Source organism: Rhodococcus sp. LMD (assembly GCF_056108245.1).
Genome location: NZ_CM148557.1, coordinates 1,877,950 through 1,993,292, shown reverse-complemented (window position 1 = coordinate 1,993,292; position 115,343 = coordinate 1,877,950). Strand labels below are relative to the sequence as shown.

Sequence of the window (115,343 nt, the reverse complement as noted above, 5' to 3'; positions counted from 1 at the left end):
CACCCGGTGGAGATGCCGCCGGGCACGGTGATCCTGTCCAGCGCTCCGCTCGTGGACGGACAGCTGCGCGGCAACTGCGCGGCGTGGCTGATCTGACGGCACACTGCACGCCGACCGGGCCACTCACCCTGGTGCCGGCGGCGTCAGCGCACGCTGAGGCCGAGACCGCCCCCGCGACGGAGGTAGACCGATCCGTAGCGGGCGTCGAGCCGCAGCCACGTCGCCGTCGCCCGCACGCGCACCACCTCGGCCGGATCGATCCGGTCCAGGTCGATCTCCGCCGTCGCGCGGGCGCCGCCGGTGGGCACGAACCCCATCGCGTTGAGCGCGAACACCAGCCGCATCGGCACCCCGGCCCGCTCTCCCCCGCCGGCGACCTCGAGCACCTCCTGCGCGAGCAGCGACGACGGCGGTCCCTGTCCCTGCTCGCGGCTGAGCGCGACGCCGCGCTGCGCGAGGTCGACGAGAATGCGGGCGGGAACGTCGTCGAGGTGGACGTACCCGGTTTCCGGGGGCAGCGCGCCGCGCCACACCGAGTCCATCGCCCACCCGGGATCCACCCCGTCGTCGCCGGCGGCGACGAGGATCGCGCGCAGCCCGTCCGCGGCGACGGTCGTGTCCGGCGGGGCGACCGTGCCGCGCAGCACCCGGACGGCGAGGGCATCGAATCCGGTGTTCACCCAGGCCGAGAGGAGGCCGTCGCGCCGTTGCCGCAGCCGCACCACGGCGGCCTCGTCGAGACGGACCGCACGGGTGAGGAACGCGACGAGGTCGGCGCGGTCGACGGGGTCCGGGATCTGCAACCACCGTTCGGGTGCCGTCCCGGCCGCTCCGACGGCGTCAGTCACGACGCCACCGTTGCAGGTACTCGCGTTCGGGATCGGTGAGCCGGCGCAGCCGCTGGGTTCCGATGTCGAACGCCGCGATCTGGGTCGAGGCGACGACGGAGGCCGTGGCGTCGGCCGGCGCACCACCGGGCCGGACCTCGTAGCCGATGGTGAAGTCGACCGCCCGCACCCGCTCGATCCACATCAGCACGTCCAGGGGGCTGTCCTCGTGCCGCAACTGGCCGCGGTACCGCACGTGCAGGTCGGCGATCACGGCGCCTTCCCGCAGGTTCACGGTGGGCCGGCCGTCGGCGAACAACCACGGGATGCGGGCCTCCTCGAGGAGGGTGACCATGCGCGCGTGGTTGATGTGCTGGAACGCGTCCATGTCGGACCAGCGGACCTCCACCGCGGTGTGGAAGCCGAACTGTTCGGTCGCGTCGCTCACTGCGCGGTCCCCACGGCTCCACGGTGGTCGGCCCCGGCGTGCTTCAACTGTCTACCTCCTGTCGGGTGCGCCGGCGCGCACCATGCTCCTGACCTGACGCGCCGCCACGGACAGCGTCGCGAGGTCCAGGTTTCCAGACAGGAAGATCTCCTCGAGCGCCGACCTCGCGCGGCCGAGCCGCGAGCCGTTGGTCAGCTCCCAGTCCTCGATCATCTCGCGGGTGCTCTCGCCGGGTTCGGCCGTGGCGAGCACGTCGAGGGTGAGCGTGCGCAGCGACCCGTACAGCTCGTCGCGCAGGGCGAGCCGCGCCAGCGAGTGCCAGCGGTCGCCGCGTTCGAGGGACGTCACCGCCGAGAGCAGCCAGTCGATCCCCATGTGCGCGTCCATCGCGTAGTACAGCTCGGCGACCTCGGCCTCGTCCCGTTCGGCGATGTCGGCGATGTCGATCACGTCCAGCAGCGGGAACTGGTCGAGGAGGCGGAACACGTCCCACGTCAACTCCTCGGGGGCGCCGCGCGCGAGCAGCGGCTCGGCGCGCTCCTTCAGGTCCTGCACGTGGTGACCCTGCATCCACTCCCCCACGCGGGGGGCGAGCCGCGCGAACATCGCCCGGTACCGGCTGATCTCGGCGCCGACGGCCAGAGGTTGCGGCCGGTTCGACAGCAGCCACCGCGACGCCCGGTCGAGGACGCGGTGCGATTCGAGCAGCAGGTCGTCGGCGACGGCCGTGGTCGTGTCGGCGGAGCGGATGCGGGCCCACACGCCGGGCAGGTCGAAGATCTCGGTGACGGCGGCGTAGGCGCGGATGGCGTCGGTGCTCGATGCGCCGGCCTCCTCGGAGAGCCGGTAGACGTAGCTGATCCCGCCGTTGTCGACGGTCTCGTTGGCGAGGATGGTCGCGACGATCTGCCGGCGCAGGGGGTGGGACCGGATGCCGGCGCGGAAGGGTTCGCGCAGTTGCCTCGGGAAATAGCCGGGTAGCCGTCCGGCGAAGGTCTCGCTGTCGGGCAGGTCGGTGTCGAGCAGGTCGTCGGCGAGGGCGAGTTTGACGTGGGCGAGCAGGGTGGACAGCTCCGGCGAGGTGAGTCCCTCACCTTCGAGGCGGCGCCGCTCGATCTCGGCGTCGCCGGGCAGCGCCTCGAGGGACCGGTCGATCCCGCGCTCGGCGACGAGATCGGCGATCAGCCGCTGGTGCACCGCGAGCATCGTGGGGGCGCCGGTGCGGGAGTAGCCGAGCAGGTTGTTCTGGGAAATGTTGTCCTCGAGGACGATTCGCCCGACCTCGTCGGTCATGGATTCGAGCAGCGGATTGCGGTCGGCGGCGGCGAGCGCGCCGGCGGTGACCATCGAGTCGAGCAGGATCTTGATGTTGACCTCGTGGTCGGAGCAGTCGACCCCGGCGGAGTTGTCGATCGCGTCGGTGTTGATCTTGCCGCCGGCCCGGGCGTACTCGATGCGGCCGCGCTGGGTGACGCCGAGGTTGCCGCCCTCCCCCACCACCCGGGCGCGGAGGGTGCCGCCGTTGACGCGGACCGCGTCGTTGCTCTTGTCGCCCACGTCGGCGTCGGTTTCGGGAGCGGCCTTGACGTACGTGCCGATGCCACCGTTCCACAGCAGGTCCACCGGGGCGCGCAGGATCGCGCGGATCAGTTCGGGGGGCGAGAGCTCGGTGACGTCGTTGTCGAGTCCGAGCACGCTCCGCACCTCGGCGCTGAGGGGGACGGACTTGAGGGAGCGCTCCCATACCCCGCCGCCGGTGCTTATCAGGTCCGTGTCGTAGTCGGCCCACGACGAACGGGGCAGCTCGTACAGGCGGCGCCGCTCGGCGTACGAAGCGGCGGGCTCCGGATCGGGATCGAGGAAGATGTGCCGATGGTCGAACGCGGCCACCAACCGGATGTGCGTGCTCAGGAGCATTCCGTTGCCGAACACGTCGCCGCTCATGTCGCCGATGCCGGCGACGGTGAAGTCCTCGCTCTGGGTGTCGACGCCCAGTTCACGGAAGTGCCGCTTGACGCTCTCCCAGGCTCCGCGGGCGGTGATGCCCATCGCCTTGTGGTCGTAGCCGGCGGAGCCGCCGGAGGCGAAGGCGTCGCCGAGCCAGAACCCGTACTCGCGGGCGACCTCGTTGGCGAGGTCGGAGAAGGTGGCGGTGCCCTTGTCGGCGGCGACCACGAGGTAGGTGTCGTCGCCGTCGCGGCGGACGACCCGCGGCGGCGGCACGGCCACGCCCCGGGCGCGGTCGAGGTTGTCGGTGACGTCGAGCAGACCGGCGATGAACCGCCGGTAGCAGGCCTCGCCCTGCGCGCGCACGGCCTGCCGGTCGGCGGCCGCATCGCCGGTCGGCGAGACCGGACGCTTGACCACGAAGCCTCCCTTGGCGCCGACGGGGACGATGACGGCGTTCTTCACGGCCTGCGCTTTCGCGAGACCGAGGATCTCGGTGCGGAAGTCCTCCCGCCGGTCCGACCAGCGCAGGCCACCGCGGGCGACCGCCCCGAAACGCATGTGCACACCCTCGACGTCGGGGGCGTAGACGAACACCTCGAACTTCGGTCGCGGCTGGGGCAACTCGTCGATGCGGGTCGGGTCGAGTTTGAACGACAGGGCCCGGGCGGGTGCGGCGTCGGCGCGTGCGGGCGGGACGGCCCCGTCGTCGCCCGACACGAAGTAGTTGGTACGCAACGTCGCCCGGATCAGGCCGAAGAGGCCGCGCAGGATCCGGTCGGCGTCGAGACCGACGACGGCGTCGATCCGGCCGGCCAGTTCGGCGGTGGTGTCCTGCTCGCGGTCGGCGGACGCCTCGGCCGGGTCGAACATCGCCTCGAACAGCTCCGCGAGCAGCGCGGTGGTGGCCGGGTCGGCGAGCAGGACTCCTTCGATGTGGTACTGGCTGTAGGGGAAGCCGGCCTGCCGCAGGTACTTGGCGTAGGCGCGCAGCATCATGGCCTGCCGCCAGCCCATTCCGGCCCGCAGGACCAGTTCGTTGAACCGGTCCGGTTCCGACAGTCCGTGCCACACGGCGGCGAACGCCGCGGTGAAGCGGGTGGTCACCTTCGGGTCGGGTTCGAGGTCGACGGGCAGGACCAGTCCGAAATCGTAGATCCAGCAGCTCATCCGGTCGGCGCGGATGATCTGGTACGGCCGCTCGTCGAGTACCTCGACGCCGAGGCTCTGCAGCACCGGCAGCACCTGGCTGAGGGTGATGCCCTCACTGCCGATGTAGAGCGTGAAACGCCAACGCCGTGGGTCGGCGCCGGGCCGCCGGTACAGCAGCAGGTCGATGCTGCCGTCCCGCAGCGCCTCGAGACGGGCGATGTCGGCCAGCGCCCGGTCTGCGTCGAAGTCCTCCTTGTAGCCGTCGGGCAGCACCTCCGCGTACCGCTGCACGAGCACGGGATCGACGGTGTGGTCGGTGGCGGCCAGGTCGGCGAGGTGATCGTCCCAGCTGCGGCTGGCCTCGGCGAGCAGGGCCTGGATGCGCAGCCGATTGTCCTCGGAGGTGTCGATCCGCGGCAGGGCCTGGCCCGGCGGCGTCCGGATGGTCACGTGCAGCAACGCCAGATCGCCCTCGGTGACCCGGGCGGTGTAGTGGATGGCACCTCCGCCGTACTCGCGCAGCAGGATCTGCTGCATCGCGACCCGCACGCGGGTGTTGTAGCGGTCACGGGGCAGGTAGATCAGGCACGAGACGAAGCGGCCGTAGGGATCGACCCGCACGAACAGCCGCAGTTGCCGGCGCATCGCGACGACCGCGGTGACGGTCTCGTGGAGGGTCTCGGTGTCGGCGGAGAACAGTTCCACCCGGGGCAGCGCCTGCAGCACCTCGAGCATGGCCTGTCCGGTGAACGACGACAGTTCCACGCCGGCGCGGGCCACCACCTCTCGTACCCGCCGGGCCAGCACCGGAATGTCGAGCACGTTCTCGTGCAGCGCGGTCACGGCGAGCACACCGAGGAACCGGTGCTCGCCGACGACCCGGCCGTCGGAGTCGAGAACGGCGACTCCCACGAAGTACGGGTACACCGAGCGGTGCACCGTGGCAGGCAGGGACGCCTGGGTGAGCACCAGCAGCGGGCGGTCGGCGGCCTCGACCGTTGCCGACATGTCGATCACGTCGTCGGCGGCCAGGTCGGAGCGCAGCACCCCGAGTCCGCTGCCCGGCACGGCGCGGGCATGGCGCGTTCCCGAGGCGTCGGCGACGACGTCGTAGCGCCGATAGCCGAGGACGGTGTAGTTGCCCCGCGCGAACCAGCGCAGCAGCGCCGCCGTCTCCCGCAGATCCTCCGCGGCGCGCCGCGGCGGCGGGTTCTCGGCGAGCGCGTCGAGTTCGGTGGCGAGATCGCGTTCCCGGACGAGCATTTCGGCGGTGTCCGCGCCGACCTGCCGGACGTCGGCGAGCACGCCCCCGATCTCGGTGCCGACCGCGTCGAGGGCGGCCTCGGCGGTGGCCGGATGCAACTGGACGTGTATCCACGACTCGGTGACGAAGCCGGACGGGGGCGTCGTGTCGGCCACCATCTCGCGCAGGCCGCCGTCCTCGTCGCGCCGGACGGACACGACGGGATGGACAAGTTCGCGGATGGCGACGCCGAGCCGGGTCAGCAGCGCGATGACGGATTCGACGAGCAGGGGCATGTCGTCGGTGACGATCTGCAGGGCGGCACCGATGTCCCATCGGTCGCCGGGCCGGTAGACGCGGGTCAGGACCTCGGCCTCGTGCCGCTGCCGGCCGAGGTCCAGGTGAGCGGCCAGGGCGCGCTCGGGGGCGTCGACGGTGTCCGCGTAGCGCCGGTAGCTGTCCTCGAGAGCGGATGCCGCGAGCTGCCGGTTCGGCGAAACCCCGTGGGGTGGGGCGGACTCGGCCATGGTGCTCACTCCCTCATTCGCGGCCGGAAACCGGCAGCGCCGCGGACAGGCTCTGGTGCGAGCCTATCCGCGGCGCCGGGTGTGAGGGGGGAATCCCGCGCCGGGCGGTCAGGCGACCGGGGCGGCGACGTACTCCTCGAGAACCGCCCGCTCCTCGGCGGACAGCGGCCGGGCGGTCTCCGTGCGCGGGTCGAACCCGACGAGCACCGCGTCCCCGGAGCCGCACGGGTGGCCCTGCACATCGGTGATCACGTGCCGCAGGGTGTACGAGCTGTTGCCCACATGCAGTACCGAGATGGCGACGGTGATCGGACCGGAGTCGTCCTTGAGCGGACGCAGGAACTCCACGTCCATCTTCCGCACCACCACGGCGCCGCGCGCGAACGGGCCGCTCTGCAGGAACTTGATCCGGGCTTCCTGCATGTACTCCACGAACTTCGTGTTGTTGACGTGCCCGAGGCGGTCGGAGTCGGCCCAGCGCACCTCCAGCGTGCAGGTGAAGGTCTTCCGCTCAGTCACGGGTGAGCTTCCGGTGGGTGACGCGGTGCGGACGCGCCGCCTCCGCTCCGAGCCGCTCGACCTTGTTGGCCTCGTACGACTCGAAGTTGCCCTCGAACCAGAACCACTTGCCCTCCTCGACGTTGCCCTCCCACGCGAGGATGTGGGTGCAGGTGCGGTCGAGGAACCAGCGGTCGTGGGAGATCACGACGGCACAGCCGGGGAACTTCTGCAGCGCGTTCTCGAGCGAGCTGAGGGTTTCGACGTCGAGGTCGTTGGTCGGCTCGTCGAGCAGGATCAGATTGCCGCCCTCCTTGAGGGTCAGCGCCAGGTTGAGGCGGTTGCGCTCGCCACCGGAGAGCACCTCGGCCTTCTTCTGCTGATCCGGTCCCTTGAAGCCGAAGGCGCTGACGTACGCCCGTGAGGGCATCTCGTTCTGGCCGACCTCGATGTAGTCGAGCCCGTCGGACACGACCTCCCAGACCGTCTTGTTCGGGTCGATGTTCGCGCGGGACTGGTCGACGTAGCTCAGCTTGACGGTGTCGCCGACCCTCACGGTGCCGGAGTCCGGCTTCTCGAGGCCGACGATGGTCTTGAACAGGGTGGTCTTGCCGACGCCGTTGGGGCCGATCACGCCGACGATGCCGTTGCGCGGCAGCGTGAAGGACAGGTCCTTGATCAGCACGCGGCCTTCGAACCCCTTGTCGAGGTGGTCGACCTCGACCACGACGTCGCCCAGGCGCGGCGGCGTCGGGATCTGGATCTCCTCGAAGTCCAGCTTGCGGAACTTCTCGGCCTCGGCGGCCATCTCCTCGTAGCGGGCGAGACGGGCCTTGTTCTTGGTCTGGCGGGCCTTGGCCCCGGACCGGACCCACTCGAGCTCCTCGCGCAGGCGCTTCTGCAGCTTCTGGTCCTTCTTGCCCTGCACCTCGAGGCGCTCGGCCTTCTTCTCCAGGTAGGTGGAGTAGTTGCCCTCGTACGGGTGCAGCTTGCCGCGGTCGACCTCACAGATCCACTGCGCGACGTGGTCGAGGAAGTACCGGTCGTGGGTGACGGCGAGGACGGCACCGGGGTAGCTCGCGAGGAACTGCTCGAGCCACAGCACCGACTCGGCGTCGAGGTGGTTGGTGGGCTCGTCGAGCAGCAGCAGGTCGGGCTTGCTCAGCAGCAGCTTGCACAGGGCGACGCGGCGGCGCTCACCGCCCGACAGGTGGGTGACCGGCTCGTCCGGCGGCGGGCAGCGCAGGGCGTCCATCGCCTGCTCGAGCTGCGAGTCGATGTCCCAGGCGTTGGCGTGGTCGAGTTCCTCCTGGAGCTTGCCCATCTCCTCCATGAGCTCGTCGGAGTAGTCGGTCGCCATCAGCTCGGCGATCTCGTTGAACCGGTCGAGCTTGACCTTGATCTCGCCGAGACCCTCCTCCACGTTGCCGCGGACGGTCTTGTCCTCGTTGAGCGGCGGTTCCTGCAGGAGGATGCCGACGGAGGCTTCGGGATCGAGGAAGGCCTCCCCGTTGCTGGGCTGGTCCAGCCCGGCCATGATCTTGAGGATGGACGACTTGCCCGCGCCGTTCGGTCCGACCACACCGATCTTGGCACCCGGGTAGAAGCTCATGGTGACGTCGTCGAGAATGACCTTGTCACCGTGCGCCTTGCGCACCTTCTTCATCGTGTAAATGAACTCCGCCATAGGTCCAGCGTATCGGGCCGACCCGCGGACACCACATCCCGGACGACCGGCCCGGTCGGTAAGACCCGGAAGCGGCCCGGCTACGAGGCGAACAGCCGCGCCACGAACGGGGTGGTGTCGGGCAGGGAACGGGTCATGGTCGTGTTGTGGCCGGCGACGTACACCCGATAGTCGATGTCGGCACCCGCCGCCAGCAGGTCGGCTGCGAGCCCGGCCGACAACGGCGCGGGGACCATCGTGTCGTGGATGCCCTGGGCGAGGAACATGGGGCGGTCGTACCCGCTGGTCGGGACGCCGAGGTAGTCGGTGAACACGGCGGGAAAGGGGCCTTCGGACAGGGGCCGCGCCGCGAGGTCGCCGACCCGGACGTCGCCGGCGAGCGCGTCGAGCTCGTTGTAGCAGAGTCGTTCGGCCGCATCGACGAACTCCCGCCCGGTGGGGGTCAGGTAGCTGTTCACGTCCAGGTCGGGATGGGCGGCGCGGAGTCCGGCGAAGATGTAGGAGCTGAACGCGACCAGACCTTCGAAACCCGGATCGGGGAATCCGGGCCCGCCGAAGGGGAACAGCCGCTCGAGGTTGGACGGCGCCCCGGTGGTGACCGTGCCGCGGAAGTCGAGTTCCGGCGCCCGCAACGAGGCCCGGTGTGCGGTGTGCAGCGCGGCGTGCCCGCCCTGCGACTGGCCGACGACGACCCACCGCGGCGACAGCGACGGCTCGGCGGCACGGCCCGCGCGCACGATGTCGACGACGCTGTTGGCGGCGCTCTGGCCGTCGAGGTAGGTGTGGACGCCGTCGGTGCCCAGTCCCGGGTAGTCGGCCGCCACGACGGCGTACCCCTGGGCTAGCCAGTGTTCGAGGTACGCGCGCTCGACGTCGGCGCGCGGATTCCGCGACGGTGCGCAGTCGTCGCCGATGCCGACGGTGCCGTGGGCGTAGGAGATCACCGGCCGGCCGCCCTCCGGGGCCGGGCCCGGAGGCACGAACAGCACTCCGGTGCCGACGGCCGGCGCACCGGAGCGCCACTCGGTGCGGTACGTGAGCCGCTGGGCGACCGCGGCGCCGGACACCGACAGTTCGGGTGGCAACGGTTCGACCGAGACGATCGCGCCGGGGTCGGCGGCTGCGGGTTCGGCCCCGGCGACGGGCGGAGTGAGCCCGCCCGCCAGCACCGCACCGACCGCACACAGCGCCCATCGCCACCGCCTGGTCCGGCCCATGAAAGTCCTCCGCTCGTCCGACGCGCGTGCCGGTCGTCGGCAGGCACCACCTCGCACGTCGGTCCCCGACCGTCCGGCGTTACCGGACGAATCGGGCGGTGACGAACCTCGTGGTGTCGGGGAGGGCCTCGAAGAGGGTGGCGAAGTGGTCGGCCGGATAGGTGCGGTAGTCGACGTCGGCGCCGCCGGCCCACAGGTCGGCGACGAGCTTGAACGACAACGGGGCCGGCACCATCCGGTCCTCCAGGCCCTGGCCCAGGAACAGGGGCCGGTCGTAACCGCGGGCCGGGACGCCGAGGTAGTCCGCGAGCGTGGCGCGCATCCGGTCGTCACCGAGCGGCCGGGACAACAGCTGCCCGACGGCCACACCGGCGGCGCGGTCCTCGAGCTCGCTGTAGCAGAGGCGCTCGGCGGCATCGACGAGTTCGCGTCCGACGGGCGTGAGGTAGCTGTTCACATCGACGTCGGGACGGGCCGTCCGCAGACCGGCCATGATGTACGCGCTGAACGAGACGAGCCCGTCGAGGTCGAGGTCGGGGAAGCCGGGCACACCGAACGGGAACAGCAGCTCGAGGTTGGACGGCGCACCGGTGGCGACCGCGCCGCGGAAGTCGAGCTCCGGCGCGCGCGCCGTGGCCCGGTGCGCGGTGTGCAGCGCCGCGTGCCCGCCCTGCGACTGACCGACGACGACCCAGCGGGGCGACAGGGACGGCTCCACTGCGCGCGCCGCCCGCACGATGTCGATCACGCTGTTCGCGGCCGTGGGCCCGTCGAGATATGTGTGCAGGCCGTCGGTGCCGAGTCCGGGGTAGTCGGCGGCCACCACGGCGTAGCCCTGCGACAGCCAGTGCGCGAGATACCGCTGTTCCCGGTCGACGCGTGGGTTGCGCGACGGGGCACAGTCGTCGCCGAGACCGACGGTGCCGTGGGCCCACGACACCACCGGACGGCCACCCTCGGGTGTCGGGCCCGGCGGCAGGAACAGCACCCCGGTGTCGACGGCGGCGGCACCGGAGCGCCACTGGGTGCGGTAGGTGAGCCGCTCCGCGACCGCAGCGCCCGGCACGGACAGCTCGGGTGGCAGCGGCTCCACGGACATCACCGCCCCGGGCACCGGTTCGGCGACCGCGACGGGCGGGCACAGTCCGGCCGGGAACAACACGGCCGACGACGCGCAGACCGTCCACACCGCCCGGCGTACCCCCGTCTCACGACGGACTCGGCTCGTCCACGGATCCCCTCGGGTCTCCCCGCGACGACGACGCGCGGTCGGGGACGGCGTGCCGGCCGCTGCGACGGTGCGATCCGGCACCCGGCGCGACCGGCTCGGGTCAGCCCACACGCTCGATCCGGGTCTTCAGGTGGGCCGGCATCTGCTGCATGCTGCTCTCGGTCCATTTCGGGAGATGATCGCCGAGGGGGACGTCGGCGACGAGGACGGCGACATGCGAGGTTCCTGCCAGCGTCACCTCGGTGCCGCCGTCCGCGGGCGCGAACGTGAGCGTCCACAGGAACTCGATGCCCGCCCGGGGCGTCGACCGGACGACGATGCGTTCGTCGGGGACGACCTCGACGAACTCGACGTGATCCTCGAAATGCAGGCCGAGGAGTCCTCCGAACCACTGGGCGCTCGACCCGACACCGTCCGGGGTCGACCGGACCTCCCGGACCGCCGTGTTCGGATGAGCGGACCGCAACTTCCCGATGTCACGCGCGAACGCGAACACCTTCTCGACGGGGGTGTCGATCGTGATGCCCTGCGCTGCACGCGAACTGGGCGGCACCACCTGCGCCCGGGCACCCTCCACCCGTGCCTTCACGGTGGCGAGCATCCGCTCGATGTCACCCCCGCTCAGCTTGAACATCAACTCCTCGACGGGCACCCCGACGACCGGAACGTCGAGTGTCCATTCGCAGTCCAAGGTCAGGCGCGTCGCGCCGTCCTGCGGCGCGAACGTGAAGGTCCAGACCGGTCCCATGCCGGATCGGGCCACGATGCGCTCGCCGGGGACGACCTCGGTGTACTCCACGCGTCCTTTCAGGTGCAGGCCCAGCAGCTTCTCGAACCACTCGGCACTCGTCCCGACCCCGTCCGGGGTGAGGTCGACGTCCCTCACTGCGCAGTCGGGAAAGCAGACCCACAACTTCCCGACGTCCTTCGCGAACTCGAACACCTCCGCCACGGGCGCCTCGATCGTGGTGGTGCGGCTCATCTTCGCCATCGGTCCGATCCCTTCCGTCCTGACTGTCCCCGAATTACGGCCGCCGGATCACACGTTTCGCACGCTACGCTCCGCCGGCCACCCGGAGCTCGGGATCGGCCGGTTGTGGTCGCGATGTCACCGCTCCGTGGGCCCAGGCTGCTGTGCTGTTCGACGATCTTCGAACAGCACTCCGTACGTTGGTTTCCCGACCTTCCAGCGGAAGGGCCGTATCGTCCGAGCGCATGGCATGGTTGGTGTTCGGAGTTCTGGCGCTGATGGGGCTGGTGGCGGGCGTGGTGGTGCGACAGCGAGACCGGGTGGAACGCGCTTCCGGGTTTCCGTGGTTCTGGGTGGCATTCCCGGCGACCTGCATCGTCATCGCGGCTGCGGTGAGTGTCTTCGCATGGCCTCAGGTGCTGACCGGCTCGGGCAGTTACTGGTGGGATCCGCCCACCGTGAATCAGCCGGGTTTGCAGTTCCTGTCGAACGAGCAGTACCAGCGGTTCATGACATTGCGTCGGTGGAGATGGGTACTACCTGCGATATCACTCGTGGGAATTGCCTTGTGCGTGTGGACCTGGCGGCGACGCCACGTGTGACCCCGCCCTTGTGATGGTCCCGCACAGCAACAGAGGTATCGCTGTGGGCGCGGCGGTACCGGTTACGAGGAGACGCGCCATGATGAGACACACACTCGACTTCGGTAGCCCGTTGCCCCCGGGCTGGACCACACTCGACGACCAGAACCGGTACTGGGATCAGTTCACCGACCGGTTCAGGTTCCGGCCTGGTCTTACCGAGTCGGATTGGCCGGCGATGGCAGAACCGACACCGTCGATCACGTTCGATCTCACCGCGCCTGCCGACATCGCAGGCGCGTGGCAGAGCCGCTTCGATGCGATCAACGCCGAAGCGTTACGTTGTTTCGTCTCCGATTTCCCCGAGGACCCGATGTTCGTGGTGCTGGACTGGCAGCACACCTGCTATCGGCTCGATACGGCCGTGCATGCCGCCACCCCGGACACCGAGTGGCGGGTTCCGGTCTACCCCAACGGCGACTACCACCTCTTTCTGCGCGACGACCTCAGCGAGGGCACGTTCGGACACCCGTGGGAGCAGACCCTGTGCGTGTTCGGCGAACGTCCTGTCGGTTCATTGGGCCGGACCCTCGCGACGTGGCTGCCTGTCATACGGATCGACGGCCGTCGACCCGACGCCCTGTAACACAACAGCACACCACTCGCGCACCGCGGGACGGGGCCACGACATCGGCCCGGACTGTGCGAAGCCCTCGCCACCTGTCGAGAAGGCGACACCCTCATCGTCGCCGGATTCGGCTGACTGGGCCGATCCGCCGGCGACCACAGTCTTCGCGCCGGCCTCGTGCAGGTCGAACATCTTGCGGCCCTGCGCCCGCGTCAGCTGACGCGTCGACCCGCAGCAGCCTCGACAATCACCGGGCCCCGCACGAATAGCGGCTCTACCCGCCGAACAGGGTCGCCGCGAACGGCGTGGTGGCCGGCAGTGCGTCGAACATGGTCTCGGAATGCCCGTTGGGGTAGGTGCGGTAGTCGACGTTCGTGCCTCCGGACCACAGGTCGGCGACGAGCTTGAACGACAGCGGCGCCGGCACGACCTGATCACGCAAGCCCTGGCCGAGGAACAGCGGCCGGTCGTAGCCACGGGTGGGCACTCCCATGTAGTCGGCGAGGGCCGCGCGCATGCGGTCGTCGCCGAGCGGGCGCGCCAGGATCTCCCCCACTCCGATGCCGACGACGCGGTCGCTGAGTTCGGCGTAGCAGAGCCGCTCCGCGTCGTCGACGACGTCCCGCCCGACCGGGGTGAGGTAGCTGTTCACGTCCACGTCGGGCCGCGTGACTCGCAGACCGGCCAGGACGTAGGACAGGAACACGGTGGTGCCGTCGAGGCCCAGATCCGGGAATCCGGGACCGCCGAACGGGAACAGCGTCTCGAGGTTCGACGGCGCGCCGGTGGCGATCATGCCGCGGAAGTCGAGTTCGGGGGCCCGCGACGTCGCCAGGAGCGCGGTGTGCAGGGCCGCGTGGCCGCCCTGCGACTGGCCGATCACGATCCACCGGTTCGACAGCGACGGCTCGGCGGCGCGGGCGGCCCGGACGACGTCGACGACGCTGTTCGCGGCACTCGGCCCGTCGAGGTAGGTGTGGAGCCCGTCGCTGCCCAGGCCGGGATAGTCGGAGGCGACCACGGCGTAGCCCCGGGACAGCCAGTGTCCGAGATATGCCCGGTCGCGGTCGGTGCGCGGGTTGCGCGACGGGGCGCAGTCGTCGCCGACGCCGACGGTGCCGTGGGCCCACGACACGACCGGCCAGCCACCCTCGGGCGCCTGACCCGGAGGCAGGTACAGGACACCCGAGGCGGTCGTCGACGCACCCGATCGCCACTGGGTGCGGAAGGCCAGTCGCTCGGCCGTGGCCGCTCCCGGCACCGACAGCTCACCGGGCAGTGACTCGACCGCGACCACCGTGCCGGGCCCGGGTTGCGCGCCGGCCGTCGCGGGCACGACCAGCCCGGCCGCCACGGCCCCGATGCACGCGAGCGCCCGCAGCCGCCACCCGATTCCCCTCATCGTGTCCTCCCGTCGTCGGTGCAGGCGCTCGAACCTACAGGCGCTCAAACCTAGCAGCGGCGCCCAGCCGGACAGGACGTTTCGGGCACGGTGACGCCGGGCATCTTCCGAGGCATGACGACTTTCCCGGCGAGCTCGACGACCCCACAGGCCACCGCCGCCGATCGGCTCCGCGTCGCAGGCGTCGCCGTGTCGGCGATCGCCGCGGTCGCTCTGTCCTTCCTCGGTTCCGGGGCCGTGGTGGGCACACCGATCTCCGAGGTGGCCGACGGGGCGCTCTCCGCCGATGCGACGGCGGTGGCGCCGGGCGGTCCGGCATTCGCGATCTGGTCGGTGATCTACGCGGGTCTGCTGGCGCTCGCGGTGTGGCAGGCGCTGCCCGCGCACCACGCCGACCCCCGCCAGCGGGCGCTCGGCTGGTGGATCGCCGCGTCGATGCTGCTCAACGCCGCGTGGATCCTCGTCGTGCAGCTCGAACTGCTCGCGCTCAGCGTCGCGGTCATCGTCGCGCTGCTGGCCGTGCTGGTCCGGATCTTCCTCGGCCTGACCCGCACCGCGCCGTCGTCCCGCGTGGAAGCGGTCGTCGTGGACGGCACGATGTTCCTGTACCTGGGCTGGGTCGCGGTGGCCACCGTCGCGAACACGGCGGCGGCGCTGCGCGCCGCGGACGTCGACCCGTTCTCGCTGGGCGCCGACGCCTGGGCGGTGATCGTCCTGGTCGCGGTCGCCGCGGTGTCGGTGCTCCTGGCCATCGCCGGGCACGGGCGGCTCGCCGTCGCCGCGGCCATGGCGTGGGGCCTGGTGTGGATCGCGGTGGCCCGCAGCGGCGACACCGGATTCACCTCAGTCCCGGCCGCCGTCGCGGCGGGCGGCGCGGCGGCCGTGGCGGTGCTGTCCGCGGTGATCGTGCGGCTGCGCACCGAGGCCGCGCGGCGGCGGCGCACCGACACCGCGCGGCGCCGGCGCACCTAGTGGCCCTCGTGGTCCCGCCGCGCCAGCTCGGCGAACATCGCGTTGTGGGCGGCGAGATCGGCGTCGTCGTCGCGCTCGGCGGCGCGGTCCACCCGTCGCGCGGTGCGCTCGTCGCTGCGCGACCACTGCACCAGCAGCGCCAGCATGACCAGCACCAGCGGGATCTCCCCCGCCGACCAGGCGATACTGCCCCCCACCTTCTGATCGGCGAACAGGTCGCTGTTCCAGGCCAGGCCGAGCCCGCGATAGTAGGACTCCGCCATCACCGAGCCCATGCTCATCAACGTCACGCCGAAGAACGCGTGGAACGGCAGGGAGCCGAACACCATCGCCAGCTTCGTCACCGGCGTCACGTCCCGCGGCGACGGGTCCACGCCGATCACGACCCAGTAGAACAGGTAGCCGCTGATCAGGAAGTGCAGGTTCATCAGCACGTGCGCGGCATGGCTGTCGGCGTTGGCCTCGAAGATCCCACCCAGGTACAACGCGTAGAAGCCGCCGACGAACATCACCGACGCGACGACCGGATGGGTGAAGAACCGCGACGGCGGGCTGTGCAGGAACGCGAGGAGCCATTCCCGCGGGCCGGGGTAGCCGTCGCGGCCCGCCGGTTTGAAGGCCCGCAGCGCCAGGGTCATCGCCCCGCCGAGGGCGAGCAGCACGGGCGCCAGCATCGACATCGCCATGTGGGCGCCCATGTGGACGCTGAACATCGCCGGCGAGTACATGCCCACGCCCGACGACGTGGCGACCAGCAGCACGAAGCAGCCGGAGAACCAGGCGATCGACCGGCCGACGGGCCAGCTGTCGCCGCGCCGGCGCAGCGTCCACAGCCCGATCGCGTAGGCGACCGCGAGGACGAGGGCGATCGTGCCGAAGATCAGGTCGAAGCGCCACGCCCCGAAGAAGAGGGTGCCGAGTGTCGGGGGGCCGTCCAGGTTGTAGCCCAGCTCCACCTCGAGCAGCGACGGCACCGTCGCCGGCGGGGGCGGCGGGGTGCGGCCCAGCCCGACGGCCAGGCCGACCGTGGCGGCCAGGATGACGGCCTCGACGGCCGCGAACCGGACGAGCGCGCCCCGATCGTCGGGGTTCGCCTCGAGCGCGGGCAGCGCACGGCGCCGCTGCATCCACCCGAGGACGCCCAGGGCGATCAGTGCCAGCGCCTTGGCCACGATCAGCCGGCCGTAGGTGCTGGTGAGCAGCTCGTCCGCGGGCAGCCGGACCGCGGCGTTGACGACCCCGCTCAGGGCCATCACCGCGAACGCCAGCCCGGCGACGAACGAGAACCGGCGGGCCGCGAGGTCGGTGTGCGCGCCGCGGCGCCACCCGTGGGCGAGCAGGGCGAACAACCCGCCCGCCCACACCGACGCCGCGACCAGGTGCAGCACGAGACTGTTGGTGGCCATATCGTGCGACCCGCCCGACGACGAGTGCCCGGTCAGGGCCAGCGGCATCAGGGTCACCAGGGACAGCAGCAGCAGGTACGGCACCCACGACCAGCGCACCGCGGCGCGGATCAGCACCGCCAGGATCAGGGCGAGCGCAGCCGTCCACGCCCACGCGAGCGCCGTGTCGATCTGCCCGATCGCGCCCCACAGGTTCTCCGGCTTCAGGGCCTCGGTCAGCGGCTGCCCGGAGGTGTCGGACAGGGTCAGCGGCACCAGCACCGCCGAGCACAAAGCCCAGATCAGGGCGGCGGCGCCCGCGGTCCGCACGGCCCGGTAGCCGCCCACGTCCAGCACCCCGCTGCGCTGCGGCGGCACCAGGAACGCGGCGAAGAACAGCGAACCGACCGCGGCGACGGCCGCGACCTCCGCGATCGCGCGCACCGCGGGCAGTCCGTAGGTGGTGAGCGGTCCCGGGTCCGGGATGCCCAGCAGCACCAGCGCCTGCGCGGCGGACAGACCGACCACGATCGGCGCGACGACCGCGGCGACGAGCCCGAGGAGGACGTACAGTGCCGACGTGTTGCGCCGCCCGGCCGGCGGCGAGGAGGTCGGCGCGGCCGACGCGAGCTCGGGTGATGCCATAGCTACCAGGGTAGGACCTCGGCGCGCGCCGCTACGACGCACCGTCGGAGACGTGCGCCACCCACCCGGCGACCGGGTCGAGATCGAACACCACGCGCAGGGCGTCGAGGGTGTCAGCCGCGTGCAGAGCGTCGCAGTGCGGCAGCGCTGCCGCCATGGGCCCCGTCTCGGGACGGTAGCCGGGCCGGCCGGCCCGAGGGTTCAGCCACACCAGCCGGTGGGCGCGGCGACGGATCCGCGCGACGGCCCGGCCGAGCGCCTGCGGATCGTCGCTGTCCCACCCGTCGGAGGCGACGAACACGACGGCGCCGCGCAGCAGGTTGCCGTGGTGGGAGGCGAGCAACGCCTCGAGGCTCCCGGCGATGTGGGTGCCGCCGTAGCGGTCGACGACCGTGTCGTTGGCGCGGGCGACGGCGTGCTCGGCGGAGCGGTGCGCCAGGGTCGCGGTGAGCCGGGTCAGGCTCGTGGAGAACGCGAACACCTCGGCGTCGCCGGCGCGCACCGCGGCCCGCATCAGGTGCAGGTAGGTGTCGGCGTAGCCGTGCATGGACCGGCTCACGTCGCACAGCACCACGATCCGGCGCGGCCGGCGGATCGGCCGCGCCCGGCACAGACGGATCAGCTCGAACCCGGTGTGCCGGGAGGCGGCGAGGGTGGCCCGCACGTCGAGGCGGCCGTGGTGGTGCGGCGTGCGGCGGCGGCCGAGGCGCCGCGGCCAGCGCACCCGGGCCTGCTCGAGCCACTGCCCCAGCAGGCGCAGGTCCTCGGGCCGGAGGTCGCCGAACGGTTGGTCGGCGACGATCTCGACGGGGCTCGGCGCCCATGGCCCGGGCCGGCCCGTCTCGCCGGGTCCGCCGGATCGACGCGGGGCGCCGGTGTGCCACGGCACACCGGACTGCGGCGCCCCCGGCGGCGCGTGCGGCGCCGGCACGGTGGTCTCCCCCGCGCCCGTCGCCCCGTCGGGTCCGGTGCGCCGGGCGTGCGGGTCGACGGCGAGCGCCTGCTGGTCGAAGACCTCGGCGAAGACGGCGTCGAATGCCTCGAGCGCGTCCTGCCGGTCGACGAGGGCGATCCGCGCCGTCCAGTACAGGCGACTGCGGGTGCGCGGCGGGTGCAGGCGCAGTGCCCGCACCAGGGTCGCGGTGGCGGTCGCGGCGACGGGCACGCCGGCGCGGCGCAACCGGTCGGTGAGCGCCACGGTGAACGCGGCGAGGTCGACGCCGCGCAGCAGCAGCGCGCTGCTCACGCGCGGAACTCCTCGTATTCGGCGCGGATGGTGGTCCGGTCGTCGGGGGTCTTGGCGAGCGCGGTCAGTGTCGCCACCGCGCCCGGGTGGACCAGATCCGCCACTCCGAGCGCCACGAGTGCGGACACCCAGTCGATGGTCTCGGCGATGCCCGGCGCCTTGTCCAGGTCCAGCCGGCGCACGGAGGCGACGAAGTCGGCGGCCGATTCGACCAGCGCGAGGTTCGCGGCGGGGACGGTGCGGCGCAGGATCGCCACGGCGCGGTGCCGGTCCGGATAGTCGATCCAGTGGTACAGGCAGCGCCGGCGCAGCGCGTCGTGCAGGTCGCGGCTGCGGTTGGAGGTGAGCACGACGATCGGGGGCCGAGCGGCGGCGAGGGTGCCGAGTTCGGGGATCGTGACCGAGTACTCGCCGAGGAACTCGAGCAGCAGCGCCTCGAATTCGTCGTCGGCCCGGTCGATCTCGTCGATGAGCAGCACCGGGACGGTGGGCCCGCGGTGGCGCACGCAGCGCAGCACCGGCCGTTCGAGCAGGAACTCCTCGGTGTAGAGGTCGGCCTCGCGCAGCGTCTCGCCGCGGGTTTCCGCGAGCCGGATCGCGAGCAGCTGCCGCTGGTAGTTCCAGTCGTAGAGGGCCTCGCTCGCGGCGAGACCCTCGTAGCACTGCAACCGGATCAGCTCGGTGCCCACGGCGGCGGCGAGGGCCTTGGCGGCGGTGGTCTTGCCGACGCCGGGTTCGCCCTCGAGCAGCAGCGGCCGGCCGAGTTCCACCGCGAGATACAGGGCGGTGGCGGTGCCCTCGTCGAGCAGGTAGTCCCGGTCGTCGAACCGGCGGACGACGTCGTCGACGTCGGCGAACACGCTCATCGGCCGGCTCCCGGAGCCGGTCCCGTCACGAACACGTGGCGTGTTCCTTCTGGTAGGCGCGGCGGCATCCCGGGCAGCAGAACCACACATCGGTGCCGGCGTCGGACAGATGCGGCGTGTCGGCGGTGACGGTGACGGTCATCCCGCACACGGGGTCCACCGCGGTGTGCGGGGCCGCGATCGGCGCGGTGGGCGACCCGAGATTCTCGCGGCGGACCGCCTGCACCAGTTCGGCGACGATCGACAGCCCGATCTCCGCGGCGGTGCGCGCCCCGATGTCGAGACCCGCGGGGGTGTGCACGCGCGCTCGTTCGTCGGGGCGCACCTCGGCCTGCGCGAGCACGTCGGCGCCGCGCCGCCGGCTGGCGACGAGCCCGACGTAGCCGATCCCGGCGTCGAGGGCGGCCCGGATGACGCCCGGCTCCTCGCCACCGAGGCTCGCGACGACGACGGCCGCGGCGTCGGCGGCGGGCGTGGCGCCCGGCTCGAGGCGGTCGACCACGAAGTCGAGCCGCGCGGCGAAGTCCGCGACGGCCTCGGCCACCGGCGTCGACCCCGACACGACGAGCATCGGGGCGGGTAGCTGCGGCTCGAGGAAGATCTCCGTCGCACCGCCCGACAGGCACGGATTGACCGCGACGGTGGCCCCCGGGGTGTCGGGGAAGGTCTGCGCGGTGCCGGGCAGGACCCGCAGCAGGGTGCTCTCCCCCGTGGTCAGGGCCTGTCGCGCGGCGTCCCGCACCGAGGTCTCGGTGCACTGGCCACCGACGAAGCCTTCGATCGTGCCGTCGTCGAGTACCAGCGCGCAGTCGCCGGGCCGCGCGGACGTCGGCCGCTGGGCGCGCACCACGGTGGCACGGACGAACGCCCGGCGCCGGCGGGTCAGTTCCGCGGCACGCATCGTCAGGTCCATACGGCTCTCCCTGGTTCGGGCCGGTGGGTCAGATCGGCGGGGTGGTCCGGCCCTGCATCGCCTCCCACACCCGGGACGGGGTCAGCGGCATGTCGGCGTGCCGCACCCCGAAGGGGCGCAGGGCATCGACGACGGCGTTGACCACGGCGGGCGGCGAGCCGACGGTCGCGGACTCGCCGATGCCCTTGGCGCCGATCGGGTGGTGCGGCGACGGGGTGACGGTGAACCCGGTCTCGAAGTGCGGCACCTCCATGGCCGTGGGGATGAGGTAGTCCATGAGCGAGCCGCCGAGGCAGTTGCCGTCCTCGTCGAACTCGATCATCTCCATCAGCGCCATCCCGATGCCGTCGACGAGTCCGCCGTGGACCTGGCCCTCGATGATCATCGGGTTGATGCGGGTGCCGCAGTCGTCGACGGCGAGGAATCGGCGGACCGTCACCTCACCCGTGCCGGGGTCGACGTCGACGACGCAGAAGTACGCCCCGTACGGGTAGGTGAGGTTCTCGGGGTTGTAGCAGATCTGGGCCTCGAGTCCGCCCTCGACACCCTCGGGCAGATCGCCCGCGCCGTGCGCCCGCATCGCGATGTCCTGGATGGTCACCGACGCGGTCGGATCGCCCTTGACGTGGAAGGAGCCCTTGGTCCAGTCGAGGTCGGCGACGGACACCTCGAGCATGCCGGAGGCGATGATCCGGGCCTTGTCGCGGACCTTGCGCGCGACGAGGGCGGCGGCCGCGCCGGAGACCGGGGTGGACCGGCTGCCGTAGGTGCCGAGACCGAACGGGGTGTTGTCGGTGTCGCCGTGCACGACGTCGATGTCCTCGGGTGGGATGCCGAGTTCCTCGGCGACGATCTGCGCGAACGTCGTCTCGTGCCCCTGGCCCTGGGTCTGCACGGACAGCCGCACCACCGCCTTGCCGGTGGGGTGCACGCGCAGCTCGCAGCCGTCGGCCATGCCGAGACCGAGGATGTCCATGTCCTTGCGGGGGCCGGCACCGACGGCCTCGGTGAAGAACGCCACGCCGATGCCCATCAGTTCGCCCCGCGCGCGGCGCTCGGCCTGCTCGCGGCGCAACTCCTCGTACCCGACCATCTCCGCCGCCTTGCGCAGGGTGGTCGCGTAGTCGCCGGAGTCGTACTTCCATCCGGTCTTGCTGGTGTACGGAAACTGTTCGGGCCGCAGCAGGTTCTGCAGCCGCAGCTGCACCGGATCGAGCTCGAGATCGTAGGCCAGGCAGTCCACGAGCCGCTCGACGAGGTAGACGGCCTCGGTGATGCGGAACGAGCACGCGTAGGCCACGCCGCCGGGCGCCTTGTTGGTGTAGACGGCGGTCATGTGGCAGTAGGCGGCCTCGATGTCGTAGCTGCCGGTGAACACCCCGAAGAAGCCGGCCGGGTACTTCACCGGGGCGGCGGTGCCGTTGAACGCGCCGTGGTCCGCGAGGACCTGGGTGCGGATCGCGAGGATCTTCCCCTCGCGGGTCGCTGCGATCTCACCGACCATCACGTAGTCGCGGGCGAAGCCGGTGCTCACCAGGTTCTCGCTGCGGTCCTCCATCCACTTGACCGGCTTGCCCGTGACGAGGGACGCGACGATCGCGCAGACGTACCCGGGATAGATGGGCACCTTGTTGCCGAACCCGCCGCCGATGTCCGGGGCGATCACCCGGATCTTGTGTTCGGGCAGACCCGCGACGAGGGCGTAGAGGGTGCGGTGGGCGTGCGGCGCCTGGCTCGTCGACCACAGCGTGAGCTTGCCGGTGATCCGGTCGTAGTCGGCCACGGCACCGCAGGTTTCCATCGGCGCCGGGTGCACCCGGGGATAGACCATCTCCTGCCGGGTGATCACGTCGGCCTTCGCGAACGCGGCTTCGGTGGCGGCGGCGTCCCCGGTCTCCCAGTCGAAGCAGTGGTTGTCGGTCTTGCCCTCGAGGTCGGTGCGGATCACCGGGGCCTCAGGTGCGAGGGCACGACGGACGTCGACGACCGGATCGAGGATGTCGTACTCGACGTCGATGAGTTCGAGGGCGTCGCGGGCGGAGTACCGGTCCTCGGCGACGACGAAGGCGACCTCCTGGCCCTGGAAGCGGACCTTGTCGGTGGCGAGGACGGCCTGGACGTCGTTGGACAGGGTCGGCATCCAGGCCAGGCCCTTGTCCGCGAGGTCGGCGCCGGTGACGACGGCCCGCACCTTCGGGTGGGCCTGCGCGGCGCTGGTGTCGATGCCGAGGATCTTCGCGTGCGCGACCGGGGAGCGCAGGATCGCCAGGTGCAGCATGCCGGGTAGTTGCACGTCGTCGACGAAGCGGCCGTGGCCGCGGATGAATCGCGGGTCCTCCTTGCGCAGCATGCGGCCGTGGCCGCACGGCTTCTCGTCGTTGTCGACGGTGTCGAGCAGCTCGGGGGTCGGGTCGACGGCGGTCATGACGGCGCCTTCTCGGTGGCGGGGTGTTCGGCGGCCCAGCGGACGGACCGCACGATGGTGGTGTAGCCGGTACAGCGGCAGATCTGCCCGGAGATCGCCTCGCGGATGGTCTGCTCGTCGGGGTCCGGGTTGCGGTCGAGCAGGGCGCGGGCGGTGATCATCATGCCGGGGGTGCAGAAGCCGCACTGCAGCCCGTGGCAGCGCATGAAGCCCTCCTGGACGGGGTCGAGCACGCCGTCGCGCTCGAGTCCCTCGACGGTGCGCACGTCGTGGCCGCTCGCCATGGCAGCGAGCATGGTGCACGACTTGACGGGCTCGCCGTCGACCGCGACGACGCAGGTGCCGCAGTTGCTGGTGTCGCAGCCCCAGTGCGTGCCGGTCAGGCCGAGGTGATCGCGCAGGAAGTGGACGAGCAGCAGCCGCGGTTCCACCTCGGCACTGACCTCGTCTCCGTTGACGGTCATCGAAACACGCATCGGGTCAACCCCTTTCGGAGGTGGTGAGCCGCTCGACGGCGCGGCGCAGGGTCCGCACCGTGAGCTCCGCGGCGAGGTGGCGTTTGTAGTCGACGGTGCCGCGCTGATCCGCGACCGGGTCGCTCGCGGCGGCGGCGAGTTCGCCGGCCTCGCGGTAGAGGTCCTCGGACGGCGTCGCGCCGCGCAGCCGGTCGGAGATGCCGGCCAGGGCCTGCGCGTCCGCCCGGACCGCGGTGAGGCCGACGCGCGCGTCGTCGATGGCGCCGTCGCTCATCCACACCGCCGCGCCGGCGGCGGCGATCGCCCAGTCCCCCGTTCGTCGCTCGACCTTGGCGTAGGCGCTCGACCCGCGGCCCCGTCGCGGCAGCCGGACCTCGACGAGCAGTTCGTTGGCGGCGGCGGTCGTCTCGTAGGGGCCCAGGTGGAACTCCTCCATCGTCAGCGTCCGGCTGCCGCGCGGACCGCGCAGCACGACCGATGCGTCGAGGACCTGGCACACGGTGGACAGGTCCTCGGCGGGGTCGGCCTGGCACAGCGACCCGCCGATCGTGCCGCGGTTGCGCACCACGGGGTCGGCGATGACGCGTTCGGCGTCGCGGAAGATCGGGAAGATCTCGGCGAGCGCCTCGTTTTCGAGGAGTTCGCGGTGCCGCGCCAGCGCGCCGATCCGCACGACGTCGGGCTCGACGGCGATGTAGCCGAGCTCGCCGGCCAGGTCGTTGATGTCGATCAGACACTCGGGGCCGGCGAGCCGCAGTTTCATCATCGGCAGGAGACTGTGCCCACCAGCGACGACTCGGGCTTCCTCGCCGCGTTCGTCCAGTAGAGCGATGGCGTGTTCGATGCCGGTGGCGCGCTCGTATTCGAAAGCCGAAGGTACTTGCATGTGGCATACCTCACATTTCAGCTACCTACGGAGTGTATGCCCGCGCTCGCGGCGCGACGGGCGGATTCGCCGCCCGATCGGGACGCACGCGCCCACCGCGCCGGCAGCGGCGGGGCCTCGGTCGGGCACGCACCGGCAAACAGTTAAGATTCTGGCCGCGCCTCCGTAGCTCAGCTGGATAGAGCAAGAGCCTTCTAATCTCTAGGTCGCAGGTTCGAGTCCTGCCGGGGGCACCGTGACACTGCCGGCTTCCGGCCGCGGTGACACTGCCGGCCTCCGGCCGCGGTGACACTGCCGGCCTCCGGCCGGGGTCCAGTATCCGCGGCGTTCCCAGTCAGCCGCGGCCCCGATAGTCGCCGCGGTTGACTGGCGCCCGCGCGTCTGTGCCGGTCGCGGGCTGTGCGGTCACGCCGCGCGGGTGAGGCGTTCGGCGAGTTCCCAGAACCGCCGGGCCTGAGCGACGTCGTGGGACTGCGGGCTGGAGTCGATCTCGTGGCACTCGCCGAAGAACCGGCCGCCGATTCCGTCGAGCGACGGGTCGACGGCCATGAACACCAGCGAGTCGGTGGCCGCGTCGACGGACGTGGCGAACGGCATGTGCGGCAACACGTGCGCCATGAACAGCCGCATGAGACCGCGGGTGCTCGCCGCAGCGGTGGTGGGCACGAAACCGGGGCACACGGCGTTCGCGGTGATCGGACGCCCCTCGAGGCGGCGCTGGAGCTCGTAGGTGAACCACAGCACCGCCAGCTTCGAATTCTTGTACGCCCGATCGGGGTGGTACCCGTGCTCGAGCTGGACGTCGGCGAAGTCGAAGTCGACCGGCGCACCGCGGGATCCGGGCAGATGCAGCCGCGAGCCGACGGTGACGACGCGCGCGGCCTCGCTGCGTTCGAGTGCCGGTAGGAGCAGGCGGGTGAGCAGAAACGGGGCCAGGACGTTGACGGCCACCGTCTCCTCGTACCCGTCGACGGTGAGCCGGCGCTGCTTGCTCGTCTGCAGAATTCCGGCGATGTGGAACAGCACGTCGATCGGTGCGCCCCGCGCGGCTTCCGCGACGGCGAAGGAGCGGACCTGTTCGAGGGAGGACAGGTCCACCCAGCGGGGCTCGGCTCGCGCACCGGGATGCTCCCGCCGTATCGCCGCGACGGCGTCCTCCGCGGCAGCCCGGGTACGCGCGGTGAGCAGGACGTTGTGCCCTCGGGCGGCGAGCTTCCCGGCCGTGACCCGGCCGAGTCCCCGCCCTCCCCCGGTGATCAGCACGGTCTTGCTCACGTACCCGCGTCCTCCGTTCCGCTGCTGGACGTCCCCGCGGACGCCCGGCCGGCCGCGTGCACCCGCTCGCCGAGCCGGGCGAGGATCGGGCGCTGCCCCTTCACGAGCTTGACGTCCGCGACGGCGAGCGGGAACCAGCGGGCGTCGTCCACCTCGGGAAAGCTCTGCACCTTTTCGGACCGCGGCGGCCACTCCAGATCGAAGGTGTTGCTGCCCAGGAAGGCCAGCTCCGCGGCGGTCTCGGCGGCGTAGACGGTGACGATCTTCCCGGAGGGCTGCTTGAACCGCCCGAGCATCTCGTAGTCCACCGAGGGCGCGGGCATTCCGCATTCCTCCTCGAATTCCCGTAGCGCCACGGCGAACGGATCCTCGTCCTCGCCGTACACACCCTTGGGAATCGACCAGGCCGCCTCGTCCTTGCCGGTCCAGTACGGGCCGCCCGGATGCACGATCCACACCTCGAGCACACCGGCATCGTCGATCCGGTACAGCAGAATCCCGGCGCTCGTGACAGCCATCGATCCACCTTTCCGGCACCGGCCTGTGCGCCCGCACCCACACGGTAGTTCTTCCGGGCAGACTGAGACCCGGCAACCGTGCCCCCGAACCGGAAGGACCCAGCCGTGACCGATACGACCGGCGATCATCCCGTCACCGCCCGCGCGAACGGACCCGGCGTCGTGCTCGACCTGCCGGAAGGCCTCGGTGTCGCTCTCGACATCGCGCAGGCCCGAGCGCTACTGGACCAGCTGCAGGCGGCAATCGAGGAGGCCGAGCAGCTGGAGGTCTGATTCCGGACAGCGGTGCCGGTTCGGGCGAACGCCTGCGCGGCGGGTGTCCGCCGGTGATCATCGAGGGGCGGGTTCCGGCGGAGGACGCGACAGGCTGCCGGGACCGTTCCCGAACCGAAGGAGTCCTCGTGTCGAAGAAGGTCGCCCGCCGGGCCGCCGCCCTCGCCGGTCTGGTCGCCGCCCCGGTCGTCCTCGGTGCCACCGTGGGACCCGGGACCGCCGCTGCGGCGCCGTGGCGCATCGGTCCGCTCTACCGCGCCGAATTCGCGGGGCCGGAAGGCAGCGCCGTCTGCTCCAAGGCCGAGGCGTTCGATCGGTCCATCGGTGCTGTCGTCCTCGTGTCGTGTTCGTGGGATCCCGCGGCGAATGCCTGGTTCTACGTCGCCTTCAACCCGAGGACCTGGTCGTAGCCGACCCGACCGGCGGCGGGCCGCATCGAAACGGGCCTGCCCACCGGCGAGCACATCGTAGAATCGGGAAAACTCCTGTGGGCCTGTTCCGCAACGGCGCCGAGGGACAGACTGCCATGTACTCACCATCCGAGCCGGGCCGATGACGCGGCCCCCGGTCGAATCGCGCCCCCACGACCGCCGGCTGTCGGAGATCCCGGATGCGTTGGCATCCCGGCACCAGGCGACCGCCATGCTGCGCACCCGTCGCTACGCCGTGTTCCTGGACTTCGACGGCACCCTCGCCCACCTCGTGGACGATCCCGGTGCGGCCACCCTCGTCGACGGCGCGGCGGACGAACTCGCCCGGCTCGCCCGATACTGCCCGGTCGGCGTGATCAGCGGCCGCGATGTGGCCGACCTGCAGGCACGGGTCGGCGTGCCCGGCCTCTGGTACGCGGGTAACCACGGCTTCGAGCTCGTGGGTCCGGACGGCACGTACCACCGGCACGAGGCCGCCGATCGCGCGGTGCCCGACCTCGGGCAGCTCGCCGTCGCCCTCCGGGACCGCCTGGCCGCCGTGCCCGGCGTTCTGGTCGAGCCCAAGCGTTTCACCGTCGCCGTTCATCACCGCCACGTCGCCGCGGACCGGATGGGCGAGGTCCTCGCGGCGGTGCGCGATGCGGCCGGCCGGGACGGCCCGCTCCGCGTCACGCACGGACGCGACGTCACCGAACTGCGCCCCGACGTCGAGTGGGACAAGGGACGGGCGGTGGCCTGGGTACTCGAGCACGTCCGCGGCGCAGGCGACCCCATGCCGGTCTACATCGGCGACGACCTCACCGGCGACGAGGCGTTCGGGGCCCTGACGTCGACCGGGATCGGCGTCGTCGTGCGCCACCCCGGGGAGGGTGACCGGCGGTCGACGGCCCAGTTCGCGGTCGACGGCCCGGACCGGGTTCGCGAGATCCTGCAGCGGCTGGCGGATCTGCTCGGCAGCGACCCGGGGATCGCGCCGCCCCCGGACGACGCCTGGACGATGTTCTTCGACGGTTACGACCCGTCCACCGAGAAGCTGCGCGAGGCCCTCTGCACCGTCGGCAACGGCTACTTCGCCACCCGCGGCTGCGCTCCCGAATCCCGGGCCGACGGCGTGCACTACCCCGGCACCTACGTGGCCGGCATCTTCAACCGGCTCGACGACGAGGTCTCGGGGAGCATCGTCGACCACGAGAGTCTGGTGAACCTGCCGAACTGGCTGCCGGTGACCTTCCGCGTCGACGGCGGGCAGTGGTTCGACCTCGACTCGGCCGAACTGCTCGACTACCACCAGTACCTCGATCTGCGCCGCGCCGTCCTCACCCGGCGGCTGCGTTTCCGCGACGCCGCGGGCCGCACCACCTCGGTGCGGCAGCGGCGGTTCGTCGCCATGAACGTCCCGCACGCCTGCGCCCTCGAGACGACGATCGCGGCCGAGGACTGGTCGGGCCGGCTCGAGATCCGTTCCCTGCTGGACGGCACAGTCCGGAACTCCCTCGTCGAGCGCTACCGCGCCCTCGCCGACGAGCACCTCGAACCGCTGCAGACCACCTCTCTGTCGGCCGACTCGGTGCTGCTGGCGGTGCAGACCAACCAGTCGCGGATCCCGGTGGCGATGGCGGCCCGGCACACGGTGTGGTGCGGCGGGGAACCGGTTGCGGCCGAGTGCCGGTTGGTCGACGGCGGCGACCGGATCGGACACGAGATCGTCGTCGACGTCGACCCCGACCGGGCCGTGACGCTCGAGAAGATCGTGACGGTGTTCACCGGACGTGACCCGGCGGTGTCCGAACCGGCCGACGAAGCCGCGCGGTGGCTCCCCCGGCTGGGCCGGTTCGACGAACTGCTCGACGGCCACGTGCTCGCCTGGGGATACCTGTGGGATCACCTGGGCATCGACTACGAGGGTCCGGGTCACGGCCACGCCCTGCGCGTCGTCCGGTTCCATCTTCTGCATCTGCTGCAGACCGTCTCCGCGAACACCACCGACCTCGACGTGGGCGTGCCGGCCCGTGGGCTGCACGGTGAGGCGTACCGCGGGCACGTCTTCTGGGACGAGCTGTTCGTGTTCCCGGTGCTCAACCTGCGGCTGCCCGCGCTGACCCGGTCGCTGCTGCGCTACCGCTACCGTCGCCTGCGGGAGGCGCGCCGGATGGCACGCGAAGCCGGGCACCGGGGCGCGATGTTCCCGTGGCAGTCGGGCAGCGACGGCCGCGAGGAGAGCCCGCAGCTCCACCTCAACCCCAGATCCGGGCGGTGGAACCCGGATCCGAGCCGGCGCCAGCACCACATCGGCATCGCGATCGCCTACAACGTGTGGCAGTACTACCAGGTCACCGGCGACCTGGAGTTCCTGATCGAGTACGGCGCCGAGATGCTCGTCGAGATCGCCCGCTTCTACGCCGACCTCGCGTCCTACGACGAGACTCGCGACCGGTACAGCATCCGGGGAGTCATCGGCCCCGACGAGTTCCACTCCGGCTACCCCGGCGCCCCGTACGACGGGATCGACAACAACGCGTACACCAACGTCATGTCGGTCTGGGTGATCCTGCGGGCGCTGGAGACACTCGACCTGCTCCCGCTGCAGATCCGCTCGTATCTGACCCAGGCGCTGGGGCTGCACGCGCAGGAGACGACACGCTGGGAGGACATCACACGCAAGATGTTCGTCCCGTTCCACGACCGTGTCCTCAGCCAGTTCGAGGGGTACGACGAGCTCGCCGAGCTGGACTGGGACGGCTACCGGCGCCGCTACGGCGACATCCAGCGACTCGACCGGATCCTCGAGGCCGAAGGCGACGACGTCAACTGTTACCGGGCGTCGAAGCAGGCCGACGTGCTGATGCTGTTCTATCTGCTGTCCGCCGACGAACTGCAGGAACTGCTCGAACGGCTCGGCTACCGGTTCCCGACCGAGGAGATCCCGCGGACCATCGACTACTACATGGCGCGAACCTCGCACGGCTCCACCCTGAGCGGGGTGGTCCATTCCTGGGTGCTGGCCCGAGCCCACCGGGACGAGGCCGTGGACTACTTCTACCAGGCGCTGAAGGCCGACATCGCCGACATCCAGGGCGGCACCACCATGGAGGGCATTCATCTCGCGGCCATGGCCGGCAGCGTCGACTTCTTGCAGCGGTGCGTCCCCGGCCTCGAAACCCGCGGCGGCCGGCTCGTGTTCTCCCCGCAGTGGCCCGAGCCGCTGGGCGCCCTGGAGTTCCCCATCTTCTACCGGGGTTACCGTCTTCGCCTGCGCATCAAAGGCAGAGAGGTCCAGGTGAGCGCGGGCCCCGGGAACCAGGCGCCGATCGAGATCGAATGCCGCGGCCGCGTCGCGCATCTGCAGCCGGGAGGCACGGTTCGCCTGAGCTAGTGCGACGACGGACCGCCCTGCGGCGCGCGACCGCGAACGTCGATCGCCACGGTTCCCGCGTGCAGGTCGAGGATCATCCGTTCGGTTTCCCCCGCGGCCGTGTCCGACCGCGACATCTGCCTGGAGCGGCCCTCGTCGATCACGTGCCGGTGCGAGGGCGAGAACAGCGCCTGCATCTCACCGAAAAGACCCGCGGCACCGGCTCCGTTCGCCGGTGGCCGATTCTTGCGCCAGTAGACCCAGCCTCGACGCTCCGCCCACAGCCCGAGCCGATCGAGCAGCAGCACGGCGACGACGAGCGCGACGGCACCTGCCAGCAGATACATGACTCTCCTCGGGGCGGCGGCCGACATGTCCGAGGATAGAGCGCCGAGTCCCGTCCACGCCCCGTCGGCGCCGCCCTCTCGGGACCAACGGCCCTGGAACGAGCACGGTTCCGCGGTTCACGATGAGAACGAGCCCGCTCCCGCGGGCCGGGATCGGGAGGATGGGCCGTGGATTCTGCTGCCTCGTATGTCCGGAAGCAGGCCGTCGTCACCGGCCTGGTGAACGTCGTCGTCAATCCACTGCTGGCGTGGGCGGGCAAGCGCGGCACGTCCTTCGTGCCGCTGTGGTCCGCGGACGGGATCGTCGTCGACATCGCGCTGACCGCGATCATCCTCTCCGTGCTCGTCGCCGGGTTCTCCGCCGCCGGGGTGCGTCGGGCGCTGCGCGGAGGGCTCGACGCAACCACCGCAGACGCCCCGCAGGCCGGTCGGTGGCTGTCGCGGTTGCCGTCCGGGACCTGGTCTCTGGGTCTGTCGCTCGGGGCGGCCGCCGCGGCCGTCTCCGTGCTCGCGATCTGGGTGCTGCACCTGCTCGGTGTGTCCGGGCTGTCGACGGGATGGTTCCTGGTGCTGAAGGCCGTCTACGGCGGTGTCCTCGGCTACCTCGTCGCGCGCTGGGTGATGGTCCGGCAGCTGTCGGCGAATCGGACGGCGCAGCTCCCGAGGAGCAACAATGCCGGACGGTGACTCCACTGCGACCGACCGGCAGCTGCCGGTTTTCGAGCAACGGGTCGTACGCGCGCGGGTGGTCGACGCCCCCGCCGGGGACACGTTCGCCGCGATCCGCCGCATCGACTTCATGCGGTCCCCGGTGATCGCCGCCCCCAATCTGGCCCGGATGGCCTTCGACGCCGTGCGCGCGCCGCGGCACCGGACGGTGCGGGCGCGCCGCGCGGTCCGTCTCGGGGACCTGATCGGTCCGCAGGGCGGCTTCGAGGTGGTCGCCGAGGAACCGGGGCGCGAACTCGTGCTCGGCTTCGTCGGCCGGTGGTGGGAGCCGGGGTACGGCCGTGTCGACTGGGATCCCGGCACGCCCCTGTCGAGCATCTCGGTTCCCGAATGCGGGGTCGGCACATGGAGTTTCACCGTTCTGCCGTACGGCGCGCAGACCTGCGTCCTGCTCACCGAGATCCGGGTGCACGGCACCGACGAAAAGGCCCGCAGACTCTTCCGCCGCTACTGGACGGCGGCCGGGCCGTTCGTGCGGGCCATGGCACGGCCGACTCTGTCGATGATCGCGGCCGAGGCCCGACGCTGACCGACGGCTCCACCGCGAACGTCGCGTCGGCAGAACCGGATACGAGCGTCCGCCGCCGTCCGCCCGCGCCGCTCAGGCCGAGCCGTCCGTCCGTTCGGCCTCGGGCGCGAGGGCGAAGTAGTTCTCCTCCTCCTGCACGAAGTGCAACCGCAGCAGCGCGTACAGCCCGTACAGGCAGGCGAGCAGGTCGTCGCACTGGTCCGGTCTCAGGCCGCCGCCGGCGTCGGCCTGCGCCAGGTGAGTGCGCAGGCGGCGGCTGAGGCGGTCGATCTCGGCGTGCATCCGGCTCATCGTCGCGGTCGCCTCTCCGCTGCCGAGCGGGACCGCGAGCGCCGGGTACAACTCGGCGTCCTCGGCCCGTTCGTGCGGAAGCAGCGTGTCGAACAGGAACGCATCGGTGCGGCGCAGCGCGGCGTGAGCAGCCGGCAGATCACCGGAGGCGAGCAGCTGGGCGGTGTCGCGCAGGATCGCGAGGTCGTCCCGCAGCACATCGTGTTCGGCCGAGAACCGGTGCAGCATCGCCTCGGTGTCGTCGGGCAGGGCCAGCTCCCGGTCCCGGTCACCGCGCAGGGCACGCAGGGCGTTGAGGATGACCGCGACGTCGATGCCCTCCTGCAGCAACGCGCCCACCGCGGGCGGCAGGTATCCGAACGCGGCGAATCCCATGGCGACCAGCGACAGGCCCATGCCGACGACGGCGCTCTGCACGGCGATGCGCCGGGAGCGGCGGGCGATCTCCATCGCATCGGCGAGCCGGTCGAGCCGGTCGGTGGTGAGCACGATGTCCGCCGCCTCCGAGCTCGCCGTGGATCCGCGGGCACCCATCGCGACTCCGACGGTCGCCGCGGCGAGGGCCGGGGCGTCGTTGACACCGTCGCCGACCATCACCGTGACCGCCGCCTCCCGCTCGGCGCGGACGCCGTTGACCTTGTCCGCCGGGGTCTGCTCGGCGTATACGCCGTCGAGGCCGAGGACGGAGCCGATCTCCTCGGCCGGTTCGCGACGGTCGCCGGTGAGCATGACCAGCCGGTCCAGGCCGGCCGCGCGCAGCCGCCGCAGGGTGCGCGCGGCGTCGCGGCGCAGCGGGTCCACGAGCAGCAGGGCGCCGGCCAGAGCGTCGTCGACGGTGATCCAGGCGACGACGGCGCCGTCGAGGGCGGCACGGCTGAGCACCGCCCGCGCCCACCCCGGCGCGTCGTCGGGCAGGACCAGGCTGCCGACGGTGACGCGGCGGCCGTCGACGGTCGCGGCCACGCCGGTGCCGGCCTGCTCGGCGACGTCGGTGGGCAGCGACAGGACGAGCCCTCGCATCTTCGCCTCCTGCACGATGGCCTCGGCGAGCACGTGCGGGGAGAGCTGGTCGGCGGACGCCGCCAGGCGCAGCACCTCGGTGCCGTCGCCGCCGGGCGCGGTGACGATGTCGGTTCCGGCGGGCCGGCCGCTGGTGAGCGTGCCCGTCTTGTCCATCACGAGGGTGGTCGCGTGCCCGAGGTTCTCGAGTGCGCCGCCACTGCGGATCACCACCCCCAGTCGCGAGGCGCGGGAGAGGCCGGAGACGATCGCGACGGGCGCGGCGAGCAGCAGTGGGCACGGGGTGGCCACCACCAGCACGGCGACGGCGCGGGTGGCCGAGCCGCTGATCAGCCACGCGAGTCCCGCCGCCGTCAGCGACAGCGGCAGGAACCACGCGGCGACCCGGTCGGCGATCCGCACCACCGGCGCGCTCTCGGCGGCGGCCTCGCGGGCCAGACGCACGATCCCGGCGTAGGTACTGTCCTCGGCGGTGGCGCGGGCGTGGAGTTCGAAGGCGCCGCCGGCGGCGACGACGCCGCTGCGCACGGCCTCCCCGGTGCGACGCTGCACGTGCATCGGCTCGCCGGTGAGGACCGACTCGTCGAGCACCGCCAGCTCGGAGGTGACCCAGCCGTCGACCGGCACCACCTCGCCCGGTCCGACGACCAGGGTGTCTCCGGGCACCACGTCGCCGAGCGGCACGACCTCTACCTCGTCGCCGACGCGGCGACGGGCGGTGTGCGGCGCGTGCTCGAGCAGGGCGCGCAAGTCCTTGGTGGCGCGACGTTCCGCGGCAGCGTCGAGGGCCTGCCCGGACGCGAGCATCACGCCGATGAGCGCCCCGGCGACGTATTCGCCGACGAGCAGGGTGCCGACCAGGGACAGCACCGCGATCAGGTCCACCCCGACGCGCCCGCGCCGCAGCGCGTCGATCACCCACCAGACGGCGGGCAGGATCGCGACGACGGTGCCGGCGATCCAGCACGCGTCGGCGACGTCGTCCGCATCGAACAGCGTGGCGACGATGCCGGCCACCAGCGCGGTGAGGGTCACGGCGAGGAAGATCGGCTCGACCCACGTGCGCACCCGCTCCCGCCACGGAGCCTCGAGGGCCGGCGTGACAGTCATGACGCCCCCCTACCTCGTCTCGGTTCGGGTCGGACTGCTCCGCATCGACGTTACCGGCACGGTCCAGCCGAGGCGGTCGGGCATTGGACACTCGTCCTGGTGGCACACGGAAACCTGTTCGACTACAACGGATTCATACCTCGAGGCGTGAGGTGAAATCACCGAAGTACCGAAAGGTTACATAGTGGACACCGACGATTCGATTCGCGAGCCGGCCACCTCCGATTCGCTCCGATTGCCCACCGTCGGCCCCGACGCTGTCCCACTGGGAATATCGTCCGCGGAGGTCGCCCTCGCGACGTCCCGATGGCGCTCGAATCTGGGGGGCGCGCTCGGCGCCGTGGTCTCGACGGGTGCCGCTGCGGTGATGGTGACTGCGGTCGCTCTGACCGGTACCGCGACGACCGTGTCCCGAGTGATGAACTTCGTCGGTATCTGACCCCCAGGCTTCGCCGGCAGGAAACGGGGTCGTCAGATCCCGCGTCCCGGGTTGAGAATCCCGGTCGGGTCGAACGCCGCCTTGATGCGGTGCATGAGGGCACGTTCGACGGTGCCGACCTGCGTTTCCAGATACGGCTGCTTGAGCACCCCGATGCCGTGCTCTCCGCTGATCGACCCGCCGAGCGCCAGGCATTCGGCGACCATCTCGTCGAACGCCTGCCGGGCGCGTCGCGCGACGGACTCGTCGGCGGCGTCGAACACGATGGTGGGGTGCAGGTTCCCGTCCGCCGCGTGCCCGAACGTGCCGATGAGCAGGTCGTGCCGCGCGGCGATCGTCTCGACGGCCGCGAGCATCTCGGGCAGCCGGGGCACGGGGACGGCCAGGTCGTCGAGGAGGGTGCTGCCGCACCGCTCGAGCGCGGTGAGCGCCACCCGCCGAGCAGCCATGAACTCCTCCCCCTCGACCGGGTCGGCGGTGTCGTACACCTCCGTCGCGCCCGCCGCGGTGCAGGCCAGTGCGCACACCTCGGCTTCGGCGGCGGCGTCGCGCCCGTCGCACTGGACGAGCAACAGCGCGCCGGCCGTCTGGTCGAGCCCCATGTGCGTCATGTCCTCGACGGCGGCGATGGTGGTCCGGTCCATCAGCTCGACGAGGCACGGTTCGGCCTGCTCGCGGATCGCCAGGACCGCGGCGACGGCCTGCGCGGTGTCCGGGAAGCTCGCGACCACCGTGGCCGCCGCGGTTGCGGCGGCGCGCAGCCGCACCGTGGCCTCGACGATGACGGCGAGGGTGCCCTCGGAGCCGACGAGCAGTTGCGTGAGGTTCAGTCCCGCCACGTTCTTCCGGGTAGTGGCACCGGTGTGGATGATCTGCCCGTCGGCGAGCACCGCCTTGATGCGGGCGACATGGTCGGCCGTGACGCCGTACTTCGCGCAGCAGGTGCCGCCGGCGTTGGTGGCGAGGTTGCCGCCGATGGTGGAGACGGCGCGGCTGCCGGGGTCCGGCACGTACCACAGCCCCTGCTCCGCCGCCGCCGCGGCGAGATCACCGTTGATCACCCCGGGTTGCACTGTGGCCGTGCGTGATTCAGGGTCGATCTCGAGGATGGCGTTCATCTTCTCGACGCTGAGCACGATGCCGCCGTCGAGGGCGTTGGCCGCGCCCGCGAGACCGGTGCCCGCACCGCGGGTGACGACGGGAATGCCGTGCCGGTGCGCGACGGTCAGGGTGGCGACGACGTCGTCGGTGTCCCGCGCCCGCACCAGGGCGAGCGGCATTCCGGCGGGCGTGAGCAGCGACTGGTCGCGCCGGTAGGCAAGCATCCGGTCCGGGTCGGTGACGACGGCGTCGCCGAGAATGTCGACGAGTGCGGCAACGGCCGGCTCGGTGTCGGGGACAGAAGTTACGGCGCCGGGGTTCACGGAACCATCCAATCGAGAACGGGGGTGGACTGCAGATAGATGACGACGGTGAGGAACACGAGCAACCCGAGGCTCCAGCCGATCAGGCGGCGCAGGACGACGCCCTCCGCCCCGGCCAGGCCGACTGCGGCGACCGCGACCGAGAGGTTCTGCGGCGAGAGCATCTTGCCGAGCACCCCCGCGGACGAGTTGGCCGACGCCATGAGCACCGGGTCGAGACCGGCCTGCTGCGCCGCAGTCGCCTGCATGACACCGAACAGCGAGTTCGACGACGTGTCGGAGCCGGTGACGGCCACGCCGATCCAGCCGATCAACGGCGAGACCAGGGCGAACACACCGCCCGCGGACGCGAGTGCCATGCCGAGGCCGGCGGTCTGACCGGACAGGTTCATCACGAAGGCCAGCGCGAGCACCGAGGTGACGGTGACGACGGTCCAGCGCAGCTGCACGAGCGTGTCGACGTAGGCGCGGACGGCGCGGCGCACCCCGATCCCGTACATCGCGGCCGTGAGGGCTCCGGCGAGCAGCAGCAGGGTGCCGGTGGCCTTCAGGTGGTCGAGCTTGAACGTCTGCGCGGCCAGCGGTGTGCCGTCGACATCGACGATGTCGAGGCCGGGCCAGCGGAACGACACGGTACCGATCTCGCCGAGCCACGCCTTGACGACCGGGATCTGAGCCGCGGTGAAGATCGCGATGATCGTCAGGTACGGGGCGAGGGCCAGCAGGGTGCGCCGGGTCCGGCTGTATCCGTCGAAACGCGACGGCGGGGCGGCGATGCCGACACCCGTTCCGGCGCCGACCGGTGCGGCGACGGCGGAGTCGGGCGTGGCGACCAGGCGCTCGCCCGGCTGCCATACCTTCAGCATGCCCAGTACCGCGCCGACCGTGACGATCGCGGCGACGACGTCGGTGAGTTCGACGGTGAGGTAGTTGGCGGTAACGAACTGGGCGAGGCCGAAGGTCAGTCCCGCGACGACCGCGACGGGCCAGGTCTGCCGAACTCCGCGGCGTCCGTCGACGAGGAACACCATGACCATCGGCACGACGGCCGCGACGAAGGGTGTCTGCCGGCCGGCCATCGCGGACAGGTCGTCGAGCGGCAGGCCGGTGACCCCGGCGAGCGCGAGGATGGGGGCGCCCATCGCGCCGAAGGCCACCGGAGCAGTGTTCGCCAGCAGGGACGTGCACGCGGCCTTCAGCGGTGCCATGCCCGCAGCCAGGAGCATCGCCGCGGAGATCGCGACGGGTGCGCCGAATCCGGCGAGCGACTCGAGCAGCGCCCCGAAGCAGAAGGCGATGAGGATGGCCAGGATGCGCTGGTCGTCGGAGACGGACCGGACGACCCGGCCGAGCTCCTCGAACCAGCCGGTGACCACCGTGAGCCGGTAGACGAAGAGGGCGTTGATCAAGATCCACAGGATGGGAAACAGACCGTAGAAGGCGCCCTCGGCGGTGGCGGCAGCCGCCTGGCCGAGCGGCATCCCCCACCCGGCGACGGCGACGAGCACGGCGAGCGCCAGGCCGACGAGAGCCGCACGATGCGCTTTCCACCGGAAGACGCCGAGCATGACGAACATCGCGGCCAGCGGAATCGCCGCGACCACAGCCGACCAGGCGAGGGAACCGCCGATCGGGTCGAGTGTCTGTTGGTACATGGACGCCCTCTCGTTGTGATGCCTGTCACCGATTGGGAGAAATTGTCAGACAAGTACACATACCTGTCAAGGGTGCATGTGCGGCGTCGTGCGAGAATGCAGGTGTTCGTGCAGGTCCGTGCGGGTGCGCGGAGAGCCGGAAGGAGCGGAGCGTTGGCCGGACGCGTCGAAGCCCTGTCGATCGTCGACGCCCTCGCCCTCGAGCTCCGCCGGCGGGTCTTCGCCGGTGAGCTGACACACGAGGATGCACTCACCGAGGCCGAGGTGTCCCGCGCCTACGAAGTCGCCAGGCCGACCGCCAAGGCGGCCATCGAGAAGCTCGTGGGCGAGGGCCTGCTGCAGCGCAGTGCCCACAAGACCGCCCGCGTGCCCCACCTGGGTCCCGAGGACGTACGCGACATCTACCGCACCCGCGCCCACCTGGAATCCGTGGTGCTGCGGACGCTGGCCGAGACCCGCACGGCGCCGCCGGCGGCGGCTGCTGCCAATGCCGAGATCGCCGCCATGACCGAGGCGGACCCACTCACCGTCGTCGAACCCGACATGCGCTTCCACACCGCCCTGGTGGACGCACTGGGCAGCCCGCGCACCAGCCGCATGTTCGGCTCACTCGTCTCCGAGGTCCGGCTGTGCATGGTGCAGGTCCAGGGCAAGCAGCTGCTCACCACCGCGAGCATCGCCGCCGAACACCAGCAGATCCTCGACGCCGTCCTGGCCGGCGACGGCGAGGCGGCCGTCGAGGCGATCACCCGCCACCTCGGGCGCGCCCGGGAACGCCTCGTCGCCGCGCTCGGCGGCAACCCGGGTCCGGAAGCCACCCTCCCGGAACCGGCGTAGCCGCCTCCCCCGCCGCACCGGACAGACGCCGCGTGCAGGTGGGTGGTCGCCACCCCTCGACGGGACGTCTCATGCCTGCGCCTAGAATCAACGTGTTAACGCCATGTAACAGTCTCCTCACAGTCAGGTAGGTGAGCGTGTCGACCGCGGACCGCATTGCAGAGATCTACGAACAGGTGAAGGCGCGTAACGCCGGTGAACCCGAGTTCCATCAGGCAGCCGCCGAGGTGTTCGAGTCCCTGCACGTCGTTCTCGAGCGCCACCCCCGGTACTTCGAGTCCGGACTCATCGAGCGACTGACCGAACCCGAGCGGCAGATCATCTTCCGGGTGCCGTGGACCGACGACCAGGGCAACGTGCACGTCAACCGCGGCTTCCGGGTGCAGTACAACAGCGTGCTCGGCCCGTACAAGGGCGGCCTGCGCTTCCACCCGAGCGTCAACCTCGGCATCGTGAAGTTCCTCGGGTTCGAGCAGATCTTCAAGAACGCCCTCACCGGCCTGCCCATCGGCGGCGGCAAGGGCGGCTCGGACTTCGACCCCAAGGGACGGTCGGAGCAGGAGATCATGCGCTTCTGCCAGTCCTTCATGACCGAGCTGCACCGCCACGTCGGCGAGTACACCGACGTCCCGGCCGGCGACATCGGTGTCGGTGGACGCGAGATCGGCTACCTGTTCGGCCAGTACAAGCGCCTGACCAACTCCTACGAGTCGGGCGTGCTCACCGGCAAGGGCCTGACCTGGGGCGGTTCGCAGGTGCGCAAGGAGGCGACCGGCTACGGCGTCGCCTACTTCGTGGCGGAGATGGCCAAGTCCGTGAACTCCTCGCTCGAGGGCCGCAAGGTCGTCGTGTCCGGGTCGGGCAACGTGGCGATCTACGCGATCCAGAAGGTGCACCAGCTCGGCGGCATCGCCATTGCCTGCTCCGACTCCTCCGGCTACATCGTCGACCAGAACGGCATCGACCTCGAGCTGCTCAAGGACATCAAGGAAGTCCGTCGCGCCCGCATCAGCGAGTACGTCGACGAGCGTCCCGACGCGCAGTACTTCCCCGGTGGTTTGATCTGGGACGTGCCCTGCGACGTCGCGATCCCCTGCGCCACCCAGAACGAGCTGGACGAGACCGCCGCGAAGACCCTGGTGAACAACGGCGTGCGCGTCGTCGCCGAGGGCGCGAACATGCCCACCACCCCCGGTGGCATCGCGGTGTTCCGCGAGGCGGGCGTCGCCTTCGCCCCGGGCAAGGCCGCCAACGCCGGTGGCGTGGCGACCTCCGCCCTCGAGATGCAGCAGAACGCCTCCCGCGACTCGTGGCACTTCGACTACACCGACGAGCGCCTCGCCGGCATCATGCGCGACATCCACCAGAACTGCGTGGACACCGCCGCCGAGTACGGCAAGCCCGGCGACTACGTCCACGGCGCCAACATCGCCGGCTTCGTGAAGGTGGCCGACGCGATGTTCGCACTCGGCGTCATCTGATCCGAACCCACGCCGACGGCGAGGGGCGGGCACCCGGATTCCGGTGCCCGCCCCTCGCCGTGTCTGCGTTCTCGGATCGGCCCGAGATACTTACACCTGCCCGCCGGACGGCTCGGACGACGACGGACCCGCGCTGCGCTCGTCGTCGGCTCCGGCCTTGCGGGCGGCTTCGCGCATCTCGATGCCGTCGCTGATCCAGTCCCCGATCTCCCGGGTGACCTCGCGGACCGCACCGGTGATGATGCCCGCGATGTTGCCGACGTGCGTCGCCGCGGACTCGGTCAGTTCCTGAAGCGTGTCCTTGTTGCGTTCGAACCTACCCACCATGGCGGTACCCCCTTCAGGCGCTGTCGTGGGCGAGGGTACCCGCGACCGGAACGCTGCGCTCGATGAGCACCGACGTCGTGGGTTCCTCCGTGACCCAGCTCGGCGGCAGGGCCAGCTTCACGATCTTGCGCCACACCGAGCCGACCTGGGCGAGCAGACCGCCGGTGTTGTAGGGCAGGCCGTGCCGCTCGCACAGCTCCCGCACCTGGGGTGCCAGCTCCGGGTACCGGTGCGCCGGCAGGTCCGGGAAAAGGTGGTGCTCGATCTGGTGCGAGAGGTTGCCGGACATGATGTGGAACAGCGGGGTGCCGGTGATGTTCGCGCTGCCGAGCAACTGGCGCACATACCACTCGCCGCGCGTCTCGTGCGCGGTCTCCTCCTCGGTGAAGGACTGCACTCCCGACGGGAAGTGCCCGCAGAAGATGATGGAGAAGGCCCACACGTTGCGGACGAGGTTGGCGGCAGCGTTGCCGAGCAGCGTCGGCACGAACATCGGCCCGGACAGCAGCGGGAAGGCGACATAGTCCTTGATCACCTGGCCCCGCGCCTTGCGCCACCAGCCCCGGGCGAGCGGGATCACGTCGCGCCAGCTGCGTTTACCGGCGACCACGTTCTCGACCTCGACGTCGTGCAGCATCACGCCCCACTCGAACAACAGCATCAGCGCCGTCGCGTAGACGGGATTGCCGAGGTAGTACGGGTGCCAGCGCTGCGCCGGGTCCATCCGCAGGATGCCGTAGCCGACGTCGCGGTCCATGCCGAGGATGTTGGTATAGGTGTGGTGCAGGAAGTTGTGCGAGTGCCGCCACTGGTCGGCGGGACATACGGTGTCCCACTCGAAGTTGCGGGAGTTCAGTTCCGGTTCCCGCATCCAGTCGTACTGGCCGTGCATCACATTGTGGCCGATCTCCATGTTGTCGAGGATCTTCGACACGCTCAGGGCGGCCACGCCCGCCACCCAGGCCGGCGGCAGGAAGCCCACGAACAACAGTGCGCGACCGGCGATCTCGAAGCGTCGCTGCGTCCCGACGATGCGATAGATGTACTCACGGTCGGCCGCGCCGAGCGAGGCGACGGTGCGTTCGCGCAGCGCGTCGAGTTCGCGGCCGATCTCCTCGACCTGCTCGCGGCGCAGCACGACCGGTGCCGGGTCGGGTTCGCGACGGCCGGCCAGGAATGCGGGAAGGGGAAGGGACAAACCGAACATGCTGTCCTCCAGGTGTTTCGATGGGGTCAGAGGTCGAAGGCCGCGTCGCCGAGGGGGACGTTGACGCAGATCTGCACCTCGGCGCCGGGCTCGTCGTCCGTCTCGCCGGTGCGCACGTCGCGGGTGCAGCCGGACAGCCGGGTCACCGTACAGGAGTGGCAGATTCCCATGCGGCAGCCGTGCTCCGGGGTGAGTCCGGCCGCCTCGGCCTGCTCGAGGGCGGTGACGCCGCTGTTGTCGGCGCGGATCCCGGAGGCAGCGAAGGTCACGGTGCCGCTCGCGTCGTCGTCGCGGACCACCGCGGGCGGCGTGAACTGCTCGGTGTGCAGCAGATGAGTGGCGTCGGCGTCACCGTAGACCGCCCGCACGCCGTCGACGAGGGCTGCCGGGCCGCAGACGTAGGCGGGCGCGCCGGCGAACCAGGGTGCGACCTGCTCGAGATGGTCCCGCTCGAAGTGGCCTCGCACTGCACCGTCCGCCGCCCGGGTGTAGCCGAAGGTCACGTCGATACCGGGGTGGGCGTCGGCCAGGGATTCGATGGCCTCCCGGTGCGGCACGTGCGCGGCGGTCGGCGCGTAGTGCAGGAAGGCGACGGTCCCGGAATGGCCCTCGTCGGCGAGGGTGCGCAGCATCGACAGCACCGGAGTGATGCCGCTGCCGCCGCTGACGAGCACGAGCCGGTCCGGCCGCTGCGCGGGCAGGCAGAACTCGCCGGCGACGGCCGCGAGGTCGACGACGTCGCCCGCGGCGGCGTGCTCGTGCAGGTGCCGTGAGACGACACCGTCCGGCCGCACCCTGACGGTGAGCTGAATGCGTCCGTCGGGGCGATGCTGGGAACCGACCGGCGAGTAGGTGCGGCTGTGCCGCACGCCGTCCACCACCACGCCGAGTTGCACGTGCTGGCCGGCCCGGAACCCGAGGGGCCGGGCCGGATGCAGCTCGAGCGTCACCGACCCGGGGACGGTTCGGTCAACATGCGTGATTCGGGCCCGGGTGCGCTGCAGGGCCAGGAGAGGATCGGCCAGTTCGAGGTACCGGTCCGGGTGATGCGGGGCGGAGAGCACGTTCAGCGCCTTGATCAGGGCTTTTCGTCCGATATCCGGCCCCGCGGCGCGTCGGGCGCGATGAAGCAGTGTCATGGCGTCGCTCCTCTCGAGCGAGTCTCCAATTTCAGTGTACAAACGTGCACTGAACTCAGTGTGCCAGGCCCGCCCGGCCCGCTGTCAACGTCGATGTGGCCGCCGTCACCCCCGTCCCCGGCCGCCGGTTCACCGCACTGCCTAGACTCGAACCCGTGTCCGCAGCCCCCGTTCCCGAACCCGCGACGCGGGCTGCGCGCAAGGAGCGCACCCGCCAGGCCCTGCTCGACGCCGCGCTCGAGCTCTCGGCCGATCGCAGCTTCGCCACGGTGAGCCTGCGCGAGGTGGCCCGTCGGGCCGGAATCGTGCCCACGGCGTTCTACCGCCACTTCGACTCGATGGAAGAACTCGGCGTCGCGCTCGCCGCCGACACCATGCGCATGCTCCGCCGGCTGCTGCGCGAGGCCCGGCGTGCGCGCGGCCCGTCCTCGGCGCGAGCATCGCTCGAGACCCTGGTGCGGCAGGTCCGCGCCCACGAACAGGCGTTCCGGTTCCTCGCCCGCGAGCGCCACGGCGGGCAACCGGCCGTCGCGCGCACCGTCACCGTCGAATTGCGGCTGATCACCAGCGAACTCTCCGTCGACCTCTCCCGCATGCCCGGCATGGCGGACTGGGAGGTCGACGACCTGGAGATGGCGGCCGACCTGCTGGTGACCGCCATGCTCGAGGTGGTGCTCGAACTGCTCGACGTGGACCGGCCCGGCGGACCGGCGGAAGCCGAGGTCCTGGCGCGCGCCGAGAAACAGATGCGTCTCATCGTTCTCGGCATGGGGGCCTGGAGACCTACCCACCGCTGACGGCAACCCGTACGGTGGGCGCCATGTTCGAGACCACGCGCGTCACCCTCGGAGACCTCACCTTCGACGTCCACACCGCCGGGCCCGTCGACGGCACGCCGGTCGTGCTGCTGCACGGCTTCCCGGAGACCGCCCGCAGCTGGGAGTCCGTCGCCCCGCAGCTCGCGGAGGCGGGACTCCGGGTACTCGCGCCCGACCAGCGGGGCTACTCCCCCGGTGCCCGCCCGGACGGCGTGGCGGCCTACACCGTCGACCTGCTCGTCGGCGACGTCGTCGGGCTGCTCGACGCGACCGGGCTCGACCGGGCCCACCTGGTGGGGCACGACTGGGGGGCGGCCGTGGCCTGGCAGGTCGCGGCACACCACCCCGACCGCATCACGACCCTGACCGCGGTGTCGGTGCCGCACCCCGCGGCCTACGGTTGGGCCCTGCGCGAGGACGCCGATCAGCAGGCCCGCGCGGCCTACATCAAGCTGCTCCGGCAGGAGGGAAAGGCCGAGCACGTCCTGCTCGAGGACGATGCTCGTCGGCTGCGCGCGATGTACGGCGACCGGGTGAGCTCCGAGTCGATCGACGAGTACGTGCGCGTGCTGTCCGAGCCCGGCGCCCTGACCGCCACGCTCAACTGGTACCGCGCCATGACACGCGAGTTCGCCGAACTCGCGCCGGTGCGGGTGCCCACCACCTACGTGTGGAGCACAGCGGATTCGGCCCTCGGCCGGGCGGGCGCCGAGCGCTGCGGCGAGTTCGTCGACGCGCCATACGAATTCGTCGTCCTCGACGACGTCAGCCACTGGGTTCCCGAGGAGGCGCCGGACGCGCTGGCGAAGGCGATCCTCGCCCGGATCGACGACCGGCCGTGAGCGGATGTCCGCACGAGACGCCGTGACCACGGCACGGCACCGCCGGCTCGGCGCGGTCGCGGCCGCCGCCTTCTCCGTGCTGGCCGCGGCCTGCACCGATCCCGGGCCGTCGACCGGGTCCGGGGCGTCGACCGGGTCCGATCCGGGTCCGGCCTACAGTTCCTATGTGGCCCTGGGGGACTCGTTCACGGCAGGCCCGATGATCCCGCCCCGGGTCGACCCGGCATGCGCCCGCTCGGGCAGCAACTATCCCCATGCCGTGGCCCGGACACTCGGCATCGACGACTTCCGCGACGTGTCGTGCAGTTCCGCGACGACAGCGAACCTGTCAGGGCCCCAAGTAGTCTCGTCGGGCTCCACCGTGGCCGCCCAGTACGAGGCGCTCACCCCCGACACCGAGCTGGTCACCGTCGGGATCGGTGGCAACGACATCGGCCTGGTCGCGCTGGCCGGGTCGTGTCTCGCGCTCGATCGCTCGTCCGGAAGGGCCTCGGCACCGGCCGGACCCCTGTGCGCGACCGCGAACGTCCGCGACGGCGTCGATCTCGTGGATCGCGCGATCGACGACTTCGCGCCGACCTACGGCGCGATCGCGCAGGAGATCCGCGACCGCGCCCCGCAGGCGCGCATCCTGCTGGTCGGCTACCCGACCGGGATCCGGGACGGCGGCTGCTATCCCGATCAGCCGATCCTGCCGGACGACGCGACGTACCTGCAGGCCAAGATCGACCGACTCAACGCCGCGATGCGGCAGCAGGCCGACGCGGCGGGTGTCGACTACGTCGACCTGCGCGAGTCCACAGTGGGGCACGATGCGTGCCAGCCGGCCGCGCAACGCTGGACCGAGGGCCTGTTCCCGTCCCAGCCGGCGGCCCCGCTGCACCCCAACGCGGACGGCCATCGCAACGCCGCGGAACAGGTGCTGGTCACCATCGCGGACTAGATCGGACCGGATCGCGATCGTCGCTTCGGTCCATCCGAGGAGTGGCGGGCCTCGACAGACCATGACTTTAGAAGCAATTCTAAAGTATGCGCATGGATGAGGTGTCGTTCTCGGACCTGCAGTTGCGGGGCAAGGCCACGGTCGAGCGGCTCCGGCGCTCACCGGCGCGGTCGCTGCGGGTGCGCCGGCGCGACGCGGAGGACCTGGTGCTCACCACCGCGGCGCGGGCGGAGCTCGAGCACGCGGCGGCGTCGGTGACGACGCGGATGTTCGTGGCGGTGATGCGACGTGACACCCGCGCGCGGGAGCTGGTGACCGAGGTGCTGCCCGAGGTGTTCCCGTGGGTGACGTTCCTCTCCCGCGAGGAGGTCCAGGAGTTGGTGCTCGAGCTGGTCTCGACGCTGCGCGCTGCAGAATCGCTCGACAACCCGGCCCCGGCGGTACAGGTGATCGATGCCTGGCGGCACACCGCCGAAGCGCTGGCCGATCCGGACCTTGCGGCCCTGCTCGCCGCCGACACCGACGAAGACCACGGTGTGGTTTCCCCGCCGGGCGCTGCGTGAGCCCCAAACGCGGTGACCGGGTCGCCCCGCCCGCCGACCCCACCGGCGGGTGGGAGTTACGGTTCGCCACCACCGACGCCGTCAAGGGTGGGAAGCGCTGTGTCAGCAGGCGCCGTCGAACACCCTCACCGCGTGGAACGAGCTGCGCGCCCGCCCCGAGACACCGGCACCGACCTCGCGACACCATCAACTCAAAGGCTCTGGCCACCGCCGCGCACGGCGGGACGGTGACGGAGCAGTGGCAGTACGAGGTCACCGCCGGCGGACGGCTGTGGTATCTCGTCGACACCGCTCGCCGCACCCTGTGGATCAAGGCCGCCGGCACTGCGCACCCCAAGTCCACCGAATAGTCGACGGTGCTGACACTCGAAGCACTCAGCCGATGTGCTGCAACAGAAGGCATTCGATCCCCGTCGCAGCGGTGCCGGGCCCTCCCTCGATGAACCCTCTCCGGAATCTCCGCTCATTCAGCGCTCGCGACACGCCTCACCGCCCGAACGGCCTGGTGATTCCACACTTCCGAAACACGGCCCGACAGCAGGGTCGATCGCCGATCGGCACAGGACCGTAAGCTCGTCGACCACCGCGTCGAGCGGCGCCGAGCTGCGTTGTGCCTGGGCGAGCACCAGCGCGCCCTCGAGCGCGCCGACGACGAGCACCGCCAGCGACCGTGCGCGTTCCGGACCGACCCCGTCCGCGACGAGAGCGTCGGCGAGCAGGTCGCACCAGGTCTCGAACGCGACGCCTGCGACGTCGCGGGCGCCGCGTTCGGTGCCGAGGGCGGCCGCGACGATCGGGCAGCCGACCGCGTAGTCACCGTCCTCGAGCCCGCGGCGCCACAGGTCGGCGAGCGCCCGCAGCGCACCGGGGGTGTCCGAGGCTTCCAGCACCCGCGTCACGCCGTCGCCCAGGTGATCGGCGGCGCTGCGCGTGGCCTCCTCGACGAGCTGCGCCTTTCCGCCCGGGAAATGGTGGTACACCGACCCGCGGGGCGCTCCGCTGTGGGCGAGCACGTCGGCGAACGAGGTCGCGGCGACGCCCCGCTCCCGGATGAGCCGGATCGCGCTGCGGATCATCGCGGCACGGGGGCCGGTGGTCGGGTCGCTGCGCCTCGCCATGTTCCTGCTCCGCTCTTGCCGCCGATTTCTATGTATGTTGTCATACTTAAGTCCGGTTCGCGCCGGAACGGACCCGTTCTTCCCGAGGAGTCGTCGTGACCGAGATCGCCGCCCCGCCCCACCCCTTCGACGCCGCCGTGGCGCTCGAGCCCACGGAGGACGGTCACACGCGGGGGCGGACCAGCCCCGAGTACACGAACATGGTCGGCCCGTTCGGCGGCGTCACCGCCGCCGCCCTGCTGCGGGCCGTCCAGCAGCACCCGGACCGGCTCGGCGATCCCATCTCCCTGACCGTCAACTACGCCGGCCCGGTCGCCGACGGCGAGTTCGACATCACCGTGCGGGCGGTCCGCACCAACCGCACCAACCAGCACTGGCTGCTCGAGCTGACGCAGGACGGCATGGTCACCACCACCGCCACCGCGGTGTTCGGCACCCGCCGCGACACCTGGTCGGACACCGAACTCGACGTTCCGGAGGTGCCGCCCGCGGAGACGGTTCCCGCCCGGACCTTTCCGGACTTCATCGCCTGGGCCCGCAACTACGAGATGCGGTTCGTCGAGGGCGCGGTGCCCGAGCAGGACGCCGGCGAGCACCCCGACTCCACCACGACACTGTGGGTGCGCGACGCACCGGTCCGCCCACTCGACTTCCCGGCGCTGACGGCGCTGTGCGACGTCTTCTACCCGAGGGTGTTCCTGCGGCGCGGCCGGTACATGCCGGCCGGGACCGTGTCCCTGACCGTGTACTTCCACGCCGACGCCGCACAGCTCGACGCCCAGGGCGACGACTTCGTGCTGGGCACCGCGCGCACGCACCGCTTCTCGCAGGGCTACTTCGACCAGGCCGCCCAGCTGTGGGGCCGCGACGGCACGCTGCTCGCCACGAGCCACCAGCTCGTCTACTTCAAGGACTGACCCTCCGGGGCCCGCACCGCGAGCAGCGCCACCAGCCCGGCGCCGAGCACGACGAGCAGACCGGCGATGCCGGCCCGGTCCGCGCCGAAGGTCCAGGCGAAGAGCCCGAACAGGGTCGGGGCCAGGAACGACACGGCGCGGCCGGTCGTCGCGTAGAGCCCGAACATCTGGCCCTCCCGTCCGGCGGGGGTGATGCGTGCGAGGAAGGTGCGGGCCGACGACTGCGCGGGCCCGACGAACAGGCACAGCAGCAGACCGAAAATCCAGAACATCACCGGCCCCGACACCACGAGCAGCACGATGCCGACGGCCATCATGGCGGTGAGTGAGGCGACGATCACCGCCTTGGGGCCGACCCGGTCGTCGAAGCGCCCCGCCGCGAGGGCACCGAGCGCCGACACCACGTTCGCGGCCACACCGAACAGCAGTACGTCGGCGGCGTCGATGCCGTACACGTTCACCGCGAGCACCGCGCCGAACGTGAACACCCCGGCCAGACCGTCGCGGAACAGTGCCGACGCGCCGAGATAGCCGACGGTGCGCCGGTCCATCGCCCACAGCTCGCGGAGGTCGCGCAGCAGCACCCGGTAGGAGTGCACGATCCCGGTCCGTTCCGCGCCGGGATCGGCGCCGGTGGGCCGAACCTCGGGCACCGCGAGCAGCACCGGGACGGCGAAGATCGCGAACCACACCGCCGCGGCCAGCACCACCAGGCGGATGTTGAGACCTGCCTCGGTGCTCACCCCGAGGAAGCCGCGGGTGTCGCCGTCGCCGGCGATGAAACCGAAGTACCCGAGCAGCAACAGCAGCAGCCCGCCGACGTAGCCCATGGCCCAGCCCAGACCGGAGACCCGGCCCATGTTCTCCTCGGTGGAGACCTGCCGGAGCATGGCGTTGTAGGGCACCTGCGCGAGTTCGACGACGACCGACGACACCCCCAGCAGCACGAGGCCCAGCCACAGGTAACGGTGGTCGTCGCGCACGAACACCATCGCCGCCATGAGCGCGACGCCGGTGTAGGACAGCACCGCGAGGGACCGCTTGCGCCGGCCGGCCGCGTCGTAGCGCTGCCCCGAGACGGGGGCGGTGATCGCGATGACGAACCCCGAGATGCCCAGCGCCCACCCGAGCCACGTGCTCGCCGACATCGACCCCGGCAGGTCGTCGCCCACGGCGTCGGTGAGATACACGGAGAAGACGAAGGTCAGCACCACCGCGTGGTAGGCCGACGACCCGAAGTCCCACATGCCCCAGGCGAAGACCTGGCGCCGCGAGGTGGCCTCCCCGATCCCGGCGACGGCGTCCGTGTGCGCACTCATGCCCGCAGCCTAGGAGATCGTCGCGCCGAGAACCGGCCTCTGACGATCCGCGCGATCCCCCGTCAGCCGCGAACACAATCGCGTTCGCGGCTGACCGGGTGGTTCGCGGACGTCCTCTCCAATGTGCACTTGATTGCATATGCACCTCGGTGCATACTCGCGGCATGGCACTGGAACACGCGCTGCTCGCCGCACTCGTCGAGCGGTCCGGCTCCGGCTACGAGCTCGCCCGCCGGTTCGACAAGTCGATCGGCTTCTTCCACAGCGCAACTCACCAGCAGATCTACCGCGTGCTGCGGCGGATGGAGGAGAGCGGCTGGATCACCGGCCGCACCGTGCCCCAGGACGGGCGACCCGACAAGAAGGTCTACCGCGTCAGCGCCGCTGGACGCACCGAACTGGACCGCTGGATCTCCCAGCCCTCCGACCCCGAGCAACTACGCAGCGACCTCGCCGTGAAGATCCGCGCCGCCGGGCCCGACACCCTCCCCGCCCTCCTCGCGGAGCTCACCCGCCACCGCGACGCCCACGCCGCACGCCTCGAGGTGTACCGCACCATCGAGAAACGCGACTTCCCCGCACCTCACCGGCTCACCGGGCCCTCACTCCACCAGTACTTGGTCCTGCGCGGCGGCATCCGCGTCGAGCAGGGTTTCGCGGACTGGTGCCAGGAAGTGCTCGACGCCCTCACCATCGAGGACAACACGTGACGAATCCGTATCCCCACCTGCTCTCCCCCCTCGATCTCGGGCCGTTCACCGTGCCCAACCGGGTCGTGATGGGCTCGATGCACACCGGTCTCGAGGACCGGGCCAGGAACACCGGTCGCCTCGCCGCGTATTTCGCCGAGCGCGCCCGCGGCGGCGTCGGCCTCATCGTCACCGGCGGCTACGCCCCCAACCGGACCGGCTGGCTGCTGCCGTTCGGCGCCAAACTCACCAACCGGCTCGAGGCCCGCCGGCACCGGACGATCACCGATGCGGTCCACGCGGAAGGCGGCCGCATCCTGCTGCAGATCCTGCACGCCGGGCGCTACAGCTATTGGCCGCTGAGTGTGTCCGCGTCGTCGATCAAGGCACCGATCAACCCGTTCCGCCCGCGCAGGCTCACCTCGTGGGGGGTGCGGCGGCAGATCCGCGCCTACGTCCGCTGCGCCCGCCTCGCCCAGCAGGCCGGCTACGACGGCGTCGAGATCATGGGCGGGGAAGGGTACTTCATCAACCAGTTCCTCGCCGAGCGCACCAACCGCCGGACCGACGCGTGGGGCGGCAGCGCCGAGAACCGTCGCCGGCTGCCCGTCGAGATCGTCCGCCGCACCCGCGAGGCCGTCGGGCCGAACTTCGCGATCTGCTTCCGGCTGTCCATGGCCGACCTCGTCGACGGCGGCCAGCGCTGGGACGAGATCGTCGCCCTCGCCCAGGAGATCGAACGCGCGGGCGCCACGCTGATCAACACCGACATCGGCTGGCACGAGTCGCGGGTGCCCACCATCGTCACCTCCGTCCCGCGCGCCGCGTTCGCGGACGTCACCGCTGAGCTGGCGAAGCACGTCGGGATCCCGGTCGCAGCCTCCAACCGGATCAACATGCCCGAGACGGCCGAGGAGATCCTCGCTCGCGGCGACGCACAGCTGATCTCGATGGCGCGGCCGATGCTGGCCGACCCGGAATGGGTCCGCAAGGCCGCCGCCGGCGTACCCGACGAGATCAACACCTGCATCGCCTGCAATCAGGCCTGCCTCGACCACGCCTTCGTCAACAAGCACGTCTCGTGCCTGCTCAACCCCCGCGCCGGCCGGGAGACCGAACTGCTGCTCGCCCCCACCCGCCGCCGCAAGACCGTCGCGGTCGTCGGCGCCGGACCTGCCGGACTCGCGGCGGCCGTGAACCTGGCCCGTCGCGGCCACTCCGTCACCCTGTTCGAAGCCGACGACGAGATCGGCGGCCAGTTCGGCATCGCCCGCCGCATCCCCGGCAAGGAGGAGTTCGCCGAGACCGTGCGGTACTTCCGCCGCCAGCTGGAGCTGACGAAGGTGCAGGTCCGCCTCGGTACCCGCGCGGGCGCCGACGACCTGATCGGCGCGTACGACGAGGTGGTCGTCGCGACCGGCGTCACCCCCCGCGTGCCCGCAATCCCCGGCATCGATCATCCCAGCGTGCTGTCCTACCCGCAGGTCGTCCGGGACGGTGCGCCCGTCGGCGCCCGTGTCGCCGTGATCGGGGCGGGCGGGATCGGCGTCGACGTCTCCGAGTTCCTCACCCACGACCGTTCCCCCACCCTCGACCTGGCCGAATGGAAGCGCGAGTGGGGCGTCACCGACCCGAAGGCCGCCCCGGGGGCACTCACCGCGCCCCGCCCGTCGCCGTCGCCGCGGGAGGTGTTCCTGCTGCAGCGCAAGCCCGGCCCGATCGGGAAGGGCCTCGGCAAGACCAGCGGATGGGTGCACCGGGCGTCCCTGAAGCACAAGAAGGTGCACGAGATCTGCGGTGTCAACTACGAGCGGATCGACGACGCCGGCCTGCACATCAGCTTCGGTGCGGAGCGCCGTGACCCGAAGGTGCTCGACGTCGACAACGTGGTGATCTGCGCGGGGCAGGAACCGGTCCGTGACCTCGTCGATCGGCTCACCGCCGCGGGCGTGACCACCCACGTCATCGGCGGGGCCGACGTCGCCGCGGAGCTCGACGCCAAGCGCGCGATCGAGCAGGGCACCCGCCTGGCGGATCGCATCTGAGCCGGCCGCCGCTACGCTGAGCGACCATGACTCTGCCGACTCCCACCCCCGACGCCCGAGCCGTCGTGACCGGCGCCTCCTCCGGCATCGGCGAGGCTCTCGCCGCCGAACTCGCCGCGCGCGGGCACTCGCTGATCCTGGTCGCCCGCCGCGGCGACGTGATGGAGGAGCTCGCGGCGGCGCTGCGGGCGAAGCACGGCGTCACCGTCGAGGTCCGCGCGTGCGACCTGTCCGACCGCGACGCACGAACCGCGCTCGTCGAGGAACTCGGCAAGCGCCCGATCAGCATCCTGTGCAACAACGCGGGCATCGCGACGTTCGGCCCGGTGGCCCAGCTCGATCCGGCCTACGAACGGGCTCAGGTCGAACTGAACGCCGTCGCCGTGCACGATCTGACCCTCGCGGTGCTGCCGCAGATGGTCGAGCGCCGATCCGGGGCGATCCTGATGGTCGGTTCCGCGGCGGGCAACATGCCGATACCCAACAACGCGACCTATGCGGCGACGAAGGCGTTCGTCAACACCTTCTCCGAGTCGCTGCGCGGGGAACTGAAGGACAGCGGCGTGCACGTGACGCTGCTGGCGCCGGGCCCGGTGCGCACGGAGACCCCGGACCCGGCCGAGGCGTCGATCGTCGACAGGCTCGTGCCGGATTTCCTGTGGATCTCGAGCGAGCACACCGCGAAGGTGTCGCTCGACGCGCTCGCGGAGAACAAGATGCGCATCGTGCCGGGCCTGATCAGCAAGGCGATGTCCGTCGCCGGCAACTACACCCCGCGCGGTGTCGTCGCGCCGATCGTCGGCGCCTTCTACAAGAAGCTGGGCGCGTAGCGCCCGGTGTGCCGTTTGGGCTGCGGGAGCAGCCCAAACGGCACACCGGGCCCGGCGTCGGATCGACCGTCATCCGGTGTCCTCCTCGTCCACGTGCGGCCGTGGAATGGTCACCGTGACCGTATCGCCACGACCGGGCTGACTACGCTGTGTTTCGTGCAGGACAAACTTGTGTGGATCGATTGCGAAATGACCGGCTTGCGGATCGACAGCGACCAGCTGATCGAGATCGCCGCCCTCGTCACCGACAGTGATCTCAACGTGCTGGGAGACGGGGTGGACATCGTCATCCACGCCGACGACGAGGCACTCGCCGCGATGCCCGACGTCGTCACCGAGATGCACGAGCGCTCGGGGCTCACCGAGGAGGTGCGCAGGTCCACGGTGAGCGTCGCCGAGGCGGAGAAGATGGTGCTCGACTACATCCGGGCACACGTCCCGGAGGCCGGCACCGCGCCCCTGGCGGGCAACTCGATCGCGACGGACCGCGGGTTCATCGCTCGCGACATGCCCGAGCTCGACGCCTACCTCCACTACCGGATGGTGGACGTCAGCTCCGTCAAGGAGCTGTGCCGCCGCTGGTACCCGCGGATCTACTTCGGCCAACCGGCCAAGGGCCTGTCACACCGGGCGCTCGCCGACATCAAGGAGTCGATTCGCGAGTTGCGGTATTACCGGCGTACCGCGTTCGTCGCACCTCCGGGCCCCCCGTCCGCCGAGATCGCCGCCGTCACGAAGGAGTTGGGCCCGGCCTGACCTGCGGATTCGCCGTTTCCGGCAAACTCAGGCTAGTATCTGTACCGCAGGCGCAACCGGCCCAGGCCGATCGCGAATGCGATGGTGAGTGTAGTTCAGTTGGTAGAGCACCAGGTTGTGATCCTGGCTGTCGCGGGTTCGAGTCCCGTCACTCACCCCCACAGGGCGAGTCCCTGATCGGCGGAAGCCGGTCAGGGACTCGCCTGTTTTCGGCGCCGTGTGTCGAACTCCGCACCAGTGCCCCCGTCCGAACACGGTCCGGGCAGCCATCGGGTGTACCCAGACGATGGGGCGGAAGGCGCCGTGCGACGACGCTCACCCGGTGAAGCAGTACGAGTCGCTGGACGCATCCCCGCCCTGCAGGCGCGTCTGGTGCACCCGAAGTCCGCGGAAGTCGTCGCCGTGCGGGAAGAACCCGCCGTCGACGACCAGGCCGCCGGCAGAGACATCGGCGTCGAACTTCGCCATCCACGCCCCCACACCGTCCGGGTAGAAGACCTCGTCCCAGGCCGCATAGAGCGAGTTGGTGGCGTAGACCCGGCGCCCGTCGCGACTGATCTCCACCATCTGCGGGCCTCCCGCGATCGGGAGGTCCGGAACCGCCGGGTGCGGCGCGCGGCCCACGATCCCACCGAGGCGCACCGATGCCGTCTCCCGTGGGTGGAACGGGTCGCCGACGTCGTACTGCTTGAGTTCTCCGGTGCCCCAGCACGAGACGTACAGCCAACGGTCGTCGACCGACAGGTCGATGTCGGAGACGAGCGGCGGTACCGCGCCGAAGGGTTTCAGCGCCGGCGGCAGATCGTCGGGGTCGGCCGGCTCCGCCGGAATGGTGATCACCTTCTCCACCGCCCACCGGTCGTCGCTCTTGTGCCACATCCACACCGACGCCGACAGATCCTCCACGCTGATGACGACGCCCACGAACCCGAACGCCGCGGAAGGATTGTGCGCCGGGCGGAGTTCGAGAACCATCTGATGCTCGTCACCGAGATCGATGCGCTGCGTCGGCTTGCGCTCGGACATGCTCCAGAAGTTCAGATGGTGTCCGAACCTGCGGCCGAGGAGGTCCTCGGCGTTCAGTCCGTTCTCGATCATCGACGGCGTGGCCCACTCGGAGGTGATCACCGTGTCGTGCTTCAGGTGCCACCACACGTCGTACGCCAGGGACTGCTCGCCGTGCTCGGCCTCCCAGGCTCCGATGACGTCGAACGTGTCGTGGTCGAGCAGCGCGACACCACCCGGACCCTCGGCGCCGTCGGCGCCTCCCAGGGCGGACATGAAGATGCCACCCGGTCCACAATGCACCGTGTGCGGCCGCGAGTATCCCGCCTTCGTGGCGAGCTCGGCGGCCTCGATCGTGCGTGTCACCACCGGGTGCCGCGCATCGGGTTTGGTGTCGAGGACATACGTTCTCGACGAGCGGATGCCCGGCACCACCAGGTACCGCCGCTCGAGCGGCTGGCCGTGGTGATCGCCGTGCCCCTCGTGACCGTGCCCCTCGTGACCGTGCCCCTCGTGACACAGCGCGCTCGAGCAGGCGTTCCATCCGAAGTGGTGCAACTCGTTGCCCGCCGTCGGCAGCTCGGTCCAGCCGATCACACCACCGTATGTCGGCGAACCCGGCTCGCAATCGACCACTGCGATCGCGTCCTTCGCCCGGCCGGCCGGATCGAAGGCAGCCACATAGGCAAGCCGCTCGGGCGCGGCTGCCACGGCGTCACTCGGGCTGCGGTAGAACGTGGGATCTGTCGTCGCAGACATGAATCCTCCTCGACTCGGACCTGTCCGCCGGGCCACGCTCGGTGGTCCACGGTCGGTCGACGTCACAGGTAGGCATGCCTTCTCCCTGATTCTCCGCCGCGCAGGACCGCATGTCGACCCTCCACGGTCGGGCTGCCCGGCGGTCGGCACCCGACACGGGAAGACCCCCGGGATCGTCGATCCCGGGGGTCTCGTGCCAACCGCTACCGCAGGAGGCGGACCCGGCCTGCCTCACGCCGGGGCGCCGGATCAGGCGCGCGCGTTTCCGGCCTTCCACGTCGACCACGGAATGTTCCAGTCCCCGAGTCCCTCGGTGCCCGAGAGGATGCCGCCGACGGTGTTCTGCACGACGACGATGTCACCGCGCTTGGTGTTGTCGAAGATCCACTTGGCGTTGGCCGGGCTCAGGTTGAGGCAGCCGTGGCTGACGTTGCGCACGCCCTGGTCGCCGAGGGACCACGGCGCCGAATGGAAGAAGATCCCGCTGTAGGACATCCGCGTCGCCCAGTCCACCGGGGTCCGGTACCCCTCCGCGGAGTCGACGGCGACGCCGTAGGTCGACGAGTCCATCACCAGATGCTCGAACCGGTCGCCGATCGTGTACACGCCGTTGGGGGTGGGCGTGCCGTCCTTGCCCATGGACGTGGGCATCGTCATCACGTCGACCCCGTTGCGGTTGACGGTGACCTGCTTGGTGTTGTCGTCGGCGGTGATGACCACCGCATCGCCGATCGTGAAGCTCGAGTGCACGTCCGACTGGCCGAACAGACCGTCGCCCAGATCGCGACCGTAGACCTTCACGTCCACCGTCACCCTCGTGCCCGGCGCCCAGTAGTTCTCGGGCCGCCACCGCACCTCACGGTTGCTCAGCCAGTAGAACGCGCCGTCGACCGGCGGCTCGGTGACGACGGTGATGGCCTGCTCGGCAGCGAGACGATCGGGGATGTTCTCGTCGAACTGGATCGCGACGGGCTGGCCGATGCCGACGACCGCGCCCTCACCCGGCATCACGTACGGCTGGGTGAGATTTCCCGGGGCGCTGGTGGTGAACGAGACGACGGTCGTCGTCGCTCCACCGAGCCCGTACGCGACGGCCTCGAGCCGGTACTGCCGGCTGTAGCCGAGCGGCTCGGTGTTGGCCCACGTGGCTCCGTCCGGACCGAGTGCCCCGGCTACGGGTTCCCCGTCCGGGTTGAGCAGCGTGACGGACTCGAGCTTGCCGTTGACCACCGAGACGGTCACCGGCTCGATGGGCGAGAAGCCGACTCCCCCGTCGACCACGCTCGCCGAGACCGTGGGCTTGATGAGCGCGGCGAGGGGATTCGAATCGATCGGCACCTCCTCGGCCCCGCCGGCGCCGGACGCGCCGGAGCAGGCCGTGACGAAGGTCATGACGCCGACCAACACCGCCCCGAGCACCGCCGCGACGGCATGCCGATTCCGCCGGCGGCGCGGCGCCGCACTGTTCCCAACCACTCTCACCCTCCGATTCCGGGCCTCCCCCGGGCCGCAAAACTGCACGTCGATGCGCGTGCGTTCGATGATGCCAGCCCCGCTCGAGGCACAGCCGCCGCGACGTCGACGACGCGAATAACGTTCGAATACCAATCGCCGCCGGCCCCCTCGGCGTTACGTCCCGCTTCCACCGAAATGCGGCATGACCAGCCGATTTGGTGCGCTCCTGGAAGGTGTGTAGTCTTTCCTTCGTCGCCGGGACAACGCCCGGAGACGCACCGCCAAGCGCCATTAGCTCAATTGGCAGAGCAGCTGACTCTTAATCAGCGGGTTCGGGGTTCGAGTCCCTGATGGCGCACAGCACGAAGGAAGGCCGGCGATCTGCGAGATCGCCAGCCTTCCTTCTTCTTTCCGTCGTGTCCGCTGTCATCCCCGTCCAGCCCGACACGAACTCGTGCATCCCGCGAAGCAGGTCCCGCCGATCCGGCACTTCGCCGGCGGTGTCGTACACAGATTTCCCCTGTGCGGGATGACGGACTGCACAATTCGCCCGATGCGAGCGCTCGGCCGTCGCGAACAAACTGGGGCCATGTTCACGAAGAGCATTGTGCGAGACGCTGGGACGTCGGCGGACGACGGCCACGCGGGCCTGCGAGCATGGTACGAACGAGTGCTTCCGGAGGGCTCGGGATACAGCCGCAGGGTGGAATCGGACTTGCCCACCCGAGTGCACGTCCTGGAGAAGGGCGCCGGACCGCCGATGATCCTGCTCCACGGCACCGGGGTCGCTGCCGGATTCTTTCTGCCGCTACTCGCCGAACTCGACGGCGTCCGCGCGATTGCCCCGGACCTGCCCGGCCGGGGCCTCAGCGACCCGATCGACCACCCCCGACGGCACTTCCGCACAGCGGCGGTCGGGTGGCTGGATCGCCTGCTCGACGTCCTCGGCCTCGAAGAGACCGTGCTGCTCGGGCACTCCGCGGGCGGTGTGTGGGCCACCTGGTACGCACTCGCGCACCCGGAGCGGGTCGGCCGGCTCGTACTAGTCGGGCCGCCCGCCTTTCCGGGGACGCGGTGCCCGCTGCCGCACCGGGTACTCGCCACTCCGGGGCTCGGCAGGCTGGCGGCCGGTCTCGTTCCGCCCGGCCGGGAGTCCGTGCTCCGGTTTGCCGCCGTCATGGGGGAACGCGCGACGCTGGTCCGGCATCCCGACCTGATCGATCTGCTCGTTGCCATGCGCAGAGACCCCGTCGCCGAGTCGGCCGCGCGCGACGAGATACACGCACTCGTGTCTCCCCTGGCATTGCTGACGCCGTCCGGGTTCCGCCGGCGGACGCGCGTACGTCCCGATGAACTCGGCCGCCTGACCATGCCCACGCTTCTCGTCTGGGGCCGCGACGAGCCGCTCGGCGGCGTCGCCGTGGCCCGTGGGGTGACCGACCTGATCCCCTCGGCGAAGCTGGCAGTCCTCCCGGGCGGACACGCGCCCTGGCTGGGGCAGCCCGCGCAGACAGCTGTCGTGATCCTCGATTTCCTCCGTTAACGCCTCTCCTTCCAGAAGGAGATTCCCGACTCAGACCGCAACCGCACCACCACCGGGAGGGAGGTGATCCGCTTGACTCACGTCGTCGACACCGGTGTGGCCACGCTCCGCCACAGCCAGAATCACTCTGGCAGCGTTCCGGTCCCGGCACGCGGTATGCCCGCACGCCCAGCACCGGAAGATACGTTCCCCGAGTCCGAGGGGTTGCTTGGCTCTCGCGAAACACCTCGAACACGTCATGGTCGTGTACGCGGGCCGCACCAGCACCACCTTCCGGCCGGCCCGCCTGCCCCGCTCGAGCAACTCCCGTTTCACCGTCGCGACCGCGGCATCGGCGGCCGTGCGCGCCATCGTCGACCTCGACAGGAATTTGGGTCGGAAATCCTCCACCGCGACCAGATGATGCGCCTCGACCACGGCCCGGGCCCAGATCCGGCCGTCGTGCCGGCTGCGCCGGGCCGCTTTCTTCTGCACCTTCGCGGCCCGGGTGCGGGCCCGCCGATAGCCCCTCGAGGGCGGGTGCCCCGTGCCTCGGCGGCGCCGCGCCATCGTCCGCTGCGCTCTCGCCACCTGCGCCGCACACCGTTTCCGGTGCCCGTGCTGCGGCAGATCGAACCGCTCCTCGGTGGCCGTCGCGGTGCGGGCCACGCCCCAGTCGATCCCGACCGCGCTGTTCGGGTCGGCGACCGGGATCGGCTCGGCCTCGCGGGTCACCACGAACGAGGCGTACCAGTGCCCCAGGCAATCGCGGGTGATGCGCACACTCGACGGCTCCGACGGCAGTGCCCGCGACCACACCACCGGCACACTCACGCCTTTGGGCAGCACCAACCGGCCGTCGCGGATCCGGAACCCGCGGCGGGTGTACTCGAGCGAGGGCCGGGTCTTCCTCCGCGCCTTGAACCGCGGCCGGCCCCGGCCCTCGACCGTGCACGACGCGTCCAACGCCTGCGCGTAGGTACGCAGCATCTGCTGCTGGGCGACCTGGGAGCCGTCCCGCAACCACGACGAGCGGGCCCGCGCCTCGGTCAACTGTTTGCCGAGTGTCCCGAAACTCGGTGGGCGGCCCGTGGCGAACTGGTGGACGGCTTCGTTCCACAGGAACCGGCAGCGATGCCACTCGGCGATCAGGGCAGCCGCGGCGGTGGTGCCCGGCCGCAACCGGTAGTTGTAGCGCACCACCTCGACCCCCATGCCGGCACGCTAACCGACCCCACCGACAGGTTCGCCCGACACCACCACTCCCCCGAAAGGAGGACGGCGCTTCCTCTCCCTCGTGAACGAGGCAGTATCCGCGCCGCACATCAGATGACGACGAGGCGTGCGTGTCCGGCTCGCACCGGCATGCCGCGACGACTGAGTGTGCCGAGCCGCCTTGCGATTTCGGTCCGATGCCCGTCGAACCCACCTACTGTGGGACGAACATCACACCGAATGCCGGAGGAGTACCACCATGGGTCAGCTCGAGGGCAAGGTCGCATTCATCACCGGTGCTGCACGCGGGCAGGGCCGCAGTCACGCGGTCCGGCTGGCCGAGGAGGGCGCCGACATCATCGCGGTCGACCTCTGTGCGCAGGTCGACTCCGTGGGCTATCCCCTCGCCACGCCGGACGACCTGGCCGAGACGGTTCGGCAGGTCGAGGCGCTGGACCGGCGGATCGTCGCCACCCAGGCCGACGTCCGCGACAGTGCCGCCCTGAAGTCGGCGGTCGACGAGGGCGTCGCCCAGCTCGGCCGGCTCGACATCGTCCTCGCGAACGCCGGCATCGCCACCTTCGCGCCCGTCGAGGACCTGACGGACGAGATGTGGGACGACATGATCGACATCAATCTCACGGGGGTGTTCAAGACGGTGCGGGCAGCCGTGCCGCACCTGAAGGCCAACGACGGCGGCGGCGCGATCGTGCTCACCAGTTCCACCGCCGGCATCAAGGGACTGGCGAACCTGGCGCACTACGTCGCGGCCAAGCACGGCGTGGTGGGATTGACGAAGACCCTCGCCAACGAGCTCGCCCCGCACATGATCCGGGTCAACTCGGTGCATCCCACGTCGGTGGACACCGACATGATCCACAACGAGCAGACCTACGCGGTCTTCAACCCGGACAAGAAGCCGTCGGAGATCACCCGGGAGGAAGCGGGCGAGTCGTTCAAGACCATGAACGCCCTGCCGATCGAATGGGTCGAACCGGTCGACATCAGCAACGCGATCCTGTTCCTGGTCAGCGACGCGGGCCGCTACGTCACCGGGGTGCAGCTGCCGATCGACGCGGGCGCAGTGATCAAGTAGCCGTCCCGGGTCCGGTGCGCCGGCGGGCGAAGCCCGCCGGTCAGCCCTCCACGATCACGGGATCGCCGATCTTCACCCGGTCGAAGTACCACTGCGCGTTCTCGGTGCTCAGGTTGATGCACCCGTGGCTGACGTTCGCATACCCCTGCGAGTCCACCGACCACGGCGCGGCATGCACGAAGATGCCGCCCCACGTGAGCCGCACGGCGTACTCGGTGTCGATGCGGTAGCCCTCCGGGGAGTCGATCGGGACGCCGTAGGTGGACGAGTCCATGACGAGGTCGCGGAACTTCTCGAGCACCGAGAACGTGCCGACCGGGGTCTCGTAGCCGGGCTTGCCCATCGACGCCGGCATCGTCCGTACCACCTCGCCGTTGAGGAGGACCGTGAACTGGTGCGTCGAGCGGTTCGCGACGGCGACGAACTCGTCGCCCACCTGGAACTGGGTGCGCGCTCCGGCGACGGCGACGGTCACGGTGGTGTGCCCCGGCCAGAGGTCGTCGGGAACCCACTGCACCCGGCGGTCGTCGAGCCACGCGAAGTGGCCGCTCACCGGCTTCGACGTGGTGACCTCGACGGCACGCTCGGCGACGGCGCGGTCGGCGACGGGGGCGCCGAACCGGATGGTCACCGGGTGCCCCACCCCCACCACCGCGCCGTTCGCCGGCTCGAGCGCCGACGTGGGCAGCCGTGTCGGCGAAGCACCGCCGAGCGTCCCAGCAGTGGCCGCAGCCCCGGAGCCGAGCAGGGCCACGGCGGTCAGGATCGAGACGAGAAGAAGTCGTGCAATCCGCTGTGCGTTCGGCATGGCCGTCAGCCCCCTCCGAGATGGCGCGGTGTGGCTCACTCTCAGTCAATCACGCCATGATCGAACTCGGAACGGTCCAAGGTCACCGATCGGCCCGCGCGCCGACGCCGCCCGGAGACGACGAAGGGCACCGCGGTCCGGTACGCCGGACGACGGTGCCCTTCGGGGCCGGAACTCGGCGCGACAGAACTCGGCGCGACAGAACTCGGCGCGACAGAACTCGGCGCGACAGAACTCGGCGCGACAGAATTCAGCGCAACAGCTTGCGCAGCACCAGCGCACCGACGACGGCGCCCACCGCGACGAGCGCGTACTTGACGTTGGGCTGGTTCACCTTCTCCATCACGGTCTGCTTGGTGTGCGCCATCACGTTCTTCGGGCTGGCGCGCACACTCAATTCGTCGAGGGTGCTCGCAAGCTGGTTGCGGGCGTTCTCGATGTCCCGTTCGATGGCCTCGGTGTCCCTACCCACGTGATCCTCCAGTTGGTCGCTGCACTGTGCTGCGACCACGGTAGTGGACGCACAGGTCCGTTACCCTCTCGGAGGTGACGGAAAACAGCAGCAGGCTCGCTCCCGGCGACACGGCTCCCGAATTCACCCTCCCCGACGCGGACGGCAACGAGGTATCCCTGTCGGACTACCGCGGACGCAAGGTGATCGTGTACTTCTACCCCGCGGCAAGCACTCCCGGGTGCACCAAGCAAGCCTGCGATTTCCGCGACAGCCTCGCCGACCTGAACGGCGCCGGGCTCGCCGTCGTGGGCATCTCCCCCGACAAGCCGGCCAAGCTCGCGAAGTTCCGGGACGCCGAGCAGCTGACGTTCCCGCTGCTGTCGGATCCGGACAGGACCACGCTGACGGCATGGGGTGCGTTCGGTGAGAAGAAGATGTACGGCAAGACCGTCACGGGCGTGATCCGTTCGACGTTCGTCGTCGACGAGGACGGCCGGATCGAGGTCGCGCAGTACAACGTCCGCGCCACGGGGCACGTCGCGAAACTGCGCCGCGACCTGTCGGTCTGACCTCCGGTTCACCGGCCGAGTGAGGCGAGGACCAGCGCCTCCGCGACGGCCATGTGCTCGAGTTCGGACGGGTCGACGCTCTCGTCGGGCGCGTGGATGCGGGCGCCGGGCTCCTCCACGCCGAGCAGCGCGATCTCCGCGTCCGGCAGCACCTGCTGCAGCACGGTGCACAGCGGGATCGAGCCGCCCTGCCCGACCGTGCCGACCTCGCGTCCGTAGACGGCGCCGAGCGCCCGTTGCAGCGCGGCGTATCCCGGCCCGCCGGTCGCCGCCCGGAACGGTTCGCTCACACCCTCCCGGTCGACCCGCACCCGCACGTTCCAGGGCGCGTGCGCATGCAGGTGCGCGACGAGGGCATCCTGCGCGGCGAGCGGGTCCGTCCCCGGTGGGACCCGCAGGTTCAGCCGCGCGGACGCGCGCGGCACGACCGCGGCCGCCGAGCCGACGACGGGTGGCGCGTCGATCCCGAGGATCGTCACCGCGGGCCGCGCCCACACGGCGTCGGCGACCGTCCCGGACGACAGCAACGAGACTCCCTCGAGCACACCGGCATCCGCGCGGAACGTGGTGTCCGGATAGGGTTCGCCCTCCCACGTGCCGTGGCTGTCGAGGCCGTCGATCACGGTGTCGCCGGCCTCGTCGCGCAGGCTCGACAGCAGGCGCACCAGCGCAGCGAGAGCATCGGGGGCCGCGCCGCCGAACTGCCCCGAGTGGATCTCCCCGGCCAGGGCGTCGACGTGCACGACGACGTTCGCCAGGCCGCGCAGCGACGTCGTGAGGGTCGGCCGTCCCGCCTCCGCGTTGCCGCAGTCCGCGACGAGCACCAGGTCGGCGGCGAACAGCTCGGGACGCGCCCGGGCGAGGTCCTCGAGACCACCGCCGCCGGTCTCCTCCGAGCCGTCGCCGACGATCCGGACCCCGACCGGCAGCGGCCCGAGTTCACGCAGCGCCCGCAGCGCGAGCAGATGCATCACCAGGTTGCCCTTGCAGTCCGCGGCACCGCGGCCGTACCACCGGCCGTCGCGTTCGGTGAGCTCGAACGGCGGGCTGTGCCACAGCGACTCGTCGCCCGGGGGCTGCACGTCGTAGTGGCTGTAGAGCAGCACGGTCGGCGCCCCCGGCGGTGCGGGGGTGTGCCCGAACACCGCGAGGGAGCCGTCGGAGGTCTCGATCAGCCCCGTGCCCTCGATGCCCACGGCGGTGAACGCGTCGCGCACCCATTCCGCGGCCGCGACACACTGTTCGGGCGGGAACAGACGCGGATCCGCCACCGACCGGAAGGCCACGAGTTCCGCGAGGTCCGCGCGCGCTGCCGGCAGGAGCCGGCGCACCCGCTCGCACATCTCCGCGATGTCCACGGCACCTCCCGATCGTTGTGTCTCGTTTTCGGTACGGGTACAGCCCGTCCCGATCGAAGCATGCCCGGCGCGCCGATATCCGGCGTACATTTCGCGATGTCGGGGTCGCCAACGGGCGGAACGGTCCACGGGAGGCGGGGGGCCGGCCGACCCTCGAACGGAAGGCACTGCGATGCCACCCAGTCCGCAGACCGCACTCACGCCCTTCTACCGGCAGGTCCAGTCCCACTACGACCTCTCGGACGAGTTCTTCACCCTGTTCCTCGACCCGTCCATGACCTACAGCTGCGCGTACTTCGAGCGGGACGACATGACGCTCGAGCAGGCCCAGGCCGCCAAGGTCGACCTGTCGCTCGGCAAGTGCGACCTGCACCCGGGCATGACACTGCTCGACGTCGGATGCGGCTGGGGCTCGACGATGCTGCGTGCGGCCACGCACTACGACGTGGACACCATCGGGCTCACCCTCAGCCGAAACCAGTACGAGCACGTCCGCGATCTCGCCGCGCGACTGCCCGGCCCCCGCACCGTGGACGTGCGTCTGCAGGGCTGGGAGGAGTTCGACGGGCGGGTGGACCGCATCGTGAGCATCGGCGCGTTCGAGCACTTCCGGAGCGAACGCTACGACCAGTTCTTCACCAAGTGCCACGACATGCTGCCGCCGGACGGCCGGATGCTGCTGCACACCATCGTGGGGCACCGGCTCACCACCCTGCGCGAGCGGGGAATCCCGGTGACCCGCGAGAACGCGCTGTTCCACATCTTCATCAAACGGGAGATCTTCCCCGGCGGGCAGTTGCCGCAGCCGGAGACGGTGGTCGACGGCGCGGAGCGGGCGGGGTTCCGGGTCGACCGCATCCAGGCCCTGGCTCCGCACTACGTCCGCACCCTCGAACACTGGGCCGCGGCCCTGTCGGCCCGCCGCGACGAGGCGGTCGCCCTGTCGTCGGAGGAGATGTACGAGCGGTTCATGAAGTACCTGAACGGTTCCGCCGAGCACTTCCGGACGGGACACATCGACGTCATGCAGTTCACCCTCGTCAAGTGAGCCGACGGCGGCTCCGCGGTGTTAGCTGGGACTCGCCCTCACAGCTAGAAGTTCGGAATTCGGACAACCTCCGGCTAGCCTGGGCGCGTGGAGTCTGCAACGAAGCGCGGCCGTACCCCACGCCGAATCGACCCGGCGCTGGAGGTCCAGGCGGCCCCCCAGGAGCTCGTGCCGCGCCGCCGCCCGACGCAGGAGCGCAGCCGGCGCAAGTTCGACGCGCTGCTCGCCGCGTCCCGCGAACTGCTCACCGAGGTCGGCTTCGAGTCGTTCACCTGCGAAGAGGTGGCCGCCCGGGCCGACGTCCCCATCGGCACCCTCTACCAGTTCTTCGCCAACAAGTACGTCATCGTCTGTGAACTGAACCGGCAGGACCTGGTGGGCGTGCAGGACGAACTCGCCAAGTTCGACGGCGTCGTCCCGTCCGTGGACTGGCTGCGGTTCCTCAACTCCTTCGTCGACCATCTCGCCGGGCTGTGGATGTCGGACCCGTCGCGGCGGGAGGTGTGGCTGGCGATGCAGTCCACCCCGTCGACGCGGGCGACCGGCGCGATCCACGAGAAGGAGTTCGCCGAGCAGATCGCGCGGATGCTGGCTCCGCTGATGCCCGACACCCCCCGCGAGCGCCGCACCCTGATGGCCGAGGTGCTCGTGCACGTCGTGTACTCGATGCTGAACTTCTCCGTGCAGGACGACCAGAGCCACGCCGACGCGGTCGTCGAACTCAAGCGGCTGATGGGCGCATACCTGATGGTGGCCGAGAAGGAGTCCCGGACGAGCGCCAAGCGACGCAAGCGCCGTGAGGAGGCCTCCCGGGCGGAGGAGTCCCGCCGGGCCGACGACCCCGAAACGCGGCGGGCGGAGGAAGTCCGCACTTCCTCCGCCTGAAACCCGGGCCGCTACCCCTGCGGGTCCTCCTCGAGCACGACGAACGCCCCCGCCATGTCTCCGTCGTGCGTGAGCGAGACGTGGATCCGCACCCCGGTCAGGTGCGCGGCGACGTCGCCGTGCAGCCGGATCCCGGGCCGGCCCCACGCGTCGGAGACCACCTCGATCTGCCGGTGCACGGTCTCCGGCAGCACCGGCGGGCTGCCGAACAGCGACGCCGACCACGCCTTGATCAGCGCCTCCTTCGCAGCCCACCGGGCGGCGAAGTGCCGGCCGGGACGGGAGCTGCGGGTGTTCGCGTCCCGACGCTCGCCCGGCGTGAAGTTCGAGAGCATCGCCGTGCCTGCGCGGCCCAGCTGCTCCTCGAACTCCGACACCGTGACCAGGTCGAACCCGATCCCCGCAACTCCCATCCGTCCCGTGACCCGCTCTCTGTGACCGTGCGGCCGGCGGCTACTTGCAGCCGGGCAGACCCGAACGGTACACGTCGCCGTCGCCCAGTCTTGCCTGCGGCGAGAGCAGCACGTCGGCCTCGAGCTGGCGTGCCGCGTCCGCCGGCACCGAGTCCCCGCCGAAGCGGCGGTCGGCGGGCCGCTGGTACAGGGCCGCACCCCCGGTCATCGCCTCCGCGAGGCGGCGCTTACCGGCGACGGCGCGGGCCTGAGCCTGCTCGACGTAGGCCTGCCGGCGCTCCGCCGGGATCGCCTCGACGAACGCCTGCGGGTGGACCACCGCGATCAGCCCCGACACGTGGCCGAACCCGAGGCTGGTCAGCAGACCGGCCTTGAGCGCGTACTGCTCGCCGAAGCGGAGCGGGGTGCGCGGCCACACCAGGTGCTCGAACCCGGCCATCTTGTCGTCGACGCAGTCCAGGCTGCGGTTCGGCGGGACGACGCCCTGGCTGAGGACCTGGCACAGGCCGATCAGCTGGAACGCCGCCGCGCCACCCTTGGCGTGACCGGTCAGCGACTTCTGCGACACCACGAACATCGGCGCACCGTCGCTGCGGCCCAGCGACCCCGCCAGGCGCTCGTGCAGCTCCGCCTCGTTCGGGTCGTTGGCCGCCGTGGAGGTGTCGTGCTTGGAGATCACCGCGATGTCGTCGGCGGTGACACCGAGCTTGCGCAGCTCCCGCGCCAGGCCCGACTCGAGCCCACCGCGGCCGGCGCCGAGGGCACCGATGCCCGGAGCCGGGATCGAGGTGTGCACGCCGTCGGCGAAGGAGCCGGCCCACGCGACCACACCGAGGACGGGCAGGCCCATCTCCAGTGCCAGGTCGCCGCGGGCGAGCAGGACCGTGCCGCCACCGGCGGACTCGACGAACCCACCGCGCCGGCGATCGTTGGCGCGGGAGAACCGGCGATCGCTGATGCCCTTGGCCGTCATGTCGTCCGACTTCGCGGTGGCCGACATGTCACCGAACCCGACGATGCCCTCGATACCGAGGTCGTCGAAGCCGCCGGCGACGACCAGCTGCGCCTTGCCCAGCTTGATCTTGTCGACACCCTCCTCGACCGACACCGCGGCCGTCGCGCACGCCGCCACCGGGTGCACCATCGCGCCGTAGCCACCGACGTACGACTGCACGACGTGCGCGGCGATGACGTTCGGCAGGGCCTCCTGCAGGATGTCGTTCGCGCGGGACTCGCCGAGCAGCGTGTCGATGTACAGCGACCGCATCGAGGTCATGCCGCCCATGCCGGTGCCCTGGGTGTTCGCCACGTACGAGGGGTGCACCCAGCGCATGAGCTCCGACGGGGTGAAACCGCTCGAGAGGAACGCGTCGACCGTGGTCACGATGTTCCACAGGCCCACCCGGTCCACGGACTCGGCCATGTCGGCGGGGATGCCCCACTTGGTGACGTCGAACCCGGTCGGGATCTGGCCACCGACCGTGCGGGTCAGGTTCATCTTGCGGGGCACCCGGATCTCGGTGCCGGCCTTGCGGGTGACGGTCCAGTCACCGCTGTCCGGAACCGACTGCGCGACGGTGTTCTCCGGGTCGGCGTCGACGAACGCCCGGGCCTCGGCCTCGGACCCGACCACGAACGACAGGTCCTTGTCCAGGAACACCGAGGTCAGCAGCGGCGCCGCATTGTCGATCATCGCGCCGTCGTCGCCGTAGCGGCGGATGCCGCAGCGCTCGACCACCGCGTCGTGGTACCGGTCGGCGATCTCCGCCTCGGGCACCAGCTCGCCGGTCTCCGCGTCGTACCAGCCCGGGGTGGGATCGTTCTCCCATGCCACCAGGCCCGTGACCCAGGCCAGCTCGAGCACACCGGCGGCCGACAGTTCCTCGTCGACCTCCATCTCGAAGCGGGTGCGGGCCGAGCCGTACGGGCCGAGCTCGCCGGCGCCGACGATGACCACCAGATCGGCGGGATCGACGTCGAGCGCCTTCCATTCCGGCGCGGGCGTCGTCGCGTCCAGGCGCGGCGGCGCGGGCAGCGCCGCGATGGTGACCTCGTCGGACCCGGTCTCGGCCGCGGCGTTCGCCTCGGCCTCCTCCTGGGCCTGCTTGGCCAGAGCCGGCAGGTCGATGTCGGCCTCGGACAGGCCCCCGGTCAGATCCGCCACCAGCGGCGCGGCCGCGGCGGACTCCTTGGAGCCGGCGGTGACGAGCTTCAGCAGCTCGACGGCCATCTCGTCGGTCGACCAGGTGCGCACCCCGGCGGCCTCGGCGGCCTCGACCAGCGGATCGTTGCCGCCCATCAGGCCCGTGCCCCGGACCCAGCCGATGAGGGCGTGGGCGAGGGTGACCCGCTCGGCCCACGCGCGCTCGGCGTGCCAGCGGTTGACGATCGCGTCCAGCGCGGCCTTCGCCTCGCCGTACGCACCGTCGCCACCGAACTTGCCGCGGTTCGGCGAACCCGGCAGCACGACGTGCAGGTGGGTGTCGACGTCGCGGTCGTAGCCGATGTCGGCCAGCCCCGCGATGAGCCGCTCCACCGACCACAGCAGGACCCGCATCTCCATCTCGGCGCGGGCACCGGCGTCGGCCATCGACCCGACCACGCGCGGCGCGGCGAACGGGAACAGCAGCGTCGGGGTCAGGGCCTCCTTGATCAGCTTCTTGGCGCCGCCCGCGGTCTCCACGGTCTCGGTGCCGAGCCACTGCACCAACGCGTCGACGTCGGAGTAGGACGCCATGTTGGCGGGGACCACCCACAGGGCCGCACCGGACCGCGCGTTGCCTGCGTACAGCTCCTTGTAGAAGCCCAGGCGGCTGTCGCTCAGGCTCGAGGTGGTGACCACGACCGTCGCGCCGCCGGCGAGCAGCTTCGCCGCGACCGCGGCCGCGATCCCGCCCTTGCTGGCGCCGGTGACGACGGCGACCTCGCCCGCGTACTCGGCGTCGCCGGTCTGCCGGGCAGCGGTCGCGATCGCCTCGAAGGTCGGCGCGAGCTCCGCGCGGCCGGCCTCGGTGGCCTTACCCGCCCAGAACGTGGCGTGCGCGGCCACCGTGGCGCCCGCACCGGCGAAGCGCTCCGCGGCGATCTCGGCACCGAGCCACACGCGGGCCAGGTCCTCACGGGCCGTCGCCCACCGGTCGTCGATCAGCACGGCCTTGCGGGCGTCGAACGCCGGGGCGACCAGCCGCGGCCAGTCGGAACCGAGCTCCGCCGAGACCAGGTCGACCAGCTCGGTGTCCGCCTTGTCCGCGAGGTCCGAGACCGCGTCGGCCAGGCCCAGCTCGGACAGGATCAGACGCGCGGTCTTGGCGAGCACACCGTTCGAGCCGGTGATGCCCTCGGCGAACTCGCCGAGCGCGGCAGCGTCGACGGTGGCGCCGCCACCGCCACCGGCGGACGGCATCGACACCGCGACGCCGCGGCGACCGGCGACCGACTGCACCGCCGCGTCGATCAGCTTGTCGACGGCACCGCCGTCGGACAGCGCGCCGTCGGACAGGCCGCCGAGCGCACCGCCGCGGACGGACGAACCGTCCCGGCTGCCGAGCGCGACCTCCGCGGTCACGTGCGACGCCCAGCCCTCGCCCAGACCCCACACCTTCGTGACGCGGTCGGCGACGTACGCGGGACGCTTGCCCGACGGGCCGAACACCTTGCGCAGGTGGTCGTTGATCGAATCCGACAGCACCGGGCCGAAGGGCCGGTAGGTGCGGGCCAGGCGATCGACCGTGCCGGCGAGCGCGCCCATGTCGGCGTCGGCCGCACCGTCGATGGCACCGAGCGACAGCTCCGAACCGAGGTCGACGAGCAGCTGGTTACGCCGCGAGGACACCCCGTCGCACAGCGCCTCGATCGTGTCGGCGGGACCGACCTGATCCGGGCGCAGCTTCGTCCACAGGGCGATGAGCACCTTCGTGGCGTCGGCGGCCTTGAACGCGATGTCGTCCGGACGCGGTCCACCCGCCGGAGCGGCAGGTGCGGCGGCCGGAGCGGCAGCCGCGGCCGGGGCGGCAGCGGACGTCTCGGCCGAGGCCGGCTCGTCGTCCTCCACCGGCGCCGGATCGACGTCCGTCGAGTACACGACCGAGGCCTCACGCTCGATGTTGAGCACCTCGACCGGCTGCCCGAAGCGGCCCGGCAGCTTCAGCGTCTGCGACGCCAGGTTCGCGACCGTCGGGGCGGCACCGAGGCCGACCTCGACGAACCGCTCCACGCCCAGGCCACCGTCGGCCTCGTCGGCGAACAGCAGGTCCTGCGTCTCGATCCAGCGGACCGGGGACGCGAACTGCCACGCGAGCAGCTCGGCGAGCACCACGCGGCACAGCTTCGAGCGATCGGCCGCCCAGGTGTCGAAGTCCGCGAGGACCTCGGCCAGCGGCTCGGACGGCACCAGGTCGGCGATCTCCTGGACGAACTCCCGGCCCAGGTCGAACGGCTTGGGCACCAGGTTCGGGATGTAGCGGCCGATGAGGATGTCGGGATCGATCTGCTCCGGCAGCAGGTTCAGCAGACGCTCCCGGAAGTCGTCCACGCCGCCGCGCAGGACGGTCGAGTGGAACGGCACGTCGATACCCGGAACCAGGATGAACGCCCGCTTGCCACCGAACTCGGCGACCTTGCGCTCGATCACGGACTCGAGGACCTCGAGACCGGCGACCGTGCCGGCGATCGCGTACTGCGAGCCGCGCAGGTTCAGGTTGACGATCTGCAGGAACTCCCCGGTCTCCTCCGCGACCCCGGCGACGAACGCCTCGAGATCGGCATCGGCGACACCGAACTGCGACGGACGGATCGCGGCCATGCGGTAGTTCGAGCGGCCGTGCTCGTCGCGCGGCACGAGGGCGTGCATCGCCGAGCCACGGCTGAACACCACCTCGAGCACCGCCTCGAGCGGCAGCACCCCGGCCACCGCGGCGAGGGCGTTGTACTCGCCCACCGAGTGACCGGCCAGGAACGCGCCCTCGACGAAGGCGCCGGCCTCACGCAGTTCCGCGATCTGGGCGACACCCAGGGTCGCCATCGCGACCTGCGTGAACTGGGTCAGGTGCAGCACGCCGTCCGGGTGCTTGTGGGTGACACCGCGGGCCTTGAGCACGGTCGGGTTGTCGCGCACCACGGCCAGGATGGAGAAGCCCAGGGCCTTGCGGGTGTGCTTGTCGGCGCGATCCCAGATCTCCCGGGCGGCCTTGCTGCGGGCACGCGCGTCCAGGCCCATGCCGGGCCGCTGGATGCCCTGGCCGGGGAACGCGTACACCGTGCGCGGGGCAGCGGTGCGGCCGGTGGCGACCATCACCAGGTCGCCGTCCACGCGGCAGCCCACCTCGACGATCTCGGCGCCGCGGTCGGTCGCGATGCGGTCGACTCGCACGTCGATCTGCGCGCCGGGGCGCACCATGCCGAGGAACCGCGCGGTCCACGCCGTCAGGCGGCGGGCCGGCAGCTTGGCGTCGGCCTCGAGGGCGGTGACGACCTGCTGGGCGGCGGCCGAGAGCCACATGCCGTGCACGATCGGGGTGCCCAGGCCGGCCAGCAGGGCGGCATTGTCCGAGGTATGGATCGGGTTGTGGTCGCCCGAGACACGCGCGAAGGCGCTCATGTCGATCGGGGCGACGATCACGGCGTCGCGGCGACGACGACGCGGGGTCTCCACCGCGTCCTCGCTCACGGCACCGCCGGCGCGGACCGGATCGGCCAGCTCCGCCTTGCCGATGCGGCCACGGATCGCGAAGCGCTCGATCAGCGTCGCGACCGTGGCGTCGCCGGAACCGTTGCCGTTGTCGGCGGTGATCTCCACGTGCACCTCGACCACCCGGCCGAGGTCGGTGTCGACCACGTCCTGCACCTCGGCCTTGACACCCAGGATGGACGGATCGGTCGGCAGACCGTCCTTCACGTCCACGGCGTGGTCGAGGTGGACCAGGTCCAGCATGCCCTCGATCACCGACAGGCTGTCGTCGGTCTGCGCGGCGCCGAGCGCGGCGAACACCGCCGGCCAGCACGCGCCGACGAGGACGTCGGGGACACCGTGGGCACTGGGGGTCAGGGTCGACGGCAGTCCCGAACCCGTGACACCGGCATGGTCGGCGATCTTCTCCGGCAGCCAGCCGAGGGTGATGCGGGCCGCGCCCTTCTTCACGGCGGGCAGCTCCTGGCCCGCGGCGACACCGAGCAGCGCCGACATGGACGCCGACGCGTCCTCCGCGGTGACGACGGGAGCGCCACCGGTGTGCACGGCGGCCGGCACGGTCAGGCGGATCTCGACGGTCTTGTCCCCCGCGAGCGGCACCGTCAGGCCCACGTGCTCGGCGTCGAGGACGCTCAGGGTGGCGCCCGTCGCGGCGTGCACGGCGGCGGTGTCGGACTCGACGGACCACTCGTCCAGGTCGCCGAGGCGGTGCACCGGGTTCACAGTCTGCCGGCCGGCCCAGTTCACATCCGGAGCCGACAGCACGGCGTCGAGCAGACCGGACGCAAGGTCCTGGTGACGGCGAGCCGCGATCTGCACCGGCTCGACACCGGCCGCGACCAACTCGTCGACGGTGGCCTTCTCGAACCGGTCGAGCAGCTCACCGACGGGCTCGTCGGCGCGGGTGATGCCCGCGACGGCGACGGTGCCCGGGATGATGCAGACCTGATCGGCGCTGTAGCGCGGATCGTGGGCCTGCCACAGGGAATCGGACCGCCACCAGCGACGCACGTCCTGGTCGACCACCGGCACGAAGTTCACCGGCTTGCCCGGGGTGCGGCACAGCGCGACGAAGAACGGAACGTCGGCCGGGTGCAGGACCACCGACTCGGCATCCGGGAACTGCCCGGTCAGCGCCGCCAGCGCCGCGTACGGCCGGTCGAGGGCCGCATCGTCGGCGAACAGCGTCGGGATCGGGCCACGATCGGCCGGGTGCAGCCGGGACTCGGCGCGCTGCAGCATCTCGCGGAAACGCTCACGCCAGGTGACGTCGATCCACGGGTTCTCGGCCGCGTCGGCCACCTCCTGCGAGCCGACGGCGAGCTCGAGGTAGCGGGTGAGCCACTGCCCGTAGGTCATCTCCGCGACGTCGCCGAAGTACGGCTTCGCGGTGACGTCCAGCGCGGCGATGATCTCGTCGCGGCGTGCGGCCACGGCCTCGGCATCGCCCGCGACCTCGTCGAGCAGGCGGCCCGTGCGGGACGCCGCGTTGTCGATCTCGTGGATGTCCGCGCCCAGCTGGCTCCGGCCGGAGGCCATGCCGCCGGAGGCGGTGCCGGCGCCGACCCAGTCCGGAGTGCCGGGGGTCTCGACGAGCATCCGCTTGACCTCGGGCGACGTGGTCGCCTCGAGGGTCGCCATCGCCGCGGTGCCGACCAGGATGCCGTCGAGCGGCATCGCCGGGAAGCCGTGGGCGGTGGACCAGCGGCCGGTCAGGTAGTCGGCAGCCCGCTCGGGGGTACCGATGCCACCGCCGACGCACAGCACCAGGTTGGACCGGGTGCGCAGCTCGGCGTAGGTGGCGAGCAGCAGGTCGTCGAGGTCCTCCCACGAGTGGTGGCCACCGGCGCGGCCGCCCTCGATGTGGACGATGACCGGGTAGTTCGGCACCTCGTTCGCGATGCGGATCACCGAGCGGATCTGCGCGACGGTGCCCGGCTTGAACGCGACGTAGCTGATGCCGGCCTCGGTCAGCTCCTCGATGATCGAGACGGCTTCCTCGAGTTCGGGGATGCCGGCGGTGACGACCACACCGTCGAACGGTGCGCCCGCGGCGCGGGCCCGCGGCACGAGCCGCTTGCCGCCCACGTGCAGCTTCCACAGGTACGGGTCGAGGAACATCGAGTTGAACTGCACGGCGCGGCCCGGCTCGAGCAGCCCCTTCAGCTCCTCGACGTGGTCGGCGAAGATCTGCTCGGTGACCTGACCGCCACCGGCGAGCTCGGCCCAGTGGCCGGCGTTGGCCGCGGCGGCGACGATCTTCGGATCGACGGTGGTCGGCGTCATGCCGGCCAGCAGGATCGGCGAACGGCCGGTCAGGCGCGTGAACGCCGTCTCGACAGCCTGACGGCCGTCGGGCAGGGTGACCGGCTTCGGCGCGAATGCGGACCACGGCTGCGGCACCTCGGGCTCCGCGCCCGGGGTCAGCAGGTTGCGCTGACCGCCGCGGGTCGCGGCGGCGATGATGCCCACACCCTGGCCCCGCAGGCCCGAGCTGGTCATCCGCGTCAGCAGCTCACCGGGACCCAGATCCAGGATCCACGAGGCACCGGCCGCGACGGCGTCGTCGACGAGGGCGACCCAGTCGACAGGGTCGACGAGCACTTCCTGCGCCAGCGAACGGGCGAGGTCGGCGTCCAGGCCGCAGCGCGACGCCCAGTCGGCGACCTGCTCGACAGCGTCGGCCAGCGCGGGGTGGTGGAAACCGATCTCGGCCGAGACCGGCTCGAAGGTCGGGGCGAACACAGCACCGCCGCGCTTCTTCGCCTCCCGCTCGCGGGTCTCCGCGGCGGCGATCTCCTCGCAGCGCTGCTGCACGCGCGCCAGTGCGGCCGGCGGACCGGACAGCACGACGCGGCGACGGGCGTTGCGGATGGCGACGACGGCGGACCGCTGCGGATCCTGGTCGGCGAAGACCTCGGCGACGACGGCGCGCAGGCGCTCGGGGTCGACGTTGGCGACGGCGAGCATCGGGAAGCGCTCGGCGCCGGAGATGATGCCGCGGCGACGGCCGACGAGGGTGGCAGCGGAACCGATGAGCTGGGCGATCGCGAGGATCTGCCCGTCCTTGGCGCCGGCGGCCTCGGTGGCCGCGACGGCGAGCACGCCCTGGGAGTGGCCGATCACGGCGGCCGGGGCCTGCGCGGTCACGTCGAGGCCCTGGTTCGCCAGCGCGCGCAGCGCGGCCACCTGGGTCAGGAACACGCCGGGCAGCGACACCGCGGCAGAGGTCAGTGTGGTCTCGGAGGGACCGGCGACGGGCGTCTCGTCCTCGTCGGCGACTTCCTGCTCGAGCATCCAAGCGATGGGGTCGAAGCCGCTCGGGCGCACCACGACGAGGTCGTGTGCGACGGGCGCGAGCAGCGCGTCGGCCTCGTTGACCAGTTCGGTCAGGACCGGCTCGAGTCCGTTGTCGCGGCTGAGTTCCTCGAGGGAGCTGAGCCACGGGGCACCCTGGCCGCCGAAGGCGAGGGCGTACGACTCCCCGGCGAGGAGCTTGTCGACCAGCGCGCCCTTTCGGGAGGCGGGGCCGATCCCCCGGTCGCCGGTGCGTCGTGATGCCTTCGAGTTCCGTCCGTTGTCGGCTGGTGTGGTCTCGTCGATCGTCACGCGTGTAGTTCCTCTCCTGAACACCTCGAGGGCGTGGTTCTCTCGTTGGCCGCCCGCGCCGCCGTTGGCGTTCTGATGGCTCTGATCTGCTCGTTCGGGCTACCCAAGAGTGACACAAAATCATGAGGGGTTCCTCATGTTTTGTTCCGTGCGGGTTACCGGGTACGGAAGGGCGCGTGAGATCACTCACAGCAGGTCGGAGAAGTGACTCACCGGTAGGGAGAGTCGGCGCAGGCTGCGCGGCTACGAGGACGTCCATCAACCTGAGGAATCCCTCACGTTTATCGTTACACAATCGTTACCATCTTGACGGGCCGCGAAACGCGTGCATGAGAGCGTTTTCCGCGTTTTGTCAGAACCGCCGGATACAGTCTTCGAATCGAACACACATTCGATACGGGGGGGATGATGGGGCGGTCGACGAAGTACACATTGGAAATTCTCGAGGAAGCGGTCCGAAGCTCGACGAGCGTGGCGGGGGTCATGCGCTACCTCGGTCTCGTTCCGAGCGGGGGTTCGCACCACCACCTGAGCCGGCGGATCAAGAAGCTGGGCATCGACACGTCACACTTCACTGGATCGGCGCACACCAGGGGTGGGCGTGCGCTGAACCGTCTCGAATGGAAGGAGGTTCTCGTCCGCAAACCGACCGGCGCTCCCCGACAGAAACCGCCTCTGCTCCGCCGCGCCCTCGTCGAGTCCGGCCGCGCGTACAAGTGCGAGAGGTGCGGCCTCGGGGATCAATGGTGCGATTTTCCGATCACGCTCCATGTCGATCACATCGACGGGAATCCGAACGACTCCCGTCCGGAGAACATCCGATTCCTGTGCCCCAACTGCCACAGTCAAACGCCGACGTGGGCAGGGAGAAAGCGCTTCGGAGCCCTATAGGTCGAGCGAAGAAGCACCGATGTGATCGCGTAAAGTGACGCTGGTACGCGCGAGTGGCGGAACAGGCAGACGCGCGGCGCTTAGGACGCCGTGTCTTCGGACGTGGGGGTTCAAGTCCCCCCTCGCGCACTACGTGACCTCTCCCACGGCCCCCGACCGCTCTTGGCAGGTCGGGGGGCCGCTCGGGTACTTTTGAGGGCGTGTCCGAGAACCGCCCGCCGCGTCGCCTTGCCCTCGTCGTACTGGTGACGGTCGCCGCGGCCGGCTGCCTCGGTCTCGGCTTCTGGCAGTGGACCCGGTTCGAGGCCGTGGGCGGCACGTTCCAGAACCTCGGCTACGCACTGCAGTGGCCCGCGTTCGCCTTCTTCTGCGTGTACGCCTATCGCCGGTTCGTGAAGCTCGAGACCGAGGACGCCGAGAGTCAGGCCACGGGGGCGCCGCGCGCGTCGGAACCGAAGGAACCCACCGAGATTCCCGAGGATCTCCTCCCCCAGCGGCCCCGCGCGCAGTTCGATCCGAACGCGGACGTCGATCCGGACGACCCGGAGGCCCGGCAGATGCTGGAGTACAACGATTACCTCGCGCAGCTGGCGCGCAGGTCCGATAGGAGCGCTCAGTGAGCACGACCCCCGAGCAGGCACCCGACCAGACGAGCGGTTCGACCACGCCGCAGTCCCGCCCGGAAGCCGACCGGAAGAAGATCGCCTCGGCTCTGACCCGGTATCGCGCGCTCGCGTGGATCACCGGCGTGTGGCTGCTCGTGCTCACCGGCGAGATGGTCGCGAAGTACATCCTGAAGGTCGAGAACGTTCCCGGCTGGATCGCCGTGGTCCACGGCTGGGTCTACGCGGTGTATCTCGTGCTCACGCTCGACCTGGCGATCAAGGTGCGCTGGCCGGCGGGCCGCACGATCGGCACCCTCCTCGCCGGGACGATCCCGTTCCTGTCGTTCTTCGTCGAGCACCAGCGCACGAAACAGGTCAAGGCCGATTTCGGCGTCTGACGCCGGCCCACATCCACGCGATCGACCGGAATCCGCCCACGCCACGGCGTGGGCGGATTCCGTTTCTCCGCTCGAATCCCCAGCCCTCGAATCCCAGCCTTCGAATCCCCAGCGCTCGAATCCTCGGCTCGGTGCGGCGGTCTAGCGCGCGAGCGCGGCGAGGTCCGGCACGAGCTGTGCCAGCGCCCGCCCGCGGTGCGACGACGCGTCCTTCTCCTCGGCGCTGAGTTCGGCTGCGGTGCGGTCCTCGCCTTCCGGCCGGAACACCGGGTCGTAGCCGAACCCGTTGGCGCCTCGGGGGCTGTGGACGATGGCGCCGCGCCACTCCCCGCGCACGACGTGCACCGCGATCTCGCCGTCGTCACCGGGGACGGCGAGGGCGCAGGCGGAGACGAACGCCGCCCCGCGTCGCTCGTCGGGGACGTCCTGCAGCTGCCCGAGCAGCAGTTCGGTGTTGGCGTGGTCGTCGCCGTGCCGTCCCGACCAGCGCGCGGACAGCACCCCGGGCATCGCGTTGAGGGCATCGACTTCGAGACCGGAATCGTCTGCGACGCAAGCCATTCCGGTCGCGGCTGCGCCGTCGCGCGCCTTGGCGGCCGCGTTCTCCTCGAACGTCGCGCCGGTCTCGGGCGCCTCGTCGTAGGGCGGCACCGCGTCGAGGCCGACGAGGTCGATCCCGGCGATCCCGGCGGAGTCGAGGACGCGCTGCAGCTCGCGCAGCTTCTTCGCGTTGCGACTCGCCACGAGCACCCGCACCATCTCAGACACCGAACTTCTTCCGGGTGCGCTCGGGTGTCACGGGCTGCGGGAGCGTGCCCGGGTAGGGCGCTTCGAGCGCCTGCTTCTGGATCTCGCACAGTTCGGCGATGCCGGCGAGCGCGGAGTCGAGCATCTTGTCGAGGGTGGAGCGGGCGAACGTCGCACCTTCGCCGGTGCCCTGGACCTCGACGAGGGTGCCGGTGTCGGTGGCGATGACGTTCATGTCGACCTCGGCACGCACGTCCTCCTCGTAGGGCAGGTCGAGACGGACGCGGCCGTCGACGACGCCGACGCTCACGGCGGCGATGGCGCACGAGATGGGCTGCGGGTCGGTGAGGCGGCCCGCAGCGCTGAGCCACGTGACGGCGTCGGCGAGCGCGACGTAGGCGCCGGTGATGGCGGCGGTGCGGGTGCCGCCGTCGGCCTGCAGGACGTCGCAGTCGATGGCGATGGTGTTCTCGCCGAGCGCGGCGAGGTCGATGCAGGCGCGCAGGGCGCGGCCGACGAGGCGGCTGATCTCCTGGGTGCGCCCGCCGAGCTTGCCTTTGACGGATTCGCGGCCGCTGCGGGTGTGTGTGGCGGCGGGGAGCATCGCGTATTCGGCGGTGAGCCAGCCGAGACCGGAACCCTTGCGCCAGCGTGGTACGCCTTCTTCGACGCTGGCCGTGCACATGACGCGGGTCTGGCCGAATTCCACGAGCACCGAGCCCGCGGGGTGGTTGGTGAATCCTCGGGTGATCCGGATGGGGCGGAGTTCGTCGTCCGCTCTGCCGTCTTCTCGTGTGGTCACCCGGACGAGCCTATTAGATGCGGTAGACGTCCCCGGCGGACACCGCGTGGACGGGCCCGGAATACTGCTCCTTGGCTTCGGCGATGACGTCCTCGCGCGAGGTCCACGGCGGGATGTGGGTGAGCAGCAACTCCCCCACCCCGGCACGCGCGGCGACCAGGCCGGCTTCGGTGCCGGAGAGGTGGATGCCGCCGGGCCGGTCGTCGGGCGCATGGGTCCAGGAGGCTTCGGACAGCAGGACGTCGGCACCGCGCGCGAGGTCGACGACCTCGTCGCACATGCCGGTGTCGCCGGTGTAGACGACGGTGCGTCCGGAGTCGCTGGTGATGCGGAATCCGTATGCCTCGGGCGGGTGGTCGACCCGGCCGGGGCGGATGGTGAGTGCGCCGAAGCGGAAGGCTTCTCCGTCGGCGAGGGGACGCACGTCCAGGGTGTCGCTGACGTCGTCCATCTCGCCGGCGATCTCGGCGGAGGCGGCTCCGATGCGGACGCTGGTGTCCGAGGGGCCGTAGACGAGGGTGCGTCCGGTGGGGCGGTTCGGGGAGTAGCGCCGCCAGACGAGCAGGCCCGGGATGTCGAGGCAGTGGTCGGCGTGCAGGTGCGAGAGCAACAGCGAGACCTCGCCGGGATCGGCGTACCGCTGCAATGCCCCGAGGACCCCGGGGCCGAAGTCGATCACCAGGGGCGGGGTGCCCGGGGCGGTGATCAGGTAGCCCGACGCGGCGGAATCCGGACCGGCCACGCTGCCGGAACACCCCAGGACGGTCATGCGCATGGGGCTCATGCTGCCACGTCCCTGTGGTTGCGACGAAGCCAACACGGGTATTGATCGAGAGATGTCACAGTCGCGCCGACGCTGTGATCCTACCGATCGGTCAGTTGCCGGGAGGGGGTGCGTCTCACCGGTACGGCGAGGTCGGCACGGCCGGCGAACGCCGCCGGCGACGCTCGTCGGCGGAGAGCAGCCACGCGGCCAGAACGCCGCCCACGGCGCCGAAGAGGTGCCCCTGCCAGGAGACACGCGGGTCGCTGGGCAGCACGCCCCACAGGATGCTGCCGTAGACGAACAGCACGATCACGCCGATGACGATCTGGTTCGCCTGCCGGGTGAAGATGCCGCGCGTGATCAGGTAGGTGAGCCAGCCGAAGACGAGGATCGACGCACCGATGTGCACGAAGCCGGCACCGGCGGTGAGCCAGGTACCGAGTCCCCCGACGATCCAGATGATCGCGGTGGCGGCCAGACCGCGGCCGATCCCGGAGACGAGCACGAGGAATCCGAGCACGAGCAGAGGAATGGTGTTGGCGCTCAAGTGCGCCCAGTCGGCGTGGAGCACGGGGGCGAACACCACTCCCCACAGTCCGTCGGCGCTTCTCGGTTCGATGCCCGCGGAGTCGAGTTCGGCGGGCGCGGCGGCGTCGACGGCCTCGATTGCGTAGAGCAGGGCGACGAATCCGGCGATCAGGAGCGCGGCGCGCTGCCAGACGGGCCGGAGCCCGGGACGGGAACCGTCGGGTACGGTCATGCGCTCGCCCTTCGCGTGTGTCCTGCGTGGTGTTCCTGGCCTTCGAGCCTACCGACGTGCGCCCCGCTCGGCACCGGGCGCGAGCCCCGGGAAAGCGCAGTATTCCGGCGGTGCGGTGGCTACCGTGGAACTCACCGTCCACCCGGGGAGGCAGTCGTGCCCAGAAGCGTCGGAGATCGCTACGCCTGCGAGAAGTGCGGTGCGCAGCTCGTCTACGAGAAGTCGTGCCCGTGCAACGAGGAGATGGCGCATTCGGAGATCTGTTGCGGTGACCAGATGAAGCGTGTGCCGGAGGGTGCGCCGGGCTGAGCCCGTCAGCGCGACGTGGCGCCCCCGGTCGTGAAGGCGGACGGGAACAGGTCGCGGTAGGCGGGGATGCCCGCGACCGCGGTCGCGTGCAGCACCGCGTCGACGACGGCATGCTGGACGACCTCGGCGGCCACCTCGCACACGGCGGCCAGCACGGGTAGTTCGGGGGCGAAGGCGTCGGGGATCGGGCGCGCCGGCGCGGGCACCGTCGCGGTCCCGGTGGCCAGGGCGAAGAGGGTGTCGCCGTCGAGCGGCGAGTGCGCGGGGCGGACGGCCCGCGCGAGTCCGTCGTGCCCGGCGACGGCGACGCGGCGGCAGGCGGCGGCGGTCAGGTCGGCATCGGTGGCGACGACGCCGATGGTGGTGTTGAGGGCGGTGCCCTTCGGTGTGAGGGCGTTGGCGGCGGCGATCTCGGTGGCGGCCGGGGCGACGAGTCCGAGCCGGGCGGCCCGGGTGGGCCCGAGGCCCCACGGCAGGCCCGTCTCGGGATCGAACACGGCCCCGACGGGGTTGGCGACGACGAGGGCGGCGACGGTGACGCCGGCGGCGGGGCCGTCGGTCAGGGTCAGGCTCGCGGTGCCGATGCCGCCCTTGACGGTGCCGGCGCGTGCACCGACCCCGGCGCCGACGGTGCCGCGCGCGACGGTCGCGGTGGCCGCCGCGGCGGCCCGGTATCCGCTGTCGGCGGTGGGGCGGGCGGTCCATGCCCCCACGGGCAGGTCGAAGACGACTGCGCCGGGCACGATGGGCACGACGGCGCCCGGCGGCCCCATCGCGATGCCGCGTCCCTGTTCCTCGAGCCACCGCATCACGCCGTCGGCGGCGGCGAGACCGTAGGCGCTGCCGCCGGTGAGGAGCACGGCGTCGACGCGCTGCACGGAGTGGCTGGGGTCGAGCAGGTCGGTTTCCCGGGTGCCGGGACCGCCGCCGCGGACGTCGACGGCGGCCGTGACGGCGCGGTCGGGGACGACGACGGTGCATCCGGTGGCCCGTCCCGTGCCGTAGGTGTCGTCGGAGCCGAGGGTGACCTCGGCGTCGAGGGCGTGCCAGTGCCCCACGCGGATGCCGGCGACGTCGGTGAGCGAGTCGGTGGGTCCGGGCGCGGCCGTCACGGCATCAGCGCCTGGACGAGGGAGTCCTGCATCCAGGTCAGCCAGTGGTAGACGTCGAGGTGGGGGGCACGCGGGTCGTCTTCGTCGAGCGCCTCGGGGGTGTCGTCGTCGATGCCGAGGGTGGTGCCGAGCGCGAGCCGCAGGTCGTTGAGCCCGTACAGCCAGGCATCGGCCTGTTCGGGGGTGAGCACCACCTTCCCGCCCGATTCGGGGACGGTGCGCAGGATGACGGCTCCGGCGGCGAGCTTGGCGTCGATGATGTCGGGTTCGTGCAGGCTGCGCAGGGCGCCGTTGAGGTCGGCCGATTCGTCGTCGGGATGCACGGTGGCGTCGGCGTCGGGCCGGTGGAAGTCGGGCAGCAACCGTCGCAGGGCGGGGACGTCCGGCGGGGCGGAGTTGCCGGTGCGCAGGCCGGTGAGCGCGGCGAGGTCGTCCTGGGGTGCGCCGGCGGCGCGTTCTTCGAGCATGCCGAGTACGGATGCGACGAGCGAACGCAGCACCGACGCCTCGTGTGCGTCCATCTCGGATCGCAGCTTCACGCCTCCGAGCGAGTTCTTCCTGCTCCACTGCCGCACGTCGGTCGGCTCCTCCTGGCTCCGCGGTCGGAATTGTCGGCGAACGGGCGGCCGGTCACTCGGCCCGCTGCATCGTCGCCCACAGCCCCGCGGCGTGCAGGCGTTGCACGTCGTGTTCCATCTTGTCACGCGAACCGCTCGAGACGACCGCCTTGCCTTCGTTGTGCACCTTGAGCATCAGTTCGGTGGCTTTGGCCTTGCTGTACCCGAACAGCTTCTGGAAGATGTACGCCACGTAGTGCATCAGGTTGACCGGGTCGTCCCACACGACGGTGACCCAGGGCCGGTCGACGGCTTCGATCTCCTCGACGGCTTCGGCTTCCGCCGGCATTGCCTGCCCTGCCGCCAGGGTGACCGTGGGGAACGAAGCCACGATGACTGCGTCGGACGGATCCGTGGGGGCGGTGTCGAACGGGCTTGTCGAGGAACACATCGCCATGGCTCCAGGGTACGGCGTCCGCGCCTGCCGATACAGCGGCATCCCACCGTGCCCCTCTACAGTGATCGGGTGCCCGATTCCCTTCTCCGACCGACCGCGACGGCGAGCACCGCCCTGTTCACGGACGTCTACGAGCTGACGATGCTCGAGGCTGCCCTTGCGGACGGCACCGGTTCCCGCCCTTGCACGTTCGAGGTGTTCGCGAGGCGTCTGCCGCCCGGGCGCCGGTACGGCGTGGTCGGTGGGACCGGCCGGCTGATCGATGCGCTCGGGACGTTCCGCTTCGGCGAGGCGGAACTCGCGGTCGCGGGACGATTCCTCGACGCGTCGACCGTGGAGTGGCTGCGGGACTACCGGTTCTCCGGCGACATCGAGGGCTACCGCGAGGGCGACTTCTACTTTCCCGGTTCGCCGGTGCTCGCGGTGCGCGGCACGTTCGCCGAGTGCGTGCTGCTCGAGACGTTGATCCTGTCGATCCTCAACCACGACAGCGCGGTGGCCTCGGCGGCGGCCCGGATGGTCAGCGCCGCGGACGGCCGCACACTGATCGAGATGGGGTCGCGCCGCACCCACGAGGAGGCGGCGGTCGCGTGTGCGCGGGCCGCGTATCTGGCGGGCTTCGATGCGACGTCGAATCTCGAGGCGGTACGCCGGTACGGGGTGCCGGGCACGGGTACTGCGGCGCACGCGTTCACGTTGGTGCACACGACGGGTGCGGGTCGCGACGAGGCGGCGGCGTTCCGCAGTCAGGTCGAGACGCTCGGGGTGGGAACCACGCTCCTGGTGGACACGTACGACATCACCAACGGGGTGCGCACGGCCGTCGAGGTGGCCGGCACCGGCCTCGGGGCCGTCCGGATCGATTCGGGTGATCTCGGCGTGCTGGCCCGGCAGGTGCGCGATCAGCTCGACGAGCTGGGCGCGACGAACACGAAGATCGTGTTGTCGGGTGACCTGGACGAGTACGCGATCGCGGGTCTGCGCGCCGAGCCGGTCGACGTGTACGGCGTGGGTACGTCGCTGGTGACCGGGTCGGGCGCGCCGACGGCCGGGATGGTCTACAAGCTGGTCGAGGTCGACGGCATTCCGGTGGAGAAGCGCAGTGCCCACAAGGAGTCCCGGGGCGGCGCCAAGCGGGCGGTGCGGTTCGCGCGCCCGACCGGCACGTTGGTGGAAGAGGTGATCTACCCGGCGGACGCCCCGGTCCCGGAGGGCGACGGCGAGGTGGTGCACGAGCTGATGGTTCCTCTGATCTGTGACGGCGAGCGCGTCGACGACGTGGCTACGCTGGAGGAGAGCCGGGCGTTGCTCGCCCACGGGCTGATCAGTCTTCCCTGGGAGGGTCTGACCCTGTCGGCGGGTGACGCGGCGGTGCCGACCCGATTCGTGAGGTGAGGACGATGTCGCGGGCGTTGATCGTCGTCGACGTACAGAACGACTTCTGCGAGGGCGGGTCGCTGGCCGTGGCCGGCGGTGCCGCGGTCGCCGCCGATATCAGCCGGTATCTGACGGCGCACGCGCGGGACTACGCGCACGTGGTCGCCACCCGGGATCACCACGTCGATCCGGGTGCGCACTTCTCCGACGAGCCGGACTTCGTCGACTCGTGGCCACCGCACTGCCGCGTGGGAACGCCGGGTGCGGAGTTCCATCCGGCGCTCGACACCGCCCGCGTGGAGGCGGTCTTCTCCAAGGGGAGGTTCGAGGCCGCGTACTCGGGCTTCGAGGGCAGTCACGACACGGGTGAGTCGCTCGACGAGTGGTTGCGCCGGCACGGCGTCACCGAGGTCGACATCGTGGGCATCGCGACCGATCACTGCGTGCGGGCGACCGCGCTCGATGCGGCGGCCGCGGGGTTCGAGACCCGGGTGCTGCTGCCGTACACCGCGGGGGTGAGCGCGACGACCGTCGAGTCGGCCCTCTCGTCGCTCCAGGCGGCGGGTGTGGACCTGGTCGGACAGGTCGGCCCACGAAGCTGACGGTGGTGCCCAGTACCCTGGCGCGGTGCCCGAACTCCCGAATGTGCCCGACCTGCTGCGCACCGCGGTGCACGCGCTGGGCGGCAAGGAACGGCGCAACCAGCTGACGATGGCGTCGGCCGTGGCGCATTCGCTGGACACCGGTGAGCACCTGGCCGTCCAGGCCGGCACCGGCACCGGCAAGTCGCTGGCCTATCTCGTGCCGGCGGTGCGGTATGCGGTGCAGACGGGCCGGACCGTGGTGGTCTCCACCGCGACGATCGCGCTGCAGCGTCAGCTGGTGGACCGGGACCTGCCGCGATTGGCCGACGCGCTGGCGACGGCGCTGGGCCGGCGTCCCCGGTTCGCGATTCTCAAGGGCCGCGGTAACTACCTGTGCCTGAACAAGATTCACACCGGTCTGGCGGAGGAGCCCCCGGCCGACGACCAGCTGTTCGATGCGTTCGCGCTGTCGCGGATCGGCCGGGAGGTGCGGCGGGTCACGGAGTGGTCGTCGACGACCGACACCGGCGACCGCGACGACCTCGTGCCGGGCGTGTCGGACCAGGCGTGGCGTCAGGTGAGTGTGAGCGCCCGCGAGTGCCTGGGCAAGTCGCGGTGCCCGGTCGGTGAGGACTGCTTCGCGGAGATCGCCCGGGCCGAGGCCGGGCAGGTCGACGTGGTCGTCACCAACCACGCCCTGCTGGCGATCGACGCGATCAGCGGGCTGTCGATCCTCCCCGAGCACGACGTGGTGGTGGTCGACGAGGCGCACGAACTCGTGGACCGCGTCACCGGCGTCGCGACGGCCGAATTGTCCGGCGGCACCGTCTCGGCAGCTGCGCGGCGCTGCGTGAAATTGATCGAGGACGCGGACGTGGACCGTCTCGAGGGAGCCGCGGAGAACTGGGAGGCGCTGCTCGAGGAGCTGCCGCCGGGACGGTGGGACGAGTTGCCCGACGGTGCGGGCGCGGCGCTGGCCGCGATCCGGGACGCGGCGTGGGCCGCGCGCACCGCACTGGGTCCGCCCAAGCCGGGGCTCGACGCCGAGGCCGCCGCCGCCCGCAACCAGGCGCTCGCGGACGTCGACGAGGTGCACGACTGCGCGGTGCGGGTGCTGACCGCCTTCGAGGAGACCGATCCCGCCGCGCGTCGGGACGTCGTCTGGCATGCCGCCGACGAGTTCCGCGGCAACACTCGGCACACGGTGCGGATGGCGCCGCTGTCCGTCGGCGGACTGCTGCGCTCCCGGCTGTTCGCCGAGGCGACGGTCGTGCTGACCTCGGCGACGTTGACGGTCGGCGGTTCGTTCGACGCGCTCGCCGTCAACTGGGGGCTGCCCCCGGAGTCGCCGGCCCGCAGCGACACGGGCGCAGCGTCGGGGACCGAACCGCCGTCCGACGACGGGGACCTGCGGTGGAACTCCCTGGATGTGGGATCACCGTTCGACCACGCCAAGTCCGGCATCCTGTACGTCGCCAGGCACCTGCCGCCGCCGGGCCGCGACGGGCTCTCCCCCGCGTACCTGGACGAGATCGCGGAGCTGGTCGCCGCGGCCGGCGGGCGCACGCTCGGACTCTTCTCGTCGATGCGCGCCGCGAAGGCGGCCGCGGAGGCGATGCGGGAGCGTCTGGACACACCCGTCCTGTGCCAGGGCGAGGACGCAACCGGCGCCTTGGTGGACAAGTTCGCGGCCGACGAACCGACGTCACTGTTCGGGACTCTGTCGCTGTGGCAGGGCGTGGACGTCCCGGGGCCGTCGCTCTCGCTCGTGATCCTGGACCGGATTCCGTTCCCGCGGCCGGACGACCCGCTGCTGGTGGCGCGGCAACGGGCCGTGGAGGCGCGCGGGGGCAACGGCTTCCTGTCGGTGGCGGCCACCCATGCGGCGTTGCTGCTCGCGCAGGGCGTCGGGCGGCTGCTGCGCAGCACGGATGACCGGGGGGTCGTGGCGGTGCTCGATCCCCGCCTGGCGACCGCCCGGTACGGCGGATACCTGCGCGCGTCGCTGCCACCGTTCTGGGAGACCGCGGACCCCGAGGTGGTGCGCAAGGCGCTCACCCGGCTGCGCGGCTGACCGAGCCGCGACGCGTCGGTTCCCGATACGTTCCCGGGATTCCCGGAATTTCCGGCTGTTTCGCGGCAGCATCGAAGCAGGCGCAGCGGCCGGATTCGAAGGCCGCAGGGACAGGGGGCTTTCGGATATGCCACAGGGCATCGTCAAGTGGTTCGACGAGGAGAAGGGGTTCGGGTTCATCGCCCAGGACGGAGGTGGTCCCGACATCTTCGTCCACTACTCGGAGATCGCCGGCACGGGCTTCCGCTCGCTGACGGAGGGCCAGCGCGTGGAGTTCGAGGTCGGGCTGGGCGTGAAGGGACCTCAGGCGGAGAACGTCCACCCGGTGTGAGAACCGGCGCCGCCGCCGCGGCGCGGCATTCAGACCCGCAGACCTACGTCGACGATGGCCTTGGCGACCGACCGCACGGGCGCCTGATTCCTGCGGGCGTGGCCGCGGATCAGCCGGAACGCCTCGTCCGGGGTGATTTTCCGGGCCTGCGCGATGACGCCCTTCGCCTGTTCGATGACGATGCGCGAATCGAGAGCGGTCTGCAGTTGCGCGTTCAACTGCTCGTGCTGCCGAAGCTTGTTGGCGTTGACGATGTAACCGGTGGCCATGTCGGCACACACCTGCGCCGCCGCGATCTCACGATCCGCCCAGTCGCGTGGTTCGCACGCGTACATGTCGAGGGCGCCGATCTTCTCGTCCGCGAGCTGCATCGGGATCCCGGCCACCGCCGCGATCCCGTACTCGCGCGCCTTCTCTGCGAACTCCGGCCACAGGTCCTGGCGTTGCCGCACGTCGGCGACCGCGATGGGTTGCCCACGATCGAACGCGTACCGGCACGGTCCCACGCCGGTGTCCTCCTGGCAGCGTTCCATCTTCCCTACCACCTCCGCGGCCGCGGTGACGAACTGCAGCCGGCCCTCGCACTGCAGGCTCACCCCGCAACCGAGGAGGCCCAGAACGCCGGTCACTCCGTCGACGAGTTCGTCGAGCGCTGCCCCGACGTCGTAGGAGGTGGGCAGCCGGCGCGCGAATCGAGACAGTACCGCCATGAATTCGTCCTGGTCGAACACGCTGCGGTCCCTTCATCAGTACCCACAAATAGTGACATACATCACAGTGATCGGCTGGCGCCGTTCGGGTCACATGACATATCCTGATACACAGAGCGTCCGCCCCAGATCCCGGCGACGCTCTAATCGGAGCCGCCCCGACCCCCGGTGCTCCCCCTCTCGCTCTCCACGAATCGTGTGGACAAGTTCTCGGGAGAACACCGCGACACGTCGGCTGCTCGTCGTTCCACGTCGGTGTACCTCCTGGACACGATCCGCGAAGAAGGAACACCCATGGTTCACGTCGCCCCTTCCGCCACCCCCGCCGATGGCTCGCCGCTGCTCTCGGTGCCGGCGATCGTCGCCGGCGCGGGCACCCTCTCGTGCGGGCTCGTCGTCGCAATCAGTCATTCTCTCGCCCTCGGCGCCCTGGCGGCACTCCTCACGGTCGCGACGGTCGCGGGCGCGGCCCTGATGATCCGCCCCTGACCACCCGATCCGACCGGCTCTGCCGAGCCCACCCGAGCAAGGAACCGATGAACCACCCCGATCACCTCGCCCACCGGAGCACCGTCCCGGGTTCGGCGATGAGCACGGCCGAGATCAAGGCTCGTATCGACGCGATGTTCGCGGACGACCACACACGCGTCGACCGCACACCCGCCGCGACCCGGCGGCGCCCGGGATGGGCGTCGAGCCGGCGCGGCCCCAGAAGCTGACCACGACGTTCTCCCGGCGTCGGTGGTCTCCGACCGGATCACCGGCTTCCGGACAGCGCCGCAGGGGGGCGCTTCCGGAAGCCGGTGATCCGTCACTGTCGGGTCACGGTGCCGCGCACTCTCGGGTCACGGTGCCGCGCACTCTCGGGTCACGGTGCCGCGCACTCTCGGGTCACGGTGCCGCGCACTCTCGGGTCACGGTGCCGCGCACTCTCGGGTCACGGTGCCGCGCACTCTCGGGTCACGGTGCCGCGCACTCTCGGGTCACGGTGCCGCGACGAGCGCGGGGTGATCCGCCACGTCCCACCTCATCGAGACCGAGGTGCCGTCGGGGACGGAGACGACATCGGTGTGCGACGTCAGAGTCCGGATCAGCGCGAGCCCATGGCCGCGGCAACTGTCGCCGGACGCCGGGGTCCGCCATCGGCCGTGATCGGTGACGACCACCTCGACGGAGTGCTCGTCGGGTCGGTACACGGCCTCCAGGTCGACCGCACCGCGGTGATCTCCGGGTCCGTCGGCGTACGCGTGCTCGACGACGTTGGCCAGCGCTTCGTAGCTGGCGAGCAGCACGTCCTGTCCGAGTTCGGCCTCGAGGTGGAGGCGGTCCAGCCACCGGTCCAGGGCCTGCCGGAGCATCGTCACCTGGCCCGGCTCGGCGCGGACCCCACGGTAGAACATCCCGGTCGATGTGAACGCCTGAGAGGCGTGTCGCGAGTGCATCCTCCTCCTCGAATTTCGATGCGTCCTCGGTCGGACGCATCCGGTGTATACCCACGGCGGCGCGGTCCCATACCTCGAAGCGAGCATGTGCGCACAGCGACGGCGACCGTCCCGGTCAGGCGGCAGGGGCGACCCGCGCCGGATAGACGAATCCGGGCAGTACCCGCCCGGCCACGGTCGCGACGCCGAGGACGACGAGGAGCGCCGGGACCAGCGTGGTTCCCACGTAGCCGATCCCCGGGTCAGTGAGCCCGATCGCGCCGGCACACACGGCGGCGGGCACGTGCGGCGCCCGCAGCAGCGCCATGGCGACGACCGCGAGGCCCGCCGAGACGGCGGCTCCGGCCTGCGACGGACCGGCAACGGCCGCGACGACGAGCGCCGCGGCCGCGGCCGCGGGGTAGGCGCGCACGATCGCTCCGGGCCGGGCGGCCGGGGTGCCGGGTGCGAGAGCGATGAGGGCTGCGGACGCAACGTACGGCAGCCCGAACACCGCCCAGTGTGCGAAATTCTCGAGGGCGGCGAGCGCGCCGGCCGCGCCGAGCGCGACCGCCCCCGGCGCGAGGGCGGCCGCCAGAGCACGGCCGGACCCGTCCGGTGCATCATCGAGCAGCGCGGGCATCCGACCAGGCTCCTTCCGCCTCGGGGGTGCGTCCGGGCAGAGTGCGTCCCAGGAATCCGCGGACGAGGTTCGCGATCTCCGGCCCGTGCGTCTCGAGGGCGAAGTGGCCTGCGTCGAGCAGGTGGATCTCCGCATCGGGGAGGTCGCGGGCGAATGCTTCCGCACCCGCGGGACCGAAGATTTCGTCGCCCCGACCCCACGTCACCAGGGTCGGCGGCCGCCAGGCGCGGAAGTACTCCTGGAACGCCGGGTACGCGTCGAGGTTGAACTGGTAGTCCCAGAACAACTGGAGCTGGATCTCCTTGTTGCCGGGTCGATCGAGGCCCATCTGGTCGAGCAGCCAGGCTTCCGGGGCGACCCGGTCGAGGCGGTCCTCGGGCACGCCGTGGACGTACTGCCACCGGGTCGCCTCCGGCTCGAGGAGGGCACGGACGGCGGGTTCGTGGGCGGTGCGGTCCTGCGCATGGGCGAAGAGGGGCTCCCAGAACGGGGTGAACCCTTCGCGGTAGGCGTTGCCGCTCTGGGTGATCAGCGCGGTGACGCGCTCGGGGTTCCCGGCCGCGATCCGCAGGCCGATCGGGGCGCCGTAGTCGTGGAGGTAGAGGGCGAAGCGGGTCAGCCCGATCCGGTCGAGCAGCGCGGCGGTGACCTGCGCGAGACGGTCGAAGCTGTAGTCGAACTCGTGGACAGGGGGCATCGCCGATCGCCCGAAGCCGATGTGGTCGGGGGCGACGAGGTGATACTCGTCGGCGAGCTCGCCGAGCAGATGCCGGAACATGTGCGAGCTGGACGGGAAGCCGTGCAGCAGAACGAGTGCGGGGGCGCCCGGGTCCCCGGCCTCGCGGTAGGAGACGTCGAGCCCGTCGATGGTTTCGGTGCGGTGACGGACGGCGGAAGCGGACATGAGTCCTCCTCGGATCGGTCGGAGAACGATCGTTCTCCAGTACGGGGTGTAGCGTAGAGAACGATGGTTCTCTACGCAAGAGGAGGGGCTCGATGGACGCGGACACCGCGCAGACCCGGCTGCTCGATGCCGCCGAGGAACTGTTCAACGAGCACGGCATCCAGGCCGTCGGCATGGACACGATCCGGTCCCGCTCCGGGGTGTCGCTCAAGCGGCTCTATCAGCTCTACCCCGCCAAGGACCGGCTCGTGGCGGCCGTACTGACCCGGCGTGATCACACCGTGCTGACGGATCTGCGCCGGTATGTCGACGCCCGCGCCGATCCGCGCGAGCGGGTACTCGCGGTGTTCGACTTTCTCGAGGAATGGTTCGCCTGCAGCGACTTCCGCGGCTGCACGTTCATCAACACGTTCGGCGAACTCGGCGGCATCTCCGGCGACGTCGCCGAGATCGCCCGCGCGCACAAGGACGCGTTCCGGCGCTACCTGCGCGGACTCGTCGCGGACGCGGGTAGCCCCCCGGCACTGGGCGACCAGCTGGCGATCCTGGCCAACGGGGCCATGGCGACGGCGGCGATCTCCGGTTCCCCCGCCGTCGCCCGGCAGGCCCGCGACGCCGCACGCGTCCTGCTCGACGCGAGCGGCCCCCGAACCCCGAGCTGAGGACCAGCTAGGCGAGCACGACCTTGCCGAGTTCGACGTCCGACGCGAGCAGCTCGTGGTGCGGAAGCACCCGCACCGTGTAGCCGACCGACCCGGCCATCGGCAGCGCGACCTCGACCTCGAAGACCTCGCCCAGCGGATCCGTGCCCGTGTGCCGCATCGGCACCGTCACCACGTCGGACAGGGTGTCGTCGGGTCCGACCCGGCCGACGACCGCCTGCACGACCACGTCGCCGGCACGGAGACCACCGAGGTACACGTGGGCGGTCAGGGCCAGCTTGGACCCGATCTCCGGGATGTCCGGCAGTCCGGCGCTGTCGACCTGGGCCACCCGCACGGCCGGCCATGCGGCCTCGGCGCGGCGCCGGTAGTGGGCGAGCTGCCGCGCCCCGGCGAAGCCGTCGGCGACCGCCTCGCGTGCGGCGGCAGCGGCCGGCGCGTAGTACTGCACGGTGTAGTCCCGGACCATGCGGGAGGCGAGCACCTTCGGACCGAGGTTCTGGAGCGTGTGCCGCACCATTTCGATCCATCGCCTGGGTACACCGCTGCCGTCCCGGTCGTAGAACCGCGGCAGGACCGACCGCTCGAGCAACTCGTACAGGGCGCTGGCCTCGAGATCGTCCCGGCGATGTTCGTCCATCACCCCGTCCGCGGTGGGGATGGCCCAGCCGTTCTCACCGTCGTACATCTCGTCCCACCAGCCGTCGCGGATGGAGAGGTTGAGCCCGCCGTTGAGAGCCGACTTCATCCCGGACGTCCCGCATGCCTCGAGCGGACGCAGCGGATTGTTCAGCCACACGTCGCAGCCCCAGTAGAGATACCGGGCCATGGACATGTCGTAGTCCGGCAGGAAGACGATGCGGTGACGCACGTCGGCCGCATCGGCGAACCGCACCACCTGCTGGATCAGTGCCTTCCCGCCGTCGTCGGCGGGGTGACTCTTGCCGGCGACGACGAGTTGCACGGGACGGTCCTCGTCGAGCAGCAGGGCCCGCAGTCGTTCCGGGTCGCGCAGCATCAGGGTGAGCCGCTTGTAGGTCGGCACCCGGCGCGCGAACCCGACGGTGAGAACGTGCGGGTCGAACACCCCGTCCACCCAGCCGAGTTCGGCCTCGGTGGCGCCGCGCTGGAGCCAGGACCGGCGCAGCCGCCGGCGGATCTCCTCCACCAGTTGCGCACGCAACGTGTTACGGGTGACCCACAGCTCGCGCGGTTCGACCGTCTGCAGCAGTTCCCAGCCCTTGGCTTCCTCCACCCGGTCGGGACCGGCGAGGCGGTTGGCGAACTCGAGCCACTCCCGGGCGGCCCACGTGTGCGCGTGCACGCCGTTGGTCACCGACCCGATCGGGACTTCGCCTGCGTCGAAGCCGGGCCACAGGTCGACGAACATCTCGCGGCTGACCCGGCCGTGCAGCTTCGACACGCCGTTGCAGCGCTGGCCGAGCCGCAGACCGAGATGAGCCATGTTGAACACCCGCGAGTCCGATTCCCGGCCGAGGGCGAGAATGCGGTCCACTCCCAGGCCGGGCAGCAGCGCCGACTCGTTCTCGCCGTTCGGCCCGGAGAAGTAGTGCCGGACGAGTTCCGCCGGGAACCGGTCGATGCCCGCGGGCACCGGGGTGTGGGTGGTGAAGACGGTGCCGGCGCGTACGGCGGCGAGCGCCTCGTCGAAGTCCAGACCGGCGCCCGTGACCAGTTCGCGAATGCGTTCGGCACCCAGGAACCCGGCGTGTCCCTCGTTCATGTGGAACACCTCGGGATCGGGCAGTCCCGCGATGCGGGTGTAGGCCCGGACGGCGCGTACTCCGCCGACCCCGGCCAGGATCTCCTGCTTGATGCGATGGTCCTGGTCGCCGCCGTAGAGACGGTCGGTGACCCCGCGCAGTTCCTCGTCGTTCTCGGCGATGTCCGAGTCGAGCAGCAGCAACGGAACGCGACCGACCTGGGCGATCCACACTCGGGCGGTGAGGGTGCGATGGCCGGGCATCGCGGCCTGGATCAGCGCGGGGGTGCCGTCCGCCTCGGTCAGCAGCCGCAACGGCAGCCCCTGCGGGTCGTAGTTCGGGTAGTGCTCGCTCTGCCATCCGTCGGCGGTCAGGGACTGCCGGAAGTAGCCGGAACGGTAGAGCAGGCCGACACCGATGAGCGGCAGTCCGAGGTCCGAGGCCGCCTTGAGGTGGTCACCGGCCAGGATGCCGAGTCCGCCGGAGTAGTTCGGCAGGACCTCGGAAACACCGAACTCCATGGAGAAGTAGGCGATGCCGGACGGCAGCCGGGTGCCCTCGTTCTGTTCGTGCTGGTACCAGCGCGGTCTCGCGAGATAGTCGTCGAGATCGGCCGACTCGGCGTCGAGCCGTGCGAGGAACTCCTCGTCCGCGGCGAGCGCGTCGAGACGGGCCGGCGGCACTTCGCCGAGCATCCGCACCGGGTCCTGCTCGACGCGACGCCACAGGCCGGGATCGATCGAGGCGAACAGGTCCTGCGTGGGTGTGTGCCACGACCAGCGCAGGTTGACGGCGAGCGGGCCCAGCCCGGCCAGCCGCTGGGGAAGGTGGGCTCGTACGGTGAACCGACGCAAGGCTCTCACCCCGGGAAGACTACCGACAATCCGCCGTCCGCGAAGACCGGCAAATGCGGCAGACGTCCGGCGGCCGGGCCGGGTGTCCGGCGAACAGGCCGGGGACGTTTCCGTGCCGCGCCTCGAAGGGGCGGTTCGTGTCGGCGGCAGGACTCGGACGAGGGCGCCGATGCCCCTCCCGTTTAGTCGCGTCGGCGCCGGGTAACAGCTGTCTGGGAGCTCCGGCGACGTTACGCGTCGCACGAGGGGACGGCGGTGCGCCCCTCCATTACGGTTGGAGACGGGCCGCGTCCGACGGGCTCGTCAGCAGTCCGTGCAAGGGAACGGAGCCAGCGTGACAGACGGAACGGAGCGAGCGTGACAGGTCGAATCGGAGCCAGCGCAACAGGACGGCTCGGCATCGACGATGTCCGTCCCGACATCTCGGGCGGGCGACATCCGGTCAAGGCCGTCGTCGGGGAGGTGCTTCCCGTGTCGGCGGTCGTGTGGCGCGAGGGTCACGACGCCGTCGCCGCCACCCTGGCCGTGCGCGGGCCGGGCTCGGACCCGGAAAGCGAGGGAAAGCTGATCCGGATTCCGATGGTTCCCGGCGAAGCACCCGACACCTTCCACGCCGTATTCACCCCTACCAGTCCGGGACTGTGGACCTACCGCGTCGAGGCCTGGAGCGACCCGGTCACCACGTGGCGGCACGCGGTGGACGCGAAGGTCGCCGCCGGGCAGGGCCCGGAAGACCTCGCGAACGACATCGAGATCGGCGCCCGGCTGTTCGAGAAGGCCGCCAAGACCGCGCCGCGCCCCAACCGGCCGGCCCTGCTCGCCGTCGCCGCGGCGCTGCGTTCGGAGCGGCCGCTGGCCGACCGGATCGCGCCCGCCTTCGCCGCCGACATCACCGAGATCATGCGGGCCAATCCCCTGCGCGAGCTGGTCACCCGCGGGAAGGCATACACCGCCGTGGTCGACCGGGAACGGGCACTGTTCGGTTCCTGGTACGAGTTCTTTCCCCGCTCGACGGGCGGCTGGAACGAGGACGGCACACCCCGGCACGGCACCTTCGCCACCGCCGCGGCGGAGCTGCCGCGGGTCGCCGCGATGGGATTCGACGTGGTGTATCTGCCGCCCATCCATCCCATCGGCAAGATCAACCGGAAGGGACCGAACAACACCCTCACCGCCGGCCCGGACGACGTGGGCTCGCCCTGGGCCATCGGTTCCGACGAGGGCGGCCACGACGCGATCCACCCCCAGCTCGGCACGGAGGACGACTTCCGCGCCTTCGTCGCCCGTGCGCGCGAACTGGATCTCGAGGTCGCTCTCGACCTGGCGTTGCAGTGCGCCCCGGACCACCCGTGGGCGAAGGAGCACCCCGAGTGGTTCACGGTCCTGCCGGACGGCACAATCGCCTATGCGGAGAACCCGCCCAAGAAGTACCAGGACATCTATCCGGTCAACTTCGACAACGATCCGGACGGCATCTACGCCGAGGTACTGCGCGTGGTGCGGCACTGGATCAGCTTCGGCGTCAAGATCTTCCGCGTCGACAACCCGCACACCAAGCCACCGAACTTCTGGGAGTGGCTGATCGCCGAGGTCAAGCGCACCGACCCCGACGTGCTGTTCCTGTCCGAGGCGTTCACCCGGCCCGCCCGCATGTACGGGCTCGCCCGACGCGGGTTCACGCAGTCCTACACGTACTTCACGTGGCGCGTCGCCAAGTGGGAGCTGACCGAGTTCGGCCAGGAGATCGCGGCGAAGGCGGACGAGGCGCGTCCGAACCTGTTCGTCAACACCCCCGACATCCTCCACGAGACCCTGCAGCACGGCGGCCCCGGGATGTTCGCGCTGCGCGCGGCACTGGCCGCCACGCTCGCACCGTCGTGGGGGGTGTACTCCGGTTACGAACTCTACGAGCACATCCCGCTGCGACCGGGCAGCGAGGAGTATCTCGACTCGGAGAAGTACCAGCTACGTCCGCGACGGTTCGACGAGGCCCGCCGTCGCGGTGAATCGCTCGAGCCGTGGATCGCCACGCTCAACCGCATCCGGCGGGCCCACCCGGCTCTGCAGCAGCTGCGCAACATCCACTTCCACCACATCGACAACGACGCCCTGATCGCGTATTCGAAATTCGATCCCCGGACCGGGGATTCGGTTCTCGCCGTGATCAACCTCAATCCCTTCGGGGCCGAGCAGGGCACCATCTGGCTGGACATGCCGGCGCTCGGTCACGAATGGCACGACCAGCTCACGGTGTTCGACGAGGTGTCCGGCGCGCAGTACTCGTGGGGTCAGGCCAACTTCGTCCGGCTCGAACCCTGGCGCGCCGTCGCGCACATTCTGGCGTTGCCGCCGATCGGGGTGCCGACGCGAACCACCCTCGCCTACAGGAGGAACTCGTGACCGTGCCCCCGATTCGTCGCCACTCCCCCACCCCGCACGACCTGGCCCGGCTGACGGCCGGCGAGCACCACGATCCGCACTCGGTGCTCGGCGCCCATCCACATCCCGAAGGCACGATCATCCGGGCTCTGCGCCCGCAGGCGGAGAAGGTGGCGGTGCGCATCGGCGGCATCGATCATCCCCTCGAGCCCCTCGGTCACGATGTCTTCAGCGCGCTCGTCCCGGTGCACGACCTGTCGGACTACCGCCTCGTGGTGACCTACCCGTTCGAGCACACCGTCGTCGTCGCGGACCCGTACCGCTTCCTGCCCACGCTCGGGGAGCTGGACCTGCACCTGTTCGCCGAGGGCCGGCACGAGCGGCTGTGGGAGATCCTCGGGGCGCATCAGCGTTCGTACGAAACCCCCGACGGCCCGGTCCGGGGCACGTCGTTCGCGGTGTGGGCGCCCGGCGCGCGGGGCGTCACGGTCGTCGGCGACTTCGACGGCTGGGGCGGCCGGCTCGCGCCGATGCGGGTCCTCGGTTCCAGCGGCGTGTGGGAACTGTTCCTGCCCGACGTGGAGCCGGGTGCGCTGTACAAGTTCCGGATCCACGGCCGCGACGGCTCGGTCCAGGACAAGGCCGACCCGATGGCGTTCGCCACCGAGGTACCCCCGGCGACGGCCTCGGTGGTGCACCGGAGCAGCTACGAGTGGGGCGACGACGCCTGGCTCGCCGCCCGGGCCGAATCCCGCCCGTGGCAGGAGCCGATGAGCGTCTACGAGGTGCACCTCGGCTCGTGGCGGCCCGGTCTCGGATACCGCGAGCTGGCCGACCAGCTCGCCGAGTACGTCGCGGCGGCCGGTTTCACCCATGTCGAGCTGCTGCCGGTCGCCGAGCACCCCTTCGGCGGCTCGTGGGGCTACCAGGTCACGTCGTACTACGCACCCACTGCGCGATTCGGCACGCCCGACGAGTTCCGTGCGTTCGTCGACCGGCTGCACGCCGCCGGCATCGGCGTGATCGTGGACTGGGTGCCCGCCCACTTCCCGAAGGACGAGTGGGCGCTGGCCCGGTTCGACGGCAGCGCCCTCTACGAACATCCGGATCCGCACCGCGGCGAACAGCTGGACTGGGGCACGTACGTGTTCGACTTCGGTCGCCGGGAGGTGCGCAACTTCCTCGTCGCCAACGCGCTGTACTGGATCGACGAGTTCCACATCGACGGCCTGCGCGTCGACGCGGTCGCCTCGATGCTCTACCTCGACTACTCGCGGCCCGAGGGCGGCTGGACCCCCAACGTGTACGGCGGCCGGGAGAATCTCGAAGCGGTGGCCTTCCTGCAGGAGATGAACGCGACCGTGCACAAGCTCCACCCCGGCGTCGTCACGGTCGCCGAGGAGTCCACGGCCTGGCCCGGCGTCACCCGGCCGACCCATGCGGGCGGTCTCGGGTTCTCCATGAAATGGAACATGGGCTGGATGCACGACACTCTCGGATACATCGGCCGGGACCCGGTGCATCGCACGTACCACCACCACGAGATCACCTTCTCCCTGGTGTACGCCTGGAGTGAGAACTTCGTCCTGCCCATCAGCCACGACGAGGTCGTGCACGGCAAGGGCACGCTCTGGACCCGGATGCCGGGCGGCGACCGGGAACAGGCCGCCGGCCTGCGCGGACTGCTCGCGTACATGTGGGCGCACCCCGGCAAGCAACTGCTGTTCATGGGACAGGAGTTCGGCCAGACCGCGGAGTGGTCCGAGGAACGGGGCCTGGACTGGTGGCAGCTCGACGATCCGCACAACGGGCCGCTGCACCAGGGCGTCCACCAGCTCGTCACCGACCTCAACCGGATCTACCGGGAACACCCCGCCCTCTGGACGCTGGACACCTCACCGAGCGGGTACTCGTGGATCGACGCCAACGACTCGGCGAACAACGTGCTGAGTTTCCTCCGGCACGGGAGCGACGGTTCGGTCGTGGCGTGCTTGTTCAACTTCTCCGGATCGACCCATTCGGACTATCGTGTCGGACTACCCGAAACAGGACAGTGGTCGGAGATCCTCAACACGGATTCGACGGCTTACCAGGGCAACGGCATCGGCAACCTCGGTGCCGTGACGGCCACGGCACGCTCCTGGCACGGGCGCCCGGCGTCGGCGGAGGTGACGCTGCCTGCTTACGGTGCGATCTGGCTGACGCTGCAGCGGTGACCGCCGTCCTCGGACGACAGGAGAAGACCAGGTGACTCGGACGCGGCTGCCGTTCCGCCTCGCGGTACCGGCGCTGGCCGTGATGGTGCTCGCCGGATGTGCCGCTCGTATCGAGGGCACCGCCGTCTCCATCTACGACAACCCGTTCTCCGTGGCCGGTCTGCCGGTCTCCTCGGGCCCCAGTGGTCCGCGGCCCGGCGCCACGGATGCGCCGGTGACGATCGAGAACTCGGACGGCGGGGACGTCGACGTGCTCGCCGGCAACGCCGTCGCCGACATCGAGGCCTACTGGACCGAGGAGTTCCCCCGCATCGCGCGAGGCGCGTTCGAGGCCGTCGGCACGATCGTCTCGTGGGATCCCGACGAGCGCGGCCCGAGATTCTGCGGGGAATCCACGTTCGAATTCGTCAACGCCGCATACTGCAACCGCGACGACGTCATCGGCTGGGACCGCACCTACCTGATGCCGCAGCTCATCGAGACGTTCGGTCCCATGGCGGCCGTGACGGTGCTCGCCCACGAGTACGGTCACGCCGTGCAGTTCAAGGCCGGAACGGTTGCCGAGGACGATCCGGGCATCGTGTTCGAACAGCAGGCGGACTGCTTCGCGGGCGCCTTCATGCGGCACGTCGCCGCCGGCAACTCGGAGCACTTCCGGCTCAACACCTCGGACGGGCTGAACTCGGTGCTGGCGTCGATGGTGTCCTTCCGCGACAGCGATCCCAACGACCCGGGTGCGATCCACGGGTCGGCATTCGAACGTGTCACCGCGTTCCAGATCGGCTTCACCGACGGTGCGGGATCGTGCACCCGCATCGACGCTGCCGAGATCGAATCCCGGCGCGCCGATCTACCGCAGTTCTTCGACAGCTCCGACGACGGCGAACTCCCCGTGACCGAGGAGTCGGTGGAGGCGCTGATGGCGTCGTTCCGCCGGGTGTTCGATCTGCCGCGGCAACCGGAACTGGACCTGACCGGGGCCGACCTCGGCTGCCCGGATGCGAAGCCCACGTCCCCGGTGTCGTACTGTCCCGCCACCAACACCATCGGCGTCGACGTCGAGGAACTTGCGGACCGCGGCACTCCGCTGCAGACCGGCGCCGGGGGCATCACGACCGACGTGCGGGGCGACTACGCCGCATACGTCCTGCTCGCATCGCGCTATGCGCTGGCCGTGCAGAACGCCGCCGGTCAGGCGCTCGTCGAGCCTCGGACGGCGCTGCAGGCGGCCTGTCTCGCCGGTGTGATCAGCGCCGAACTGAGCCCCGACAGCACCGGCTCGCAACCGGCCGAGGACATGGTGTGGCTGTCACCGGGGGACCTGGACGAGGCCGTCTCCGGTCTGCTGGCCGACGGACTCGCCGCCAGCGATGTCAACGGCAACACCGTGCCGAGCGGGTTCTCCCGGGTCGACGCGTTCCGGACGGGGGTCCTCGGCGGGGAGGCCGCCTGTTCCGGGCGCTACCACTGAGCCGCCGCCGCCGAGCCGCCACCACCGAACAGTGTGCGGTGGGCGATCCGGAAAGCCGGAGCGCCCACCGCACGGGGGGGGGAATTCAGTACAGCGCCGACGCCAGCTTGCGCCGCGCCGCGACAACGAACGGCTCTGCCGGGTCGAACAGCTCGAACAATTCGAGCAGCCGCGCACGGGCCGCGTTCCTCTCGTCACCCGCGCTGCGGGCCACGAACCCGATCAGCCGCGCGAACGCAGCCTCGGGCTGCTGCGCGAACAGTTCCGCGTCGGCCGCAGCGAGCTGTACATCGAGATCGGCCGGGGCGGCATCCGCCCGGGCGATCGCGTCGGCCGGCACAGTCTGCGCCCGGGCGAGGAACCGGACCTGCCGCAACGCGGCCAGAGCGTCGGCATTGGCGGGCTCGGAATTGAGGATCAGCTCGTACGCCGCTTCGGCACCGGCCAGGTCCCCCGCATCGAGGGCCTGCTCGGCCGCGACGAATCGCGGGTCCTCCGCCGGTTCCTCCGCGACCTCCCCTCCGGGCGGGCCGGACAGCTTGCCGGCGACCGCGTCCTGGATGGCGGCAAGCCATTGCCGGAGCTGCGGTTCGGGCTGGACGCCCTGGAAGTCGGCGAGGGGTTGTCCCGCGGCGATGGCGACGACGGTCGGCACGGACTGCACGCCGAACGCCTGAGCGATCCGCGGGTTGGCGTCCACGTCGACCTTCGCGAGAACCCAGTTGCCGCCGCCCTCGTGCGCCAGCTTCTCGAGAACCGGTGAGAGCTGCTTGCACGGGCCACACCAGGTGGCCCACAGGTCCACGATGACCGGGACCTGCATCGAGCGCTGCAGCACCTCGGCCTCGAACGTGGCCTCGGTGACGTCGACGACGGGCGCGAGGCCGGTCGCGGCGGCGGCGCCGGAGTCGGACTGCGGCGGAGGTGGGGGGGCGGCGGCCCGCTCCTTGAGGGGCGCGAGATCCACCGCGCCGGACATTGCCGCGGCGGTCGCGGCGGAACGTGCTGACGGACGGGAACCTGGTCGAGTCACGGTGTCCAGTCTGTCACGTTCCGCGCGACAGGTGACAGCAGGTCAGGCGAGTGCGGGCGCGTCGGCCGGACGCGCCTGCGTGGACAACTCCGCGAGACGGCCGGTGCGCGCAGCCCACCACTCGAAGACGATCGTGCCGAACGGCGGGATGGAGGAGATCAGGGCCAGGCCGGTGGTGACCAGGTTCCACTTCAGCGCCCGTGCGGTGAGGAGAGCGACGAGGACGAAGGCGACGAACACGCCGCCGTGCAGCGGCCCGAAGATTTTCACGCCGATCTCGTTGCCGTTCTCCGGCAGGTACTTGAACGCCATACCGACGAGCAGGCCGGCCCAGGTGAAGGCCTCGAGGATTGCGACGAAGCGGAACCGCTTGGCCGGGGTGCTGAGATCGAAGAAGTTCGCCATGCACACCATTGTGCCGATCGCCTACGACGACCCGTCGTTGCTGTGAGAGACGTCACGGCCCCGACGCACTGCGTCGAGGCCGTGACAGGAGTAAGGAGCGGCGGGTTACGCCTTGGGGACGCGGACGATGAGGGCGTCGCCCTGGCCGCCGCCGCCGCACAGGGCCGCAGCCCCGACCCCGCCGCCGCGGCGGGCCAGCTCGAGGGCCAGGTGCAGCACGATCCGCGCCCCGGACATCCCCAGCGGGTGCCCCAGCGCGATCGCCCCGCCGTTGACGTTCACCCTCGCCGGGTCGATCCCGAGCTCACGGGCCGAGGCGATCCCCACCGCGGCGAACGCCTCGTTGATCTCCACCAGGTCCAGCTCGGCCGGCTCGAGGCCCTCCCGCGCGCAGGCCTTCGCGATCGCCCGCGCCGGCTGGGACTGCAGCGTCGAGTCCGGACCGGCGACCACCCCGTGCCGGCCGATCTCGGCGAGCCAGGACAGGCCGAGCTGCTCGGCCTTGGCCTTGGACATCACCACCACCGCGGCCGCGCCGTCGGAGATCTGCGAGGCCGAGCCGGCGGTGACGGTGCCGTCGGGGGCGAACGCCGGCCGCAGCGTCGCCAGGGACTCGGCGGTGGTGTCCGGGCGGATGCCCTCGTCGGCGGTGACCACGAGCGGGTCGCCCTTGCGCTGCGGGATCGACACCGGCACGATCTCGTCGTCGAACAGCCCGTCCTTCTGCGCGCGGGCCGCCCGCTGGTGGCTGGCGGCGGCGAACGCGTCCTGCTCGGCGCGGGAGACGGCCGCCGCGCCGGTGTTGGCGGCCTCGGTGAGGGCACCCATGGCCTGGTCGGTGAAGATGTCGTGCAGCCCGTCGAAGGCCAGGTGGTCGCGCAGGGTCACATCGCCGTACTTGAACCCGGCGCGGGACTTCTCGAGCAGGTGCGGGGCCCGGCTCATCGACTCCTGGCCGCCGGCGACGACGACGTCGAACTCGCCGGCGCGGATGAGCTGGTCGGCCAGGGCGATGGCGTCGATGCCGGACAGGCACACCTTGTTCACGGTCAGGGCGGGCACATCCATCGGGATGCCGGCGGCGACGGCGGCCTGGCGGGCCGGGATCTGCCCGGCCCCGGCGGTGAGCACCTGCCCCATGATCACGTACTCGACCTGCTCGGGGGCGACCCCGGCCTTGGCCAGGGCCCCGGCGATGGCGACCCCGCCGAGGTCCGAGCCGGAGAAGTCCTTCAGGGCGCCCTGCAGACGCCCCATCGGGGTCCGGGCTCCGGCAACGATGACAGAACTGGTCACGAGGGTTCCTCCGGTGGTGGGGTCACGGCTCCTGCGCGGGGCTGCGGGCGGACGAGCCCCATCCCGGCGCATACTGATCTAACGTTAGCGCTAACGTCTTTATTCATGACTGAGACCTCCCCCACTTCGACTCCGCTCGCGGCTCTGAGCTCCGGGCTCGTGACTGCCATCGACCACGTCGGTATCGCCGTTCCCGACCTCGACGCCGCCCTCACCTGGTACGCCGAGAACCTCGGACTCGTCTCGACCCACGAGGAGGTCAACGAGGAGCAGGGCGTGCGCGAGGCGATGCTGTCGGTTCCCGGCTCGCCCGAGGGCGCGACCGCGATCCAGCTGCTCGCCCCGCTGAACGAGAACTCGACGATCGCGAAGTTCATCGACCGCAGCGGCCCGGGCCTGCAGCAGCTCGCCTACCGCGTCAGCGACATCGATGCCGTGTCCACCGAGCTCCGTGCCCGGGGCGTGCGCCTGCTGTACGACGCCCCGCGACGTGGCACCGCCGATTCGCGCATCAACTTCCTCCACCCCAAGGACGCCGGCGGCGTGCTCGTCGAACTCGTCGAACCCGCCGCACACGGATCGCACTGACAACCCGCGTCCCGCCCGGTCGACCCGCCCGGTGTGCGCTGCCGCAGCATTAGCACAGGGAGGCGGCACGCGCAGCTCCGGCTGCCGCGAGCAGGTAGATTGGCGCCATGGTCTTCGATCGCGATCGCACCCCCAGCCACCTGCCCTTCTCGATCGTGCGCAAGGGATTCGACCGCGACGAGGTGACCAACTACTTCGCCAGATTCGAAGCCGAGCTGCGCGTGACCGCGACGGACCGGGATGCGGCCGCCGCCCAGGCGCGCGACCTGGCGAGACAGTTGGAGAACGCTCGCAACGAGATCGACGAGTTGCGCAAGGATGTCGATCGTCTCTCGGTGCCGCCCACCACGGCCGAGGGTATGAGCGACCGAATCTCCCGCATGCTGCGCCTCGCCTCCGACGAGGCGTCCGAGCTGCGGGCCCGGGCCGAGGCCGATGCCGCCGAGATGATCTCCCTGGCCGAACAGGAAGGCATCCGGCTGCGCGGCGACTACGAGGCGATGATCGCCGAACTCGCCGAGCGGCGTAAGGCGTTCGAAGCCGAGCACGCCCGGACGATGTCCGAGGCACGTGCCCAGGCCGCCCGGATCGTCGCCGCCGCCGAAGCCGAGCGCGATCGTCTCGCGGCGGAAGCGGAGGCCAAGCGGGACCAGGTTCAGCAGGATTTCGAGATCGCCATGAGCGAGCGCCGCAGCAAGGTCCTCGGCGCTCTCGACGAACTCGAACGATCCAGCAAGGCCGAGGCCGAACAGCGTCTCGAGATCGCATCACGCGAGGCGGCACGCCGGCTCGAGATCGCCACCGAACAGTCCGAACGGAAGATCGCCAACGCCCGCGATCTGACCGAGGAACTGCGGGTGCTGCGTGGCCGCATCCTCAGCCAGCTGGACGGTGTGCGCGGTCAGCTCGAGGCGGTGCCCTCGATGCTGGCTGCTGTGACGCGCGAAGGTGAGCTGCTCGACCGCGACCGGGACGCGTCCACCACCGACGGCGACACCGATGCGACCACGGAGATCGCCACCGAAGAATCCGAGAAGGAACCGGCCACCAAGGAACTGCCGGCGACGGCCGGCACGTCCGAGGACAGCGACCGGAAGAGCGGGCCGGGCGAACAGGGGAAGCGGTCCGGCAACGAAGCACCTGCGACCGACCGGCTCGGCCGGTCACCCGCGGTGGCCAGCAAGGTCCGCAACTGAGCCGACGTCAGGACCACGACGGCGAGCCATCAGGACCACGACGGCGAGCCGTCAGGACCACGACGGCGAGCCGTCAGGACCACCGTCGGCGAGCCGTCAGGACCACCGTCGGGTCGGTCCGCGGGTGCCGCGGCCGGACCAGCAGCCGTTGTGCCAGTGCCGGCGTTCGTCTGCTCCCCCTATGTCGTCGGTGGGCCAGGCGACCACGTGCGGCGTTCCCGGCGCGATCTCGTGATCGCATCCGGGGCACCGGTACGCCTTCGTTGCTCGCGAGCCGGGGACGGTGCGCACGGTGTAACGCTCGGATTCCGCACCCCACGGGCCCGATTCGGTGCGGGACGTCGCCCCGGAGAACGCCGACGCGCCGGTCTCGGGCCGGCGCCTGCGCTGTGATCGGGGGGTATTGCGGCGCGGCATCTCAGAACAGCCGGAACTCGTTGCTCTCGGTGCCGCGCAGCGCCTCGTAGTCGAGCACGAGGCAGCGGATACCGCGGTCGGTGGCCAGGGTCTTGGCCTGCGGCTTGATCTGTTGTGCCGCGAAGACACCGCTGACCGGCGCGAGCAGCGGGTCCCGGTTGAGCAGCTCGAGATACCGCGTGAGCTGTTCGACGCCGTCGATCTCGCCTCGCCTCTTGATCTCGACGGCCACCGTGCCGCCGTCCGCGTCCCGGCACAGCAGGTCCACCGGACCGATGGCCGTCGGGTACTCACGCCGGACGAGGGTGTAGCCGCGCCCGAGGGTTTCGACGTGCTCGGCGAGCAGTTCCTGCAAGTGCGCCTCCACACCGTCCTTGATCAGGCCGGGATCCACGCCCAGCTCGTGGCTGGAATCGTGCTCGATCTCCTCGATGGTGATGCGCAGCTGCTCACCCGCCTTGTTGGTCACCACCCACAGAGCGTTCGCATCTTCCGCGGACTCCTCGACCAGCCAACACGGCGGACTCATCCAGTTCAGGGGCTTGTAGGCGCGGTCGTCGGCGTGCACACTGACCGATCCGTCGGCTTTGACCAGGAGCAGCCGACGCGCCATCGGCAGGTGTGCCGTCAGACGTCCGATGTAGTCGACTCGACAGCGGGCAATCACAAGGCGCACGTTGCCACCCTAGAGGATCGCCCCGGACTACTCTCGAACGACCATGCCTCGCACTCGTCGCATCTCGCCACTCGGCTCACCGCTGCTCGGCGCACCCGCGGAATCCGTCCAGCGCCAACGTGTTCGCGTGCAGACGTTGCTCACCCTGCTGTTGCTCGGCACGAACATCGCGGGTGCTGCGATCACGGCGGTACTGATCAATGTCGTCATCCCGGGTCCCTCGGTGCTGCGCCCGGAGTTCGTCGTCGTCACCGGTGTCGTCGCGCCGGTGTACGTCGTGGGGGCGATCGTCCTTGGAACGATCGTCGGGACGCGACGCGGGCTCGCACAACTGCGCTGGATCCTCGAGGACCGGGATCCCTCGCCGGAGGAACGTCGCGCCACGATGCGGTTACCGATGCGGCTCACCGCCCAGCAGGGCGCGTTCTGGGCCCTGGGACTGGTGCTGTTCGCGACCGCCTTCGGGGTGCTCGATCCGCGCACCATCCCGAAGGTCGCGTTCACCATTGCTCTCGCGGGACTGACGGTCTGTGGCTTCGTCTTCCTCTTCAGCGAGTTCGCACTGCGACCGATCGCCGCCCGGGCCCTCGAGGCCGGCGCGACCCCGCGGCGCCGTCTCACCGGCACCAGCGGACGCATCATGGTGGCGTGGGTGCTGGGCAGCGCCGTTCCCGTCATCGGGTTGATGCTCGTCGCGGTCTTCAGCTTCGTCCGTCCCGTGTCGCCCGTCCGCTTCGCGGTGACGATCCTGACGATCGGCGGACTGGCGTTGGTGTTGGGATCGCTGCTGATGTTCCTCACCGCCCGGCGAAGCATCGCGCCGATCGAGTCCGTGCGGGCGGGCATGGCCCGCATCGAGGGGGGCGACCTCGATGCGGAGGTCGTCGTCTACGACGGGACGGAACTGGGCGAATTGCAGGCCGGATTCAATCGCATGGCCGACGGCCTGCGTGAGCGCGAACGGATCCGCGACGTCTTCGGCCGGCACGTCGGGCAGGACGTCGCCCGGGCGGCGCTGGCCTCGTCACCGCGGCTCGGCGGCGAAGAACGTGATGTCGCGGTGCTGTTCATCGACATCATCGGTTCGACGGCAATGGCTGCAGATCGTCCGCCGACCGAGGTCGTACAGTTGCTCAACCGCTTCTTCGAAGTCGTGGTCGAGGAGGTCCACCGCGTCGGCGGTTTCGTCAACAAGTTCGAGGGCGACGCGGCACTGGCCATTTTCGGCGCCCCGGTGGCAATGGACGATCCGCCAGGCAACGCCCTGGTGGCCGCCCGGACGATGGCACATCGACTGCGCACCGACGTCCCCGAGTGCGAGGCGGGGATCGGGGTCGCAGCCGGACTCGCAGTGGCCGGAAACGTAGGGGCTCACGAGAGGTTCGAGTACACGGTCATCGGCGATCCGGTGAACGAAGCTGCGCGACTCTCGGATCTGGCCAAGACGATCCCCGGCCACGTCGTCGCCTCGTCCCGGGCAGTAGAGGCGGCCGCCGATCACGAGCGCACGAGATGGGCGCCGAAAGGTGAAGTGACCCTGCGCGGGCGGTCGGAAGTGACCCGACTGGCGGTGCCGTCGGCGGACTGACCCCGCCGGCATTTCCAGGGCTTTCGGTGGTCCCGGCGGACCCGGAAATGCCGGAAGCCCCCCGACGAGGTCGGGGGGCTTCCGGTAACGGGTGTTCGGCGGTGTCCTACTCTCCCACACCCTGTCGGGTGCAGTACCATCGGCGCAGACAGGCTTAGCTTCCGGGTTCGGAATGGGACCGGGCGTTTCCCTGTCGCTATGGCCGCCGTAACTCTGCGAAACGTCACGCATCAGAGTTCTCGAATACCCTTGTCGGGCTTCGGTATCTGATGTGTGTGCTGTTTCAGATACCGCACAGTGGACGCGTAGCTTCTTCGTGGTAAGTCCTCGGCCTATTAGTACCGGTCACCTGCATGCGTTGCCGCACTTCCAGTTCCGGCCTATCAACCCGGTGGTCTGCCGGGGGCCTTACCCCCTCGAGGGGGTGAGAAACCTCATCTTGGAACAGGCTTCCCGCTTAGATGCTTTCAGCGGTTATCCCTTCCGAACGTAGCCAACCAGCCGTGCCCCTGGCGGGACAACTGGCACACCAGAGGTTCGTCCGTCCCGGTCCTCTCGTACTAGGGACAGCCTTCCTCAAGTTTCTAACGCGCGCGGCGGATAGAGACCGAACTGTCTCACGACGTTCTAAACCCAGCTCGCGTGCCGCTTTAATGGGCGAACAGCCCAACCCTTGGGACCTACTCCAGCCCCAGGATGCGACGAGCCGACATCGAGGTGCCAAACCATCCCGTCGATATGGACTCTTGGGGAAGATCAGCCTGTTATCCCCGGGGTACCTTTTATCCGTTGAGCGACACCGCTTCCACATGCCGGTGCCGGATCACTAGTCCCGACTTTCGTCCCTGCTCGACCTGTCGGTCTCACAGTCAAGCTCCCTTGTGCACTTGCACTCGACACCTGATTGCCAACCAGGCTGAGGGAACCTTTGGGCGCCTCCGTTACATTTTGGGAGGCAACCGCCCCAGTTAAACTACCCACCAGGCACTGTCCCTGAACCCGATCAGGGTCCGAGGTTAGAGGTCCAATACGATCAGAGTGGTATTTCAACAACGACTCCACGGTAACTGGCGTCACCGCTTCACAGTCTCCCACCTATCCTACACAAACCGAACCGAACACCAATACCAAGCTGTAGTGAAGGTCCCGGGGTCTTTTCGTCCTGCCGCGCGTAACGAGCATCTTTACTCGTAATGCAATTTCGCCGAGTCTGTGGTTGAGACAGCAGAGAAGTCGTTACGCCATTCGTGCAGGTCGGAACTTACCCGACAAGGAATTTCGCTACCTTAGGATGGTTATAGTTACCACCGCCGTTTACTGGGGCTTAAATTCTCAGCTTCGCGGATCGCTCCGCTGACCGGTCCTCTTAACCTTCCAGCACCGGGCAGGCGTCAGTCCGTATACCTCGTCTTACGACTTCGCACGGACCTGTGTTTTTAGTAAACAGTCGCTTCTCTCTGGTCTCTGCGACCACCCCCAGCTCCGACCGCGAAGGTCTTCACCAGGGCTGGTCCCCCTTCTCCCGAAGTTACGGGGGCATTTTGCCGAGTTCCTTAACCACAGTTCTCTCGATCGCCTCGGTATTCTCTACCTGACCACCTGTGTCGGTTTGGGGTACGGGCCGTGTGAAAGCTCGCTAGAGGCTTTTCTCGGCAGCATAGGATCATGGAATTCGCCTCATTCGGCTACGCATCACCTCTCAGGCTCGTGCGACACGGATTTGCCTATGTCACGCCCTACAGGCTTACACCGGTACAACCACTGACCGGCCCCACTACCTTCCTGCGTCACCCCATCGCTTGGCTACTACCACCGAAGGTCCCGTGCAGCAGGATCCCGTCTCCCGAAGGAGATCGATCACCCTTTGGACGGTTAGTACCGATGATTCACCAGGGGCGCGTTCACACGGGTACGGGAATATCAACCCGTTGTCCATCGACTACGCCTGTCGGCCTCGCCTTAGGTCCCGACTCACCCTGGGCGGATTAACCTGGCCCAGGAACCCTTGGTCATTCGGCGGACGAGTTTCTCACTCGTCTTTCGCTACTCATGCCTGCATTCTCACTCGCGCCGCCTCCACACCTGGATCACTCCGGCGCTTCCCCGGCGGCACGACGCTCCCCTACCCACCCACACCACTGCACCCGTCTCCGCAGAAACGAGTGGGTGTTGTGTGAGTGCCGCGGCTTCGGCGGTGTACTTGAGCCCCGCTACATTGTCGGCGCAGAACCACTTGACCAGTGAGCTATTACGCACTCTTTCAAGGGTGGCTGCTTCTAAGCCAACCTCCTGGTTGTCTCAGCGATCCCACATCCTTTTCCACTTAGTACACGCTTAGGGGCCTTAGCCGGCGATCTGGGCTGTTTCCCTCTCGACTACGAAGCTTATCCCCCGCAGTCTCACTGCCGCGCTCTCACTCACCGGCATTCGGAGTTTGGCTGATTTCGGTAAGCTTGTGGGCCCCCTAGACCATCCAGTAGCTCTACCTCCGGTGAGAAACACGCGACGCTGCACCTAAATGCATTTCGGGGAGAACCAGCTATCACGGAGTTTGATTGGCCTTTCACCCCTACCCACAGCTCATCCCCTCAGTTTTCAACCTAAGTGGGTTCGGGCCTCCACGACGTCTTACCGTCGCTTCACCCTGGCCATGGGTAGATCACTCCGCTTCGGGTCTAGAACATGCCACTGATACGCCCTGTTCGGACTCGCTTTCGCTACGACTACCCCACACGGGTTAACCTCGCGACATGCCACTAACTCGCAGGCTCATTCTTCAAAAGGCACGCCGTCACCCCCAGCAGACCAAACTGCTCGAAGGCTCCGACGGATTGTAAGCGCACGGTTTCAGGTACTATTTCACTCCCCTCCCGGGGTACTTTTCACCTTTCCCTCACGGTACTAGTCCGCTATCGGTCACCAGGGAGTATTCAGGCTTATCGGGTGGTCCCGACAGATTCACAGCAGATTTCACGGGCCCGCTGCTACTCGGGCACCCTCCACGAGAGCCGGCATGTTTTCGTCTACGGGATTCTCACCCTCTACGACGGGCCGTTCCAGACCACTTCGACTAACACACCGGTTTCTTACTCTCGCCCACCATGACAGTGATGGGAAGAAGGGCCCCACGACCCCACGAGTGCAACGCCTGCCAGCTCTCACACACCCGCGGTTTAGCCTCTTCCGCTTTCGCTCGCCACTACTCACGGAATCACATGTTGTTTTCTCTTCCTGTGGGTACTGAGATGTTTCACTTCCCCACGTTCCCTCCACACGCCCTATATATTCAGGCGCGGGTAACACGACATCACTCGTGCTGGGTTTCCCCATTCGGAAATCCTCGGATCACAGCTCGGTTGACAGCTCCCCGAGGCATATCGCAGCCTCCCACGTCCTTCATCGGCTCCTGGTGCCAAGGCATCCACCGTACGCTCATAAACACTTACAACAAAGATGCTCGCGTCCACTGTGCAGTTCTCAAACAACACACAACAACCGATACTGGGGAAAGAAGAACCCTTCCCGTTCCCGGTCATCGTCGCTGACAAAACACTCGCGTGTTCTCTCAGGACCCAACAGTGCACCGATATAACTCTCTTCCCGCCGGCACTCGGACCGGCGGTGACGAAGAAAATACCTGTCAGCGTTCCACCCATGAGCTCCTGCCGTTCCACGTGTGGGAACGAAACAGTCTCTGCCCGAGAGGCATTCACCTGTGTGAACCCTCACCGGGAGAAGTGCTCCTTAGAAAGGAGGTGATCCAGCCGCACCTTCCGGTACGGCTACCTTGTTACGACTTCGTCCCAATCGCCGATCCCACCTTCGACGGCTCCCTCCCACGAGGGGTTAGGCCACCGGCTTCGGGTGTTACCGACTTTCATGACGTGACGGGCGGTGTGTACAAGGCCCGGGAACGTATTCACCGCAGCGTTGCTGATCTGCGATTACTAGCGACTCCGACTTCACGGGGTCGAGTTGCAGACCCCGATCCGAACTGAGACCGGCTTTAAGGGATTCGCTCCACCTCGCGGTATCGCAGCCCTCTGTACCGGCCATTGTAGCATGTGTGAAGCCCTGGACATAAGGGGCATGATGACTTGACGTCGTCCCCACCTTCCTCCGAGTTGACCCCGGCAGTCTCCTGCGAGTCCCCACCATTACGTGCTGGCAACACAGGACAAGGGTTGCGCTCGTTGCGGGACTTAACCCAACATCTCACGACACGAGCTGACGACAGCCATGCACCACCTGTACACCGACCACAAGGGAAACCCCATCTCTGGGGCGGTCCGGTGTATGTCAAACCCAGGTAAGGTTCTTCGCGTTGCATCGAATTAATCCACATGCTCCGCCGCTTGTGCGGGCCCCCGTCAATTCCTTTGAGTTTTAGCCTTGCGGCCGTACTCCCCAGGCGGGGCGCTTAATGCGTTAGCTACGGCACGGATCCCGTGGAAGGAAACCCACACCTAGCGCCCACCGTTTACGGCGTGGACTACCAGGGTATCTAATCCTGTTCGCTACCCACGCTTTCGCTCCTCAGCGTCAGTTACTGCCCAGAGACCCGCCTTCGCCACCGGTGTTCCTCCTGATATCTGCGCATTTCACCGCTACACCAGGAATTCCAGTCTCCCCTGCAGTACTCAAGTCTGCCCGTATCGCCTGCAAGCCCGCAGTTGAGCTGCGGGTTTTCACAGACGACGCGACAAACCGCCTACGAGCTCTTTACGCCCAGTAATTCCGGACAACGCTCGCACCCTACGTATTACCGCGGCTGCTGGCACGTAGTTGGCCGGTGCTTCTTCTGTACCTACCGTCACTTGCGCTTCGTCGGTACTGAAAGAGGTTTACAACCCGAAGGCCGTCATCCCTCACGCGGCGTCGCTGCATCAGGCTTGCGCCCATTGTGCAATATTCCCCACTGCTGCCTCCCGTAGGAGTCTGGGCCGTGTCTCAGTCCCAGTGTGGCCGGTCGCCCTCTCAGGCCGGCTACCCGTCGTCGCCTTGGTGGGCCGTTACCCCACCAACAAGCTGATAGGCCGCGGGCCCATCCTGCACCGGAAAACCTTTCCACCCCGGAACATGCATCCCGAGGTCCTATCCGGTATTAGACCCAGTTTCCCAGGCTTATCCCGAAGTGCAGGGCAGATCACCCACGTGTTACTCACCCGTTCGCCACTAATCCACCCAGCAAGCTGGGCTTCATCGTTCGACTTGCATGTGTTAAGCACGCCGCCAGCGTTCGTCCTGAGCCAGGATCAAACTCTCCGTTGAAGACTCTCAATCAAACCCCGAAGGGCCGATCAGCCATAAGCGTAGAGCCGAATCACTAGCAAAAAACTCAAACTAGCAAAAACACTGGATCATCACAGACGGAAGAATGCGATGTCCAGCAACAACCACCCCACAAAAGTGAAGTGGCCGCACCAAAATAATTTGGCACTGACATTCATCGGCACACTGTTGAGTTCTCAAAGAACACGCACACACCATCACCCCGCGAACCAACGTCCGCGGCGCTCCGGGGCAACCGTTCCAGCCTACCCACACCACCCGCCGGGAACAAACCCGACACACTCGGTGGGATCGGCAACGGCCCAGAACCCTACCAGAAGATTCCGAACCGAACAATCAGGCGCCTGCGTCCAACCTCGTTGTCCCGAGCCCCTGCGGGCCGGGTCGGTGTCCGTGTCGCTCTGACCTGCAATAAGTTACGGGACGAATAACTGGACGCCAAATCCGCTGGTCAAGCTCGTAGGCGGTGCCGTTTCCCCTGGTAGCAGACCGTCTCCGGCACCTTCGCCGCGTTGCCCGTTCCCAGTGATGCGCGGCACACTCGACTCCGGAGGCGGATCTCGCTCAACGTGATGTATGAAACACCTTGGCGCACAACTACTTTCGAGGCAACGAGATCAGGATTCGGAGTTCACTCGTTCGATGACGCCCCCGAGTTCCTCGATGATCTCCACGAACCTCGGGTAGCCGCGATCGATGTGGTACACGTCGTGCACCTCGGTCACGCCGTCGGCGCACAGTCCGGCCAGGACCAATCCGGCGCCGGCCCGGATGTCCGACGACCACACGGGCGCGCTCGACAGCTCCTCGACTCCGCGGACCACGGCGTGATGTCCGTCGGTGCGAGCGTCGGCCCCGAGGCGGATCATCTCCTCGACGAACCGGAACCGCGCCTCGAAGACATTCTCCGTGATCATCGACGTTCCGTCGGCGACTGCCGCGAGACCGATCGCCATGGGCTGGAGGTCGGTGGGGAATCCCGGATACGGCAGGGTCGCGAAGTTGATCGCTCGGGGACGGTCGTGCTGGACGACCCGGAAGCCGTCGACTTCGGGGGTCACCTCCGCACCGGCGGCACGGAGCTTGTCGAGCACGAGGCTCAGGTGCTTCGGGTTGACGCCCCGCACGCGCACGTCGCCACGCGTCATCGCCGCCGCGATCCCCCATGTCGCCGCGACGATGCGATCTCCGATGACACGGTGGGTGGTGGGTTCGAGACGCGGAACGCCCGTGATCGTCAGTGTCGAGGTGCCGGCACCGGAGATGCGGGCCCCCATCTGAACGAGCATGTTGCACAGGTCCACGATCTCCGGCTCGCGGGCCGCGTTGTCGATCGTGGTCTCGCCGTTCGCCAGGACGGCGGCCATCAGGATGTTCTCGGTGGCCCCGACCGACGGAAAGGCCAGCCGGATCGCGTTGCCGTGCAGGGCGTCGGCCTCGGCCACCACGCAGCCGTGCTCGATGGTGCTGTGCGCCCCCAGCAGTCGGAGCCCCGTCTGGTGCATGTCGAGGGGGCGTGAACCGATGGCGTCACCGCCCGGCAGCGCGACGACGGCTTTCCGGCACCGGGCCACCAACGGCCCGAGGACACACACCGACGCCCGGAACTGCCGGACGGCGGCGAAATCGGCCTGATACTTCGGCTGCGCGGGAGTCGTGATGCGCGCCTCGTCGCCCTCGAGCTCGACGTCGCATCCGAGCCCGCGCAGGACCTCGGCCATCAGCGGGACGTCGAGAATGTCGGGGCAGTTGGTGATGACGCTCGTCCCCTCCGCCAACAGAGCGGCCGCCATCAGCTTGAGCACGCTGTTCTTGGCGCCCCCGACGACAACCTCACCGACAAGCCGGTTACCACCGGAGACAAGAAAGCGATCACTCACAACGCCACAGCCTATCGACCACACTGCGGGAATACGGGAGCGGTACCGTGACCTGCATGGCTGTCCATCTCACACGGATCTACACCCGCACCGGCGACGACGGTACGACGGGCCTCAGCGACTTCTCCCGGGTGTCGAAGAACGACCCGAGACTGGTCGCGTACGCGGACTGCGACGAGACGAACGCGGCACTCGGGGTGGCGCTCGCGTCGGCCGAGGTACCGGAGCGGATGGCGCCTGTCCTGCGCCAGATCCAGAACGACCTGTTCGACGCCGGAGCGGACCTGTCGACGCCGGTGGTACCGGAGCCGAAGTACCCGCCGCTGCGGATCACCCAGGCGTACATCGATCGGCTCGAACGCTGGTGCGACGAGTTCAACGAGGGTCTGGCGCCGCTCGATTCCTTCATTCTTCCCGGCGGTACCGTCCTGGCGGCCCAGCTGCACACGGCGCGGACGGTGGCACGGCGGGCGGAGCGCTCGGCGTGGGCGGCGGTGGCCGCTCACCCGGACGATACGAATGTGCTGCCGGCGAAGTACCTCAACCGGCTGTCGGATCTGCTCTTCATCCTCGGCCGGGTCGCGAACCCGGGCGGGGATGTGCTCTGGAAGCCGGGCGCGGGCGCGTGAAGAACGGTCGGCCGGGCGTCAGTTCGGCCGACCGCGCACGGACCGGTCCGACGGACGGGATTCGATCCAGGACAGGAAGGCGGTCAGCGCGCCGCTGTCGAGTGCAATCTCGAAACTGCTTGCGCCGTCCTGGACTTCGAGAATCACGATGTCCTCGGTCATGATGTCGTACTCGCTGCCCTCGGGCGCTCGACGATTGCGTACCTCGACGCCCTGCCGGGCCAGCCGCGAGTCCGGACCCGGACGCAGGCTCGAGAGCTTGTAGAAGACGAGCGTGCGCTCGCCGTAACGGATGACGCCGTGCCGCCACC

Annotated in this window: 99 protein-coding genes, 4 tRNA genes and 3 rRNA genes (2 of these 106 only partly in view); 49 read left to right on the top strand and 57 right to left on the bottom strand. The window is 70.1% G+C overall.

Annotated features, from left to right (window positions below):
• Nucleotides 1–96, top strand: partial view of a glycoside hydrolase family 13 protein gene (locus ACWPQI_RS09345; protein ID WP_017681997.1) — the 3' portion only. The gene continues 1,494 nt to the left of window position 1, outside the view; only the last 96 of its 1,590 coding nucleotides appear in the window; its start codon lies off the left edge, out of view; it ends in the stop codon at nt 94–96.
• Between the two features lie 47 nt (nt 97–143).
• On the opposite strand, the gene ACWPQI_RS09340 is transcribed toward ACWPQI_RS09345, so the two are convergent.
• The 8 genes from ACWPQI_RS09340 to ACWPQI_RS09305 form a co-directional block, all read right to left on the bottom strand.
• On the bottom strand, nt 144–848 hold the full coding sequence (locus tag ACWPQI_RS09340; RefSeq protein WP_010596400.1) for a DUF8010 domain-containing protein: 705 nt from the start codon (nt 846–848) through the stop codon (nt 144–146).
• Nucleotides 841–1,275 (bottom strand): acyl-CoA thioesterase, encoded by a 435-nt coding sequence (locus ACWPQI_RS09335; RefSeq protein ID WP_010596399.1) that lies wholly within the window; start codon nt 1,273–1,275, stop codon nt 841–843. The genes ACWPQI_RS09340 and ACWPQI_RS09335 overlap by 8 nt, the downstream gene beginning before the upstream one ends.
• A gap of 51 nt (nt 1,276–1,326) precedes the next feature.
• A complete protein-coding gene (locus ACWPQI_RS09330) occupies nt 1,327–6,144 on the bottom strand; it encodes an NAD-glutamate dehydrogenase (protein ID WP_230831780.1) in 4,818 nt (1,605 codons plus the stop codon).
• A gap of 108 nt (nt 6,145–6,252) precedes the next feature.
• Nucleotides 6,253–6,663, bottom strand: a complete 411-nt coding sequence (locus ACWPQI_RS09325) for an acyl-CoA thioesterase (RefSeq protein WP_010596396.1) — start codon at nt 6,661–6,663, stop codon at nt 6,253–6,255.
• On the bottom strand, nt 6,656–8,329 hold the full coding sequence (gene ettA, locus ACWPQI_RS09320; RefSeq protein ID WP_017681995.1) for an energy-dependent translational throttle protein EttA: 1,674 nt from the start codon (nt 8,327–8,329) through the stop codon (nt 6,656–6,658). Before ettA ends, ACWPQI_RS09325 begins: the two co-directional genes overlap by 8 nt.
• Before the next feature lie 80 nt (nt 8,330–8,409).
• Nucleotides 8,410–9,546, bottom strand: a complete 1,137-nt coding sequence (locus ACWPQI_RS09315) for a lipase family protein (protein ID WP_119699694.1) — start codon at nt 9,544–9,546, stop codon at nt 8,410–8,412.
• Between the two features lie 79 nt (nt 9,547–9,625).
• The gene (locus ACWPQI_RS09310; protein WP_048773877.1) at nt 9,626–10,735 is read right to left on the bottom strand and encodes an alpha/beta hydrolase family protein; all 1,110 of its coding nucleotides are present in this window, start codon (nt 10,733–10,735) and stop codon (nt 9,626–9,628) included.
• Nucleotides 10,736–10,877: 142 nt separating this feature from the next.
• Entirely contained in the window at nt 10,878–11,768 is an 891-nt protein-coding gene (locus tag ACWPQI_RS09305) for an SRPBCC family protein (RefSeq protein WP_474738773.1), read from the bottom strand.
• A 224-nt stretch (nt 11,769–11,992) separates the two neighbouring features.
• On the opposite strand from ACWPQI_RS09305, the gene ACWPQI_RS09300 reads away from it, so the two are divergent.
• Nucleotides 11,993–12,349: an ABC transporter permease family protein gene (locus tag ACWPQI_RS09300; protein WP_010596391.1), complete on the top strand. Its 357-nt coding sequence runs from the start codon at nt 11,993–11,995 to the stop codon at nt 12,347–12,349.
• 79 nt (nt 12,350–12,428) lie between these two features.
• Nucleotides 12,429–12,974, top strand: coding sequence for a DUF2716 domain-containing protein (locus tag ACWPQI_RS09295; protein WP_010596390.1), 546 nt, complete (start codon nt 12,429–12,431; stop codon nt 12,972–12,974).
• Between the two features lie 256 nt (nt 12,975–13,230).
• Here the strand turns inward: ACWPQI_RS09295 and ACWPQI_RS09290 are convergent, their stop codons facing one another.
• The gene (locus tag ACWPQI_RS09290; protein WP_474738772.1) at nt 13,231–14,358 is read right to left on the bottom strand and encodes an alpha/beta hydrolase family protein; all 1,128 of its coding nucleotides are present in this window, start codon (nt 14,356–14,358) and stop codon (nt 13,231–13,233) included.
• A gap of 114 nt (nt 14,359–14,472) precedes the next feature.
• Here ACWPQI_RS09290 and ACWPQI_RS09285 point away from each other — a divergent pair, with 114 nt between their 5' ends.
• Complete coding sequence (locus ACWPQI_RS09285; protein WP_017681991.1) at nt 14,473–15,330, top strand: tryptophan-rich sensory protein; 858 nt, start codon at nt 14,473–14,475, stop codon at nt 15,328–15,330.
• Here ACWPQI_RS09285 and ACWPQI_RS09280 read toward each other — a convergent pair.
• The 7 genes from ACWPQI_RS09280 to ACWPQI_RS09250 are packed head-to-tail and all read right to left on the bottom strand — an operon-like array spanning nt 15,327 to nt 24,172.
• Entirely contained in the window at nt 15,327–17,360 is a 2,034-nt protein-coding gene (locus ACWPQI_RS09280) for a bifunctional copper resistance protein CopD/cytochrome c oxidase assembly protein (RefSeq protein WP_268965963.1), read from the bottom strand. The two genes, ACWPQI_RS09285 and ACWPQI_RS09280, sit on opposite strands and share 4 nt — an antisense overlap.
• 31 nt (nt 17,361–17,391) lie before the next feature.
• Entirely contained in the window at nt 17,392–18,606 is a 1,215-nt protein-coding gene (locus ACWPQI_RS09275) for a vWA domain-containing protein (RefSeq protein ID WP_010596386.1), read from the bottom strand.
• A complete protein-coding gene (locus ACWPQI_RS09270) occupies nt 18,603–19,472 on the bottom strand; it encodes an AAA family ATPase (RefSeq protein WP_010596385.1) in 870 nt (289 codons plus the stop codon). Before ACWPQI_RS09270 ends, ACWPQI_RS09275 begins: the two co-directional genes overlap by 4 nt.
• A 25-nt stretch (nt 19,473–19,497) precedes the next feature.
• Nucleotides 19,498–20,385, bottom strand: a complete 888-nt coding sequence (locus ACWPQI_RS09265; RefSeq protein ID WP_248957559.1) for an XdhC family protein — start codon at nt 20,383–20,385, stop codon at nt 19,498–19,500.
• 28 nt (nt 20,386–20,413) lie between these two features.
• A complete protein-coding gene (locus ACWPQI_RS09260) occupies nt 20,414–22,810 on the bottom strand; it encodes an aerobic carbon-monoxide dehydrogenase large subunit (RefSeq protein WP_248957558.1) in 2,397 nt (798 codons plus the stop codon).
• Entirely contained in the window at nt 22,807–23,286 is a 480-nt protein-coding gene (locus tag ACWPQI_RS09255) for a (2Fe-2S)-binding protein (protein ID WP_003936856.1), read from the bottom strand. Before ACWPQI_RS09255 ends, ACWPQI_RS09260 begins: the two co-directional genes overlap by 4 nt.
• A 4-nt stretch (nt 23,287–23,290) precedes the next feature.
• Nucleotides 23,291–24,172, bottom strand: a complete 882-nt coding sequence (locus tag ACWPQI_RS09250; RefSeq protein ID WP_040271681.1) for an FAD binding domain-containing protein — start codon at nt 24,170–24,172, stop codon at nt 23,291–23,293.
• A gap of 159 nt (nt 24,173–24,331) precedes the next feature.
• On the opposite strand from ACWPQI_RS09250, the gene ACWPQI_RS09245 reads away from it, so the two are divergent.
• A tRNA-Arg gene (locus ACWPQI_RS09245) sits at nt 24,332–24,405 on the top strand.
• A gap of 172 nt (nt 24,406–24,577) precedes the next feature.
• Here the strand turns inward: ACWPQI_RS09245 and ACWPQI_RS09240 are convergent.
• Both ACWPQI_RS09240 and ACWPQI_RS09235 read right to left on the bottom strand, forming a co-directional pair.
• Nucleotides 24,578–25,447, bottom strand: a complete 870-nt coding sequence (locus ACWPQI_RS09240) for an SDR family NAD(P)-dependent oxidoreductase (RefSeq protein ID WP_006554821.1) — start codon at nt 25,445–25,447, stop codon at nt 24,578–24,580.
• Entirely contained in the window at nt 25,444–25,965 is a 522-nt protein-coding gene (locus tag ACWPQI_RS09235; RefSeq protein ID WP_006554822.1) for an NUDIX hydrolase, read from the bottom strand. Before ACWPQI_RS09235 ends, ACWPQI_RS09240 begins: the two co-directional genes overlap by 4 nt.
• 105 nt (nt 25,966–26,070) lie before the next feature.
• Between ACWPQI_RS09235 and ACWPQI_RS09230 the strand changes: the two genes are divergently transcribed.
• The 3 genes from ACWPQI_RS09230 (at nt 26,071) to otsB (ending at nt 30,042) form a co-directional block, all read left to right on the top strand.
• Nucleotides 26,071–26,238, top strand: coding sequence for a hypothetical protein (locus ACWPQI_RS09230; protein ID WP_017681093.1), 168 nt, complete (start codon nt 26,071–26,073; stop codon nt 26,236–26,238).
• Between the two features lie 128 nt (nt 26,239–26,366).
• Complete coding sequence (locus tag ACWPQI_RS09225) at nt 26,367–26,648, top strand: hypothetical protein (protein ID WP_026137847.1); 282 nt, start codon at nt 26,367–26,369, stop codon at nt 26,646–26,648.
• Nucleotides 26,649–26,790: 142 nt separating this feature from the next.
• The gene (gene otsB / locus ACWPQI_RS09220; RefSeq protein ID WP_474738771.1) at nt 26,791–30,042 is read left to right on the top strand and encodes a trehalose-phosphatase; all 3,252 of its coding nucleotides are present in this window, start codon (nt 26,791–26,793) and stop codon (nt 30,040–30,042) included.
• Here otsB and ACWPQI_RS09215 read toward each other — a convergent pair.
• On the bottom strand, nt 30,039–30,368 hold the full coding sequence (locus tag ACWPQI_RS09215) for a DUF6191 domain-containing protein (protein ID WP_006554824.1): 330 nt from the start codon (nt 30,366–30,368) through the stop codon (nt 30,039–30,041). The two genes, otsB and ACWPQI_RS09215, sit on opposite strands and share 4 nt — an antisense overlap.
• Before the next feature lie 168 nt (nt 30,369–30,536).
• Here ACWPQI_RS09215 and ACWPQI_RS09210 point away from each other — a divergent pair, with 168 nt between their 5' ends.
• Together ACWPQI_RS09210 and ACWPQI_RS09205 are read left to right on the top strand one after the other, a co-directional pair.
• A complete protein-coding gene (locus ACWPQI_RS09210; protein ID WP_010596356.1) occupies nt 30,537–31,055 on the top strand; it encodes a hypothetical protein in 519 nt (172 codons plus the stop codon).
• Nucleotides 31,042–31,626, top strand: coding sequence for a hypothetical protein (locus ACWPQI_RS09205; protein WP_059174773.1), 585 nt, complete (start codon nt 31,042–31,044; stop codon nt 31,624–31,626). Before ACWPQI_RS09210 ends, ACWPQI_RS09205 begins: the two co-directional genes overlap by 14 nt.
• A gap of 72 nt (nt 31,627–31,698) precedes the next feature.
• On the opposite strand, the gene ACWPQI_RS09200 is transcribed toward ACWPQI_RS09205, so the two are convergent.
• Nucleotides 31,699–34,047 (bottom strand): heavy metal translocating P-type ATPase, encoded by a 2,349-nt coding sequence (locus ACWPQI_RS09200; protein ID WP_102030790.1) that lies wholly within the window; start codon nt 34,045–34,047, stop codon nt 31,699–31,701.
• A gap of 184 nt (nt 34,048–34,231) precedes the next feature.
• On the opposite strand from ACWPQI_RS09200, the gene ACWPQI_RS09195 reads away from it, so the two are divergent.
• Nucleotides 34,232–34,486, top strand: coding sequence for a hypothetical protein (locus tag ACWPQI_RS09195; protein ID WP_006554393.1), 255 nt, complete (start codon nt 34,232–34,234; stop codon nt 34,484–34,486).
• A 32-nt stretch (nt 34,487–34,518) separates the two neighbouring features.
• Here ACWPQI_RS09195 and ACWPQI_RS09190 read toward each other — a convergent pair whose 3' ends face one another.
• Nucleotides 34,519–35,910, bottom strand: a complete 1,392-nt coding sequence (locus tag ACWPQI_RS09190; RefSeq protein WP_003936846.1) for an FAD-binding oxidoreductase — start codon at nt 35,908–35,910, stop codon at nt 34,519–34,521.
• On the bottom strand, nt 35,907–37,565 hold the full coding sequence (locus ACWPQI_RS09185) for an L-lactate permease (RefSeq protein ID WP_003936845.1): 1,659 nt from the start codon (nt 37,563–37,565) through the stop codon (nt 35,907–35,909). The genes ACWPQI_RS09190 and ACWPQI_RS09185 overlap by 4 nt, the downstream gene beginning before the upstream one ends.
• A gap of 153 nt (nt 37,566–37,718) precedes the next feature.
• Between ACWPQI_RS09185 and ACWPQI_RS09180 the strand changes: the two genes are divergently transcribed.
• Both ACWPQI_RS09180 and gdhA read left to right on the top strand, forming a co-directional pair.
• The gene (locus ACWPQI_RS09180) at nt 37,719–38,402 is read left to right on the top strand and encodes a GntR family transcriptional regulator (RefSeq protein WP_040271657.1); all 684 of its coding nucleotides are present in this window, start codon (nt 37,719–37,721) and stop codon (nt 38,400–38,402) included.
• A 137-nt stretch (nt 38,403–38,539) separates the two neighbouring features.
• Nucleotides 38,540–39,883 carry an NADP-specific glutamate dehydrogenase gene (gdhA, locus tag ACWPQI_RS09175; protein ID WP_474738847.1) on the top strand — a complete coding sequence of 448 codons (1,344 nt, stop codon included), beginning with the start codon at nt 38,540–38,542 and terminating at the stop codon, nt 39,881–39,883.
• Nucleotides 39,884–39,973: 90 nt separating this feature from the next.
• On the opposite strand, the gene ACWPQI_RS09170 is transcribed toward gdhA, so the two are convergent.
• The 3 genes from ACWPQI_RS09170 to ACWPQI_RS09160 are packed head-to-tail and all read right to left on the bottom strand — an operon-like array spanning nt 39,974 to nt 42,556.
• Entirely contained in the window at nt 39,974–40,210 is a 237-nt protein-coding gene (locus ACWPQI_RS09170; RefSeq protein ID WP_003936842.1) for a hypothetical protein, read from the bottom strand.
• Nucleotides 40,211–40,223: 13 nt separating this feature from the next.
• Nucleotides 40,224–41,417, bottom strand: coding sequence for a fatty acid desaturase family protein (locus ACWPQI_RS09165; protein ID WP_474738770.1), 1,194 nt, complete (start codon nt 41,415–41,417; stop codon nt 40,224–40,226).
• Between the two features lie 26 nt (nt 41,418–41,443).
• Nucleotides 41,444–42,556: a ferredoxin reductase gene (locus ACWPQI_RS09160; RefSeq protein WP_474738769.1), complete on the bottom strand. Its 1,113-nt coding sequence runs from the start codon at nt 42,554–42,556 to the stop codon at nt 41,444–41,446.
• A gap of 95 nt (nt 42,557–42,651) precedes the next feature.
• On the opposite strand from ACWPQI_RS09160, the gene ACWPQI_RS09155 reads away from it, so the two are divergent.
• The 5 genes from ACWPQI_RS09155 (at nt 42,652) to ACWPQI_RS09135 (ending at nt 46,072) form a co-directional block, all read left to right on the top strand.
• Complete coding sequence (locus ACWPQI_RS09155; RefSeq protein ID WP_119699676.1) at nt 42,652–43,353, top strand: TetR family transcriptional regulator; 702 nt, start codon at nt 42,652–42,654, stop codon at nt 43,351–43,353.
• Nucleotides 43,354–43,376: 23 nt separating this feature from the next.
• Nucleotides 43,377–44,216 (top strand): alpha/beta fold hydrolase, encoded by an 840-nt coding sequence (locus ACWPQI_RS09150; protein ID WP_010596348.1) that lies wholly within the window; start codon nt 43,377–43,379, stop codon nt 44,214–44,216.
• A gap of 22 nt (nt 44,217–44,238) precedes the next feature.
• A complete protein-coding gene (locus ACWPQI_RS09145) occupies nt 44,239–45,159 on the top strand; it encodes an SGNH/GDSL hydrolase family protein (RefSeq protein WP_407040797.1) in 921 nt (306 codons plus the stop codon).
• Nucleotides 45,160–45,245: 86 nt separating this feature from the next.
• Entirely contained in the window at nt 45,246–45,722 is a 477-nt protein-coding gene (locus ACWPQI_RS09140; protein ID WP_064066576.1) for a hypothetical protein, read from the top strand.
• 227 nt (nt 45,723–45,949) lie between these two features.
• Complete coding sequence (locus tag ACWPQI_RS09135) at nt 45,950–46,072, top strand: hypothetical protein (RefSeq protein ID WP_010596345.1); 123 nt, start codon at nt 45,950–45,952, stop codon at nt 46,070–46,072.
• A 117-nt stretch (nt 46,073–46,189) separates the two neighbouring features.
• Here the strand turns inward: ACWPQI_RS09135 and ACWPQI_RS09130 are convergent, their stop codons facing one another.
• Nucleotides 46,190–46,840, bottom strand: a complete 651-nt coding sequence (locus ACWPQI_RS09130; protein ID WP_010596344.1) for a TetR/AcrR family transcriptional regulator — start codon at nt 46,838–46,840, stop codon at nt 46,190–46,192.
• Nucleotides 46,841–46,935: 95 nt separating this feature from the next.
• Here ACWPQI_RS09130 and ACWPQI_RS09125 point away from each other — a divergent pair, with 95 nt between their 5' ends.
• Nucleotides 46,936–47,757, top strand: a complete 822-nt coding sequence (locus ACWPQI_RS09125; protein WP_059174800.1) for an acyl-CoA thioesterase — start codon at nt 46,936–46,938, stop codon at nt 47,755–47,757.
• Here ACWPQI_RS09125 and ACWPQI_RS09120 read toward each other — a convergent pair.
• Nucleotides 47,742–49,076 (bottom strand): MFS transporter, encoded by a 1,335-nt coding sequence (locus tag ACWPQI_RS09120; RefSeq protein WP_059174801.1) that lies wholly within the window; start codon nt 49,074–49,076, stop codon nt 47,742–47,744. The two genes, ACWPQI_RS09125 and ACWPQI_RS09120, sit on opposite strands and share 16 nt — an antisense overlap.
• 164 nt (nt 49,077–49,240) lie before the next feature.
• Between ACWPQI_RS09120 and ACWPQI_RS09115 the strand changes: the two genes are divergently transcribed.
• The 5 genes from ACWPQI_RS09115 to ACWPQI_RS09095 all read left to right on the top strand — a co-directional run bounded on the left by ACWPQI_RS09115 (nt 49,241) and on the right by ACWPQI_RS09095 (nt 53,557).
• A complete protein-coding gene (locus ACWPQI_RS09115) occupies nt 49,241–49,786 on the top strand; it encodes a PadR family transcriptional regulator (RefSeq protein WP_010596341.1) in 546 nt (181 codons plus the stop codon).
• Entirely contained in the window at nt 49,783–51,810 is a 2,028-nt protein-coding gene (locus tag ACWPQI_RS09110) for an NADPH-dependent 2,4-dienoyl-CoA reductase (protein ID WP_102030792.1), read from the top strand. Before ACWPQI_RS09115 ends, ACWPQI_RS09110 begins: the two co-directional genes overlap by 4 nt.
• A 26-nt stretch (nt 51,811–51,836) precedes the next feature.
• Nucleotides 51,837–52,640, top strand: coding sequence for a mycolate reductase (cmrA, locus tag ACWPQI_RS09105; RefSeq protein WP_040271644.1), 804 nt, complete (start codon nt 51,837–51,839; stop codon nt 52,638–52,640).
• Nucleotides 52,641–52,796: 156 nt separating this feature from the next.
• On the top strand, nt 52,797–53,396 hold the full coding sequence (gene orn / locus ACWPQI_RS09100; RefSeq protein ID WP_119699675.1) for an oligoribonuclease: 600 nt from the start codon (nt 52,797–52,799) through the stop codon (nt 53,394–53,396).
• An 83-nt stretch (nt 53,397–53,479) separates the two neighbouring features.
• A tRNA-His gene (locus ACWPQI_RS09095) sits at nt 53,480–53,557 on the top strand.
• Nucleotides 53,558–53,711: 154 nt separating this feature from the next.
• Here ACWPQI_RS09095 and ACWPQI_RS09090 read toward each other — a convergent pair.
• A complete protein-coding gene (locus tag ACWPQI_RS09090) occupies nt 53,712–55,160 on the bottom strand; it encodes a selenium-binding protein SBP56-related protein (protein WP_059174804.1) in 1,449 nt (482 codons plus the stop codon).
• A 249-nt stretch (nt 55,161–55,409) separates the two neighbouring features.
• Nucleotides 55,410–56,552: a L,D-transpeptidase gene (locus ACWPQI_RS09085; RefSeq protein ID WP_225223300.1), complete on the bottom strand. Its 1,143-nt coding sequence runs from the start codon at nt 56,550–56,552 to the stop codon at nt 55,410–55,412.
• A gap of 348 nt (nt 56,553–56,900) precedes the next feature.
• Here ACWPQI_RS09085 and ACWPQI_RS09080 point away from each other — a divergent pair.
• Nucleotides 56,901–56,973 (top strand) — tRNA-Lys (locus tag ACWPQI_RS09080).
• 345 nt (nt 56,974–57,318) lie between these two features.
• On the top strand, nt 57,319–58,158 hold the full coding sequence (locus ACWPQI_RS09075; RefSeq protein WP_010596334.1) for an alpha/beta fold hydrolase: 840 nt from the start codon (nt 57,319–57,321) through the stop codon (nt 58,156–58,158).
• A gap of 30 nt (nt 58,159–58,188) precedes the next feature.
• Here the strand turns inward: ACWPQI_RS09075 and ACWPQI_RS09070 are convergent, their stop codons facing one another.
• A complete protein-coding gene (locus ACWPQI_RS09070; protein ID WP_474738768.1) occupies nt 58,189–59,352 on the bottom strand; it encodes an RNA-guided endonuclease InsQ/TnpB family protein in 1,164 nt (387 codons plus the stop codon).
• A 259-nt stretch (nt 59,353–59,611) separates the two neighbouring features.
• On the opposite strand from ACWPQI_RS09070, the gene ACWPQI_RS09065 reads away from it, so the two are divergent.
• A complete protein-coding gene (locus ACWPQI_RS09065; RefSeq protein WP_102030794.1) occupies nt 59,612–60,448 on the top strand; it encodes a mycofactocin-coupled SDR family oxidoreductase in 837 nt (278 codons plus the stop codon).
• A 40-nt stretch (nt 60,449–60,488) separates the two neighbouring features.
• Here ACWPQI_RS09065 and ACWPQI_RS09060 read toward each other — a convergent pair whose 3' ends face one another.
• The gene (locus ACWPQI_RS09060; protein ID WP_248957555.1) at nt 60,489–61,256 is read right to left on the bottom strand and encodes a L,D-transpeptidase; all 768 of its coding nucleotides are present in this window, start codon (nt 61,254–61,256) and stop codon (nt 60,489–60,491) included.
• Between the two features lie 250 nt (nt 61,257–61,506).
• Nucleotides 61,507–61,728, bottom strand: a complete 222-nt coding sequence (locus tag ACWPQI_RS09055; protein ID WP_003938940.1) for a DUF3618 domain-containing protein — start codon at nt 61,726–61,728, stop codon at nt 61,507–61,509.
• A 74-nt stretch (nt 61,729–61,802) separates the two neighbouring features.
• Here ACWPQI_RS09055 and bcp point away from each other — a divergent pair, with 74 nt between their 5' ends.
• A complete protein-coding gene (bcp, locus tag ACWPQI_RS09050; RefSeq protein WP_010596774.1) occupies nt 61,803–62,279 on the top strand; it encodes a thioredoxin-dependent thiol peroxidase in 477 nt (158 codons plus the stop codon).
• Nucleotides 62,280–62,287: 8 nt separating this feature from the next.
• On the opposite strand, the gene ACWPQI_RS09045 is transcribed toward bcp, so the two are convergent.
• Nucleotides 62,288–63,622 carry a dipeptidase gene (locus tag ACWPQI_RS09045; protein WP_040271734.1) on the bottom strand — a complete coding sequence of 445 codons (1,335 nt, stop codon included), beginning with the start codon at nt 63,620–63,622 and terminating at the stop codon, nt 62,288–62,290.
• Between the two features lie 187 nt (nt 63,623–63,809).
• Here ACWPQI_RS09045 and ACWPQI_RS09040 point away from each other — a divergent pair, with 187 nt between their 5' ends.
• Both ACWPQI_RS09040 and ACWPQI_RS09035 read left to right on the top strand, forming a co-directional pair.
• Nucleotides 63,810–64,685 carry a cyclopropane mycolic acid synthase family methyltransferase gene (locus ACWPQI_RS09040; protein ID WP_040271629.1) on the top strand — a complete coding sequence of 292 codons (876 nt, stop codon included), beginning with the start codon at nt 63,810–63,812 and terminating at the stop codon, nt 64,683–64,685.
• Between the two features lie 87 nt (nt 64,686–64,772).
• Nucleotides 64,773–65,570: a TetR family transcriptional regulator gene (locus ACWPQI_RS09035; RefSeq protein ID WP_474738767.1), complete on the top strand. Its 798-nt coding sequence runs from the start codon at nt 64,773–64,775 to the stop codon at nt 65,568–65,570.
• Between the two features lie 11 nt (nt 65,571–65,581).
• Here ACWPQI_RS09035 and acpS read toward each other — a convergent pair whose 3' ends face one another.
• Both acpS and ACWPQI_RS09025 read right to left on the bottom strand, forming a co-directional pair.
• Complete coding sequence (acpS, locus tag ACWPQI_RS09030) at nt 65,582–65,983, bottom strand: holo-ACP synthase AcpS (protein ID WP_010596770.1); 402 nt, start codon at nt 65,981–65,983, stop codon at nt 65,582–65,584.
• A 40-nt stretch (nt 65,984–66,023) separates the two neighbouring features.
• Nucleotides 66,024–75,278 (bottom strand): fatty acid synthase subunit beta domain-containing protein, encoded by a 9,255-nt coding sequence (locus ACWPQI_RS09025; protein WP_474738766.1) that lies wholly within the window; start codon nt 75,276–75,278, stop codon nt 66,024–66,026.
• A gap of 408 nt (nt 75,279–75,686) precedes the next feature.
• Here ACWPQI_RS09025 and ACWPQI_RS09020 point away from each other — a divergent pair, with 408 nt between their 5' ends.
• The 4 genes from ACWPQI_RS09020 to ACWPQI_RS09005 all read left to right on the top strand — a co-directional run bounded on the left by ACWPQI_RS09020 (nt 75,687) and on the right by ACWPQI_RS09005 (nt 77,172).
• Nucleotides 75,687–76,169, top strand: coding sequence for an HNH endonuclease signature motif containing protein (locus ACWPQI_RS09020; RefSeq protein WP_059174781.1), 483 nt, complete (start codon nt 75,687–75,689; stop codon nt 76,167–76,169).
• A gap of 47 nt (nt 76,170–76,216) precedes the next feature.
• Nucleotides 76,217–76,298: transfer RNA gene (locus tag ACWPQI_RS09015), tRNA-Leu, on the top strand.
• A gap of 71 nt (nt 76,299–76,369) precedes the next feature.
• Nucleotides 76,370–76,789 carry a hypothetical protein gene (locus ACWPQI_RS09010; protein ID WP_010596766.1) on the top strand — a complete coding sequence of 140 codons (420 nt, stop codon included), beginning with the start codon at nt 76,370–76,372 and terminating at the stop codon, nt 76,787–76,789.
• Nucleotides 76,786–77,172, top strand: coding sequence for a DUF3817 domain-containing protein (locus ACWPQI_RS09005; protein ID WP_010596765.1), 387 nt, complete (start codon nt 76,786–76,788; stop codon nt 77,170–77,172). The genes ACWPQI_RS09010 and ACWPQI_RS09005 overlap by 4 nt, the downstream gene beginning before the upstream one ends.
• A gap of 141 nt (nt 77,173–77,313) precedes the next feature.
• On the opposite strand, the gene rdgB is transcribed toward ACWPQI_RS09005, so the two are convergent.
• From rdgB to ACWPQI_RS08985, 4 genes are all read right to left on the bottom strand, one after another.
• Nucleotides 77,314–77,931: an RdgB/HAM1 family non-canonical purine NTP pyrophosphatase gene (gene rdgB / locus ACWPQI_RS09000; RefSeq protein ID WP_010596764.1), complete on the bottom strand. Its 618-nt coding sequence runs from the start codon at nt 77,929–77,931 to the stop codon at nt 77,314–77,316.
• A gap of 1 nt (nt 77,932) precedes the next feature.
• The gene (gene rph, locus ACWPQI_RS08995) at nt 77,933–78,721 is read right to left on the bottom strand and encodes a ribonuclease PH (protein ID WP_010596763.1); all 789 of its coding nucleotides are present in this window, start codon (nt 78,719–78,721) and stop codon (nt 77,933–77,935) included.
• A gap of 13 nt (nt 78,722–78,734) precedes the next feature.
• Nucleotides 78,735–79,496, bottom strand: coding sequence for a cyclic nucleotide-degrading phosphodiesterase (locus tag ACWPQI_RS08990; protein ID WP_010596762.1), 762 nt, complete (start codon nt 79,494–79,496; stop codon nt 78,735–78,737).
• A 124-nt stretch (nt 79,497–79,620) separates the two neighbouring features.
• A complete protein-coding gene (locus ACWPQI_RS08985; RefSeq protein WP_010596761.1) occupies nt 79,621–80,247 on the bottom strand; it encodes a rhomboid family intramembrane serine protease in 627 nt (208 codons plus the stop codon).
• Between the two features lie 156 nt (nt 80,248–80,403).
• Here ACWPQI_RS08985 and ACWPQI_RS08980 point away from each other — a divergent pair, with 156 nt between their 5' ends.
• Complete coding sequence (locus ACWPQI_RS08980) at nt 80,404–80,556, top strand: hypothetical protein (protein WP_010596760.1); 153 nt, start codon at nt 80,404–80,406, stop codon at nt 80,554–80,556.
• 5 nt (nt 80,557–80,561) lie between these two features.
• Here ACWPQI_RS08980 and ACWPQI_RS08975 read toward each other — a convergent pair whose 3' ends face one another.
• From ACWPQI_RS08975 to clpS, 3 genes are read right to left on the bottom strand one after another with little or no spacing between them, the layout of a single operon-like run.
• Nucleotides 80,562–81,668 carry a P1 family peptidase gene (locus ACWPQI_RS08975; RefSeq protein ID WP_017681067.1) on the bottom strand — a complete coding sequence of 369 codons (1,107 nt, stop codon included), beginning with the start codon at nt 81,666–81,668 and terminating at the stop codon, nt 80,562–80,564.
• The gene (aosR, locus tag ACWPQI_RS08970; protein ID WP_010596757.1) at nt 81,665–82,243 is read right to left on the bottom strand and encodes an oxidative stress transcriptional regulator AosR; all 579 of its coding nucleotides are present in this window, start codon (nt 82,241–82,243) and stop codon (nt 81,665–81,667) included. The genes ACWPQI_RS08975 and aosR overlap by 4 nt, the downstream gene beginning before the upstream one ends.
• Nucleotides 82,244–82,298: 55 nt before the next feature.
• Nucleotides 82,299–82,682 (bottom strand): ATP-dependent Clp protease adapter ClpS, encoded by a 384-nt coding sequence (clpS, locus tag ACWPQI_RS08965; protein ID WP_017681065.1) that lies wholly within the window; start codon nt 82,680–82,682, stop codon nt 82,299–82,301.
• A 48-nt stretch (nt 82,683–82,730) separates the two neighbouring features.
• Between clpS and ACWPQI_RS08960 the strand changes: the two genes are divergently transcribed.
• From ACWPQI_RS08960 to ACWPQI_RS08945, 4 genes are all read left to right on the top strand, one after another.
• Nucleotides 82,731–84,077 (top strand): nicotinate phosphoribosyltransferase, encoded by a 1,347-nt coding sequence (locus ACWPQI_RS08960; RefSeq protein ID WP_017681064.1) that lies wholly within the window; start codon nt 82,731–82,733, stop codon nt 84,075–84,077.
• A gap of 5 nt (nt 84,078–84,082) precedes the next feature.
• Nucleotides 84,083–84,661, top strand: coding sequence for an isochorismatase family protein (locus ACWPQI_RS08955; RefSeq protein WP_017681063.1), 579 nt, complete (start codon nt 84,083–84,085; stop codon nt 84,659–84,661).
• Between the two features lie 25 nt (nt 84,662–84,686).
• Complete coding sequence (locus tag ACWPQI_RS08950; RefSeq protein WP_017681062.1) at nt 84,687–86,717, top strand: ATP-dependent DNA helicase; 2,031 nt, start codon at nt 84,687–84,689, stop codon at nt 86,715–86,717.
• A gap of 127 nt (nt 86,718–86,844) precedes the next feature.
• Complete coding sequence (locus tag ACWPQI_RS08945) at nt 86,845–87,048, top strand: cold-shock protein (RefSeq protein ID WP_017681061.1); 204 nt, start codon at nt 86,845–86,847, stop codon at nt 87,046–87,048.
• Between the two features lie 29 nt (nt 87,049–87,077).
• Here ACWPQI_RS08945 and ACWPQI_RS08940 read toward each other — a convergent pair whose 3' ends face one another.
• A complete protein-coding gene (locus ACWPQI_RS08940; protein WP_474738765.1) occupies nt 87,078–87,779 on the bottom strand; it encodes an ANTAR domain-containing protein in 702 nt (233 codons plus the stop codon).
• A 273-nt stretch (nt 87,780–88,052) separates the two neighbouring features.
• Between ACWPQI_RS08940 and ACWPQI_RS08935 the strand changes: the two genes are divergently transcribed.
• Nucleotides 88,053–88,247 carry a hypothetical protein gene (locus ACWPQI_RS08935; protein ID WP_225223441.1) on the top strand — a complete coding sequence of 65 codons (195 nt, stop codon included), beginning with the start codon at nt 88,053–88,055 and terminating at the stop codon, nt 88,245–88,247.
• Between the two features lie 47 nt (nt 88,248–88,294).
• Nucleotides 88,295–88,477, top strand: coding sequence for a hypothetical protein (locus ACWPQI_RS08930; RefSeq protein WP_010596749.1), 183 nt, complete (start codon nt 88,295–88,297; stop codon nt 88,475–88,477).
• Between the two features lie 264 nt (nt 88,478–88,741).
• Here ACWPQI_RS08930 and ACWPQI_RS08925 read toward each other — a convergent pair whose 3' ends face one another.
• From ACWPQI_RS08925 to ACWPQI_RS08915, 3 genes are all read right to left on the bottom strand, one after another.
• Nucleotides 88,742–89,200, bottom strand: coding sequence for an ATP-binding protein (locus tag ACWPQI_RS08925; protein WP_010596748.1), 459 nt, complete (start codon nt 89,198–89,200; stop codon nt 88,742–88,744).
• Nucleotides 89,201–89,315: 115 nt separating this feature from the next.
• Nucleotides 89,316–89,822, bottom strand: coding sequence for an HPP family protein (locus ACWPQI_RS08920; protein ID WP_017681057.1), 507 nt, complete (start codon nt 89,820–89,822; stop codon nt 89,316–89,318).
• The gene (locus ACWPQI_RS08915; RefSeq protein WP_040271604.1) at nt 89,803–90,726 is read right to left on the bottom strand and encodes an alpha/beta fold hydrolase; all 924 of its coding nucleotides are present in this window, start codon (nt 90,724–90,726) and stop codon (nt 89,803–89,805) included. Before ACWPQI_RS08915 ends, ACWPQI_RS08920 begins: the two co-directional genes overlap by 20 nt.
• Nucleotides 90,727–90,818: 92 nt before the next feature.
• On the opposite strand from ACWPQI_RS08915, the gene ACWPQI_RS08910 reads away from it, so the two are divergent.
• Complete coding sequence (locus tag ACWPQI_RS08910) at nt 90,819–91,388, top strand: TetR/AcrR family transcriptional regulator (RefSeq protein WP_010596745.1); 570 nt, start codon at nt 90,819–90,821, stop codon at nt 91,386–91,388.
• A gap of 7 nt (nt 91,389–91,395) precedes the next feature.
• On the opposite strand, the gene glgP is transcribed toward ACWPQI_RS08910, so the two are convergent.
• A complete protein-coding gene (gene glgP / locus ACWPQI_RS08905) occupies nt 91,396–93,975 on the bottom strand; it encodes an alpha-glucan family phosphorylase (protein ID WP_026137841.1) in 2,580 nt (859 codons plus the stop codon).
• Nucleotides 93,976–94,323: 348 nt separating this feature from the next.
• On the opposite strand from glgP, the gene ACWPQI_RS08900 reads away from it, so the two are divergent.
• Genes ACWPQI_RS08900 through ACWPQI_RS08890 form a run of 3 tightly spaced genes read left to right on the top strand, consistent with a single transcriptional unit; the run spans nt 94,324 to nt 100,032 of the window.
• On the top strand, nt 94,324–96,366 hold the full coding sequence (locus tag ACWPQI_RS08900) for an alpha-1,4-glucan--maltose-1-phosphate maltosyltransferase (RefSeq protein WP_017681054.1): 2,043 nt from the start codon (nt 94,324–94,326) through the stop codon (nt 96,364–96,366).
• Entirely contained in the window at nt 96,363–98,561 is a 2,199-nt protein-coding gene (glgB, locus tag ACWPQI_RS08895) for a 1,4-alpha-glucan branching protein GlgB (RefSeq protein WP_017681053.1), read from the top strand. Before ACWPQI_RS08900 ends, glgB begins: the two co-directional genes overlap by 4 nt.
• Before the next feature lie 31 nt (nt 98,562–98,592).
• A complete protein-coding gene (locus ACWPQI_RS08890; RefSeq protein ID WP_017681052.1) occupies nt 98,593–100,032 on the top strand; it encodes a neutral zinc metallopeptidase in 1,440 nt (479 codons plus the stop codon).
• A gap of 85 nt (nt 100,033–100,117) precedes the next feature.
• Here the strand turns inward: ACWPQI_RS08890 and ACWPQI_RS08885 are convergent, their stop codons facing one another.
• The 3 genes from ACWPQI_RS08885 to ACWPQI_RS08875 all read right to left on the bottom strand — a co-directional run bounded on the left by ACWPQI_RS08885 (nt 100,118) and on the right by ACWPQI_RS08875 (nt 102,766).
• Entirely contained in the window at nt 100,118–101,011 is an 894-nt protein-coding gene (locus ACWPQI_RS08885; RefSeq protein ID WP_474738764.1) for a tetratricopeptide repeat protein, read from the bottom strand.
• 96 nt (nt 101,012–101,107) lie between these two features.
• Nucleotides 101,108–101,479 carry a DUF3817 domain-containing protein gene (locus tag ACWPQI_RS08880; protein ID WP_017681051.1) on the bottom strand — a complete coding sequence of 124 codons (372 nt, stop codon included), beginning with the start codon at nt 101,477–101,479 and terminating at the stop codon, nt 101,108–101,110.
• A 96-nt stretch (nt 101,480–101,575) separates the two neighbouring features.
• Entirely contained in the window at nt 101,576–102,766 is a 1,191-nt protein-coding gene (locus tag ACWPQI_RS08875) for an acetyl-CoA C-acetyltransferase (RefSeq protein WP_474738763.1), read from the bottom strand.
• Nucleotides 102,767–102,871: 105 nt separating this feature from the next.
• Between ACWPQI_RS08875 and mce the strand changes: the two genes are divergently transcribed.
• Both mce and ACWPQI_RS08865 read left to right on the top strand, forming a co-directional pair.
• Nucleotides 102,872–103,354: a methylmalonyl-CoA epimerase gene (mce, locus tag ACWPQI_RS08870; protein ID WP_026138156.1), complete on the top strand. Its 483-nt coding sequence runs from the start codon at nt 102,872–102,874 to the stop codon at nt 103,352–103,354.
• Nucleotides 103,355–103,461: 107 nt separating this feature from the next.
• Nucleotides 103,462–104,550: a coiled-coil domain-containing protein gene (locus tag ACWPQI_RS08865; RefSeq protein WP_010596965.1), complete on the top strand. Its 1,089-nt coding sequence runs from the start codon at nt 103,462–103,464 to the stop codon at nt 104,548–104,550.
• Nucleotides 104,551–104,646: 96 nt separating this feature from the next.
• Here the strand turns inward: ACWPQI_RS08865 and ACWPQI_RS08860 are convergent, their stop codons facing one another.
• Nucleotides 104,647–104,967, bottom strand: a complete 321-nt coding sequence (locus ACWPQI_RS08860; protein ID WP_048773903.1) for a hypothetical protein — start codon at nt 104,965–104,967, stop codon at nt 104,647–104,649.
• Between the two features lies 1 nt (nt 104,968).
• On the bottom strand, nt 104,969–105,643 hold the full coding sequence (gene nucS, locus ACWPQI_RS08855) for an endonuclease NucS (protein WP_010596964.1): 675 nt from the start codon (nt 105,641–105,643) through the stop codon (nt 104,969–104,971).
• Between the two features lie 43 nt (nt 105,644–105,686).
• On the opposite strand from nucS, the gene ACWPQI_RS08850 reads away from it, so the two are divergent.
• Nucleotides 105,687–107,231, top strand: a complete 1,545-nt coding sequence (locus ACWPQI_RS08850; RefSeq protein WP_026138157.1) for an adenylate/guanylate cyclase domain-containing protein — start codon at nt 105,687–105,689, stop codon at nt 107,229–107,231.
• Nucleotides 107,232–107,324: 93 nt separating this feature from the next.
• On the opposite strand, the gene rrf is transcribed toward ACWPQI_RS08850, so the two are convergent.
• The 4 genes from rrf to murA form a co-directional block, all read right to left on the bottom strand.
• Nucleotides 107,325–107,441, bottom strand: a 5S ribosomal RNA gene (gene rrf, locus ACWPQI_RS08845).
• Between the two features lie 105 nt (nt 107,442–107,546).
• A 23S ribosomal RNA gene (locus tag ACWPQI_RS08840) occupies nt 107,547–110,679 on the bottom strand.
• Nucleotides 110,680–110,979: 300 nt separating this feature from the next.
• A 16S ribosomal RNA gene (locus ACWPQI_RS08835) occupies nt 110,980–112,502 on the bottom strand.
• The 16S, 23S and 5S rRNA genes sit together here, the layout of an rRNA operon.
• Before the next feature lie 638 nt (nt 112,503–113,140).
• The gene (gene murA / locus ACWPQI_RS08830; protein ID WP_010595889.1) at nt 113,141–114,403 is read right to left on the bottom strand and encodes a UDP-N-acetylglucosamine 1-carboxyvinyltransferase; all 1,263 of its coding nucleotides are present in this window, start codon (nt 114,401–114,403) and stop codon (nt 113,141–113,143) included.
• A 56-nt stretch (nt 114,404–114,459) separates the two neighbouring features.
• On the opposite strand from murA, the gene ACWPQI_RS08825 reads away from it, so the two are divergent.
• Nucleotides 114,460–115,032 carry a cob(I)yrinic acid a,c-diamide adenosyltransferase gene (locus tag ACWPQI_RS08825; RefSeq protein ID WP_010595888.1) on the top strand — a complete coding sequence of 191 codons (573 nt, stop codon included), beginning with the start codon at nt 114,460–114,462 and terminating at the stop codon, nt 115,030–115,032.
• An 18-nt stretch (nt 115,033–115,050) separates the two neighbouring features.
• Here the strand turns inward: ACWPQI_RS08825 and ACWPQI_RS08820 are convergent, their stop codons facing one another.
• On the bottom strand, nt 115,051–115,343 hold the 3' portion of the coding sequence (locus ACWPQI_RS08820) for a DUF2550 domain-containing protein (protein ID WP_237211576.1). It continues 130 nt past the right edge of the window; 293 of the gene's 423 nt are visible here — the last part of the coding sequence; its start codon lies off the right edge, out of view — the gene reads right to left on this strand; the stop codon is at nt 115,051–115,053.

Excerpts from the sequence above, each read along its gene's own strand:
- ACWPQI_RS08945 (WP_017681061.1), top strand. The coding sequence starts at position 86,845 with ATGCCACAGGGCATCGTCAAGTGGTTCGACGAGGAGAAGGGGTTCGGG.
- ACWPQI_RS09200 (WP_102030790.1), bottom strand. The coding sequence starts at position 34,047 with ATGACTGTCACGCCGGCCCTCGAGGCTCCGTGGCGGGAGCGGGTGCGC.
- ACWPQI_RS09045 (WP_040271734.1), bottom strand. The coding sequence starts at position 63,622 with ATGTGCGAGCGGGTGCGCCGGCTCCTGCCGGCAGCGCGCGCGGACCTC.
- ACWPQI_RS09295 (WP_010596390.1), top strand. The coding sequence starts at position 12,429 with ATGATGAGACACACACTCGACTTCGGTAGCCCGTTGCCCCCGGGCTGG.
- ACWPQI_RS08880 (WP_017681051.1), bottom strand. The coding sequence starts at position 101,479 with ATGGTGTGCATGGCGAACTTCTTCGATCTCAGCACCCCGGCCAAGCGG.
- ACWPQI_RS09280 (WP_268965963.1), bottom strand. The coding sequence starts at position 17,360 with ATGGCATCACCCGAGCTCGCGTCGGCCGCGCCGACCTCCTCGCCGCCG.
- ACWPQI_RS09215 (WP_006554824.1), bottom strand. The coding sequence starts at position 30,368 with ATGTATCTGCTGGCAGGTGCCGTCGCGCTCGTCGTCGCCGTGCTGCTG.
- ACWPQI_RS09255 (WP_003936856.1), bottom strand. The coding sequence starts at position 23,286 with ATGCGTGTTTCGATGACCGTCAACGGAGACGAGGTCAGTGCCGAGGTG.
- ACWPQI_RS09170 (WP_003936842.1), bottom strand. The coding sequence starts at position 40,210 with ATGGTGGGTAGGTTCGAACGCAACAAGGACACGCTTCAGGAACTGACC.
- ACWPQI_RS09250 (WP_040271681.1), bottom strand. The coding sequence starts at position 24,172 with ATGCAAGTACCTTCGGCTTTCGAATACGAGCGCGCCACCGGCATCGAA.
- rdgB (WP_010596764.1), bottom strand. The coding sequence starts at position 77,931 with ATGGTGCGGGTGCTCGTGGCGAGTCGCAACGCGAAGAAGCTGCGCGAG.
- ACWPQI_RS09150 (WP_010596348.1), top strand. The coding sequence starts at position 43,377 with ATGTTCGAGACCACGCGCGTCACCCTCGGAGACCTCACCTTCGACGTC.
- ACWPQI_RS09330 (WP_230831780.1), bottom strand. The coding sequence starts at position 6,144 with ATGGCCGAGTCCGCCCCACCCCACGGGGTTTCGCCGAACCGGCAGCTC.
- ACWPQI_RS08925 (WP_010596748.1), bottom strand. The coding sequence starts at position 89,200 with ATGCACTCGCGACACGCCTCTCAGGCGTTCACATCGACCGGGATGTTC.
- ACWPQI_RS09130 (WP_010596344.1), bottom strand. The coding sequence starts at position 46,840 with ATGGCGAGGCGCAGCGACCCGACCACCGGCCCCCGTGCCGCGATGATC.
- ACWPQI_RS08935 (WP_225223441.1), top strand. The coding sequence starts at position 88,053 with ATGGTTCACGTCGCCCCTTCCGCCACCCCCGCCGATGGCTCGCCGCTG.
- ACWPQI_RS08825 (WP_010595888.1), top strand. The coding sequence starts at position 114,460 with ATGGCTGTCCATCTCACACGGATCTACACCCGCACCGGCGACGACGGT.
- ACWPQI_RS09265 (WP_248957559.1), bottom strand. The coding sequence starts at position 20,385 with ATGGACCTGACGATGCGTGCCGCGGAACTGACCCGCCGGCGCCGGGCG.
- ACWPQI_RS09205 (WP_059174773.1), top strand. The coding sequence starts at position 31,042 with ATGCCGGACGGTGACTCCACTGCGACCGACCGGCAGCTGCCGGTTTTC.
- ACWPQI_RS09090 (WP_059174804.1), bottom strand. The coding sequence starts at position 55,160 with ATGTCTGCGACGACAGATCCCACGTTCTACCGCAGCCCGAGTGACGCC.
- ACWPQI_RS08930 (WP_010596749.1), top strand. The coding sequence starts at position 88,295 with ATGAACCACCCCGATCACCTCGCCCACCGGAGCACCGTCCCGGGTTCG.
- ACWPQI_RS09040 (WP_040271629.1), top strand. The coding sequence starts at position 63,810 with ATGCCACCCAGTCCGCAGACCGCACTCACGCCCTTCTACCGGCAGGTC.
- ACWPQI_RS08985 (WP_010596761.1), bottom strand. The coding sequence starts at position 80,247 with ATGACCGTACCCGACGGTTCCCGTCCCGGGCTCCGGCCCGTCTGGCAG.
- ACWPQI_RS09300 (WP_010596391.1), top strand. The coding sequence starts at position 11,993 with ATGGCATGGTTGGTGTTCGGAGTTCTGGCGCTGATGGGGCTGGTGGCG.
- ACWPQI_RS09115 (WP_010596341.1), top strand. The coding sequence starts at position 49,241 with ATGGCACTGGAACACGCGCTGCTCGCCGCACTCGTCGAGCGGTCCGGC.
- ACWPQI_RS09270 (WP_010596385.1), bottom strand. The coding sequence starts at position 19,472 with ATGAGCGTGTTCGCCGACGTCGACGACGTCGTCCGCCGGTTCGACGAC.
- ettA (WP_017681995.1), bottom strand. The coding sequence starts at position 8,329 with ATGGCGGAGTTCATTTACACGATGAAGAAGGTGCGCAAGGCGCACGGT.
- ACWPQI_RS08865 (WP_010596965.1), top strand. The coding sequence starts at position 103,462 with ATGGTCTTCGATCGCGATCGCACCCCCAGCCACCTGCCCTTCTCGATC.
- ACWPQI_RS09120 (WP_059174801.1), bottom strand. The coding sequence starts at position 49,076 with ATGAGTGCGCACACGGACGCCGTCGCCGGGATCGGGGAGGCCACCTCG.
- ACWPQI_RS08920 (WP_017681057.1), bottom strand. The coding sequence starts at position 89,822 with ATGCCCGCGCTGCTCGATGATGCACCGGACGGGTCCGGCCGTGCTCTG.
- ACWPQI_RS09315 (WP_119699694.1), bottom strand. The coding sequence starts at position 9,546 with ATGGGCCGGACCAGGCGGTGGCGATGGGCGCTGTGTGCGGTCGGTGCG.
- ACWPQI_RS08955 (WP_017681063.1), top strand. The coding sequence starts at position 84,083 with ATGTCGCGGGCGTTGATCGTCGTCGACGTACAGAACGACTTCTGCGAG.
- ACWPQI_RS09085 (WP_225223300.1), bottom strand. The coding sequence starts at position 56,552 with ATGACCTTCGTCACGGCCTGCTCCGGCGCGTCCGGCGCCGGCGGGGCC.
- ACWPQI_RS08860 (WP_048773903.1), bottom strand. The coding sequence starts at position 104,967 with ATGCCGCGCCGCAATACCCCCCGATCACAGCGCAGGCGCCGGCCCGAG.
- ACWPQI_RS09070 (WP_474738768.1), bottom strand. The coding sequence starts at position 59,352 with ATGGGGGTCGAGGTGGTGCGCTACAACTACCGGTTGCGGCCGGGCACC.
- cmrA (WP_040271644.1), top strand. The coding sequence starts at position 51,837 with ATGACTCTGCCGACTCCCACCCCCGACGCCCGAGCCGTCGTGACCGGC.
- ACWPQI_RS09260 (WP_248957558.1), bottom strand. The coding sequence starts at position 22,810 with ATGACCGCCGTCGACCCGACCCCCGAGCTGCTCGACACCGTCGACAAC.
- ACWPQI_RS09160 (WP_474738769.1), bottom strand. The coding sequence starts at position 42,556 with ATGACACTGCTTCATCGCGCCCGACGCGCCGCGGGGCCGGATATCGGA.
- ACWPQI_RS09235 (WP_006554822.1), bottom strand. The coding sequence starts at position 25,965 with ATGGCTGTCACGAGCGCCGGGATTCTGCTGTACCGGATCGACGATGCC.
- ACWPQI_RS09060 (WP_248957555.1), bottom strand. The coding sequence starts at position 61,256 with ATGCCGAACGCACAGCGGATTGCACGACTTCTTCTCGTCTCGATCCTG.
- ACWPQI_RS09285 (WP_017681991.1), top strand. The coding sequence starts at position 14,473 with ATGACGACTTTCCCGGCGAGCTCGACGACCCCACAGGCCACCGCCGCC.
- ACWPQI_RS08990 (WP_010596762.1), bottom strand. The coding sequence starts at position 79,496 with ATGCGCATGACCGTCCTGGGGTGTTCCGGCAGCGTGGCCGGTCCGGAT.
- acpS (WP_010596770.1), bottom strand. The coding sequence starts at position 65,983 with ATGGGAGTTGCGGGGATCGGGTTCGACCTGGTCACGGTGTCGGAGTTC.
- ACWPQI_RS08910 (WP_010596745.1), top strand. The coding sequence starts at position 90,819 with ATGGACGCGGACACCGCGCAGACCCGGCTGCTCGATGCCGCCGAGGAA.
- ACWPQI_RS09140 (WP_064066576.1), top strand. The coding sequence starts at position 45,246 with ATGCGCATGGATGAGGTGTCGTTCTCGGACCTGCAGTTGCGGGGCAAG.
- ACWPQI_RS09305 (WP_474738773.1), bottom strand. The coding sequence starts at position 11,768 with ATGGCGAAGATGAGCCGCACCACCACGATCGAGGCGCCCGTGGCGGAG.
- mce (WP_026138156.1), top strand. The coding sequence starts at position 102,872 with ATGACTGAGACCTCCCCCACTTCGACTCCGCTCGCGGCTCTGAGCTCC.
- ACWPQI_RS08885 (WP_474738764.1), bottom strand. The coding sequence starts at position 101,011 with ATGTCCGGCGCGGTGGATCTCGCGCCCCTCAAGGAGCGGGCCGCCGCC.
- ACWPQI_RS09065 (WP_102030794.1), top strand. The coding sequence starts at position 59,612 with ATGGGTCAGCTCGAGGGCAAGGTCGCATTCATCACCGGTGCTGCACGC.
- ACWPQI_RS09020 (WP_059174781.1), top strand. The coding sequence starts at position 75,687 with ATGGGGCGGTCGACGAAGTACACATTGGAAATTCTCGAGGAAGCGGTC.
- clpS (WP_017681065.1), bottom strand. The coding sequence starts at position 82,682 with ATGGCGATGTGTTCCTCGACAAGCCCGTTCGACACCGCCCCCACGGAT.
- ACWPQI_RS09165 (WP_474738770.1), bottom strand. The coding sequence starts at position 41,417 with ATGTTCGGTTTGTCCCTTCCCCTTCCCGCATTCCTGGCCGGCCGTCGC.
- ACWPQI_RS08850 (WP_026138157.1), top strand. The coding sequence starts at position 105,687 with ATGCCTCGCACTCGTCGCATCTCGCCACTCGGCTCACCGCTGCTCGGC.
- ACWPQI_RS09185 (WP_003936845.1), bottom strand. The coding sequence starts at position 37,565 with ATGTACCAACAGACACTCGACCCGATCGGCGGTTCCCTCGCCTGGTCG.
- ACWPQI_RS09290 (WP_474738772.1), bottom strand. The coding sequence starts at position 14,358 with ATGAGGGGAATCGGGTGGCGGCTGCGGGCGCTCGCGTGCATCGGGGCC.
- otsB (WP_474738771.1), top strand. The coding sequence starts at position 26,791 with ATGACGCGGCCCCCGGTCGAATCGCGCCCCCACGACCGCCGGCTGTCG.
- ACWPQI_RS08915 (WP_040271604.1), bottom strand. The coding sequence starts at position 90,726 with ATGTCCGCTTCCGCCGTCCGTCACCGCACCGAAACCATCGACGGGCTC.